The sequence below is a fragment of the Nocardia sp. NPDC003999 genome (assembly GCF_053604885.1).
Map to the genome: position 1 here is coordinate 1 of NZ_JBSGIB010000002.1, position 114258 is coordinate 114258.

Annotated in this window: 106 protein-coding genes, 2 tRNA genes and 1 pseudogene (1 of these 109 only partly in view); 53 read left to right on the top strand and 56 right to left on the bottom strand. The window is 69.0% G+C overall.

Features of this window, described 5'->3' with window-relative positions:
• Nucleotides 1–214: 214 nt before the first annotated feature.
• Nucleotides 215–1618, top strand: coding sequence for a class II fumarate hydratase (locus ACWESM_RS04150; RefSeq protein ID WP_364429105.1), 1404 nt, complete (start codon nt 215–217; stop codon nt 1616–1618).
• A gap of 79 nt (nt 1619–1697) precedes the next feature.
• On the opposite strand, the gene ACWESM_RS04155 is transcribed toward ACWESM_RS04150, so the two are convergent.
• The 4 genes from ACWESM_RS04155 to ACWESM_RS04170 form a co-directional block, all read right to left on the bottom strand.
• A complete protein-coding gene (locus ACWESM_RS04155) occupies nt 1698–2555 on the bottom strand; it encodes an acyl-ACP desaturase (RefSeq protein WP_355078608.1) in 858 nt (285 codons plus the stop codon).
• Nucleotides 2556–2655: 100 nt separating this feature from the next.
• A complete protein-coding gene (locus ACWESM_RS04160; RefSeq protein WP_364429101.1) occupies nt 2656–3237 on the bottom strand; it encodes an LGFP repeat-containing protein in 582 nt (193 codons plus the stop codon).
• A gap of 189 nt (nt 3238–3426) precedes the next feature.
• Nucleotides 3427–4812 (bottom strand): PhoH family protein, encoded by a 1386-nt coding sequence (locus tag ACWESM_RS04165; RefSeq protein WP_355078606.1) that lies wholly within the window; start codon nt 4810–4812, stop codon nt 3427–3429.
• Nucleotides 4813–5078: 266 nt separating this feature from the next.
• On the bottom strand, nt 5079–5447 hold the full coding sequence (locus tag ACWESM_RS04170) for a DUF488 domain-containing protein (protein WP_355078605.1): 369 nt from the start codon (nt 5445–5447) through the stop codon (nt 5079–5081).
• An 86-nt stretch (nt 5448–5533) separates the two neighbouring features.
• Between ACWESM_RS04170 and ACWESM_RS04175 the strand changes: the two genes are divergently transcribed.
• The gene (locus ACWESM_RS04175; protein ID WP_039800723.1) at nt 5534–5806 is read left to right on the top strand and encodes a hypothetical protein; all 273 of its coding nucleotides are present in this window, start codon (nt 5534–5536) and stop codon (nt 5804–5806) included.
• Nucleotides 5807–5813: 7 nt separating this feature from the next.
• Here the strand turns inward: ACWESM_RS04175 and ACWESM_RS04180 are convergent, their stop codons facing one another.
• Together ACWESM_RS04180 and ACWESM_RS04185 are read right to left on the bottom strand one after the other, a co-directional pair.
• A complete protein-coding gene (locus ACWESM_RS04180; RefSeq protein ID WP_364429096.1) occupies nt 5814–6236 on the bottom strand; it encodes a limonene-1,2-epoxide hydrolase family protein in 423 nt (140 codons plus the stop codon).
• A gap of 23 nt (nt 6237–6259) precedes the next feature.
• The gene (locus ACWESM_RS04185) at nt 6260–6976 is read right to left on the bottom strand and encodes a TetR/AcrR family transcriptional regulator (RefSeq protein ID WP_355078603.1); all 717 of its coding nucleotides are present in this window, start codon (nt 6974–6976) and stop codon (nt 6260–6262) included.
• A gap of 113 nt (nt 6977–7089) precedes the next feature.
• On the opposite strand from ACWESM_RS04185, the gene ACWESM_RS04190 reads away from it, so the two are divergent.
• From ACWESM_RS04190 to ACWESM_RS04210, 5 genes are all read left to right on the top strand, one after another.
• The gene (locus ACWESM_RS04190) at nt 7090–8286 is read left to right on the top strand and encodes an FAD-dependent monooxygenase (RefSeq protein WP_364429092.1); all 1197 of its coding nucleotides are present in this window, start codon (nt 7090–7092) and stop codon (nt 8284–8286) included.
• 280 nt (nt 8287–8566) lie between these two features.
• Nucleotides 8567–8872: a hypothetical protein gene (locus tag ACWESM_RS04195; RefSeq protein WP_452490948.1), complete on the top strand. Its 306-nt coding sequence runs from the start codon at nt 8567–8569 to the stop codon at nt 8870–8872.
• Nucleotides 8869–9447 (top strand): DUF3558 domain-containing protein, encoded by a 579-nt coding sequence (locus ACWESM_RS04200; RefSeq protein ID WP_355078600.1) that lies wholly within the window; start codon nt 8869–8871, stop codon nt 9445–9447. Before ACWESM_RS04195 ends, ACWESM_RS04200 begins: the two co-directional genes overlap by 4 nt.
• A gap of 18 nt (nt 9448–9465) precedes the next feature.
• Complete coding sequence (locus ACWESM_RS04205) at nt 9466–10665, top strand: hypothetical protein (RefSeq protein ID WP_452490949.1); 1200 nt, start codon at nt 9466–9468, stop codon at nt 10663–10665.
• Nucleotides 10662–11402 (top strand): ESX secretion-associated protein EspG, encoded by a 741-nt coding sequence (locus ACWESM_RS04210; protein ID WP_452490950.1) that lies wholly within the window; start codon nt 10662–10664, stop codon nt 11400–11402. Before ACWESM_RS04205 ends, ACWESM_RS04210 begins: the two co-directional genes overlap by 4 nt.
• A 7-nt stretch (nt 11403–11409) precedes the next feature.
• Here the strand turns inward: ACWESM_RS04210 and ACWESM_RS04215 are convergent, their stop codons facing one another.
• Nucleotides 11410–11994, bottom strand: coding sequence for a TetR/AcrR family transcriptional regulator (locus tag ACWESM_RS04215; protein WP_452490951.1), 585 nt, complete (start codon nt 11992–11994; stop codon nt 11410–11412).
• Nucleotides 11995–12063: 69 nt separating this feature from the next.
• Between ACWESM_RS04215 and ACWESM_RS04220 the strand changes: the two genes are divergently transcribed.
• Nucleotides 12064–12816 (top strand): MBL fold metallo-hydrolase, encoded by a 753-nt coding sequence (locus tag ACWESM_RS04220; protein WP_452490952.1) that lies wholly within the window; start codon nt 12064–12066, stop codon nt 12814–12816.
• Nucleotides 12817–12828: 12 nt separating this feature from the next.
• Here the strand turns inward: ACWESM_RS04220 and glyA are convergent, their stop codons facing one another.
• Both glyA and ACWESM_RS04230 read right to left on the bottom strand, forming a co-directional pair.
• Nucleotides 12829–14124 carry a serine hydroxymethyltransferase gene (glyA, locus tag ACWESM_RS04225; RefSeq protein WP_355078595.1) on the bottom strand — a complete coding sequence of 432 codons (1296 nt, stop codon included), beginning with the start codon at nt 14122–14124 and terminating at the stop codon, nt 12829–12831.
• A 115-nt stretch (nt 14125–14239) separates the two neighbouring features.
• Complete coding sequence (locus ACWESM_RS04230) at nt 14240–14818, bottom strand: TetR/AcrR family transcriptional regulator (protein WP_452490953.1); 579 nt, start codon at nt 14816–14818, stop codon at nt 14240–14242.
• A 93-nt stretch (nt 14819–14911) separates the two neighbouring features.
• On the opposite strand from ACWESM_RS04230, the gene ACWESM_RS04235 reads away from it, so the two are divergent.
• Together ACWESM_RS04235 and ACWESM_RS04240 are read left to right on the top strand one after the other, a co-directional pair.
• On the top strand, nt 14912–15373 hold the full coding sequence (locus ACWESM_RS04235) for a PaaI family thioesterase (protein ID WP_355078593.1): 462 nt from the start codon (nt 14912–14914) through the stop codon (nt 15371–15373).
• Nucleotides 15374–15384: 11 nt separating this feature from the next.
• Nucleotides 15385–15834, top strand: coding sequence for a nitroreductase family deazaflavin-dependent oxidoreductase (locus ACWESM_RS04240; RefSeq protein WP_397278443.1), 450 nt, complete (start codon nt 15385–15387; stop codon nt 15832–15834).
• Between the two features lie 159 nt (nt 15835–15993).
• Here the strand turns inward: ACWESM_RS04240 and ACWESM_RS04245 are convergent, their stop codons facing one another.
• The gene (locus tag ACWESM_RS04245; protein ID WP_364429071.1) at nt 15994–17193 is read right to left on the bottom strand and encodes a DUF885 domain-containing protein; all 1200 of its coding nucleotides are present in this window, start codon (nt 17191–17193) and stop codon (nt 15994–15996) included.
• Nucleotides 17194–17374: 181 nt separating this feature from the next.
• Between ACWESM_RS04245 and coaA the strand changes: the two genes are divergently transcribed.
• Entirely contained in the window at nt 17375–18307 is a 933-nt protein-coding gene (coaA, locus tag ACWESM_RS04250; RefSeq protein ID WP_364429068.1) for a type I pantothenate kinase, read from the top strand.
• 6 nt (nt 18308–18313) lie between these two features.
• On the opposite strand, the gene ACWESM_RS04255 is transcribed toward coaA, so the two are convergent.
• Nucleotides 18314–18904 carry a hypothetical protein gene (locus ACWESM_RS04255; RefSeq protein ID WP_452490954.1) on the bottom strand — a complete coding sequence of 197 codons (591 nt, stop codon included), beginning with the start codon at nt 18902–18904 and terminating at the stop codon, nt 18314–18316.
• 61 nt (nt 18905–18965) lie between these two features.
• Nucleotides 18966–19745, bottom strand: coding sequence for an isoprenyl transferase (locus tag ACWESM_RS04260; protein ID WP_355078588.1), 780 nt, complete (start codon nt 19743–19745; stop codon nt 18966–18968).
• A 262-nt stretch (nt 19746–20007) separates the two neighbouring features.
• Between ACWESM_RS04260 and trhA the strand changes: the two genes are divergently transcribed.
• Both trhA and ACWESM_RS04270 read left to right on the top strand, forming a co-directional pair.
• Complete coding sequence (trhA, locus tag ACWESM_RS04265) at nt 20008–20646, top strand: PAQR family membrane homeostasis protein TrhA (RefSeq protein ID WP_355078661.1); 639 nt, start codon at nt 20008–20010, stop codon at nt 20644–20646.
• A gap of 75 nt (nt 20647–20721) precedes the next feature.
• The gene (locus ACWESM_RS04270) at nt 20722–22359 is read left to right on the top strand and encodes an adenylate/guanylate cyclase domain-containing protein (RefSeq protein ID WP_355078587.1); all 1638 of its coding nucleotides are present in this window, start codon (nt 20722–20724) and stop codon (nt 22357–22359) included.
• Between the two features lie 360 nt (nt 22360–22719).
• Here the strand turns inward: ACWESM_RS04270 and ACWESM_RS04275 are convergent, their stop codons facing one another.
• A complete protein-coding gene (locus tag ACWESM_RS04275; RefSeq protein WP_364429060.1) occupies nt 22720–24771 on the bottom strand; it encodes a thioredoxin domain-containing protein in 2052 nt (683 codons plus the stop codon).
• A gap of 83 nt (nt 24772–24854) precedes the next feature.
• On the opposite strand from ACWESM_RS04275, the gene ACWESM_RS04280 reads away from it, so the two are divergent.
• On the top strand, nt 24855–25421 hold the full coding sequence (locus ACWESM_RS04280) for a GyrI-like domain-containing protein (protein ID WP_364429057.1): 567 nt from the start codon (nt 24855–24857) through the stop codon (nt 25419–25421).
• Here the strand turns inward: ACWESM_RS04280 and ACWESM_RS04285 are convergent.
• Nucleotides 25415–25615 (bottom strand): hypothetical protein, encoded by a 201-nt coding sequence (locus ACWESM_RS04285; RefSeq protein ID WP_452490955.1) that lies wholly within the window; start codon nt 25613–25615, stop codon nt 25415–25417. The two genes, ACWESM_RS04280 and ACWESM_RS04285, sit on opposite strands and share 7 nt — an antisense overlap.
• Before the next feature lie 376 nt (nt 25616–25991).
• Nucleotides 25992–26567: a TIGR03086 family metal-binding protein gene (locus ACWESM_RS04290; RefSeq protein ID WP_355078583.1), complete on the bottom strand. Its 576-nt coding sequence runs from the start codon at nt 26565–26567 to the stop codon at nt 25992–25994.
• Nucleotides 26568–27041: 474 nt separating this feature from the next.
• On the opposite strand from ACWESM_RS04290, the gene ACWESM_RS04295 reads away from it, so the two are divergent.
• On the top strand, nt 27042–27218 hold the full coding sequence (locus tag ACWESM_RS04295) for a hypothetical protein (protein ID WP_355078582.1): 177 nt from the start codon (nt 27042–27044) through the stop codon (nt 27216–27218).
• Between the two features lie 151 nt (nt 27219–27369).
• Here ACWESM_RS04295 and ACWESM_RS04300 read toward each other — a convergent pair whose 3' ends face one another.
• The 3 genes from ACWESM_RS04300 to mca all read right to left on the bottom strand — a co-directional run bounded on the left by ACWESM_RS04300 (nt 27370) and on the right by mca (nt 29994).
• On the bottom strand, nt 27370–28680 hold the full coding sequence (locus tag ACWESM_RS04300) for an FAD-binding oxidoreductase (protein ID WP_452490956.1): 1311 nt from the start codon (nt 28678–28680) through the stop codon (nt 27370–27372).
• Between the two features lie 154 nt (nt 28681–28834).
• Complete coding sequence (locus tag ACWESM_RS04305) at nt 28835–29113, bottom strand: hypothetical protein (protein ID WP_356966784.1); 279 nt, start codon at nt 29111–29113, stop codon at nt 28835–28837.
• Entirely contained in the window at nt 29110–29994 is an 885-nt protein-coding gene (gene mca / locus ACWESM_RS04310) for a mycothiol conjugate amidase Mca (RefSeq protein WP_356966785.1), read from the bottom strand. Before mca ends, ACWESM_RS04305 begins: the two co-directional genes overlap by 4 nt.
• A 102-nt stretch (nt 29995–30096) precedes the next feature.
• Here mca and ACWESM_RS04315 point away from each other — a divergent pair, with 102 nt between their 5' ends.
• Both ACWESM_RS04315 and greA read left to right on the top strand, forming a co-directional pair.
• Nucleotides 30097–30561 carry a DUF4307 domain-containing protein gene (locus ACWESM_RS04315; protein WP_355078578.1) on the top strand — a complete coding sequence of 155 codons (465 nt, stop codon included), beginning with the start codon at nt 30097–30099 and terminating at the stop codon, nt 30559–30561.
• Nucleotides 30562–30858: 297 nt separating this feature from the next.
• Nucleotides 30859–31353 carry a transcription elongation factor GreA gene (greA, locus tag ACWESM_RS04320; RefSeq protein WP_028477722.1) on the top strand — a complete coding sequence of 165 codons (495 nt, stop codon included), beginning with the start codon at nt 30859–30861 and terminating at the stop codon, nt 31351–31353.
• A gap of 97 nt (nt 31354–31450) precedes the next feature.
• Here greA and ACWESM_RS04325 read toward each other — a convergent pair whose 3' ends face one another.
• Nucleotides 31451–32593, bottom strand: coding sequence for a cystathionine gamma-synthase (locus ACWESM_RS04325; protein ID WP_355078577.1), 1143 nt, complete (start codon nt 32591–32593; stop codon nt 31451–31453).
• A 229-nt stretch (nt 32594–32822) separates the two neighbouring features.
• On the opposite strand from ACWESM_RS04325, the gene ACWESM_RS04330 reads away from it, so the two are divergent.
• The 3 genes from ACWESM_RS04330 (at nt 32823) to ACWESM_RS04340 (ending at nt 36659) form a co-directional block, all read left to right on the top strand.
• Nucleotides 32823–33998 (top strand): acyl-CoA dehydrogenase family protein, encoded by a 1176-nt coding sequence (locus ACWESM_RS04330; protein WP_355078576.1) that lies wholly within the window; start codon nt 32823–32825, stop codon nt 33996–33998.
• Nucleotides 33999–34275: 277 nt separating this feature from the next.
• Nucleotides 34276–35886, top strand: a complete 1611-nt coding sequence (locus ACWESM_RS04335) for an HD domain-containing phosphohydrolase (RefSeq protein ID WP_452490957.1) — start codon at nt 34276–34278, stop codon at nt 35884–35886.
• Between the two features lie 293 nt (nt 35887–36179).
• Nucleotides 36180–36659 (top strand): DUF4254 domain-containing protein, encoded by a 480-nt coding sequence (locus ACWESM_RS04340; protein WP_355078574.1) that lies wholly within the window; start codon nt 36180–36182, stop codon nt 36657–36659.
• 60 nt (nt 36660–36719) lie between these two features.
• On the opposite strand, the gene ACWESM_RS04345 is transcribed toward ACWESM_RS04340, so the two are convergent.
• Nucleotides 36720–38108, bottom strand: coding sequence for a cystathionine beta-synthase (locus ACWESM_RS04345; protein WP_195082524.1), 1389 nt, complete (start codon nt 38106–38108; stop codon nt 36720–36722).
• Between the two features lie 103 nt (nt 38109–38211).
• Between ACWESM_RS04345 and ACWESM_RS04350 the strand changes: the two genes are divergently transcribed.
• The 3 genes from ACWESM_RS04350 (at nt 38212) to ACWESM_RS04360 (ending at nt 41230) form a co-directional block, all read left to right on the top strand.
• Nucleotides 38212–38673 carry a hypothetical protein gene (locus tag ACWESM_RS04350; protein ID WP_356966792.1) on the top strand — a complete coding sequence of 154 codons (462 nt, stop codon included), beginning with the start codon at nt 38212–38214 and terminating at the stop codon, nt 38671–38673.
• A gap of 407 nt (nt 38674–39080) precedes the next feature.
• Nucleotides 39081–39968, top strand: coding sequence for an SGNH/GDSL hydrolase family protein (locus tag ACWESM_RS04355; protein ID WP_364429038.1), 888 nt, complete (start codon nt 39081–39083; stop codon nt 39966–39968).
• Between the two features lie 41 nt (nt 39969–40009).
• A complete protein-coding gene (locus ACWESM_RS04360) occupies nt 40010–41230 on the top strand; it encodes an acetyl-CoA C-acetyltransferase (protein ID WP_355078571.1) in 1221 nt (406 codons plus the stop codon).
• Nucleotides 41231–41287: 57 nt separating this feature from the next.
• Here the strand turns inward: ACWESM_RS04360 and ACWESM_RS04365 are convergent, their stop codons facing one another.
• On the bottom strand, nt 41288–42139 hold the full coding sequence (locus ACWESM_RS04365; RefSeq protein ID WP_355078570.1) for a Bax inhibitor-1/YccA family protein: 852 nt from the start codon (nt 42137–42139) through the stop codon (nt 41288–41290).
• 134 nt (nt 42140–42273) lie between these two features.
• A complete protein-coding gene (locus ACWESM_RS04370) occupies nt 42274–43425 on the bottom strand; it encodes a class I SAM-dependent methyltransferase (protein WP_364429034.1) in 1152 nt (383 codons plus the stop codon).
• A 398-nt stretch (nt 43426–43823) separates the two neighbouring features.
• On the opposite strand from ACWESM_RS04370, the gene ACWESM_RS04375 reads away from it, so the two are divergent.
• The 5 genes from ACWESM_RS04375 to ACWESM_RS04395 all read left to right on the top strand — a co-directional run bounded on the left by ACWESM_RS04375 (nt 43824) and on the right by ACWESM_RS04395 (nt 52873).
• Nucleotides 43824–44399, top strand: a complete 576-nt coding sequence (locus ACWESM_RS04375; protein ID WP_355078568.1) for an AMIN-like domain-containing (lipo)protein — start codon at nt 43824–43826, stop codon at nt 44397–44399.
• A 52-nt stretch (nt 44400–44451) separates the two neighbouring features.
• Nucleotides 44452–45165 (top strand): hypothetical protein, encoded by a 714-nt coding sequence (locus ACWESM_RS04380; RefSeq protein ID WP_452490958.1) that lies wholly within the window; start codon nt 44452–44454, stop codon nt 45163–45165.
• 87 nt (nt 45166–45252) lie between these two features.
• On the top strand, nt 45253–45864 hold the full coding sequence (locus tag ACWESM_RS04385) for a DUF305 domain-containing protein (protein WP_355078566.1): 612 nt from the start codon (nt 45253–45255) through the stop codon (nt 45862–45864).
• Between the two features lie 140 nt (nt 45865–46004).
• Entirely contained in the window at nt 46005–46556 is a 552-nt protein-coding gene (locus ACWESM_RS04390) for a hypothetical protein (RefSeq protein WP_356966799.1), read from the top strand.
• A gap of 149 nt (nt 46557–46705) precedes the next feature.
• Complete coding sequence (locus ACWESM_RS04395) at nt 46706–52873, top strand: amino acid adenylation domain-containing protein (RefSeq protein ID WP_452490959.1); 6168 nt, start codon at nt 46706–46708, stop codon at nt 52871–52873.
• A gap of 6 nt (nt 52874–52879) precedes the next feature.
• Here ACWESM_RS04395 and ACWESM_RS04400 read toward each other — a convergent pair whose 3' ends face one another.
• Nucleotides 52880–53203 carry a hypothetical protein gene (locus ACWESM_RS04400; RefSeq protein ID WP_355078563.1) on the bottom strand — a complete coding sequence of 108 codons (324 nt, stop codon included), beginning with the start codon at nt 53201–53203 and terminating at the stop codon, nt 52880–52882.
• A 104-nt stretch (nt 53204–53307) separates the two neighbouring features.
• A complete protein-coding gene (locus ACWESM_RS04405) occupies nt 53308–54711 on the bottom strand; it encodes a three-helix bundle dimerization domain-containing protein (protein WP_452490960.1) in 1404 nt (467 codons plus the stop codon).
• A 449-nt stretch (nt 54712–55160) separates the two neighbouring features.
• On the opposite strand from ACWESM_RS04405, the gene ACWESM_RS04410 reads away from it, so the two are divergent.
• Nucleotides 55161–55964, top strand: coding sequence for an SDR family oxidoreductase (locus tag ACWESM_RS04410; protein WP_364429013.1), 804 nt, complete (start codon nt 55161–55163; stop codon nt 55962–55964).
• A 160-nt stretch (nt 55965–56124) separates the two neighbouring features.
• Here ACWESM_RS04410 and ACWESM_RS04415 read toward each other — a convergent pair whose 3' ends face one another.
• Complete coding sequence (locus tag ACWESM_RS04415; protein WP_452490961.1) at nt 56125–56466, bottom strand: hypothetical protein; 342 nt, start codon at nt 56464–56466, stop codon at nt 56125–56127.
• A gap of 107 nt (nt 56467–56573) precedes the next feature.
• Between ACWESM_RS04415 and ACWESM_RS04420 the strand changes: the two genes are divergently transcribed.
• Nucleotides 56574–57323, top strand: coding sequence for a hypothetical protein (locus tag ACWESM_RS04420; RefSeq protein ID WP_452490962.1), 750 nt, complete (start codon nt 56574–56576; stop codon nt 57321–57323).
• Nucleotides 57324–57485: 162 nt separating this feature from the next.
• Nucleotides 57486–58265 (top strand): hypothetical protein, encoded by a 780-nt coding sequence (locus ACWESM_RS04425; RefSeq protein ID WP_452490963.1) that lies wholly within the window; start codon nt 57486–57488, stop codon nt 58263–58265.
• 243 nt (nt 58266–58508) lie between these two features.
• On the opposite strand, the gene ACWESM_RS04430 is transcribed toward ACWESM_RS04425, so the two are convergent.
• From ACWESM_RS04430 to ACWESM_RS04450, 5 genes and pseudogenes are all read right to left on the bottom strand, one after another.
• Nucleotides 58509–59534 (bottom strand): hypothetical protein, encoded by a 1026-nt coding sequence (locus ACWESM_RS04430; RefSeq protein WP_452490964.1) that lies wholly within the window; start codon nt 59532–59534, stop codon nt 58509–58511.
• A gap of 382 nt (nt 59535–59916) precedes the next feature.
• Nucleotides 59917–59990, bottom strand: a tRNA-Leu gene (locus ACWESM_RS04435).
• Nucleotides 59991–60221: 231 nt separating this feature from the next.
• On the bottom strand, nt 60222–61139 hold the full coding sequence (locus ACWESM_RS04440) for a ribonuclease Z (RefSeq protein WP_452490965.1): 918 nt from the start codon (nt 61137–61139) through the stop codon (nt 60222–60224).
• A 48-nt stretch (nt 61140–61187) separates the two neighbouring features.
• Entirely contained in the window at nt 61188–62693 is a 1506-nt protein-coding gene (locus ACWESM_RS04445; protein ID WP_452490966.1) for an amino acid permease, read from the bottom strand.
• Between the two features lie 273 nt (nt 62694–62966).
• A pseudogene (locus ACWESM_RS04450) lies at nt 62967–63303 on the bottom strand (MFS transporter); the annotation flags it as partial.
• Between the two features lie 158 nt (nt 63304–63461).
• On the opposite strand from ACWESM_RS04450, the gene ACWESM_RS04455 reads away from it, so the two are divergent.
• Complete coding sequence (locus ACWESM_RS04455; protein WP_355074465.1) at nt 63462–63986, top strand: SRPBCC family protein; 525 nt, start codon at nt 63462–63464, stop codon at nt 63984–63986.
• Between the two features lie 21 nt (nt 63987–64007).
• On the opposite strand, the gene ACWESM_RS04460 is transcribed toward ACWESM_RS04455, so the two are convergent.
• The 9 genes from ACWESM_RS04460 to ACWESM_RS04500 all read right to left on the bottom strand — a co-directional run bounded on the left by ACWESM_RS04460 (nt 64008) and on the right by ACWESM_RS04500 (nt 73214).
• The gene (locus ACWESM_RS04460; protein ID WP_355074467.1) at nt 64008–64955 is read right to left on the bottom strand and encodes a Ppx/GppA phosphatase family protein; all 948 of its coding nucleotides are present in this window, start codon (nt 64953–64955) and stop codon (nt 64008–64010) included.
• A complete protein-coding gene (locus tag ACWESM_RS04465) occupies nt 64955–65488 on the bottom strand; it encodes a DUF501 domain-containing protein (protein WP_355074468.1) in 534 nt (177 codons plus the stop codon). The genes ACWESM_RS04460 and ACWESM_RS04465 overlap by 1 nt, the downstream gene beginning before the upstream one ends.
• 38 nt (nt 65489–65526) lie before the next feature.
• Nucleotides 65527–66084 (bottom strand): FtsB family cell division protein, encoded by a 558-nt coding sequence (locus ACWESM_RS04470; RefSeq protein WP_379255352.1) that lies wholly within the window; start codon nt 66082–66084, stop codon nt 65527–65529.
• Nucleotides 66085–66135: 51 nt separating this feature from the next.
• On the bottom strand, nt 66136–67422 hold the full coding sequence (gene eno, locus ACWESM_RS04475) for a phosphopyruvate hydratase (protein WP_355074472.1): 1287 nt from the start codon (nt 67420–67422) through the stop codon (nt 66136–66138).
• Nucleotides 67423–67536: 114 nt separating this feature from the next.
• On the bottom strand, nt 67537–68253 hold the full coding sequence (locus tag ACWESM_RS04480; RefSeq protein WP_364428982.1) for a lytic transglycosylase domain-containing protein: 717 nt from the start codon (nt 68251–68253) through the stop codon (nt 67537–67539).
• A gap of 95 nt (nt 68254–68348) precedes the next feature.
• Nucleotides 68349–69956 carry an ABC transporter ATP-binding protein gene (locus tag ACWESM_RS04485; RefSeq protein ID WP_364428978.1) on the bottom strand — a complete coding sequence of 536 codons (1608 nt, stop codon included), beginning with the start codon at nt 69954–69956 and terminating at the stop codon, nt 68349–68351.
• Nucleotides 69953–70774, bottom strand: a complete 822-nt coding sequence (locus ACWESM_RS04490; protein WP_364428975.1) for an ABC transporter permease — start codon at nt 70772–70774, stop codon at nt 69953–69955. Before ACWESM_RS04490 ends, ACWESM_RS04485 begins: the two co-directional genes overlap by 4 nt.
• Nucleotides 70771–71697: an ABC transporter permease gene (locus tag ACWESM_RS04495; protein WP_397278484.1), complete on the bottom strand. Its 927-nt coding sequence runs from the start codon at nt 71695–71697 to the stop codon at nt 70771–70773. The genes ACWESM_RS04490 and ACWESM_RS04495 overlap by 4 nt, the downstream gene beginning before the upstream one ends.
• Complete coding sequence (locus tag ACWESM_RS04500) at nt 71697–73214, bottom strand: ABC transporter substrate-binding protein (protein ID WP_397278486.1); 1518 nt, start codon at nt 73212–73214, stop codon at nt 71697–71699. Before ACWESM_RS04500 ends, ACWESM_RS04495 begins: the two co-directional genes overlap by 1 nt.
• A gap of 316 nt (nt 73215–73530) precedes the next feature.
• Here ACWESM_RS04500 and ACWESM_RS04505 point away from each other — a divergent pair, with 316 nt between their 5' ends.
• The 7 genes from ACWESM_RS04505 to ACWESM_RS04535 all read left to right on the top strand — a co-directional run bounded on the left by ACWESM_RS04505 (nt 73531) and on the right by ACWESM_RS04535 (nt 82373).
• Nucleotides 73531–74688, top strand: a complete 1158-nt coding sequence (locus tag ACWESM_RS04505) for a TauD/TfdA family dioxygenase (RefSeq protein WP_452490967.1) — start codon at nt 73531–73533, stop codon at nt 74686–74688.
• Nucleotides 74660–75670 (top strand): ornithine cyclodeaminase family protein, encoded by a 1011-nt coding sequence (locus ACWESM_RS04510; protein WP_452491122.1) that lies wholly within the window; start codon nt 74660–74662, stop codon nt 75668–75670. Before ACWESM_RS04505 ends, ACWESM_RS04510 begins: the two co-directional genes overlap by 29 nt.
• A 94-nt stretch (nt 75671–75764) precedes the next feature.
• Nucleotides 75765–77069 carry an alanine racemase gene (locus ACWESM_RS04515; RefSeq protein WP_452491123.1) on the top strand — a complete coding sequence of 435 codons (1305 nt, stop codon included), beginning with the start codon at nt 75765–75767 and terminating at the stop codon, nt 77067–77069.
• Between the two features lie 32 nt (nt 77070–77101).
• Nucleotides 77102–78133 carry a PLP-dependent cysteine synthase family protein gene (locus ACWESM_RS04520; RefSeq protein WP_364428960.1) on the top strand — a complete coding sequence of 344 codons (1032 nt, stop codon included), beginning with the start codon at nt 77102–77104 and terminating at the stop codon, nt 78131–78133.
• A 73-nt stretch (nt 78134–78206) separates the two neighbouring features.
• Entirely contained in the window at nt 78207–79610 is a 1404-nt protein-coding gene (locus ACWESM_RS04525; RefSeq protein ID WP_356966826.1) for an MATE family efflux transporter, read from the top strand.
• 557 nt (nt 79611–80167) lie between these two features.
• The gene (locus ACWESM_RS04530) at nt 80168–81256 is read left to right on the top strand and encodes a glycerol dehydrogenase (RefSeq protein ID WP_452490968.1); all 1089 of its coding nucleotides are present in this window, start codon (nt 80168–80170) and stop codon (nt 81254–81256) included.
• A 163-nt stretch (nt 81257–81419) separates the two neighbouring features.
• Nucleotides 81420–82373, top strand: a complete 954-nt coding sequence (locus ACWESM_RS04535) for a phosphodiesterase (RefSeq protein ID WP_364428952.1) — start codon at nt 81420–81422, stop codon at nt 82371–82373.
• On the opposite strand, the gene ACWESM_RS04540 is transcribed toward ACWESM_RS04535, so the two are convergent.
• A complete protein-coding gene (locus tag ACWESM_RS04540) occupies nt 82321–83784 on the bottom strand; it encodes a stealth family protein (protein ID WP_379255366.1) in 1464 nt (487 codons plus the stop codon). The two genes, ACWESM_RS04535 and ACWESM_RS04540, sit on opposite strands and share 53 nt — an antisense overlap.
• A gap of 491 nt (nt 83785–84275) precedes the next feature.
• Here ACWESM_RS04540 and ACWESM_RS04545 point away from each other — a divergent pair, with 491 nt between their 5' ends.
• From ACWESM_RS04545 to ACWESM_RS04555, 3 genes are all read left to right on the top strand, one after another.
• Nucleotides 84276–84731, top strand: coding sequence for a flavodoxin domain-containing protein (locus ACWESM_RS04545; protein ID WP_412807416.1), 456 nt, complete (start codon nt 84276–84278; stop codon nt 84729–84731).
• Between the two features lie 142 nt (nt 84732–84873).
• Nucleotides 84874–85359 carry a pyridoxamine 5'-phosphate oxidase family protein gene (locus ACWESM_RS04550; protein ID WP_356966867.1) on the top strand — a complete coding sequence of 162 codons (486 nt, stop codon included), beginning with the start codon at nt 84874–84876 and terminating at the stop codon, nt 85357–85359.
• Nucleotides 85360–85424: 65 nt separating this feature from the next.
• Nucleotides 85425–86000, top strand: coding sequence for a TerD family protein (locus ACWESM_RS04555; protein WP_355074495.1), 576 nt, complete (start codon nt 85425–85427; stop codon nt 85998–86000).
• A gap of 99 nt (nt 86001–86099) precedes the next feature.
• Here ACWESM_RS04555 and ACWESM_RS04560 read toward each other — a convergent pair whose 3' ends face one another.
• The 7 genes from ACWESM_RS04560 to ACWESM_RS04590 form a co-directional block, all read right to left on the bottom strand.
• Nucleotides 86100–86960, bottom strand: a complete 861-nt coding sequence (locus tag ACWESM_RS04560; protein ID WP_412807417.1) for a haloalkane dehalogenase — start codon at nt 86958–86960, stop codon at nt 86100–86102.
• Between the two features lie 160 nt (nt 86961–87120).
• Nucleotides 87121–87444 carry a hypothetical protein gene (locus ACWESM_RS04565; RefSeq protein WP_364428944.1) on the bottom strand — a complete coding sequence of 108 codons (324 nt, stop codon included), beginning with the start codon at nt 87442–87444 and terminating at the stop codon, nt 87121–87123.
• A 39-nt stretch (nt 87445–87483) separates the two neighbouring features.
• Nucleotides 87484–88125, bottom strand: a complete 642-nt coding sequence (locus ACWESM_RS04570) for a MazG family protein (protein ID WP_452491124.1) — start codon at nt 88123–88125, stop codon at nt 87484–87486.
• A gap of 134 nt (nt 88126–88259) precedes the next feature.
• A complete protein-coding gene (gene mfd / locus ACWESM_RS04575) occupies nt 88260–91871 on the bottom strand; it encodes a transcription-repair coupling factor (RefSeq protein WP_452490969.1) in 3612 nt (1203 codons plus the stop codon).
• A gap of 332 nt (nt 91872–92203) precedes the next feature.
• Nucleotides 92204–92587 carry a hypothetical protein gene (locus ACWESM_RS04580; protein WP_452490970.1) on the bottom strand — a complete coding sequence of 128 codons (384 nt, stop codon included), beginning with the start codon at nt 92585–92587 and terminating at the stop codon, nt 92204–92206.
• A gap of 482 nt (nt 92588–93069) precedes the next feature.
• On the bottom strand, nt 93070–93717 hold the full coding sequence (locus ACWESM_RS04585) for a TetR/AcrR family transcriptional regulator (RefSeq protein ID WP_159843027.1): 648 nt from the start codon (nt 93715–93717) through the stop codon (nt 93070–93072).
• 182 nt (nt 93718–93899) lie between these two features.
• Nucleotides 93900–94514, bottom strand: a complete 615-nt coding sequence (locus tag ACWESM_RS04590) for a TetR/AcrR family transcriptional regulator (protein WP_355074504.1) — start codon at nt 94512–94514, stop codon at nt 93900–93902.
• 468 nt (nt 94515–94982) lie between these two features.
• On the opposite strand from ACWESM_RS04590, the gene ACWESM_RS04595 reads away from it, so the two are divergent.
• The 6 genes from ACWESM_RS04595 (at nt 94983) to ACWESM_RS04620 (ending at nt 99628) form a co-directional block, all read left to right on the top strand.
• Nucleotides 94983–95053 (top strand) — tRNA-Gln (locus tag ACWESM_RS04595).
• A gap of 90 nt (nt 95054–95143) precedes the next feature.
• On the top strand, nt 95144–96634 hold the full coding sequence (gene glmU / locus ACWESM_RS04600; protein WP_355074505.1) for a bifunctional UDP-N-acetylglucosamine diphosphorylase/glucosamine-1-phosphate N-acetyltransferase GlmU: 1491 nt from the start codon (nt 95144–95146) through the stop codon (nt 96632–96634).
• An 11-nt stretch (nt 96635–96645) separates the two neighbouring features.
• Nucleotides 96646–97611, top strand: a complete 966-nt coding sequence (locus ACWESM_RS04605) for a ribose-phosphate diphosphokinase (protein ID WP_379255422.1) — start codon at nt 96646–96648, stop codon at nt 97609–97611.
• A 94-nt stretch (nt 97612–97705) separates the two neighbouring features.
• Nucleotides 97706–97963 (top strand): hypothetical protein, encoded by a 258-nt coding sequence (locus tag ACWESM_RS04610; RefSeq protein ID WP_355074508.1) that lies wholly within the window; start codon nt 97706–97708, stop codon nt 97961–97963.
• A gap of 100 nt (nt 97964–98063) precedes the next feature.
• A complete protein-coding gene (locus ACWESM_RS04615; RefSeq protein WP_355074510.1) occupies nt 98064–98930 on the top strand; it encodes a hypothetical protein in 867 nt (288 codons plus the stop codon).
• A 50-nt stretch (nt 98931–98980) separates the two neighbouring features.
• Entirely contained in the window at nt 98981–99628 is a 648-nt protein-coding gene (locus ACWESM_RS04620) for a DUF2461 domain-containing protein (protein ID WP_364428929.1), read from the top strand.
• 21 nt (nt 99629–99649) lie between these two features.
• Here the strand turns inward: ACWESM_RS04620 and egtD are convergent, their stop codons facing one another.
• The 4 genes from egtD to egtA all read right to left on the bottom strand — a co-directional run bounded on the left by egtD (nt 99650) and on the right by egtA (nt 104317).
• On the bottom strand, nt 99650–100621 hold the full coding sequence (gene egtD, locus ACWESM_RS04625; protein ID WP_364428926.1) for an L-histidine N(alpha)-methyltransferase: 972 nt from the start codon (nt 100619–100621) through the stop codon (nt 99650–99652).
• Between the two features lie 17 nt (nt 100622–100638).
• Complete coding sequence (gene egtC, locus ACWESM_RS04630; RefSeq protein WP_364428923.1) at nt 100639–101448, bottom strand: ergothioneine biosynthesis protein EgtC; 810 nt, start codon at nt 101446–101448, stop codon at nt 100639–100641.
• 87 nt (nt 101449–101535) lie between these two features.
• Nucleotides 101536–102882, bottom strand: coding sequence for an ergothioneine biosynthesis protein EgtB (gene egtB / locus ACWESM_RS04635; protein WP_452490971.1), 1347 nt, complete (start codon nt 102880–102882; stop codon nt 101536–101538).
• A 94-nt stretch (nt 102883–102976) separates the two neighbouring features.
• Nucleotides 102977–104317 carry an ergothioneine biosynthesis glutamate--cysteine ligase EgtA gene (gene egtA, locus ACWESM_RS04640; protein ID WP_379255387.1) on the bottom strand — a complete coding sequence of 447 codons (1341 nt, stop codon included), beginning with the start codon at nt 104315–104317 and terminating at the stop codon, nt 102977–102979.
• A gap of 176 nt (nt 104318–104493) precedes the next feature.
• Here egtA and ACWESM_RS04645 point away from each other — a divergent pair, with 176 nt between their 5' ends.
• Complete coding sequence (locus tag ACWESM_RS04645) at nt 104494–105684, top strand: aminotransferase class V-fold PLP-dependent enzyme (protein WP_364428914.1); 1191 nt, start codon at nt 104494–104496, stop codon at nt 105682–105684.
• A 21-nt stretch (nt 105685–105705) separates the two neighbouring features.
• Here ACWESM_RS04645 and ACWESM_RS04650 read toward each other — a convergent pair whose 3' ends face one another.
• The gene (locus tag ACWESM_RS04650) at nt 105706–106266 is read right to left on the bottom strand and encodes a TetR/AcrR family transcriptional regulator (protein WP_355074523.1); all 561 of its coding nucleotides are present in this window, start codon (nt 106264–106266) and stop codon (nt 105706–105708) included.
• A 105-nt stretch (nt 106267–106371) separates the two neighbouring features.
• Here ACWESM_RS04650 and ACWESM_RS04655 point away from each other — a divergent pair, with 105 nt between their 5' ends.
• Entirely contained in the window at nt 106372–107043 is a 672-nt protein-coding gene (locus ACWESM_RS04655; RefSeq protein WP_356963901.1) for a lysophospholipid acyltransferase family protein, read from the top strand.
• Nucleotides 107044–107142: 99 nt separating this feature from the next.
• Nucleotides 107143–108795 carry a fatty acyl-AMP ligase gene (locus ACWESM_RS04660; protein WP_355074525.1) on the top strand — a complete coding sequence of 551 codons (1653 nt, stop codon included), beginning with the start codon at nt 107143–107145 and terminating at the stop codon, nt 108793–108795.
• Nucleotides 108796–108810: 15 nt separating this feature from the next.
• Here ACWESM_RS04660 and pth read toward each other — a convergent pair whose 3' ends face one another.
• A complete protein-coding gene (gene pth, locus ACWESM_RS04665) occupies nt 108811–109425 on the bottom strand; it encodes an aminoacyl-tRNA hydrolase (protein ID WP_355074526.1) in 615 nt (204 codons plus the stop codon).
• The gene (locus tag ACWESM_RS04670; RefSeq protein ID WP_355074528.1) at nt 109391–109993 is read right to left on the bottom strand and encodes a 50S ribosomal protein L25/general stress protein Ctc; all 603 of its coding nucleotides are present in this window, start codon (nt 109991–109993) and stop codon (nt 109391–109393) included. Before ACWESM_RS04670 ends, pth begins: the two co-directional genes overlap by 35 nt.
• Before the next feature lie 302 nt (nt 109994–110295).
• Between ACWESM_RS04670 and ACWESM_RS04675 the strand changes: the two genes are divergently transcribed.
• Nucleotides 110296–111939, top strand: a complete 1644-nt coding sequence (locus ACWESM_RS04675) for a peptide chain release factor 3 (RefSeq protein ID WP_355074529.1) — start codon at nt 110296–110298, stop codon at nt 111937–111939.
• A gap of 1 nt (nt 111940) precedes the next feature.
• Here the strand turns inward: ACWESM_RS04675 and ACWESM_RS04680 are convergent, their stop codons facing one another.
• Nucleotides 111941–112492 carry a nuclear transport factor 2 family protein gene (locus tag ACWESM_RS04680; protein ID WP_355075029.1) on the bottom strand — a complete coding sequence of 184 codons (552 nt, stop codon included), beginning with the start codon at nt 112490–112492 and terminating at the stop codon, nt 111941–111943.
• A gap of 429 nt (nt 112493–112921) precedes the next feature.
• Nucleotides 112922–113800, bottom strand: a complete 879-nt coding sequence (locus ACWESM_RS04685) for an Abi-alpha family protein (protein WP_355074531.1) — start codon at nt 113798–113800, stop codon at nt 112922–112924.
• 241 nt (nt 113801–114041) lie between these two features.
• Between ACWESM_RS04685 and ACWESM_RS04690 the strand changes: the two genes are divergently transcribed.
• Nucleotides 114042–114258: the 5' end (the start) of a hypothetical protein gene (locus tag ACWESM_RS04690; RefSeq protein WP_397278507.1), read on the top strand. It continues 1058 nt past the right edge of the window; 217 of the gene's 1275 nt are visible here — the first part of the coding sequence; the start codon lies at nt 114042–114044; the stop codon falls past the right edge of the window.

The following is a 114258-nucleotide window of genomic DNA, read 5'->3' on the forward strand; positions in this document are numbered from 1 at the left end:
GACCGCGCAGGACCCGCGCTTCACCATCGCCGCCATCCCGCCCAGGGAGGACCCGCGTGCGGTGGTCGCGCAAACGCGAGCCGGGCCGCGAACGGCGCATGCTCGGGCGCCTGAGCCAACGGTTCGTATTCCCGAGCGAAGGCCTGCCGAGGTGTGCGAATGACCTCAGGCGTGGCTGCCCCACGGGCCGCTGCCGCGGCATAGGGTCGGGATCATGAGCGAGGAGACGCAGTACCGCATCGAGCACGACACCATGGGCGAGGTCCGGGTTCCGGTGGACGCTTTGTGGCGGGCGCAGACCCAGCGGGCCGTGGAGAACTTCCCGATCAGCGGACGCGGCTTGGAGCGGGCACAGATTCGCGCGCTCGGCTTGCTGAAGGCCGCGTGTGCCACGGTCAACCGCGATTTGGGGCTGCTCGATCCCGTGAAGGCCGATGCCATCATCGCCGCGGCGAACGAGATCGCGCGTGGCGAACACGACGATCAGTTCCCGATCGACGTCTTCCAAACCGGTTCCGGCACCAGCTCGAACATGAACGCCAACGAGGTGATCGCCTCGCTCGCCAAGGCGAAGGGCGTCACCGTCCACCCGAACGACGACGTGAACATGTCCCAGTCGTCCAACGACACCTTCCCCACCGCAACGCATCTCGCCGCCACCGAAGCGGTCATCACCGATCTGGTTCCCGCGCTGGAGCATCTGCGGCTGGCGTTGCTGGACAAGTCCACGGAATGGCGCACCGTGGTGAAGTCCGGCCGCACGCACCTGATGGACGCCGTCCCGGTGACCCTCGGCCAGGAGTTCGGCGGCTACACCCGGCAGGTCGCCGCGGGCATCGACCGCATCATGGCCACGCTCCCGCGGCTCGGCGAGCTGCCCATCGGCGGCACGGCGGTCGGCACCGGGCTGAACGCGCCCGAGGGTTTCGGCGCGAAGGTCGTCACGGAACTCGTGCGCGCCACCGACATCGATGCGCTGCGCGAGGCCGAGGACCACTTCGAGGCGCAGGCCGCGCGCGACGGTCTGGTCGAGGCGTCCGGCGCGCTCCGCACGATCGCGGTGAGCCTGACCAAGATCGCCAACGACATTCGCTGGATGGGCTCTGGTCCGCTCACCGGCTTGGCCGAGATCCAGCTGCCGGATCTGCAACCGGGCAGCTCGATCATGCCCGGCAAAGTGAACCCGGTGCTGCCCGAGGCGGTGACCCAGGTGGGCGCGCAGGTGATCGGCAACGATGCCGCGGTGGCGTTCGCGGGCGCGAACGGCGCATTCGAGCTGAACGTGTACATCCCGGTGATGGCGCGCAACCTGCTGGAGTCGATCCGCCTGCTGGCCAACGTCTCCCGGCTGTTCGCCGACAAGTGCGTGCGCGGCCTGGTCGCCAATGTCGAGCACCTGCGCACGCTCGCCGAGTCGTCGCCTTCGATCGTGACGCCCCTGAACTCGGCGATCGGCTACGAGGAGGCGGCGGCGGTCGCGAAGGAAGCGCTGCGGGAGAAGAAGACCATCCGCCAGACGGTCATCGACCGCGGCCTGCTGGACGAGAAGCTGACCGAGGAGGAACTCGACCGCCGCCTCGACGTGCTCGCCATGGCGAAGGTGAAGGAGCAGGACTGACCCGCGCCGAAACGAACGCCACCTCGGTAGCCGGAAGGCTGTCGAGGTGGCGTTCGTGCGCTGCGCCCGGGGATGCGGATCAGTCGCGCAAGTGCGCGAGCTCCTCGCGCGCCTGCTCCCCTTCCGGACCGAAATCGGTGCGGGTGAAGATGTTCCACCGCTTCAGCAGCGGGGCGAACACCAACTCACCCTCCTTGGCGCGGTCGTAGATGCCCGCCTCGGCGAGCACCACATCGCTGTCGCGGCCGTCCGGCAACGTCACCGTCGGGACCTCGAAGCCCGCGACCCGGTCGGCGATGGCCCGCACGGTCTGGTCCGGCGCCAGATCGAGCGCGGCGGAGACCAGGTCGGCGAAGAACACCGACTGCAGTTCGTCGTCCAGCGCGATGCGCTCGGCGATGGCGGTGACCAGGGGGTTCTCCTCGAGCGCCGCGATGTTGCGGTGCCGGATCGCGCTGGCGGCCTCTTCGAACGCGCAGGTCGCCAGCACGTCGAGCAAGTGCATCGCCGGGCGGCGGAAGCCCTTGGTCATGTGCTCCATGCGCAGCCGCTCCAGTTCCACCGGATCGACGGACCTGGTCACCATGAGGTAGTTGCGGATGGTGATCTCGTGGCGGTTCTCCTCGGCCGTCCAGCGGCCGACCCAGCGCCACCACGCGCCGGTGCGCAGGTACTTGCCGATCTCGCGGTGATACGAGGGCAGGTTGTCGGCGATCAGCACCGAAACGGTCAACGCCAGCTTGGCGGTTTCGCCGAGCTCGGACTGCTCCGCCGCCCAGTCGGTACCGCCGAGGAAGGCGAAGTTGCGCCCGTCGTCCCACGGCACGAAATCGTGCGGCTGCCACCCATCGGCGGCGTCCACGTGCTTACGCAGCAGCAGTTCTACGTCCACCGCGAGCGATTCGAGCAATTCGCGATCGGTCAGGAGAGTTTGCACCGAGATAACCTAGCGGCTTGGCCCGCGGAGCGGGGCGGATGGATGGGATTCACAGGCAACCGAGACCACACCGCGATCCCGGACGCCGAGTATCTGGTTCCTACTTCGGCGTGACCGTGATAGTACCGTTCACCCAGGTGATGGTGCCGCCGGTGAAGTCGCTCTGCTTACCGCCGGGGATGTCCTTCTCGTCGCTGATCGGGTAGCCGAGCTGTCCCTGCGCGCCGCCGTTGTCTTCCCAGGCCTTGCGGATCTCACCCCAGACGACGTGCGCTTCGCCCTCCTTGGGTTCGTAGATCGTGCCGCCCGTGAAGTCCTGGTAGTGCCCCTCGTCGGGTGCGTCCTCTTCGGCCTGCAGCGGTGCGCCGAGCGGACCGGTCGGGCCGCCGAGCTGCACATACTTGTCGTAGATGGCGCCGGAGACGGCGATCTCCCCCGCCGGGGTCGCGATCTTGGTCGTCGCCTCGGCCGCGCCCGTGGTCGTCGGGCCGGCGCCGGTGTGCGTGGTCATCCCGGCGGTGGTGGTGGGGCTCGCGATCGAGGTGACCATACCGGTCATGCTGGCCATACCGGTCTTGGCGCCGTTGTCTTTGTTGTCGTCGCCGCCGCAGCCGGCCAGGACCAGCCCTGCCGCGGCGAGTACTGCGGTGAATCCAGCCGTTCGTCGAGCGAAGTGGTGCATGTCCATCCTCTCGCTGTGGGCTGCCGGCGCACCACGGATTCCGTGACGACGCCGCGCATAGCCTCGGCCGTTGGTCAGACGATGACCCGGTGACCGACGAGCGGCCACCGGGTCATATCGAACTGCTATCGCGGCCGATGATACCCACCGGACATGCGGTGAAACACGCCGTCGAACGGCGTCGCGGGATCAGGCGTTGGGGCCGTACTCCTCCAGCATCTCGGTGACCAGCGCCGCGATCGGCGAGCGCTCGCTACGGGTCAGCGTGATGTGCGCGAAGAGCGGATGGCCCTTGAGTTTCTCGACCACCGCCGCGACCCCGTCGTGCCTGCCGACGCGCAAGTTGTCGCGCTGGGCCACGTCGTGGGTGAGCACCACCCGCGAGCCGGTTCCCAGACGGCTGAGCACCGTGAGCAGCACATTCCGCTCCAACGACTGGGCTTCGTCCACGATCACGAAGGAGTCGTGCAGCGACCGCCCGCGAATGTGGGTCAGCGGCAACACCTCCAGCATGTCGCGGCTGAGCACCTCCTCCATCACCTCGCGGCTGGCCAGCCCGTCGAGCGTGTCGAAGACCGCTTGCGCCCAGGGGCCCATCTTCTCGCTCTCGGTGCCGGGCAGATAGCCCAGGTCCTGGCCGCCCACCGCGTACAGCGGGCGGAAGACCACCACCTTGCGCTGCGTGCGCCGTTCCAGCACCGCCTCCAGGCCCGCCGTCAACGCCAGCGCCGACTTGCCGGTCCCGGCCCGTCCACCGAGCGAGACGATGCCGACGCTCTCGTCCAGCAGCAGGTCGAGTGCGATGCGCTGCTCGGCGGAACGCCCGTGCAGCCCGAACGCCTCGCGCTCGCGGACCAATTGCACCCGCTTGTCCGGCGTGATCCGGCCCAGCGCACTCGAGCTGACGCCGAGCAGCCGGACGCCGGTGTGGCAGGGCAGTTCTCGCGCTTCGTCGAGATCGATCACCGACTCGGCGTAGAGCTGATCGATGCGCGCCGTGCTGACGTCGAGCTCGACCATGCCGGACCAGCCCGAGGTCACCACGTCCTGCGCGTGGTACTCGTCGGCGTGCAAGCCCACCGCACTGGCCTTGACCCGCAGCGGAATGTCCTTGGACACCAACACCACTTCGCGGCCCTCGGCCGCGAGATTGAGCGCACAGGCCAGGATCCGCGAGTCGTTGGTGTCGGTGCGGAAGCCGACCGGAAGGACCGCGGGATCGGTGTGGTTCAGTTCCACCTGCAACGTTCCGCCCTCGGTGCCGATCGGCACCTGCTGATCCAGCCTGCCGTGTTGCAGGCGCAGATCGTCCAGATTGCGCAAAGCTTCTCGCGCGAACCAGCCCAGCTCGTGGTGGTGCCGTTTGGCTTCGAGTTCACTGATGACCACCAGGGGTAACACCACGTCGTGTTCGCCGAACCGCGTGAAGGAACCGGGATCCGACAGCAGGACGGAGGTGTCGATGACGAAGGTTTTGCCGGGTAATTGCGAGGGGCGGGCCCCCTTCGCGGCGGCTCCGCCTTTCGCGGAGCGGGAGTTCGCCGAGGGAGCGGAAACGGAGCGTGCAGCAGTCACGGTGGGCTCCTCTGTGTTCATGCGGCAGTCGCACGAACGATCTCGCTGGACCGGTCCGTCCTGATGGACCCGACGTTGCCGTCAGATGCCACGAGGGCCGGGCTCCGGCCCCCTCGTACTGAGTAGCTCAGTCACGGTCAGGACCTCCCGTACGAGCCACACCGCCGCGGCCCGCACACCCGACGCTACCTCCGATTCCGGTGTCCGCGCTCGGGGACTGCGAGGCGTGTCCGTGAACATGTCGTAAACCCGCACGTCGCGAGGGTTCAGCGCAGCACGTCGAGCAACACCGGAACATGGCTGTGCGCCGGATCCTGTACGGCCGTGAGCAATGTCACCGGAGCTTCGGCTGCCAGGGCACGCAAATCCCGCAAATCTTGCTGAACCTCCGGCGCGGCGAGTTCGGCACGGTAGCGGCGGGCGAATTCCGGGCCGCGCGCGTCCCGGTCGGCGTGGAACCAGCGCCGCAATTCGGTGGTCGGGGTGAGCGCTTTGGGCCAGCGATCGACCCGCGCTTGCGCTTTGGTGATGCCCCTCGGCCAGAGCCGGTCGACCAGCACCCGGGTGCCGTCGTCGGGGTCTGGATCGTCGTAGACGCGCTTGATCCGGAAGCCGGGCCGGGGTTGCGGTGTCATAGCGGTTATCGCAGCACGACGTCCGGGCCGGGACGGGATTCGCCACGCGGTCGCTGTCGCCCGATTCGGCGGATAGAGTCGCTGGTATGTCCGGTAACGAGGATTTGGAGAAGCTGTCGTCGAAGGAGCTGCACGACCGGGCGATGAAGCTCGCCGTGCGGCGGGGGGATGTGAAGTTCCTGTGGCGGCTGCTCACGTCGATCCCGGCCGCGGAGGCCGCCGCGGGCAATGTCGGCGAAAGCGAGGCGGACATCAAGTACGTGCTGCCCATGCTCGACGACTACGTCCACGCCGGTGACGGCGCGGTGGCCGAGGTGCTGCGACCGGTCTATCTGGACTACCTGGCCCAGCACTCCTGAGACCAGGTCAGCGGCGGGTGAGCGCCGCGCGCCAGAGGCCGACAGCCGTGCCGCGCAGGAAGTTCGCCCAACCGAAGTGGTCGTGCCACAAGATGATTCGGCCGTCGCGTAGCCGGAAGGTGCCGGTCACCCAGAACCCGACGCGCACCGGACCGAAGCGCAGGTAGTCGGTGCGGTCGGTGAGCACGACGTCGCCGTCGGCGGCGATGTGGTGCATGTCCACTCCGAAGCCGAGCCAGTCGCGGCGCAGGCCGCGCAGCACGCCGCCGACCCGGCGGATGCCCTTCACATCGGGCAGCGAGGTGTTCTTCCAGACGATGTCGGGGTGCAACAGGTCGATCGCCTCCTCCGAGGCGCCCATTTCCAGCGCGGCGAAGAACTCCCGCACCGTGGTGGTCGAGTCCTGTTTCAGGTCGGGTTCGTCGGTCATGGTCCGAGCGTAGGCCGCTGCGGTCACCCGCGGCGCGCGATGAGCACGGCCAGTCCGTCGAGGATGCGCTCGATGCCGAACTTCAGCGCGCCGTCCCCGCCCGCGGCCGCGCCGCCCTCCGCGAACGCGGCGACCGCGGCCGGATATCGATCGGCCGCGGCGGCCACCATTTCGGCGAACTGAGCCGCTATCTGCTTCTCGAATTCGTCGGCGTCCGCCAGTCGCACCTGCTGCGCCAGGCTGCGGGCATGCCCGGTCAGCAGGACGATCGTGTCCAGCCGTTCGGCGGCGGTGAGCCCGGTCCCGGCGAGCGCGCCGAGCGCGGACTCCATCCATGCGACTTCATTCGGGCCGACCGGCCGCAAACCGACCGACACCTCCATCGACCAGGGGTGGGCGCTGAAGCGCGCGTAGATCGTCTCGCACCACACGCGCAGCAGGTCGCGCCAGTCGTTCTCCGACGCCTCCTCGCCCGCGCTCAGTTCCGGCGGCGCGCCCAGCGCCGTGTCCAGCATCAGTGCGACGAGTTCGGCCTTGCCCGGCACGTAGCGGTACAGCGACATCTTGGTGAAGCCGAGGCGCTCGGCCAGCCGCTGCATGGACAGGTTCGCCAGCCCTTCGGCGTCGGCCAGCGCGACGGCCTCCGCGACGATCCGCTCCAGCGACAGCGCGGGCTTCGGTCCGCGCTTGGGCCGCTGACCGGTACCCCAGAGCAGTTCCAGTGTGGTCGGTGTCGGCATGCCCGAAATCCTTCCGGAGAACGTCTTGACGTGAAACTGTGTCTACCATACGCTAATCAGCGTCCATCGGATACAGTTTCCATCGGACGCAGATTTGAGACGAGGAGAACTCCATGCGCAACACCACCGTGCTCATCTCCGGCGCGAGCGTCGCCGGACCCGCGCTGGCCTACTGGCTGCACCGCTACGGCTTCGCGGTCACCGTCGTCGAGCGCGCTCCGGCGTTGCGCCCCGGCGGTCAGGCGATCGACTTCAAGGGCAGCACCCACCGCACCGTGCTGGAACGGATGGGCGTGCTGGACGACATCGAGCAGCGCAAGACGGGCACGACCGACACCGTCTTCGTGGACGAGCGGGGCGCCGAGCTGGCGCTGATGTCGGGTGATTTCACCGGCGGCGATGTGGAGATCCTGCGCGGCGACCTTGCCGAGATCTTCTACCGGCGCACCGCCGACCGTTGCGAATACCTGTTCGGCGATTCGGTCACCGCGCTCACCGAGACCTCGGCCGGCGTGCACGTCGAGTTCGAGCACGCGGCCGCCCGCACCTTCGATCTGGTCTTCGGCGCCGACGGCATCCACTCCCGGGTCCGCAGGTTGGCGTTCGGTCCCGAGCGGGACTTCGTGAAGCACCTGGGCTACTACTACGCCGTCGCGGGCGCCAGCCCGTGGAGCGGCAAGACCACCGGACCGCGCGAGCGGGTGGTCGCCCGCGGCCACAACGCTCCCGGCCGACTCGCGGTCAGCGGCGGACCGAAGGCGCAGCAGATGTACATGTTCGCCGCGCCCGAGCTCGACTACGCCCGCGACGACATCGCCGCTCAGCAGCGCATCCTCGCCGAGACCTTCGCCGGAGTCGGGTGGGAGGTGCCGCGAATGCTCGCCGAACTCACCCAATTCGGCGACTTCTACATGGACTCGATCAGCCAGGTCCAGATGCCCGACGGTTACACCAAAGGACGTGTCGCGCTGGTCGGCGACTCCGGGTACGGGAACACCCTCGGCGGCTTCGGCACCGGGCTCGCCGTGGTCGGCGCGTACGTCATCGCGGGGGAACTGGCCTTGGCGGGCGGCGACCACACTGTCGCCTTCGCTCGCTACGACGAGCACATGAAGCGCTACGCGAAGATCGCGGGCAACAGCAACGCGGGTCGCTTCCTGGCCCCGAAGACCGCGCGGGGCATCAAGATGCGCAACTGGTTCCTCGGTTCCCGGATGTTCGCGCTGATGGCGAAATTCGGCGACAACGCCGCCAACGACATCGATCTGCGGGACTACCCCGCGCTGGTCGCCGCGGCGAACGCGCGCTGACCGCTCGTCAGCGGCCTTGACAGCGATCGGCCCCGCCGCACCCGCCGGGGCCCGGCACAACATCCCAGTTGGGAACCGTCGCGCGGCCGACGACGAGCGGCGCGACGGGGCGACCAGAGGATTCGGCTGTGTTTCGATGGAACCGGAGCGAGACGGGTTGCGTCTATAAGGTCAGACGGCACTGACGGAAGGGGCGGCAATGGCGGACAGCCCGTTTCCCGGGTACATCGAAGCTGCGAAAACCGGGGCGTTGCGGGTGCGGATGGACCCGCAAGCCTTCGTGGACATCGACCGGGCCTGCCAGGAGTTGATCGACACGCTCGTCGCGGCACAAACCGACGCGCGCGAGCTCGGTGAGCGGCAGCGCTGGGGGCTGGGCGAAGACAATCCGAAGCTGACCTCCGCCCTCGAACTGGTGCGGCTGTTCCGCGAAAAGGCCTTCGGTGGCCCGAACAACACCTTCGACACCCTCACCGAGTACATCTCCGTGGCGCAAGAGATCAAATCCATGTTCGAAGCCATCCGCGACGGCTACGTTCGGACCGATACGGAATTCGCGGCGGCACTGCGGGAGCTCAGCGTATGAAGGCCGGAACAGCCTTTCGAGCAATCGGATTCGTCGCGGGAGCGGCGAGCTCGGTCCTGCTCTCCGGATGCGGCGGGACGACATCGAACGATCCGGCCACATCGGCCACCGGCGCGACCGAGTCCCGTTCGAGCGCATCACCACAGACGAACGCACAGCCCGCGTTCGATCCCTGCACCGCACTCACACCCCATTTGCTCGCGGAGCGCCAGTGGGACTCGAGACCCCCGGAACCCAAACAGGACAGCCAGGGCGGCGTCACTTGGAGGGGGTGCCGGTATGTCGCACGGGCCGGGTACGGATTCGTCGTCGAGACCACCAACGGCACCATCGAACAGGTACGCAGCAAATACCCTGCTGCCGTGGATATCTCGGCGGGCGATCGGAAAGCCGTCCGCTACGAAGCCCGTCCGGACGTACCGGGCGGCTGCACGATCAACGTCGAAATGAGGTCCGGCTCGCTCTACATCCTGACGAATGTGCCGCAGACGTCGGCGAACAAGCACCTCGTCGCCTGCGATATCGCCACCGATATCGCCAGAGCAGTCGCACCGCTGCTGCCCGCGGGCAGCTGAACACCGGGGGAAGCGATCATGAGACAGACCGACGGACGCGCGATCACCGATCCGGAGAACGCGCAGAGTTTCTCGCACGCGGAGATCAAACAGGCTGCCGAGGCGATGAATCCGGCCGCGCTCGACGGTGCGTTCGCCGCGTGGTCGGCCATCGCCGCTGCGGTGACGAACGCGGGCCAGCGCTTCGAGGACGCGATCAAGAACGCGGTGGAACAGCACTGGGAGGGGGCGGCGGCCGACAGCGCGGTCCGCGGCGTGCGAGATTACGCGGCGCGGGTGGGCGAACTCGGCGACGCACTCGGCGCGCAGAGTCTGCCGCTGTCGGCGGCGGCGGACGCCGCGGCGAAGTTCAAGCTGTCGGTGCCGGATGTGCTGGACACCTCGAATGGCACGGCCGATCCGGCACAGCGCAATTCGCGGGAGGAGCAGGCCCGCGACGAGATGAACACCCAGTACATCCAGCCGTACGGGGCCACCGCTCCGGCTATCCCGACGCTCCCGCCCCCGGTCGCTCCGGCCGCCGCGGCGCCGATCGGTGCCGAAACCGGCACGGGCGTGGAGACGAGCGCGGACGTCGGCTCGCAGGCCGTGGCGGGCGCCCGGTCCACGGACAACTCCCCATCCGGCAGCTCGCCTTCGGCCGCGGACACCGCCTCCCCCGCCGGTTCGGCGGACGACGGCGAGCAGGCGGACCAAGCGCAGCCGGAAGCCGAGAACACACCGCAAACCGTCACGTCTCAGGCGGTTTCCCAGAGCCAGGACGCCACGCCGACCACTCCGGCATCCACCGCCGCGAGGACGCCGACGTCCACTTCGGCCACATCGGTCGCGCCCTTCTCCTCGCCGCCGCCGCAAACGACGCCCACCACCGTCGTCCCGACCTCGTTCAACGGCAGACCGAACGGCACGCCGAGCAAGCCGGCCACCCCGGGTACGACCGGAACCCCGAACGCCTCGGACAACCAAGCGCGCCCGGGCACCTCTCGGCCCGCCCAGCCCACCGGCCCCGCCGCGGCGAACGGGCAACCCGCCGCACCGGGGCGCCCGGGAGCGACGGGCGCTTCGGGGTACCCGGGCATGATGCCGCCGGGGATGCGCGGCAGGCGCACGGACGACGACGAGCACAAGTCGCCGAAGTACCTGCGCACCGAGGAGCACGCGAAAGAGTTGCTCGGCGAGGTGAAACCGACGGTGCCGCCGGTACTCGGTGAGCAATGACGGCGCAGTGGTCACTGTCGGCCGAGCAGTTCGCCGCGGCGTGGTTCGCAACGGGCTTGGACCGCATGCCGTTTCCGTTCCGGTTCACCAGCCGCTTCCCCGGACTCAACGAGTACCAGGCGTATCAGCAGCAGTTCCGCGCCGAGCTCGGGCGGGACGAACGGCTGCCACTGCGCAGCGCGATCAGCACGCTGGCCGTTCCGGACTGGCGTATCGAGCTGTTCGGCTACGACAACACGCGTGCGGGCGTCGAACTGCGCGCCGTCGCCTGCGGCACCCGTTCCGGCTCCGGCGTGCTCGCCGTGCAGTCGCCCGCGCCGGACGGCGGCCGAGTCCGGTTGCGCCGCTGCCGGGTCGATCAGCTCGCCACCGAAGTGGTGCGCTTGCTCCCGGACGCCGCGGCGGGAACGGTGGGTGAGAAGAGCTTCCTGCTCGACGATCTCAACGACGAGCGCCCCGATGTGTTCGGCAACGCGCCCGCCAGCCAGGCGAAAGAGCGTTACCGGCGCTTCTGGCGGCAGTCGTGCGCCACCCGCGGCACCGCCGTCGTGCTGCTCGGGCCGCGCAACGCCGAACCGCTGCGCACCGGCCGCCTCCGCTGGATCGACACGCCCGACGGCCGCTACTGCGAAGTGCCCGCGAACCGCGCCCTGATGATCCGGCCGGGTACCAGCGCCGATATCGCCCGTTACCTGGACGAGGCGATCGTGCGGGCGAAGGCGCGCATGGACAGGTAGTACCGGATCACCGCGCCGCGAGGTGGGCGGTGACGAGGGTGTCGAGCAGCACGTCGAGATCCGGCCACGGAAAACTCGGGCGATCCTGGCGCAGCATCACCAGACCGTGCAGGGCCGCCCACAGGCAAGCCGCGGTAGCGGTGGGATCGGCTCTGCCGGTGGCCGCTACCGCATCCACCAGGTGACGAAAAACCGGCAGGCCGGGCAATTGAGCATCGGTCGGTTCCCAGCCCGGGGTGCCCGCGGTCGCGAACAACACGCGGTAATGGCCGGGATGGTGCAAGCCGTATGCGCAGTAGGCCCGGCAGATCTCGCGCAGCCGAGTGGCAGCATCGCCGTCCGGCAGGGCCGTCAGCACGGCGCCGAACTCGGCGAAGCGAGCCTCATAAACCGCGGTCAGCAGTTCCCGTCGATCCGCGAAGTGCAGGTAAATGCTCTGCGGCGCGATGCCCACCGCGCGCGCGACGGCGCGCATCGACAGCGACTCCTGACCGTCCAGCGTCTCCAGTAGGCCACTCGCGGCCTCGATCAAGTCCTCGCGCAGTTTGCTTCCCGCACCGCGGGGGTTTCGATTCCTCTTCGGTGGCGGCACCTTGACAGATTAACAAGACGGGTGTCCACTAACAACTGTCAGCAGACACCCGTCTAGTCAGGAAATTCGATGTCGGTCAGTGTGACTCGCGTAGTGCATGCCAGCGTTCTGCTCGATTTCGGGGGAGCGAGAATTCTCACCGACCCGTGGCTGTCCGAGCGGCCCTTCTATCGGCAGGGTGAGCCGCGCAGCATTGCCACCGCCGCGGACCTGCCCGAACTGTCGGGCATCGTGGTCAGCCACGGCCACTACGATCACTGCGATCTCGGCGCACTGGCGGCCTACCCCGACAAGTCCGTCCCGTTCGCGGTCGTCCGCGGCCTCGCATCCCGGGTCCGTGCCGCCGGATTCCGCAATGTCGTCGAGTTGGATCCGTGGGAGCAGACCCACCTCGGCCCGATCGAGGTCACCGCGGCGCCCGCACGTCACGGCGTACCGGAGATCACCTTCGTCCTGCGCGCCGACGGCACGAGCGTCTTCTTCGGCGGCGACACTTTGCGCATCGCCGAATTGGACGAGGTGGCCGTGCGCTATCCGGAACTCGACCTGGCGCTGCTACCGGTCAACGGTTTGCGCATCCGCCCCGCGTTCAACCGGCAGGTCGTCATGGACGCCGCGCAGGCCGCCGAACTCACCCGAGCCCTGCGCCCGCGCCTTGCCGTGCCCATCCACTACGCGTTCACCAGCGGCCCGATCGGCGACCGCGTGATGACGAAGGCCCAGCGCGACCCTGGGCTCTACGTCGACGCATCCGCCGCTATCGCGCCGGACACGTCCGTCCACGTCCTCGCCCCTGGACAACCGTTGATCGTGTCGTCCTGAGCGCTCGGCGATTCAGCCCAGCAGGCGCCAGTCCTCCAGGCCGTCGTACAGCGGGACGTCCTTGGCCAGCTTGCTCACCCGGGCGCGCAACGCGTCCAGGTCGGCGCCACCGGCCAGCGCGCTCGCGATGATGTCGGCGACCTCGGCGAACTCGGTGTCGCCGAAGCCGCGGGTGGCCAGCGCGGCGGTGCCGATGCGGAGGCCGGAGGTGACCATCGGGGGACGCGGGTCGAACGGAACGGCGTTGCGGTTCACCGTGATACCGATCTCGTGCAGCAGGTCCTCGCCCTGCTGGCCGTCGAGTTCGGAATTGCGCAGGTCGACCAGCACCAAGTGCACGTCGGTGCCGCCGGTGAGCACGCTGATGCCCTTGCCCTTGACGTCGGCGGCGGTGAGCCGCTCGGCCAGGAGTTTCGCGCCGGACAGGGTGCGCTCCTGGCGATCCTTGAACTCCGCGCCCGCGGCGATCTTGAACGCGACGGCCTTGGCGGCGATGGCGTGCATGAGCGGGCCGCCCTGCTGGCCCGGGAACACCGAGCTGTTCAGCTTCTTGGCGTACTCCTGCTTGGCCAGGATCAGGCCGGAGCGGGGACCGCCGAGGGTCTTGTGCACGGTCGAGGACACCACGTCGGCGTAGGGCACCGGCGAGGGGTGCAGACCGGCGGCGACCAGACCGGCGAAGTGCGCCATGTCCACCCAGAGGTAGGCGCCGACCTCGTCCGCGATCGAGCGGAACGCCGCGAAGTCCTGGTGGCGCGGGTAGGCCGACCAGCCCGCCACGATCACCTTCGGACGCGCCTGCAAGGCGATGTCGCGCACCTCGTCCATGTCGACGCGGTGGTCTTCCTTGCTCACTCCGTACGAGTGCACCTCGTAGAGCTTGCCGGAGAAGTTCAAGCGCATGCCGTGGGTGAGGTGACCGCCGTGCGCGAGGTCGAGACCGAGCAGCTTGTCGCCCGGGTCCATCAGCGACATCAGCACCGCGGCGTTCGCCTGCGCACCGGAATGCGGCTGCACGTTGGCGAATTCGGCGCCGAACAGCGCCTTGGCGCGGTCGCGCGCCAATGTCTCCACCACGTCGACGTGCTCGCAGCCGCCGTAGTAGCGCCGCCCCGGGTAGCCCTCGGCGTACTTGTTGGTCAGCACGCTGCCCTGTGCCTGCAGCACCGCGCGCGGCACGAAGTTCTCCGAGGCGATCATCTCGAGCGTGTCGCGTTCGCGGGCGAGCTCGCCTGCCATCGCGGCAGCGAGCTCCGGATCGAGCTCACCGAGAGACTGGGAATTGACAGAGGCGGTCGTCTGCGTCACGTGCCTCAGTCTATGGGCCGTCGGCGTTGTCCTCGAGCAGGGGGTTCACCCCTCTCGGTCGGCACAGGCTCGGCACGCGGTCCGCCGGACCACACTCGATCCGGTGGACAGGCGCTCAGCGGGACGCGCCGCCCTCCGGCAAGTAGTTCTCCAACAGCACCGCGAGATGCCGCTGGGCGTCTTCCAGCGGCCGGGTGGACTTCATCGCCCGCGACTGGACGATGGCTCCCTCCAGCGCGCTGAACACGAAACTGCCGAAGGAGCGCGCCTCTTCGGCGGACATACCCACATCGGCGAGCGCCGAGCCGAGCCGCTCGTGCCAGTCGGCGAACACTTCGCCCGCCGCGGCCTGCACTCGCGGCTCGGACTCGGCCAGCGCCGCCCCGAGGATCGGGCACCCGGCGCGGTATCCGGTCCGCTCCAGTGTGGTGACCCACCAGCCGAGCAACGAATCGAACCAGCCCGGGGGCGGCGCGGCGGTGATCTTCTCCACCACTCCGGCGATCCGGGCTCCCGCGACCCGGGTGGCGGCCTCGACCAACTCACCTTTGCCTGCGGGAAAGTGCTGGTAGAGCGAGTTGCGCGAGGCGTTGCCGCGTTCGAGTAAGGCGGCCAGTCCGGCGGCGTGCACGCCCTGCTCGCGAACGAGTTCGATGGCGCTTTCGATCAGCCTGGTGCGCGGCCCTGCGGTCATGCGAGTTCCTTGCTCACTGTTGCGTGAACCGATCGGTCCATGTTGCAATCATGTCAGATGTGGACCGATCGGTTCATCGAAAGGATGCGATTCATGTCCGAAACCACCGTCGACCCGACTCAGCTGTCCGGTCTGGAACTCCTGCGTGTCGCGATGACCAGAACGGATCGCCCGCCGTTCATCGGTGACCTGCTCGGCATGGAGGTCGATGAGCTCGAGCACGGCAAGGTGGTCTTCGCGCTGCGCACCCGGCCCGATTTCGCCAACCCGCTCGGCACCACACACGGCGGCATCTGCGCCACCCTGCTCGACTCGGTGATGGGCTGCGCGGTGCACACCACCCTGGAGCCAGGCGTCGGCTACACGACGCTGGAACTGAAGATCAACTACATCCGGGCCGTGCCCACCGACGGACAGCGGCTCACCGCCACCGGCACCACGATCCACCTCGGGCGCACCACCGCGACCGCCGAGGGACGCGTGGTCGACGAGCAGGGCCGCCTGGTCGCGCACGCCACCACCACCTGCGCCATTTTCCGCCCACATCGATCCTGAGGAGAACTGTCATGGCGGGACGAACACCGAGCGCCGCGGTACGCAAATTCCGGCGCGAACGCCTCATCGGCCGCTACCTGGTGAACCCGGCCGTCGGCCTGCTCGACCGGCTCGGCATCCGGTCGTCGCTGATCGCCGAACTGGAGACGGTCGGCGCGAGATCCGGTCAGCCCCGGCGGGTGCCGGTCACCGCGTCGATCGACGAGACCGGCGCGTGGCTGATCTCGCAGCACGGTTATCGGTCCGGCTGGGCCCGCAACATCGCCGCCGACCCGCACATCAGGCTGCGGCAGGGCACAGAGTGGCGCACCGGAACGGCCTCCTTCGTGCCCGAGGACGATGTGGTGGCTCGCTCGCGCACCTTCGCCAAGGGCCGCGTCTCGGCCGCCGTCGCCGAGCGAACGATGAAAGCGCTGGAGAGCGATCCGATCTCGGTGCGCATCACCTTCGCCGGAGCTTGACCGCGCACCGGAAATCCGCGACCGCTCGACAGACGCGGCGGCCGTGCGCGGACGATCGCGCCGAGGCCGCGACGTACGGCCGGGCCACCGATTCGGTTCCGTGGTGAGAGTTCGCAGCATCTCCACGGGCGGACAGAGCTGCGCGGCGATCCGGTAGCCTCACGCCGCCGCGCGTACCGCCCCGGGAGTGAGTGGCTCGTCGAGCAGCCTGCGGAAACGGTCGGCCCGGTCCTCGGCGTCGGCCGCGCGATCGAGCCAGCCACCCAGCAACCGGTATCCCTCGACGTAGGTGGAGATGTAGGCCCGCCACAGCGGCGAGGACAGGAAGCGCAGCGACTGGCGCGCCCGCTCCGGCGTCGTCAGGCTCCAGGTCTGCAAGAACTCCGCCACCTCGTCGTGCGACCGGCCCCGGTCGTGCAGCAGCAGCGCGGCGTCCTGGCGCACGCTCAGCAGGTCTGCCGAGGCGTTCGAAAGGCGTTCGGCACGTTCGCCATCGAAGCGCAGCCCGAGATCCGCATAGATCTCCTGCGCCCACTTGCCCCAGCCAGGGCCGACGATCGAACGCAACGCCAGATCGGCGAGCCCCTCGGCCATCAGGCACTGCGGCGTGTTCACCAGGAACAGCGTCTGCTCGGCCTGACCGGCGGCGACCAGCCCGGCTTCCTTGCGGCAGTGCTCGGTGTGGTGCCCCGGGTAGGACTCGTGCGCGATCAGCTGCGGCAGGTGCGCCATGTGCTGCTTCAGGTCGGAGTTGATCGCGACCCGGGAGTGGTAGTTGCCCAGGTAGTAGTTGAACCCGGACCAGGGCTTGTCGCCGACCACCTCGTAGGTGACGTGCTCATGGTCGGGTAGCGGGTAGCGGGCGCGAACCAGCTCGCGCAACGCGCTGGAGAACGCCTCGACGCACACCGCCAACCGCTCCGGCGGGATCTCGTCGGCCTTGCGATGGGCGGCCACCCGCTCGGCCAGCGGACCGTCCCCGGCGAGCACCTCGTCCATCCGCCGGTGCGCGTCGCGGTAGTCGTCCACGTCACCGGGCGCGATGTCGACGTCGAAGTAGGCGCGCACCTCCTCGATGAAGCCGATGTCATCGCCCGCGAATTTCCGTCCGGAGCACTCCAGCGCGCGCAGGTGCACGTCGAGGAACTCGGCGCGCTCGGGCGCGAATCCGGCCTCCGGCACCGCGGCGCGCAACTCGGCGGCACGGCGAGCCAGCTCGCGCGGCTGCGGTGCGGGCGCGTTCCGCACCTCGCGGCGCAGCGCCGGATCACCGGTGTAGGCGTCGACGAATCCTTCCTCCAGCCGGTCGAAGGCGAGGCCGAGCCGCAGGTATTCGGTCACGAGCGGATGCGCTTCCATGCCAGCCGACATTAGCGGCTCACACCTGTGTCATCGAGTCGGTTACCAGCCGGTAGTGGTACCCCGCTCGGCCCACGATGCTGACGCAGAGCAGAATTCGCCTATGCGGCGACAGCTAGACCGAATCTCACCGGATCCGCACGGTAACCGTGCGTGTTTGCTGAAACGGAGTGTCGGGTAAATGGCACGAATGAGCGAGCCGAGTCCCTACGTGGAATTCGACCGGAAACAGTGGCGGACCCTGCGTAAATCGACTCCCCTGGTGCTCACCGAGGAAGAACTGGTCGGCCTGCGCGGTCTCGGGGAACAGATCGATCTCGAAGAAGTCGCGGAGGTGTATCTCCCGCTCGCTCGTCTCATCCACCTGCAGGTGGCCGCTCGTCAGCGACTGTTCGCCGCGACCGCGACATTTCTCGGCGAAACCCATCCCGACCAGCAGGTACCGTTCGTGATCGGCGTCGCGGGCAGCGTCGCGGTCGGCAAGTCCACCACCGCGCGCGTACTGCAAGCGCTGCTGGCGCGCTGGGATCACCACCCGCGGGTCGACCTGGTCACCACCGACGGATTTCTCTATCCCACCGCGGAACTCACCCGGCGCGGCCTCATGCACCGCAAGGGTTTCCCGGAGAGTTACGACCGCCGCAGCCTGCTGCGATTCGTCACCGAGGTGAAATCCGGTGCGGCCGAAGTCTGCGCCCCGGTGTATTCGCACATCTCCTACGACATCGTGCCGAGCAAGCTGCACTGCGTGCGCCAACCCGACATTCTGATCGTGGAGGGGTTGAACGTGCTGCAGACCGGTCCGCGCCTGATGGTGTCGGACTTGTTCGACTTCTCGATCTACGTCGACGCGCGTATCGAAGACATCGAGAAGTGGTACGTGCGACGGTTTCTCACCTTGCGCAAGACCGCATTCGCCGACCCGAACGCGCATTTCCACCACTACTCCGGATTCACCGACGAGCAGGCGACCGCCGCCGCGCAGGAGATCTGGAACAACACCAACCGGCCGAATCTGGTGGAGAACATTCTGCCCACCCGCCCGCGCGCGACCCTGGTGCTGCGCAAGGACGCCGACCACAGCATCAATCGGCTGCGGCTACGGAAATTGTGATTCCGATTACAATTTCCACGCATCGTCGAGTCGCTGCGCGACATCGATATCGCGGACCGCGGCGATGTGCGGCTTACGGATCTCCGCGGAGATATAGCGGGCGACGAAACGCCTGATCTCGTGATCGACGCCGGCGAGGACGCGCAGCAGTTGCCCGCGCCGCGTGGCGGCGGCGACATCGATGTGCACGTCGGCGGGCCGCGGCTCCGCGATATCGATCACCACCCGCAGGGGCGCCGCCGTGCGTACCGTCAGGTGCAGGTGCACGGTGCCCTGTACGTGGAACCGGTGCCGGTCGACCGCCAGGTGCAGCAGCAGGTCGACCTCCAGCGGGATTATCAATTCGAACGCGATGGTCTCGTCGTCGCGACGGCTCAGCCTGGACGACCGGAGCCTGACCTGGGCGGTCACCTTGGCGAGTCGGCCGGGACCGACCCCGATGGGGCCGAAATCGAATGCGCTGCCGGTCAGCTGGTCGAACGCGCCCGCGATGCGCGCTTCGGAGGCGGCGTACTCCAGGAAGCGTCTACCGAAGTCCGCATAGCTGATCGAGTCGTCCGGTTCGCCCAGCGCGGGCCGGCGGTCGAGCGAGCTCATGAGACCGGACGGTACGCGAGAAGAACGATACCGGAGCGGGATTCAGCGCACCGACATCGAGTCAGACGCCGAAACGGCGATGACGCGCGGCGAAGTCGCGCAGCGCCCGCAGGAAATCCACCCGGCGGAACTCCGGCCAGTACGCCTCGGTGAACCATATCTCCGAGTATGCGCTCTGCCACAGCAGGAACCCGGACAGCCGCTGCTCGCCGGAGGTGCGAATCACCAGGTCCGGGTCCGGTTGGCCGGAGGTGTAGAGGTGCTGGCCGATGGCGTTCACGGTGATCGACTGGACCAGGTCCTCGCCGGTCTCGCCCGCCGCGATCTCCTGGCGGACCAGCGAGCGCACCGCGTCGGTGATCTCCTGTCTGCCGCCGTAGCCGACCGCGACATTGACGTGCACTCCGTTGCGGCCGTCGGTGCGCTCGGCCGCGGTGCGCATCCGCTTGGCGATCAGTTCGGGGAAGCCGTCGAGCGAGCCGACGATGCGCACGCTCCAGTTCTGCTCCGGCGCCGACAGCTCCTCGACCACGTCGGTGATGACCTCGAACAGCGTCTCCAACTCATCGGGATCACGCTGGAGATTCTCGGTGGACAGCAGGTAGACGGTCACCATCTCGATGCCCTCGGCCGCACACCAGCCGACCAGCTCGGCGATCTTCAGCGCGCCGACCCGATGGCCGTGACTGACGTCGGTGAAACCGTTCTCCCGCGCCCACCGGCGATTGCCGTCACACATCACCGCGACGTGCCGGGGATGCTGCTTGCCGGCCAGCTGCCTGGACAGCCGGGCCTCGTAGATGCGATACGGCAGACCCCGCACCTGACTCGGAAGTTCCACGCGGGCAACCCTACGCCTCGGCGACACGAACGCGGCATCGACCGCGATACGCCGGTACAGTGGCCAGGAGCACGCAAGTTACGGTTGCGTAGGTTACTGACGGGTTCAACTACCTCGTCTGCACTCGGTCCGGCGTTGGGCCGCGGAAAGACTGCTCCGGCTGTTCCCTTAGGAGGTACTCGTGTCCGAATCGGTCGGCGCCGCCGATGCGGCAACGGTCACACCGGTCCCCGCCACGGCGGGCGAAGCACTCGCCGAGGCGCTGGTCAAACCGCGCATGCGGGGCTGGATCCACACCTGGGCCGTCGGCGTCGCGGCGATCGCGGCCGTCGTGCTGATCGCCACCGCGGGCACGGTCTCGGCGACCGCGGGATGGTCGACGCTGATCTACGGGCTCACCGTGTGCGGGCTGTTCGGCGTCAGCGCGGTCTACCACCGGGTGACCTGGCCGACCGCCCGCGCTCGCATCCGGATGAAGCGAGCGGACCACTCGATGATCTTCCTGTTCATCGCGGGCAGCTACACCCCCTTCGCCCTGCTCGGCCTGCCCGGACGAACCGGGCAGACGCTGCTGGTCGTGGTCTGGGCGGGCGCGCTGGCCGGAGTGGCGCTCAAACTGCTGTGGCCCGGCGCTCCCCGCTGGGTCGGCGTTCCGCTCTATCTGTTGCTGGGCTGGGCCATCGTGCCGGTGGCCGGACAACTGAACGGCCAGATCGGCATCGCACCGCTGATTTTGTTGCTGATCGGCGGCCTGTTCTACAGCGGCGGCGCGATCCTCTACGCCACGAAATGGCCGAACCCGTGGCCGGGGGTTTTCGGGCACCACGAGTTCTTCCACGCGGCCACGGTGCTCGCGGCGTTGACCCACTACGCGGCGGTCTGGCTCGTCGTCCTGCGCTGAGCGCATAGAGTCGACCCGGAGGGCGGACGAGAGGGCGGCGCAGGCGATGGAACGGTCATCGAGATCGCGAGCCCTATGATCGCGAAGCTCGTCGTCTGGGCGCTCAAAGCGCGGGGTGGTCTGGCCGCTCTGGTCACCACGGCGAATCTCAGCGGCCTCGCGGTGATCGTCACCCAGCTGTGGCTGAACGGGTTCCTCGGCAGGCTGGGCACGGATTGGCTACGGGCACTGGCCTTCGTCGGCATCTATCCGGCGGCGGGATTCCTGGCGGGCATCGTCCTGGCGGTGCGCGACCGCAAGGTGTACTTCGGCTGGCTCGACGCCGGGCGCAAGCCCACGGAGGTGGAGGCGCGGCGCTTGCTGCACCTACCCGTCGCGATCAGCATGCGCGCGATCGCGCTGTGGATTCCGGGGGTGATCGTGGCGACCGCGGTCTTCGCGCGGCTGAGCCCGGACAACGACCCCGGCGTGACGGCGTCGCTGTTCACGATCGGCGCCTTCGAGTCGGCGGCGGTCACCTTTCTGATCGTGGACCGGTTGATCCGGCCGACGATCCCGGTGGTCGCCCGGGTGCTCGGCTGGACCATGCACTGGAGTTCCTCTGTGCTGGTGCGGGTCGTGCTGACCTGGGCGGTGGCGGCCGCGCTTCCGCTGCTCATGCTGATCGTCGTGCTGGCCGACCCGGTAGCGGCCGCGCCCGACCGGGTCCGCACCGCCATCTACCTGTCCGCGGTCGGCATCGGAGTGGGTGCGCTGGCCACGGCGTTCCTCGCCCGCGCGGTCGCCGCGCCGATGCGCGTCCTGCGTCGCGCGCTGGACCGCATCGCGCAAGGCGATCTCGGCGTCCGGGTGCCGATCGGCAGCACCAGTGAGATCGGCCGGTTGGAGCATTCGGTCAACGAACTGGCGGCGAACCTGCGCGAGCGCGAGCGGATGCGTGAGGTGTTCGGCAGGCACGTCGGGGCCGAGGTGGCCGAGCGCGCGCTGGCTCGCGGGGCGGATCTCACCGGCGACGTGCGTGAGGTGTCGGCGCTGTTCGTCGACGTGACCGGGTCGGTGGAGCTGTCCACCGGGTTGCCGCCGCAGGAGTTCGTGGCCAAGCTCAATCGGTTGCTCGCGATCGTCGTCGCGGCGACCGAGGAGAACAACGGACTGGTCAACAAGTTCGAGGGCGACGCGGCGCTGTGCGTCTTCGGAGCGCCGATCGCGTTGGGCGACAACGCGACTCCGGCGCTGCGGGCGGCGCGCCGCATCCGGGACGAGGTGCTCGCCACCGGAGAACTCGACATCGGGATCGGCGTCGCGCGCGGCGGGGTCTTCGCGGGCGACGTCGGCTCCGACACCCGCCTGGAATTCACGGTGATCGGCGACGCCGTCAACGAGGCCGCCCGCCTCACCACGGCGGCCAAGGAGGTGCCGCGGCGAATCCTGGTGAGCCAAGCGGTGATCGAAGCCGCTACGGAACACGAGCGCGCCAAGTGGACGTTCTACGACACCATCGTGCTACGCGGCATGAAAAACCCCACGTTCTGCTGGACCGACATCGACACCTCCGGCGCCCGGCCCGAACACATCGAAACCCGCACCGATCAGCTGGACGGCCACGACCTGCCCGCCGACACCAACCCGGTCATCGAAATCCACACCGCCGCAGAGCCGCCCCGTGGCACCGAGTTGCCGGACGCCGAGTTCGACGCCCCGCCTCGGCGCTAGTCCACTCAGCTGGGTGAACAGCGAAGCACCTTCGGCACGGCGGTTCAGCGGCCGTCTCGATGGCGACATGACCGAACGCGCGTGCACCGACCGCATCGGGCCCGCTCGGTTGCGTTCGGCGGTACGAACGTCGTCGTGCGCCCACCTGGCATCGTGTCGCGATGGTCTCGGCCGTCTCACAGCCGCGTGATCGAGCGCCTCAGCTCCGATCGTTGTCTCCTTCCCGCACCCACCGGGCCGCCGGTGCACCGCCCGGGCCGCCAGGGGCCGACCACATTTCCGGCCACGCCCTCCGTCGACGGGGCGTCCGACTCGAACCGTCTATCGCCAACCGGCCGATGGTGGCCGGAGGTGCTGTCGTCAGTTTCGCCGAAGCGCCATCAGGAGCTCGTCGGGCGTGGAGACCGGGAGGTCGCAGACGGAGCCGCGGCAGACGTACGCGGCCGCGGCGTTGCGGACCAAGGGCCGATCGGCCAGCAGCGGGACGGCGTTCGGGGCCCCGGCAAGGACGACGGAGCCGCCGGGTGCGGCCGCACGGGCCGCCGCGAGCAACTCGGTGGGCTGGGCCGCCGATTCGGCGGCGATGGCGACCTGCAGCGGGCCGCGCAAGGCCGCCTCGGCGACGGTGAGCCACTGGCCCGCCGAGCGCGGCGCGCGTGCCAGCACAATCGCGCCGCGCTCGAGGGTGCGGTCGGCCAGTTCCCGGTAGCGGGCGGCGCCTTCCGGGTCGCTCGCGGCCGCGGCGGTGAGCAGCGCTTCGGCCAGCGCGGAGGCGCCTGCGGGGGTGGCTCCGTCGATCGGGTCGCGGGGGCGGGCGACTAGGGTTTCGGCGTCGTCGGCGGTGTCGAACCAGCCGCCCGGCTGATCGGGGTCGGCGAAGTGTTCGATCGCGGTATCCAGCAGGCGTTGGGCGTCGTCCAGCCAGCCGAGGTCGCCGGTGGCCTGGTGCAGCGCTAGCAGGCCGGTGACCAGCCAGGCGTGGTCCTCCAGGATGGCGGGCGCCGCGCCGACGACGCCGCCGAGCGATGCACGTCGCAGCCGACCGTCCACCACGTGCTCGGCCAGCAGGAATCGCGCGCATCGGACGGCGGCGGCGGTCCACTCCGGTTCGTCCAGCGCGCCCGCGGCCTCGGCGAGCGCGGTGATCGCCATACCGTTCCATGCGGTGACCACTTTGTCGTCGCGTTCGGGTTGTGGGCGTCGATCGCGGGCGGCGATCAACGCGGCACGGACGTGTTCCAGCCGCGCGTGGTCCTCCGCCGTGGCGGGTTCGGCGTACCTGGTCAGCACCGAGGTGCACTGTTCGAAGTTTCCGGCGGTGGTGACGCCGAAGAACTCGGCCGCCCACGCCCCGTCGATCGGACCGAGCACGCCGGCCAGCTCGGCGGGCGTCCACACGTACGTCGCGCCTTCGACACCGGGCTTACCGGGCTCCAAGTGCGTGTCGGCGTCCAGCGCCGAGGCGAAACCGCCCTGCGGGGTCCCGAGGTCATCGAGGAGAAACCGCACGATTTCCCGGGTGACCCGGTGCGACAACGATTCCGGAAGCTCGGACCCGCTGCGGCGGGCGAGGTGCGCGTAGGCGCGTAACAGCTGCGCGTTGTCGTAGAGCATTTTCTCGAAGTGCGGCACCACCCATGCCGCGTCGACCGAATACCGCGCGAACCCGCCGCGCAGCTGGTCGTAGATGCCGCCGCGCGCCATGGCCTCGGCGGTGCGGGCGACCACCTGGAACACCGCCGGGTCACCGGTCCGCTCCCAGTGCCGCAACAGTCCCTCGAGCAGCGCCGAGGGCGGGAATTTGGGAGCGCCGCCGAATCCGCCGTGCTCGGCGTCCTCGTCGCGCAGCACGGCGGCGACGGCATGGGCGAGCAGCTCCGGGGTGATCGTCAGGTCCGCGTCGGGCAGTCCCGCCGCTTGGTCGCGCAGCGCAGCAGCCACCTGCGCGGAGGCCTGATTCACTTCGTCGCGCCTGGTGCGCCAGGTCTCCGTGACCGCCGTGAGCAGCTGGGTGAAGGACGGCATGCCGCCGCGCGGGAGCTTCGGGTAGTAAGTGCCGCAGTAGAACGGTTCGCCGTCCGGCGTCAGGAAACAGGTCATCGGCCAGCCGCCTTGCCCTGTCATCGCGACCGTCGCATTCATGTAGACCGCGTCCAGGTCTGGTCGCTCCTCCCGGTCCACCTTCACGCAGACGAAGTTCTCGTTCATCTGATCGGCGGTGGCCTGGTCCTCGAACGACTCGTGCGCCATCACGTGGCACCAGTGACAGGACGCGTACCCCACCGACAGCAGAACGGGCACGTCCCGCTCCCGCGCTTCGGCCAGTGCCTCCGCGTCCCACTCCCGCCAGTGCACCGGGTTGTCCGCATGCTGCCGCAGGTACGGGGACGTCGCCTCTCCGAGCCGGTTCATGGCTCCACCGTACGACCCTTCCCGCCGCCGTGTGGGTACGTCGTCCTTGACTCTCCCGCGGCGGGAGACGACACGGTCGAGGAATGAAAATCGATCTGGCCCGAACCGATGGCCACTACTACGGAGCGAGCACGCGACCTGTGGTCCGGACATTCAGCGCATACGACTACGTGACGGTCGAAGGAATCGGGGACCCTGACGGCCCGGTCTACGCGGCGGCGGTGCAAACGCTCTACCGGGCCGCGTACGGCGCGAAGAAGGCGGCGAAAGCCGCAGGGCAGGACTTCGTCGTGCCCAAACTCGAGGGCCTGTGGTGGGTCGAATCCGACGCTCCGCCACTGACGGTGCCACGCGACCAATGGCACTGGAAACTGCTGATTCGCATGCCGGAAGTGGTGACCGCCGACATGGTGACCGGCGCGTCCTTCGAACGACTCACCGAGGGCGAGGCGATCCAGGTCCTGCACCTGGGCCCGTACGCGACCGAGCCCGAGACCCTGGCTCGCATGGACGCCCTCATGGCGGCCGAGGGATGGGCGCACCACGGCCGCCACCACGAGATCTACTTGTCCGACCCGCGCCGGACACCGAACGAGAGGACGAAAACCATTCTGCGTCAACCGGTTCGCCGCACGCTCACGTCTCAGTAAGGAGCCGGCGCGCTCGGCTCGGCACGCCACGGCCCCGACGGGCCGGGGCCGAACGTCAGAGCCAGGTCGAGCAGATGCCGGTCCCACGAGCGGACCGCGAGGTCGGCCAGAACGCCGGAAACCGTAATGGTGTCGCGCCTGGCCGGCGCGGCAAGCGTCTGGTTGTCATCGGCCCAGAAGGTCACCGCCACCATCGGCCATACGCCGCCCGGCTTTCCGGTTCCATAGCAAATTGAGCTGCGCCGGTTGCATAGGACCGATTGCCGAACCGGGTGCGCAGGCAACGGATACTTCCGATACACGCGATCGGTTGCGGGTTCGAGTCACGTCCGGATCGTTTCGATCCGGTGGCTCAATTGGTAGAGCAGTCCACGGCAGGGTTTCCGGATCCACAGGGCTCGGTTCGCTCGAGCCGGTATACCCGTCGCCGCCCAGAACTCGGGCGCCCGAACTTCGCGCGGGAAGCGGCTGGGCATATCGTCTGCTTTCCGCGGAACTGCCTGCCGGAACAACTCGTCGAAAATCTTCGGCACAGTTGAAGGTTTCGACGCACCCGCCGAAAACGACGGACTACGTGCGCGCCAGTACCTCGCGTCCGACGTACGCCAACAGTCTGCGGTGTGCCGGTTCGTCGTCGGCGACCAGCACCTCGGGACCGAAAATGCCGGGTGCGCGGAAGGAATCGATGCCACCCGCGGCATGCATGGTGGCGAGCAATTCGCCACACAACCCGTCGTCGGCCAGATCCGGCCGATCGATGGCCACCGCGATATCCACCCCGTGCACGAGAATCTCGGTGAGATGCACCAGCGCGGCCGCGGGGCCGGGCAGTTCACCGAGCGAGATGCCCACCGTGCCGTCCAGCGCATCGGGCCGGTGCCAGGCCGCGCGGTCCACCTCGGCCGCCGCGGCGTACGCGCCCTGCGGATCACCGCCGAGCCAGTCGGATTCGTGGTCGGCGCCGGTATCCATGCCGCTCAGGGCCGCCGCGAAGATGTGCATACCGCCGACCGTGTGGTTGAGAACGGTGCGGACATCCCAGTCCCGGCACGGCGTCGGCGTCGTCAGATCCGCTCCTCCCACGGCGGCGACGATCGCTCCGGTCGCATCCAGTGCACGGTCGATCTGTCCGATCACGTTGTCCATGAGCTTCCTTCGGTCGAGCGGTTTGGCTGAATTGGTAACACAGGACACCGACAAGCGCGCGGCAATGCGAACTCCACCTTGCGTCGAGATAGTTGCCGACAGTGTGCTTCTCGTGACCGCGAAGGAAAATGCGCGGGCCGGACGGCCCCGCTCCCCTCGGTGGTGCGCCCGGTGCGCAGGCACTTCCACTTCTAATGGACAGGTTGCGGGTTCGAGTCCCGCCCGGACCCCATGGTCCGGTAGCTCAATGGCGGAGCGGTACGTTCCGTCGCCGAATTTCATCTCGGGCGCACTACCACCGAATTCGCGCACCCGCGAAGCGGACCGTCTCGCTCGGGCGAAAGATTCGGCGCGTCTCCGGTGCGCAGGCAACGGTTACTTCGGGTTCAATTCCTGCCGAAACCATTTCGGTCGCTCGATACGGCGAGCAGCCCGTCGCCGCTTTTCCTCGGCCATTCCGCTCCGAAAAATGGGGTGCGGCAATTCCTTTCGTCTCGGGTACCGCTCTACACGTGGAACCTGGCCGGATACCGCTACGGGCACGCCCTCAGCGGCACCCCGCACCGGCACGCCTTCGGCGGCCTGACCGACGTGGCGTTCCGGATGATCCGGCTGTTGGAGGCGGGACGCGACGCCGACTGGCCGTTCTGAACGGCGGCGGGGCCGAGATCGCCTCCCGACCTCGGCCCGTGGGTCCACCGGACCACCGGCACGCCTTCGGCGGCCTGACCGACGCGGAGCTCCGGACCATCGCGCTGCTGGCAGCGGGACGCGACCCCGACTGGCCGTTCTGCTCCGCGGCCTACCCGAACACCGGATAGTTGGCCCGGATGACGCCGTGCGGGTCGCGGGCACGCTTGATCTCGCGCAGCCGGTTCAGCGTCGCGGCGTCGAAAGCGGCGTCGGCCGTCTCGCCGGGCGTAAGGAAGGTATACGGCTTGTGGCCGCTGATCTGCCCGCTCACCGCGCCGACGATGGCGGTGCGCCGCGCCTCGACCGCATCGCGCAGGTGCGGCAGCCCGAGACCAAGGCAGTAGAGCAGGTACGGCTCCGCGATCGGGCCGCGCGCGCCACCATCGGGCCGGGCTTCGGCCAGGGCGCCGCCCAGGTGCCGGATCTGCACATTGGCCAGCGGGGCGACCGGTTCCTCGATCAGGGTCTTGACCACGGCGTCGCCGAGATCGGTGAGCTGCTCCGCACGGGACAGCGACGGGCTCGGGTCCGTGGGTTCGGCGGTGACCGCGCCGATGTCGGCGGCCCCGAACACGCCGCGCTTGTCGAGAATGAGATCTCCGATGGCGTCCAGGGCGGTCAGCAGCGTCCGTCCACGATCAGGATCACCCAGATACACCGCGTCCACGCCGACCATCGGCGGTGCGTCCGGGATCTGCAAACGCTGGAACCACACCGACAGTTCGTGCGGAGCCGCCGCGGTGATCTCCTGGAATGCGTCGAACACCTCGCGAATCCGCGTTTGCGGCCACAGCATGCGGCCGCCGAACAGCTCCGGCGCGGGAAACAGATCGAACTCGAGCGCCGTCACGACGGCGAAGTCGCCGCCACCGCCGCGCAACGCCCAGAACAGGTCCGGATCGTCCTCGGCCGTGACCCGGCGCGCAGCGCCCTCCGCGTCGACGATCTCGAACGCGCGCACCGCGTCGGCGGCCCAGCCGTGCTTGCGGCCGAACCAGCTCATGCCGCCGCCGAGGGTGTAGCCGGTCACGCCGACGACCGGATTGCTGCCCGCGAGCCCGGTCAGCCCGTGCCTGGCCGCGGCCGCCTGCACCCGACCCCACGACACTCCGGCGCCCACGCGCGCCACCCGACGCCGGGGATCGATCTCGATGCCGTCCAAATACCCGGTGCGCAGCAGGATCGCCTCGGGCACGCCACCGGACGCGCCGTGTCCGGTCGGTTGGGTGACCACCGGCACGCCCACGCGGCCCGCGTACCGGACCACGGCCGCGACGTCACCGGCGTCTCCGGCCCGCACCACGGCGGCCACCGGCTGGTCGACGGTTGTCGTCCAGGGCCGCGCCGCGGTTTCGAAGCCCTCGTCACCGGCCACCAGCACGCGGCCGGGCAGCGTGGCCCGCAGTTCGTCGAATGTCATTGCTCGTCCTGACTCTCAGCGTTCGGAAGCAGACGCGCGCGGGAACCGGGGTGTCGGCTTTCGACGAAAGGCCGTGGTTCGCGCCGCGACTACCTCATTGACGAAAGAGAGCGCGGAAAGGTAACAACGAGCAGGTCAGCGAGGGTTTCGCCGCTCAGCCGGATTCGGCTCGCCCTTCGGGGTCGGCGCCCTTCGATTCCTCGGCACGGCGGGTGATGCCGTGCTCGGTGCCCTCGTCGGCCTCCTGGTCCGGTTCCGGGTGCTCGGGCTCGAAGGTCGCAGGCAGGCCCTTGATGTGCCGGTTCATCGACCGGACCAGCAGGAAGGTGCCCGCGAGCAGAATCAGGATGATGACCAGGCCGAGCGGCGACGCCTTGCCGAACTCGGGGCCGGTCGGCGTTCCGGGTGTCTGGGCGAGCAGGACGAACGTCACGACCGCTCGTCCTCGATGCCCGCGAACAGGTCGGTCTCCGGCAGCTCGGTGCGCACGCGGGTCTTGGCCAGCTCGAACTCCTCGGTCGGCCACAACCGCTGCTGCATCTCCATCGGAATGGCGAAGAACGCGCCGTTCGGATCGATCTGCGTCGCGTGCGCGCGCAAGGCGTCGTCGCGCTGCGGGAAGTACTTGGCGCAGTCGATCTGGGTGGTGATCCTGGCGAACATGTCACCGCGCTCGGCGGCGTACTTGCGCATCCGGTCCAGCCACTCCTGCAGCGGGAACGGTTCGCCGAGGCGCTCGTACTCCGCGGCGAAGATCTCCATCCGCTTCATGCTGAAGCCGTGGTCGTAGTACAGCTTGAGCGGCGTCCACGGCTCGCCCGCGCCGGGAAAGCGCTCGGGGTCGCCCGCCGCCTCGAACGCCGCCATCGACACCTCGTGGCAGCGGATGTGGTCGGGGTGCGGGTAGCCGCCGGTCTCGTCGTAGGTGGTCATCACGTGCGGCTTGAACTCGCGCACCACGCGCACCAGGGCCTCGGTGGCCTCCTCCAGCGGAACCAGCGCGAAGCTGCCCTCGGGCAGCGGCGGGAGGGGGTCGCCCTCGGGCAGGCCCGAGTCGACGAAACCGAGCCAGTGCTGGCGCACGCCGAGCGCACGGGCCGCGGCGGCCATCTCCTCACGGCGGATCTCGTGGATCCGCTCCAGGACGCCGGGCGTGTCCATGGCCGGGTTCAGGATGCTTCCACGCTCTCCGCCGGTCAGCGTCACGACGAGGACGTCGTGTCCTTCGTCGGCGTAACGGGCGGTCGTCGCGGCACCCTTGCTGGATTCGTCGTCTGGGTGGGCGTGCACCGCCATGAGGCGAAGGCCACTCACGTCTCGTTCTCCGTCGCTCTCGGTCGCGGGTGTCGGGGCTTCGTTACCTATAGTTCCATTCGACCCACATTTGTTCCGACGTACCCCCCGGGAGCGACCACGATGAGCCAGCCCGCGCCGGAGAGCGGCGGCGACGCGAAGGCGGCGTCTCCCGGCGGACCCCCGCCCGACCGCTACGGCACCGGGCCACGCAAGCCGCGCCGCTGGATCGTGCCGGTGCTCGGCGTGCTGGTGGTGCTCGCGGGACTCGGCGTGGCCTACCTGGGCTATCAGAAGTACGGGCCGGAGGACATCGAGGCCGAGCAGCTCGGCTACGTCGTCGTCGACGACTCGACCATGACCATCCACCTCAAGGTCACCCGGGCCGACCCGCAGCAGCCGGTGGTGTGTTTCGTCCGCGCGATGGCTCGCGACGGCTCCGAACTCGGCCGGAGGGAAGTGCTGATCGAGCCGTCGAGCAGCGGGACGGTCGAGTTGACCACCGTCGTGCGCTCGTCCGCGCGTCCCGTGTCGGGCAGCGTGTACGCGTGCAGCGATCGGGTACCCAGCTATCTGCGAGTTGGCTGATTTCCGCGCATAAACCGGCGATTTGCCCGCGAAATTAACTCCGACCTGCACATTTGTGAATCATGCTAAAATGGCGTGATACACGGTTCCGGAGCTCGGAGCCGTGTTTGCTGCATTGGCGGCCAGCGCTGAGGGTTCGGGCTTGCGATTTCGCCCGTGACCGGGGCCTGTCGGGGTTCGATGAACTTCCCAGGATCGCTCTAGCCGTCGACTGGCGCGTGCCCGCTTCCGGGTGGGCACACGCCGGTGCTCAGGGAATCCCGGCCTGCCGGGAACAACTACTAGGGAGTGATCGAGATGACTGAGACGCAAGTGACCTGGCTGACCCCGGAGTCGCACGACAGGCTCAAGAGCGAACTCGACGCGCTCATCGCCAATCGTCCGGTCATCGCCGCCGAGATCAACGAACGCCGGGAAGAGGGCGACCTCAAGGAGAACGGCGGGTACCACGCCGCGCGCGAGGAGCAGGGTCAGCAGGAGGCGCGCATTCGCCAGCTGCAAGAGCTGCTGAACAACGCCAAGGTCGGCGTCGCACCGACCAAGTCCGGCGTGGCGCTTCCCGGGTCGGTCGTCAAGGTCTACTACGACGGCGACGAGACGGACACCGAAACCTTCCTGATCGCCACCCGCGAGGAGGGTCTCCGCGATTCCAAGCTGGAGACGTACTCGCCGAACTCGCCCCTCGGCGGCGCGCTCATCGACGCCAAGGTGGGCGAGACCAGGGAATACACGCTGCCCAATGGGAACACGATGAAGGTCACCCTGCTCAGCGCCGAGCCCTACCACAGCTGACGCTCTCGGTCGCGCCGCCACGGCAGGCCGATACCCCCGCGGACACGAGCGGCCGCGCCCGATCATCGGGTGCGGCCGCTTCCTCATGTCCGTGAACCTAGCTCAATGCCTGCTCGATGTCCGCAAGCAGGTCGCTGACATCCTCGATGCCGACCGAAAGCCGCACCAAGTCCGCGGGCACCTCCAGCTCGGAACCTTCGGTGGAGGCGTGCGTCATCGCGGCCGGATGCTCGATCAGTGACTCGACACCGCCCAGGGACTCGGCGAGGGTGAAGACCTCGGTCCGCGCGCAAAACTTCCGCGCGGCTTCGACGTCACCATTGAGGCGCACCGAGATCATCCCGCCGAAGCGCCGCATCTGCTTCGCCGCGACGGCATGGCCCGGGTGCTCCGGCAGGCCGGGGTAGATCACATGCGAGATCGACGGGTGCCCGGACAGGAACTCCGCGATGGTCTCGGCGTTGTCGCAGTGCCGATCCATCCGCAGGGCGAGGGTCTTGGTGCCGCGCAGCGTGAGGAACGCGTCGAACGGGCCGGGCACCGCGCCCGCGCCGTTCTGCAGGAACGCGAACGCCGCGTCGAGTTCCGGATCGTCGGTGATCAGCGCGCCGCCGATGACGTCGGAGTGGCCGCCGAGGTACTTGGTGGTGGAGTGCACCACGATGTCGGCGCCGAGCAGCAGCGGCTGCTGCAGGTAGGGCGTCGCGAAGGTGTTGTCGACGACCAGTTTCGCGCCCGCCGCGTGCGCGACGTCGGCCAGCGCGGGGATGTCGCCGATGCTCAGCAGGGGGTTGGTCGGGGTTTCGATCCACACCAGCTTGGTGTTCGGCCGGATCGCGGCGCGCATCTCGTCCACGTTGAACACGTGCGCGGGCGAGTGCTCGATCCCCCACTGGCTGAAGACCTTGTCGATCAGCCGGAAGGTGCCGCCGTAGGCGTCGTCGGGGATCACGATGTGATCACCCGGACGCAACGTGGCCCGCAGCGCACAGTCGGTCGCGGCCATGCCGGACGCGAACGCCCGGCCGTAGCGGCCCGATTCCAGCGCGGCGAGGTTCGCTTCCAGTACCGACCGCGTCGGGTTGCCGGTGCGGGCGTATTCGAAACCGCCGCGCAACCCGCCCACGCCGTCCTGGGCGAACGTCGAACTCGCGTAGATGGGCACATTCACCGCGCCGGTCTGCGGATCGGGTTCATACCCGGCGTGCACGGCCCGTGTGGAGAATCCCAGCTCGCTCATGGGGCTCAGCCTAATCGGGGCGATTCCCGGGCAACTTCCCGGTGTAGGCATATCGCCGCTGCGTACGCAGGCGAAACGGACGAATCCGCACAACGGCGTCGGCATAGCGGGACAGCGCCCCTCGATCCGATCGAATTACACCGACGTCACCACCAGCACGGAAATCTTGCACCGAAGTAAGGGGCGTGAGTTCGGTCTCACTATTTCGCCGCCCCTTTAGGCTGAGTCCATGGTCACTGTGGAAGAACTGTTCGCCACCGACACGCTGCTGTCCGACGACGAGCGCGAGATCCGGGACACCGTCGCGAGCTTCGCGACGCAGCGACTGCGCCCGCACGTCGCGGAGTGGTTCGAGGCGGGCACCTTCCCCGCCCGCGAGCTCGCCCCTGAGCTGGGCGCGCTGGGACTGCTCGGCATGCATCTGGAGGGGTACGGCTGCGCGGGCATGTCGGCCACCACCTACGGTCTGGCCTGCCAGGAGCTGGAGGCGGTGGACTCCGGCATCCGCAGCATGGTCTCGGTCCAGGGGTCGCTGGCGATGACCGCCATCCACGAATTCGGCTCCGAGGAACAGAAACAGCAGTGGCTGCCGGAGCTGGCCGCCGGCCGCGCGCTCGGCTGTTTCGGGTTGACCGAGCCGGACTTCGGTTCGAATCCGGGCGGCATGCGCACCCGGGCGAAGCGCGACGGCTCCGATTGGGTGCTGAGCGGCTCGAAGATGTGGATCACCAACGGCTCGGTGAGCGATGTCGCGGTGGTCTGGGCGCAGACCGAGGACGAAGGCAGGCAGGTGATCCGCGGATTCCTGGTCCCGGCCGGGACGCCCGGGTTCACGACGCGGGAGATGCACCGCAAGCTGTCGCTGCGCGCGTCGGTCACCGCGGAACTGGACCTGGACGAGGTTCGCCTGCCCGCGGACGCGGTGCTGCCGGGGTCGAGGGGACTGGCCGCGCCGCTGGCCTGCCTGAGCGAGGCGCGCTTCGGCATCGTCTTCGGCGCGCTCGGCGCGGCGCGCGAGTGCCTGGCGGCCACCATCGAGTACGCCAGGACCCGCGAGGTGTTCGACAAGCCGCTGGCCGCCTACCAGCTCACCCAGGCCAAGCTGGCCGACATGGCGCTGGAGTTCGGCAAGGGCCAGCTGCTCGCGCTGCACATCGGACGGCTGAAGGACCGCGGCGCGGTCACGCCGGAGCAGGTGAGCGCGGGCAAGCTGAACAGCACGCGCGAGGCCATCGCGATCGCCCGCGAGTGCCGAACCATCTTGGGCGCCAACGGCATCACGCTCGACTACCCGGTCTTGCGCCATGCGAACAATCTGGAGTCGGTGCTCACCTACGAGGGCACCGCGGAGGTACACCAGCTCGTGCTGGGCCGGGCGTTGACCGACGCGAACGCTTTCCGCTGACGAGCCGTTCGGCGGCGGAGCCGCGTAGCGACCGCGCGCTCCGCTGATCCGCCCCGTCCCGGCGTGATGCCGCCGGGCGTGGTGCGGAACGCGGCGAAAAGGGTGCGGATGGATTGCCGGATGCCGTTCGCCGACGGCATCCGGGCGAATCCGCCCTTTCCGCGCCGGACCACCGTTCTGTAGCCGATCGGACGCCGACTCGGTCACGACGCGGATCACGATCTCCGAGAACGGATTCGGGTCTGCGCGAGCCGCGTATGGACACTACTGTCGGTGCATGTCGTCGATCCGCGCCGCCGAGATTTTCGCGGCACTGTCGCTGACCACCGATCTCGCCGCCGGTATGCCGTTCGAGAAGGGGCTGGCCACCTGCCTGGTCGCCACCGACCTGGCCGCGCGGATCGGGCTGCCGGAAGCCGATCGCCGCGCGGTCTTCCATGCCGCCCTGCTCGTCGATCTCGGATGTACCGGCCGCGCCTCGGAGAACGCGCAGGCGTATGCCGACGACATCGCCTTCCAGCGCGCCTGCCACGTGCTGGATCCGGGTGATTCCGCCGTCTTCACCGAGCAACTGCGCCGATTCGGCGGCTGGGCGCCCGCCGCCCAATCGGCGCTGCGCAATCGGTTCGTCGCCCGGTTGCGGTCCGGCGCCACGCAGGCGCTGCGCTCGTCGAGCGAGGTCGTCGAGGCGCTCGGATCGCACCTGGGTCTGCCGGATGCCTCGGTCCGCGCCCTGACCGAGGTGGAGGAACGCTGGGACGGACTGGGTGCGCCGAACCGGCTGCGCGGGGAATCCATTTCGATCGCGGGCCGCGTTCTGCACGTGGCCGAACAGGCGGTGCTCGCGCTGGACGCGGTCGGCGATGAACTCGCGACCGTCTCGGGGCACGGCAACGCGCATCCGGCCACCCCGCACGACAGAACACGCTCCGCTCTGGGCACTGTGGCGAGACGGCAGGGCGTCGTTCTCGACGAGTTGCGGCGCCGGGCCGGCGGCCATCTCGACCCCGACCTGGTGGCCGTCTGCGATGCCGATGCCATCCGCGCGGTGCTCGACGTTCCCGACCTGCTGGCCGCCGTCCTCGCCGCGGAACCGGGGACGCGGTCTTCGCTTCCGTCCGCCGAACTCGACCGGCCCGGTCTGGCGCTGGCCATGATCGTCGACTTGAAAGGCCGTTATCTGCTGGGGCATTCGGCGCACGTGGCCGGCCTCGCCGATGCCGCGGCCGTCCGGATGGGCGTGCCCGCCGACGAAAGAGCGGCACTACGCGCCGCCGCCCTGCTGCACGATCTCGGCCGGGTCGCGGTGTCGAGCGCGGTCTGGGACCGTCGCGGCCCGCTGGGACCCTGGGACTGGAAACGCGTTCGGCTGCAGAGTCTTCGGACCGAGCGCATCCTGCGCCGCTGCCCCGGGCTGGCGGCGCTGGCCGATCTCGCGGCGGGTCACCACGAACGACTCGACGGCAGCGGCTACCCGCGGCGCAAGCGCGACCTTCCACCCGGTGCTCGATTGCTCGCGGCCGCCGATGTTTTCGCGGCCTGCACCGAAGCGCGGCCCTATCGCCCCGCCGCCCGGCCCGAGGAAGCCGCTGCCCAACTGGCGGCCGAGGTCGCGGCGGGCCGACTGGACGGCGATGCCTGTGCCGCCGTCGTCCGTGCCGCCGCGGACGACACCACCATCCCCGCTGTCCACGGCCTGTCCGAGGCCGAGACCGACATCCTCCGGCTGAGGGCCCGCGGCCGCTGCGGCCGGGAGATCGCCGCGGAACTGCTGTTGCCCGAGCGCGCCGTCACCCACCATCTGGCCGAAATCCGCTCCAAGACCGGCCGCCACACCCGGGCGGGCGCGGCCGTCTTCGCGATGACCCACCAGATCCTCCCCGGCTGAATCGCTCGCGCACGGATACGTCCGCGCACCCGCGACGACCTGTGCTGAGCTGCGCCGGGCCCGCGAAACCGCACCTCACAGGCGTGTGCGGGCGGAAGCTAGCGCATTGTTACGTCTTGTCATTCAAGTGCCATGTGGGTGTCACCGGTAGGCCAGCGAAAGCGCGCATCCTTTAGAGGGACCCGGCATTGGGGCGATGCCTCCACCACCACACCATCGGAGGTGCACGATGCACAGCTTGTCGATCGACCGCGGCGTACGGCGGTCCGTTCCGAATGCACTGGGAGCCTGCCATGTTCGTGCGTGACCATCTGCCACGACGCTCGCACGGCGTCGTACGGCCGCTGCCGGATCAGCGCGAACTGGTCGCCGCCTTCGGCGGGCACCCGAGCGAGTCGGGCGAAGACCACCCCCTGGTCGGCTGGGCCAGGACGCTGGCAGCGCTGCACCGGCAGCGCCACTCCGATCCGCTGGCCGCCGCTGGAATAGATTGCCGCCGCGCCGAACTGGTGGCCACGATCGATGCGTGGGTGGTCGACCGACTGCCCCGAAGGCGTGCGACCGACCATTTGCGCAGCGAATCCATCGGCGCCACGGTCGACCGCATGGCCGCCGCCCACGTCCACGCCAGCCATCTGCTGCACACCGCCGAGAAAGTGTCCGACACCCGGGTGCACGCAGCCTGGTACCGACTGGCGCTGCTGGCCGACGAATGGACCGACCTGATCACCGGCGGCGTCCGCGAAACGGTCCGCGGCAGGAGACCGGCATAGGCGTTCGGCCGGAAGCCGCCGTGACTCGGCTTCCGGGTTCGCCGCTCGCCGTGGTCTCGTCTACTTCCCGATGTTGCCCGTGCTGAGGAAACCGAGCAGGTCGTGGCGGGTGATCACGCCGACGGGCTTGCCGTCCTCGACGACCATCAGCGCGTCGGTGTCGGAGAGCGCCTTCGTCGCGGCGGAGATGGGCTCGCCCGAACCGATCAGCGGGAACGAGGGGCTCATGTGCTGGGCCACCGAATCGGTCAGGTTGGCCCGGCCCTCGAAGACCGCCGACAGCAGGTCGCGCTCGGACACGCTGCCCGCGACCTCGCCCGCCATGACCGGCGGCTCGGCGCCGACCACGGGCATCTGGGAGACGCCGTACTCGCGCAGGATCTCGATCGCGTCGCGCAGCGTCTCCGACGGGTGGGTGTGCACCAGGTCCGGCAGCTCGCCGGACTTGCCGCGCAAGACGTCGCCCACGAGCGGTTCGGCCGTGCCGTCCAGCCGTTCACGCAGGAACCCGTAGGAACTCATCCACTCGTCGTTGAAGATCTTCGACAGGTAGCCGCGTCCACCGTCGGGCAGCAGCACCACGACCACCGCGTCCGGGTCGCGCCGCGCCACCTCGACGGCCGCGACGACCGCCATGCCGCAGGAACCGCCGACCAGCAAGCCTTCCTCGCGGGCGAGCCTACGGGTCATCTCGAAGGAATCCGCGTCGGAGACCGCGATGATCTCGTCCGGCACGGCGGGGTCGTAGGCCGACGGCCAGAAGTCCTCGCCGACGCCCTCGACCAGGTACGGCCGCCCGGTGCCGCCCGAGTACACCGAACCCTCCGGGTCGGCGCCGATGATCCGCACCTTCCCGCCGGAGACCTCCTTGAGGTAGCGGCCGGTGCCGGTGATGGTGCCGCCGGTGCCGACACCCGCCACGAAGTGGGTGACCTTGCCGTCGGTGTCGCGCCAGATCTCCGGGCCGGTCGTCTCGTAGTGGCTTTCCGGGCCGCCCGGGTTGGAGTACTGGTCGGGCTTCCACGCGCCGTCGATCTCACGAACCAGGCGGTCGGAGACGCTGTAGTAGCTGTTCGGGTGGTCCGGCGGCACGGCGGTCGGGCAGACCACGACATCGGCGCCGTAAGCCCGCAGCACGTTGCGCTTGTCCTCGCTGACCTTGTCCGGGCAGACGAACACGCACTTGTAGCCGCGCTGCTGCGCGACCAGGGCGAGGCCGACACCGGTGTTGCCGGACGTGGGCTCGACGATGGTGCCGCCGGGCCGCAGCTTCCCGGACCGCTCGGCGGCGTCGATCATCTTCACCGCGATCCGGTCCTTGGAGCTGCCGCCCGGGTTCAAGTATTCGATCTTGGCAGCGACCAGCCCCGCGTTCGGTCCCACGACCGAGTTCAACCGGACCAGCGGCGTGTTGCCGATGAGATCCACGACATGATCCGCGATGCGCATGGCCCCCATAGTTGCAGACGCACTAACTGTGAGTTCGCGCACGCCGTGTGCAGCGGCCGCGGACTACCGGCGAACCGGGGCCCGCGGCCTTAGGATCGCTGCCATGAGGCAGCCGAACATCGCCCGCGCCGCAATGCTTCTGGCCGGATCGGCAGTGGCCCTAGTGGTCGGATCCGGCGCTCCAGCGGAGGCGGCCACCGTCGAATTCCCGCAGGTGCCGACGCTCGCGCGCGGCGGCCTGTGCTGGACAAGCATCCGCACCTGGGCCGACACCGGCCCGGAATGGCCCGGGCGCGCCATCCTCAACGTGCGCGCGCTGCCCGTGAACGGCATCGGGCCGGGCTCCTACCCGCTGGCGCCGCTGTGCGAGGTCCGCACCACCGTGGCGTGGCGCAACGTCACCACCGGCGCGACGGGCAGCTACGACAACATCGTGGTCACCGGCATCTACGGCAGCATCCAATACGCGCTGTTCCAGGACACGGGCCCCGGCCTGGTCGAGGTCACCATCTCCACCGACGCGGCGAGCATCCCGGCCCGCGGCAGCTTCGTCGTACCGGGCTGACCTCGGCGGATCGCGACGCGCACATTTCGGGCCTGCCTTGCGGCGACCCCGCCGTCGCGGGTCCCGAGCTGACCCGAGCGGGTGTTATCCACACACGTTTGCCGACGACAGTGCGGGGTCAGAGGACCGCAGGGCAGCTGCGCCCCCTACTCAGCAGCAGCCGAAGCCAGGTCCTCGATCCTGCTGCGACGCGCTGCGCACACGCGACGGTCCGCGATCACAGAACGCTCCACGCGCACCGGATTCTCGATGGCCGACTCGGCGACCGTCCGGCTGCTGCTGATCGTCGGTGGCCTATCGCCCGACCATCCGTCGACGCACCCGCGACGCCTGGAAGCCCGCAACGGCTGCCGGTGCGCCTATGTTCGCCGCTGGTCGACTCGGCGGATTTTCGTAAAATTCCTGGCGTGAGCGCACCTCAGTTTCGCTGGCGCGCGGCCGCGCTGACCGGTGCCGCGGCCGTGCTCGCCGGTTCCGGCGCGGGGACCGCGTGGTGGGCGACCTACCGTCTGCTCATGGCGCAGGCGGGCGTCGCGCGCGGAATGATCGGCCGGGACACCTCGAAGCCGCCGGAAGCCGACGGCATCTACACCGCGGGCTGCGCGGAGCCCGAGCCGTGGCGCGCGGGCAAGCACGCCGACCTCCATCTGATGATCTTCGGCGACTCCACCGCGGCGGGCCTCGGCTGCGCGGTGGCCGACGAGGTGCCGGGCGTGCGCCTGGCCCGAGGACTCGCCGAGGCGACCGGGCAGCGGATCCGCCTGAGCACCAAGGCGATCTCCGGCGCCACGTCCAAGGGTCTGGCCGGGCAGGTGGACGCGATGTTCGTCGCGGGCCCGCCGCCGGATGCCGCGGTCATTCTCGTCGGCGCCAACGATGTCACCAAGAAGCACTCGATCCGCGCCTCCGCGCGCAGGCTCGCCGCCGCGGTCGCCCGGTTGCGCCGCGCCGACGCGGTGGTGGTGGTCGGCACCTGCCCGAATCTCGGCACTGTGGCGGCCATTCCCCAGCCGCTGCGCACCGTCGTGCAGAACTGGAGCGTGCGGTTGGCCAAGGCGCAGCACGTGGCGACGACGGTCGCGGGCGGGCAACCCGTCCGCATGGGTTACCTGCTCGCCCCCGAGTTCCGCGCCGCGCCGGAGCTGCTGTTCGCCGCCGACGGCTTCCACCCGTCGGCGGCCGGCTACGAACTGGCCGCAGCGCAATTGCTCCCGGCGCTGCTGGAGGCACTGGGCGGGACAGGCGCTTTCGGTACTCCGCGACGGGACGTAGATTCGGTACGAACCCGTGAGTAACAACTCCGGTTCGCCAGAACCGTCCGACCCAAGGAGTCCTCATGCCTGAGGCCGTCATCGTTTCGACCGCACGCTCCCCGATCGGCCGGGCCCGCAAGGGTTCGCTGGTCGACCTGCGGCCCGACGATCTGACCACGCAGATTGTGCGGGCAGCGCTCGACAAGGTGCCTGCCCTGGACCCCGCCCAGATCGACGACCTGATCCTGGGCTGCGGCTCGCCTGGCGGTGAACAGGGCTTCAACATCGCCCGCGTCGTCGCCGTCCAGCTGGGCTACGACTTCGTGCCGGGCACCACGGTGCACCGCTACTGCGCGTCGTCGCTGCAGACCACCCGCATGGCCTTCCACGCGATCAAGGCGGGCGAAGGCGATGTGTTCATCTCCGCGGGTGTGGAGACCGTGTCGCGCTATGTGAACGGTTCCGCCGACAGCTGGCCCAACACGCAGAACCCGCTGTTCGCCGAAGCGCAGCAGCGCACCGCGAAGACCGCGGAGGGCGGCGCGGGCATCTGGCACGACCCGCGCGAGGACGGCCTGATCCCGGACGTCTACATCGCGATGGGCCAGACCGCCGAGAACGTGGCGACCTCCACCGGCATCACCCGCGAGGACCAGGACCGCTGGGGCGTACGGTCGCAGAACCGCGCCGAGGAGGCGATCAAGAACGGTTTCTTCGAGCGCGAGATCACCCCGGTGACGCTGCCCGACGGCACCGTGGTCAGCAAGGACGACGGCCCCCGCGCCGGGGTCACCTACGAGGCGGTGTCCGCGCTGAAGCCGGTGTTCCGCCCGGACGGCACCGTCACCGCGGGCAACTGCTGTCCGCTCAACGACGGCGCCGCGGCGCTGGTCATCATGAGCGACACCAAGGCCAAGGAGCTGGGCCTGACGCCGCTGGCGCGGATCGTTTCCACCGGCGTGTCCGGTCTGTCGCCGGAGATCATGGGTCTCGGCCCGATCGAGGCGTGCAAGCGCGCGCTGGCGCTGGCGGGCAAGACCATCGACGACATCGACCTCGTCGAGATCAACGAGGCGTTCGCGGTGCAGGTCCTCGGCTCGGCGCGGGAGCTGAAGATCGATGAGGACAAGCTGAACGTCTCCGGCGGCGCGATCGCACTCGGACACCCGTTCGGCATGACCGGCGCCAGGATCACCACCACGCTGCTCAACAACCTGCAGACCTACGACAAGCAGTTCGGTCTGGAGACCATGTGCGTCGGCGGCGGCCAGGGCATGGCGATGGTCATCGAGCGTTTGAGCTGACCCGCGGACGAAAGGGCGGTCGCCGGATATCCGGCGACCGCCCTTTCGTCGTATCGGCTAGTCGTTCTGGAAGTAGCTCAGCAGCCGCAGGATCTCCACGTACAGCCACACCAGGGTGACGGTGAGGCCGAGTGCGACGCCCCAGGCCGCCCGCTCCGGAGCCTGCGCGCGGATCAGCTGATCGGCGGCGTCGAAGTCGAGCAGGAAGCTGAACGCGGCGATGGCGATGACCACCAGGCTGAACACGATCGCGAGCGGACCGCCGTCGCGCAGGCCGAGGCCGCCGTCGATGAAGAAGCTGGCGACGAGGTTGCCCAGCATCAGGACCAGGATGCCGATCATGGCGCCGACGATGATCCTGGTGAATCGCGGCGTCACGCGGATGGCGCCGGTCTTGTAGACCACGAGCATGCCCGCGAAGACACCGAAGGTGCCCAGCACCGCCTGACCGATCAGCGCGCTACCGCCGACCCCGCCGAACTCGATATTGGTGAACATGAACGACAGGGCGCCGAGGAAAAGGCCCTCCGCGACGGCGTAGGACAACACGATCGCCGGGTTGTCCATCTTGTTCGCGAAGGTCGCGATCAGCACGAGCACCAGGCCGACCAGGCCGCCGCCGATCACGAACAGCGGCGCGAGCGAGGTGTTGGCGTTGGTGAGGCCGTAGGAGACGATCGCGGACAGCGCGAGCACCGCGAGGGTGATGCCCGTCTTCGTCACCACGTCGTCGATGGTCATCGAGCGCGTGGTGGGGGGAGCCTGCTGGTACTGGCCGTACTGCTGCGGGTATTGGCCGTACTGGTTGCCGAACTGGCCGGCGGAGGTCACGCCGGAACCGAAGCTGGCGTATCCACCGCCCTCCTGCCTTGGCAGGTTCCTGAAAACCGGATTGCTCGTGGTACGCATGTGAACGGCGTCCCTTTCTGGAGTCGTTGCCGCTGTTCATCGAGTTGCTTCACTCGATATCCAACTGCCCTGTCCAACGTTTGTCATCCGTCGCGAGTTCCCGGGGAGTCACACAGAGCCGGACAATTCGGACTCTACCTTTGTCGTGGGTCGTGCAGACCACGCACCGACCGAGTCACGGTGAATTTCCGGTTGCGGCCCATCACTTCGGTCCGGCCCACCATCCGTTCGACTACGGCCCGATAGTTCAAATGCGAGTTGTACACCGTCCACAGCTCTCCACCCGGGCGCAACACCCGCCCGGTCTCGGCGAACATTTTGATGGCCGATCCGGTGTGCACGGCCGCGCCGATATGGAACGGCGGATTGCACAGCACCAGGTCGGCGCTGTTGTCCGCCGCCGAGGACATGGCGTCGTCGCGCACGACGCACACTCGGTCGGCGACCCCGTTCGCCTCGGTGGTGGCCCGCGCCGAGGCGACCGCGGCGGCGGATTGGTCGGTGGCGATCACCTTGATACCCGGCCGCGCCTTGGCCAGCGCGACGGCAAGGATGCCGGTGCCGCAGCCGAGATCGATGGCGTCGCGCGCGTCCGGCTTCATCAGTCTCAGGTGCTCGAGCAGGAACCTGGTGCCGATGTCCAGGCGGGCTCCGGAAAACGCCGCGCCGTGCGCGACCACGTCGAGACCGAGTTCGTCCAGCCGGTCGCGCACCGGGAACGGCCGACCGGCTACGGGCTTGGGTCCGGCCACCAGCAGGGTCCGCGACTTCTGCCTGCCGCGGCTTGCGCGCACCTCGGAGAACGACTGCGCCAGAACGTCGTTCATCGACTTGGTCAGATATTTGTCCCGCCCGCCCGCGAACACCTCGACCGCCGGATCCGCGTAGCGCGCGATCGTGTCGGCGACCTCGGCCAGACCGGCCAGCATCCGGGGCAGGCGAAGCAGGACCACCTGGGCATCACGCAGCAACTCGGGGCCGAGCGGGTGCGCGGTGTAGCGATCCGACAAGCCCACCGCGCGGGCGTTGTTCGCGAGGGCGAGTTCGCCGGTGAGCAAGTCCTGATGCACCCGGACGTCGCGCAGATCGTGTCCCGCGATAGCGCCGAGGGTCAGTGCACCATAGGCGTCACCGATGATGGCTACTTTCCCGCTATTCACAGTCGCGAGGGCGTCGGCCGCGACGTCGAGGATCAGCCGATCGGCGGCGTCGACGGCGTAGAGGTTCAGCGCCTCCACGTCCGGATACCGCCGCAACCGGCCAAGTACGTCCTCGACATTTCCCACGCCTCAAGTGTGCTAGATCGTTGCCGCATGGTCGCGCCCACCCCGCCCTATCGATTCCGCCGGATTCCCGGCACGGCGCTCCGCACGCTGAATCCGGTCAGGACAAGCGGTTTCGCGGACGCATCGGTGAATACGGCATTCGATCAACCGCCGATCCTCTCGGGCTCGACGGAGGGGCGATCCGGCGCAGGCACTCACTCCGCCGGCGACGGCAGGAGTCTCGCACACAGGACATGAACCATGGCAATCAAATAGCAATTAATCGGGCTCGGCAGGCCGACCATTCGAGGTGCACGAGTGTTCGCACCTCCGCGTAGCTTGCGGCGGGCCGATGGCGAATGCGCCGCAACGCTCTCCGGTTACGCCGTCCGAGGCCTTTCGCTGAGTAGCATCGGGCCATGCGCAACAGGATGGTGCTCATGGTTGCGGTCGCGACGGCACTGCTCGCGGGCTGCGGGGACGGCGAGTCGGCACCGGGCCCACCGGCCGCGTCGAACACCGCCACGTCGGTCGAGGTAGCGCAGGCCCCAGCCCCCGGGGACACCGCACCGAAGCAGGGCAAGCCTTCCGGCGACGCCGCGCTCACGGTGACCGATGTGCGGCTGGGAAGTCAGCCCGGTTTCGATCGCGTGGTCTACGAACTCGGCGGGGCGGGCACGCCCGGTTGGATCGTCCGGTACACCGACCGGGCGGTGCAGGACGCCAGTGGCAATCCGGTGGACGTGGCGGGCCGGTCGATTCTGGAAGTACGAATCCTGGGCTCGGCTTACCCGTTCGACAGCGGCGTGACACCGTACGAGGGCCCGGACCCGGCCGTCGACGCGGCGGTCTCCGGCATCGCGGGCGTCTACCGGACGACGGTGTTCGAGGGCGTGACGCAGTCGTTCATCGGCGTACGGGCCGACCGGCCCTCCTTCACCGTCACCACGCTGTCCAACCCGACCCGATTGGTCGTCGACGTCGCGAGCTCCTAGATACCGGTACCGCCAACGGGTATATCGAGAGCGGGGGCTAGACTCGGTACTCGTGGTCGACCGCCGCGCACTTCCCGCCGCCGGGCTCGCCCAGCTCCTAGGGGTGCTGGCGTTGGTCGCCGGGGTCGTCGCGATGCATTCGGCGGTCTTCGGGTTCTCCGGCCACGCCCACGCGGCCGGCGTGCACACCCTCGCGACCGCCTCCGACGCGGGAGCCGACGGACTCGAACGAGCTGCCGCCGCGCCCGGGTTTCCTCATCGACACGCGACACCGCAATCCTCGGGCGGCGCTCCGACCGGCCACGATCGACCTCAGGACAGGGCGCACCGCGACGACCGGCAACGCGGCCAGGAGTTATCGGGCACACCGGGCGCATCCGCACCGGTGGTCGCTTCCCGCGACTCGACTACCCCGCCAGCCGTCCGGGCAACCCCGGGCACGGACACACCGGCCGTCGCTTCCCGCGACTCGTCTGCGCCTCGAGCCGTCGAGGCGACCTCAGGCGCGTCATGGCACGCGACCGTCGCGGCGAAGATGTCCCACTGCGCGGGCGGCGGGTGCGACGGCGAGCACAGCGCACTGCACGGCTGTGTGTTCATCTTGGCCGCCTCCATCGCGTTGGCCGCGTTGGTGCTGCTCCGCCGATTGGCGTTCGATCGCCCCGGCGGCGGTGCGGCACGACCGCGGCACTGGCGGGCGCGGCGTGCACGACCGCCGCCGTGGACCGTGCTCACCTTGGCCGAACTGGCGATTCTGCGGATCTGACAACTCCGTCGCCGCCGTGTGTCCGAACCACGGTGGCGGCGCAGGCCACTCCGTCCTCAGACTTCGCACTTCGCAAGGAGCGACCCCATGTTCATCACTCGCACCCGATCGGCCCTCGTTCTCGCCGCGGCGGCCGCGGTGAGCCTCGCCGGATGCGGCGACGCCGACACCGGGCACACCACCGAGCACGGCACCTCGACCACCACCGCGGCCGTCACGACCGCGCCCGCCCGTGCGGCGCACAACGACGCGGACGTGATGTTCCTCCAGATGATGTATCCGCATCACGCCCAAGCCGTCGAAATGGCGCGGCTGGTGCCGACGCACACCGACAACCAGCAGCTGCGTGCGCTCGCCACGCAGGTGGAGCAAGCACAGGCGCCGGAGATGCAGCAGATCACCACCCTCTTGCAGAGCTTCGGCAAACCGGCGCCCACCCCGAGCGAGGGGCACGGCGGCCACGAGATGCCCGGCATGATGTCCGCCGAACAGATGGCGGCGCTGGACGCGGCATCGGGTCCGGACTTCGACCGTCAATGGCTGACCATGATGATCGAGCATCACGCGGGCGCGATCGCCATGGCCCAGACCGAGCTGGCCGAGGGCGAGAACGCCGACGCGAAGGCGCTCGCTCAGCGGATCATCGCCGCCCAGCAGGCCGAAATAGCGCAGATGCGAGCCATGCTCGGCCAGAGCTGAACCGCTCCCCCGCGCCGATATCGGTTGGCCATCGTTATCGGCGCGGGCTCGGCGTGGCGGGTCCCCGCGACGTACCTTCGGATTGTCCGGCTCCGTTCATCCGTCCCGGCCGGACTTCCGAGGGGAGCGAGGGACCGACCATGCGACGACTCGAACGCGCGGGCCTGCTGGTGGCCGCCACGGCCACCGCGGCGGGCGCGCTGACCATAGGCGCCTGCGCACAGCAGATCTCCGGCACGGCGGAGGTCAACCGGACCGACCTGGCCGCGTACGCCTCCGAGGTCACCTCCTCCTCGGCCGCCGCCTCGTCGGCACGGGCCGCCGCGGCCGAACGCGCCACCAAGTCGGCCTGTGACGCCTTCCTGGCCGCGAACGGCAGCTCGGTACGCGCGTTCAACGACTACATCGATGCAAGCAACACGAAAGGCCGCGGCGATCCCGATACGAACGGCAAAGCCGACGCGGCTGTCACGACGCTGCGGAACAACGGGCGCTCGGTGGACCAGAGCGTGACCAGAGAAGTGCCGTCCGGGATCGCCACCCCGCTGCGCGCCTACCGCGACGACACCAACGCCTTGGCCGACACGCTGGCCCGCCGCGCCGACACCGACACTTTGAACGCCGCGATCGACCGGTTCAACGCCACGAAGAACACCGCGCTGACCGCCTGTCAGGGGCACGGCACCCGCTGAACCGTGCCGCTCGGGCTCACGCGCGTGCCAACGGCTCGCGGCACGCGCCGCCGTTCGACCAGAGCGGTATCGCCTTCTCATCGTTGAGGAATCCCGCCGTGCGGCTGTAGCATCTGGCCGTTTACTGCCACGCGGAACGGGACGATTACATGACCAGCGGTATCCGGGATACTCGTCCACCCGCCCGGAAAGGCCGCCGCCGCAGATCCGCCGAATCGGCCACGCCGACGTTCGCCGCGCTGCTGGCCGCCGCCGCGGAGCACAATCCCGACGGCGTCGCCGTGGTCTGCGACGACAGCGAGATCACCTACCGCGACCTCGACGCGCGCTCCTCGCGGCTGGCCCGCACGCTGATCGCCGCGGGCGCGGGCCCCGAAACAGCGGTGGCGGTGGCGCTGCCGCGTTCGCTCGATTCGGTGCTCGCGGTGTGGGCGATCGCGAAGTCCGGTGCGGCGTTCGTCCCTGTGGATCCGGCACTTCCCCTGTCCCGCATCAAGTTCCAGGTCATCGACAGCGGTGCCGCGCTGGGCCTGACCCAGGCCGCCCACGCGGCGACACTACCCACCGAGGTGCGCTGGCTCGCGCTGGACGATGCCGAAGTGATCGCACAGGTGGCGGCGAATCCCGCGAGCCCGATCGCGTATTTCGAACGCCCCGTTCGACTTCGCGCCACCCACGCGGCCTACGTGATCTACACATCGGGATCGACCGGACGCCCGAAAGGCGTCGCCGTGACCCATGCCGGGCTCGCCCCGCTGTGCGCCGAACTGGCCGCGCGGCAGGCGCTGGACAAAGACGCGCGGGTGCTGCACTTCGCGTCACCGAGCTTCGACGCCTCGGTGCTGGAGTTGCTGCTCGCGATCTGCTCCGCCGCCACGCTGGTGATCGCCCCACCGACCCTGTACGGCGGCACCGCACTGGTGGAACTGCTCGCACGGCAGGCGATCACCCACGCCTTCCTCACTCCGTCCGCGCTGGCCACCATCGAGCCGACCGGACTGCCCGCCCTGCGTTCGGTCATGGTCGGCGGCGAGCCGTGCCCGCCGATGTTGCCCCGGCACTGGGCGGCCGACGGCCGTCTGTTCCAGAATGCCTACGGCCCCACGGAATCCACCATCATGGCGACGCTGAGCCCGCCGTTGTCACCGGACGCACCGGTCACCATCGGGTCGGCTGTGCCGGGTATGCGCTGCCAGGTACTCGATCACCGGTTGCGCCCGGTCGGCGTCGGCGTCGTCGGCGAACTGTACGTGTCCGGGCCCGGGGTGGCGCGGGGGTACCACGGACGCCCGGCTCTGACCGGACAGCGGTTCCTCGCCGATCCGTTCGGACCGCCCGGCTCGCGGATGTACCGCACCGGCGACCTCGTCCGGCGCACCACCTCGGGCCATCTGGACTATTTCGGCCGGGCCGACGACCAGGTCAAGGTCAGGGGTTTCCGGATCGAACTCGGCGAGATCGACGCCATCCTGTCGACACAGCCCGGCGTCCGGCTGGCCGTGACCGTCGACCGCAAGACCGCCGCGGGCGAGACCACGCTGGCCGCCTTCGTCCAACCGGAACCGGGCCATGCCCCTGACCCCGCCACGCTGGCCGACGCGCTGGCCGCGCTGCTGCCGAAGTACATGGTGCCCAACACGATCACGGTCGTGGATCGGATCCCACGCACCCCGACGGGCAAGGCCGATCGGCCCGCGCTGCGCGTGCGCGCCCTGGACGAGCCGGACTACCGGCCCGCCGTCGACCTCGGCGAGGAAACGGTCGCCGAGGTCTTCGCACGCGTGCTGCGCCGAGAGCGGTTCAGCGCGGACGCCGATTTCTTCGCGGCGGGCGGCAACTCGCTGCTGGCGACGCAGGTCGCCGCGCGCCTGAGCGAAATATGGCGGCTGCGCATCCCACCCCGGCTGGTGTTCGACCATCCGACAGTCACCACCTTGTCCAAGGCGATCCGCTCGCAGCAATTCGACACCGCACGCCCGGTGTTGCGCGCACGGACCAGGCCGGAGCGTATCCCGCTGTCGCCGGCCCAGCTGCGGTTCTGGCTGCGCAACCAGTTCGACACGACGTCCTCGGTGGACAACATCGGCTTCGCGCTGCGGCTGTCGGAGCTGGATATTCCCGCCTTGCGCGCGGCATTCGCCGACACGGTCGAGCGGCACGAGTCGCTGCGTACGAGTTATCCCGCCGACGCGAACGGACCGCGGCAACTCATCCTCGGCACCGAGCAGGTGGTAGACGATTTCGCGGTGGAGGAACTGTCCGACGACGCGGTACCCGACCGCGTCCGCGCCATCCTGCGGCACGGGTTCGACGTGTCGGCCGAGGTGCCGCTGCGCGTCCGGCTGCTGCGCACCCCCACCGAGTACGTCCTGGTCTGCGCCCTTCACCACATCTGCGCCGACGGATCCTCGCTGGCGCCGCTGGCCCGCGACGTCGCTTTGGCCTACGCCGCCCGTAGCGCGGGAGCCGCCCCGGCCTGGCTGCCACCGGATGTGCAGTACGCCGACTATGCCCTGTGGCAGCAGGATCTGCTCGGTTCCCGCGACGACCCCGATTCACCGCTGTCGCGGCAACTGGCGTACTGGACCGGCGAGCTGGCCGGTCTGCCCGACGAACTCGACCTGCCCGCCGACCGGCCGCGCCCGCCGGTGGCCACACTGCGCGGCTCGGCCACTCAGCGGACGGTGCCCGCGACCTTGCACCGCGACCTGCTCACCGTCGCGCGCGCCCACCGATCGACGCTGTTCATGGTGATGCGCTCGGCGCTCGCCGTGCTGCTGGCCCGCCTGTCCGGAAGCTACGACATCGCGATCGGCGTGCCGATGACCAACCGGGCCGAGCCCGCGCTCGCGGATGTCGTCGGCATGTTCGTCAACACCACCGTCTCCCGGACCAGGATCGAGCCCGCGGAGAGTTTCACCGCTCTGCTGCACCGCACCCGGGAACGGGATCTGGTCAACTTCGCGCACTCCGAGGTGCCGTTCGAGCACGTGGTCGACGCCGTCGATCCGACCCGATCACCCGGACGCCACCCGCTCTACCAGGTCGGCTTCGCCTTCCAGAATTTCACGCAGGCCACCTTGGACCTGTCCGGGCCCAGCGTGTCGTTCCTCGACGTGGACGCCGACACGGCGAAAACCGATCTGCACATCGGCGTGGTCGACATCCGCGACGACGACGGCGAGCCCGGCGAGATCATCATCCGATTCGGTTACAGCACAGACCTGTTCGACGAGCACACGGTGCAGCGCTTCCTCGACGGCTACATCCGCACCCTGCTGCGGGTCGCGGCCGAGCCCGACGCCGTGGTCGGCGACATCGACATCATGGACCCGGTCGAGCACAAACGCATCCGCTCCTGGGGCGCCGGAGCCGAGCACGACGTGCGGGCCGAGCCGCTCACCGCCGCGACGGCGCGGCAGGCCGCGGCGACGCCGGACGCGATCGCGGTGGTCTGCGGATCCGAGACGCTCACTTACGCGCGACTGCTCGAACGATCCGCGCGGCTGGCTCGCTGGCTGATCGAACGAGGCGTGGGTGCGGAGACCGTCGTCGCGGTGGCGATGCGGCGGTCGATCCAGCAGGTCGTTGCGCTGCACGCGATCGTGGCGGCGGGCGCGGCCTGGGTGCCGATCGACCCGGGACACCCGGCCGAGCGCATCCGGTACGTGCTCGAATCGGCGGCGCCCCGGTGCGTGCTGACCACCGCGGCGGACGGTTTCACCGCGGCCGAGGCTTACGACATCGACACCCTGGACCTCGACCGCTTCGGCGCGGAACCCGTGCTCGACGCCGAGCGCCGGACACCGTGGCACGCCGACCACCCCGCCTATCTCATCTACACCTCCGGGTCGACCGGCCGCCCCAAGGGCGTGGCGATCAGCCATCGGGCGATCGTGCACCAGCTCGCTTGGATGCAGGCGGAATACGCTGTCGACGCCACCGACGTCTATCTGCACAAAACTCCCGCGACCTTCGACGTGTCCCTGTGGGGCTACTTCCTGCCGCTGCGCGCGGGCGCGCGGATGGTGCTGGCCGGACCGGACGAGCATCGCGACCCGGCGGCGCTGTCCCGGCTGATCGCCGAGCACCGGGTGACGCTCACCGATTTCGTTCCCGCGATGCTCACGGTATTCGCCCAGCAGGCAACGGCGGACGAACTGTCCTCGCTACGAGCTGTTTTCGTCATCGGAGAGGCGCTGCCGCCGGAAACCGCGCGTGCCTTCGCGAACGTGACCACGGCCGAGTTGCACAACCTGTACGGACCTACCGAGGCCGCGGTGAGTATCACGCGACACGCGGTCTCGGCCGCCGATCGCACCGCGGCCGGCGTTCCCATCGGTGTGCCGGAATGGAATTCGCGCTGCCACGTGCTGGACGACCGGTTGCGGCCGGTTCCGGTGGGAGTGGCGGGCGAGCTCTACCTCGGTGGCATTCAGCTGGCCCGCGGTTACCATGGCGCGCCGGGTCTGACCGCGGCCCGGTTCGTCGCCGATCCGCTGCACCCGGGCGAACGGATGTACCGGACCGGTGACCTGGTGCGCTGGCACCGCATCGGTACCCTGGACTATCTGGGCCGCACGGATTTCCAGGTCAAGGTCCGCGGCCACCGCATCGAACTCGGTGAGATCGAAGCGGCTTTGCTGGCCGACCCTGCGGTGGGCCGGGCCGCGGTGGCGGTCAAGGGCTCCGATGCCGGTGACCGGCTGGTCGGCTACGTCGTCGCGGCGCCGGGGGCCACGGTCGACCCGGATGTCGTGCGTCAGTCGGTCGCTCGCGTGCTGCCCGGTTACATGGTGCCGTCGGCGGTGCTGGCGCTCGACGCGTTGCCGGTGAACACCAGCGGGAAGCTCGACCGCGCCGCGCTACCCCAGCCGGTATTCGCCGCACGCACCGGTGCGCAGCCCGGCACCGCACTGGAGCGCGCGGTCGCGGACGTCTTCGCCGACGTGCTCGGCGTGTCCCCGATCGGGGTGGCCGACGACTTCTTCGAACTCGGCGGGTCGTCACTACTCGCGTTCACATTGCACCAGCGGCTGTCGGAGCGGCTCCGCCGCGACGTGCCGATGTCGGCGATCCTCGCGACCCCGACCGTCGGCGGCCTCGCGGCGCGACTAGCGGGCGGGTCCGCCCCCACCGCGGCGACGCCCGAACGCGACGCCGTGCTGGAGCCGGAGATCGGCATCGGCGGATGCGAGCCCGCGCACACCGGTCCGCCACAGGAGATCCTGCTGACCGGCGCGACCGGCTTTCTCGGCGTACACCTGCTGCAAGCCCTGCTGGATCGCACCGAGGCGAGGGTGTGGTGCGTGGTGCGCGCCGCCGACGCCGAGGAAGGCATCGACCGAATCCTCGGTGCGCTGAGCCACTACCGGCTCTCCGGAACCACCGCCGCGGAGCGGATCGTCGTCGTCGCGGGCGACCTCACCGCACCGCGCCTCGGCCTCGACCCGGCCGATTACGACCGATTGGCCGACAGCATCGACGTGATCTATCACAACGGCGCGCGCGTCAATCACGTCGATCCTTATGCCCGGCTACGGCAGGCCAACGTCGAGGGCACCCGCGAGTTGTTGCGGCTGGCGACGGCGCGGCGGGTCAAGCCGTTCCACCTGGTCTCTACCATGGGCGCGGCCGTCGCCGCGACGCCGGATTCGCCGGTGGTCACCGAGGACATCCGCCTACCCGCGGGGCAGGTGTCCGGCAACGGCTACCTCGCCTCCAAATGGGCCGCCGAGGAACTGGTCCGCCAAGCAGGCGAACGTGGTGTGCCCATCGCCATCTACCGTCCGAGCACCATCTGCGGTTGCCCGGACATCGGCGTCAACAGCCCGCAGGATTCGCTGTGGAACATGGTGCGAGCCGCCGCGATGCTCGGCATGGCGCCCGACGTGGGCGAGGCGACCGTTTCCTTGGTTCCGGTGAGCTATGTGGCGGGCGCGATCGTGGAGATCTCGGCTCGTCCGCGCTCGGAAACCGTCTATCACCTGGTCAATCGGGCCCCGGTAGCGGTCGGGGAGATCCTCGCCAGTCTGCGCGCGCACGGTTTGCCGGTGGCGACGATGCCGGAGGACACGGTGCGCGCGGGCCTGGCCAGGGAAGCGCGGCGGCGCGACGCGCTCGGCGACGATTCGCTGGTGCGCGCGGCCCTGCTGAGCCACGACTTCGCCGGACTCGCCGGTCACCTCGACTGGGCCGACGAACACACCCGCGCCGCGCTCGCGGACACCGGCATGGCCTGCCCGGAGATCGACCGTGCGGTGGTGGACACCTTCGTCCGGGAGTTCATCGAGTCGGGTTTCCTGCCCCGGGATTGACGCTCCTCAGTACCCCGGCGGCACGGTGGCCCGTTCGGCGGGCGGTGCGGCGTGCCTGCGGGCCCGCACCTGCTCCAGCACGATCAGGCCCACCCCGATCAGCAGGAAGACGACCGTGATGATCGCGGCCACGACCGAGAGCCTGCCGAACCCCCAGCCGGCGAGCACCGCCGCGGTTATCGCACCCGCCGCGGCGACCAGCAGCAACCCGTACCCCGGCCAGTTCCTGGTGTCGGCCATCGTCGCTCCCGGCGGCGGCGCGGAGTCGCGCGCGATATCCGGGGCGTCATCGATCGGAGGGATCTCCCATGGGCCGTCGTCCGCTGTCACTGGTCGTTCCTCCCGCCGCGATACCGGCCGTTGTTCCGGTATCTGATGCGAAGAGGGTGCCCGGATCCTCTCCACCGAAACGCTAGCGGCGATCCGCCCCGGGTTCAGTTGTAGGACTTGGTTACTCCGTCGAGCAGGTGCTCCAGGGTGTCGTAGGTCGGGGTGGCGACGACGTCCAGCAGGTCCGGGGCCACCGGGACGTTGCGTTCGGCGACGACCTTCGCGAACTGGGCGCCGTCGTTGGTGCGGAAGCCGTGCTCGGCGGCCAGGCGCTGCAATTCCGGGTCGGTGGACAGCAGGCGCCCGAGCCGGTCACCCGTCGCGCCGAACGGCACCAGCGTGTGCCGGGACAACACCGTCGGTGACGGGTACAGCAGCGTCATCTCGGGTTTGATCTGGCCGCGCACGGTCGCCTCGACGTACTGCGCCTCGTAGATCCAGGCCATCGGCGTCGGGCCCATACCCGTGGCGAGGTAGTTGTTGAACGGGCCCTCGGTGGTGTTCTCGGTGTAACCCTGGCCCACGAAAAGCCGCGACACCGCGGGGAGGACGGCCTGCTCGGCGTTCTGCCCCTGCACGATCGTGTTGTTGTTCGCGACATAGCTCGCCGCGGCCAGATACATGGCCGCGGAGTTGGAGCTGCGCGGGTCGGTGGTGGAGATCAGGATGTTCTTGCGCACCGGGTAGGCGGTGTTGTCGGGCAGTTCGTCCCAGCGGGTGCCGTTGCGCACCAGCTCGAGGTAGCGGCGCAGGTCGAGCGTCGGCACCTGGCCGGGGCGCACCGCTCCCGCCCGGGTGAGCAGCTCGGTGATCGGCGCGAACGTCGCGACGGCCATCGGCGAGGAGAACGGCGTGTATTTCGCGGTCACGTTGCGCTGCCGCTGGATTCGCTCGGCGGCCGGTTCGCTGGACGGGAAGGCGAAATCGAATTTCGTGAGATCGATGGACGTGGCGATCTGCCGCGAACCGGCGGGCTCGACCTCGACGCGCACGCCGTTGCGCGCCAGCGCGTCGATCACCTTGGGGTCGGAGAAGAACGGCATCTTCTCCGAGCCGACCACACCGTGGACGACCGTGAGCGCCGCGGCGGGCGCGGGAGCGGCGGCGGGCGCCTCCGGAGCGGGTTGCCGCACGGCGAGAACCACGGCGATCACCGTCAGAACGACGACGGCGCCCACGGCGTACGGTGCGAAACGCTTCTTGGACGACAAAAGCTCACGGATCTCCGACAGTTTCCCGGGAGCGGCGGCGGGGGCCTGCGGCGACTTGTCCATCGGGACCGTGGTGGGTTGCACTTCCGCCTCGGGAGACTTCTCCAATTCCCGCCGCACCAACCGCTCGATCAGAATCGGGACGAACTGCCGCACCGGGCGGCCCTCGAATTTCCGCCGCGCCGCACCGACGGCGCTCTCGATATGGTCCGGAGAATAAGTCTCGGTGTAGTTTTCGACCAGCCGCTCCGTCATCTGACGGATCGCCTGTTCCTCGCGGACGGTATCGACAACCACCACAATCTCCTCGGCGTCGGGGGTAACGCGGCAGCGTCTCCGGCCTGCACCGCGCCGGCCAACACTAGCCCCATCCCTCCACCGCCGACATCCGGAACGGCTTCCCTCCGGTGAACGATTTCGACTGCGCCGGTGCGCATCCCACGTCGCCATGCACACCCGTCCGCCCAGCTCACAGGCCCGCGAACCACGCGAGCGCGGCACACACGACAGCCCGCCGACGCCACGTCCGGGCTCGAACCCGCCATGCAGAATTCAATGGGCAATATCCGAGCCGCCACCACGTGTTGTACTCCCGTTTCCCACCGCCATTGGGCCGGGCGGGCATCGACGCCGCGTTCGTCGTGCGGTCGGCTCCGCAGCACATCGACGGCACCGAAGTTACTTTCTGGTAGCACAGAGCGAGAGCTGACGATATCGTCAGCATGTTGCCGTCGAAAAGGAGCGTTATGTCTCGCGTCGCTGTGGTCACCGGTGCGTCGTCCGGAATCGGGAAGGCTACGGCCGCCGCGCTGGCCGGGCGGGGGTATCGGGTGATCGGCACCAGCCGCAATCCCGACGCCATCGGTTCGGACGCCGTGCTGCCCGAGGTCGAGTACCGCGCGCTCGACCTCACCGATCCGGCTTCGATCGAGGCCTTCGCCGCCGGTCTGGACCACGTCGACGTGCTCGTGAACAATGCGGGCGAGAGCCAGGCGGGACCGCTGGCCGAGTTGCCCACCGACGCCGTCGAGCGACTGTTCCAGCTGAATGTGCTCGGCCCGATCGCCCTGACCAAGGCGGTGCTGCCCGGCATGCGGGATCGCCGCTACGGGCGCGTCGTCATGGTCGGCTCGATGCTCGCCAGCTTCCCCATGCCCTACCGCTCCTCCTATGTCGCCACCAAGGCGGCGCTACGCGGCTTCGCGGTCGCCGCCCGCTTCGAGGAATCCCCCTTCGGCGTCTGGATCACCGCCGTCGAGCCCGGCCAGATCGACACCGGACTCCGCGAACGCCGCACCAAGTACCTCAGCGACGACTCCCCCCACACCGCCGATTTCACGACCTTCATGGCGAAACTCGACGAAAACCAGTCCAAGGGCATCACCCCAGAAAAGGTCGCCACCACGATCGTCAAAGCGATCGAAGCCCCGCGCCCCCAACCCCTCTACGCCGTAGGCAGCAACGCCCCCGCCCTCTTCACCCTCCGCCGCCTTCTCCCCCGCACCGCCATGGAACGCATCATCGCCCGCGCCCACGGACTTTCCCGCTGAAGAGGCGACGGTCGCCGGATACGACGGCTCGCATACCGTCTTCCTGTGCCCGTCAGCCGAACGAGCTGACCCAGCCGATCACGCACGTGTGGGATCGTCCATCCGGCATGCAAGAGCAGCCCTATTGTTCGATGCCCCGATCGTTGGAGGTTGTCGACCCTCACTCTTCCTCGTCGGACCCCAAACGCGACGGTGCGTCCTTCGGCGAGACCGGCGCAGCGGAGACGGGCGCGCCTAACCCGATGGTTTCCAGCGCTTCGTGCAGATGGTCGCGCAGAACATCCTTCGCGGCAGAAAGCGCCTGCTGATATGCGAGCTGCGCGGCCGCGCCACCGGCGGCTCCCGCCCGGTGATATCCGCCCCACCACTCGACCACGCGATATTCACCGTCCGTCGGGTCGATGCGTACCACCCAGTACGTTCGACCTTGTTTGCGAACCGTCCAGTAAGTGCCGTCCGCGGTGTAGTTCCGATAGCCACTAAGCCGTGGTTTCGACGCCATGCTCCCATTTTTCCCGCAATAGTGCTGTCCCCGTGCAGAATTCGGTGACTCACGTCTTTCTCGAGCCGCATGACGGTCCATGCGTGGGATCGACAGGTCGAGTTGCAGTGTCCGGCAATACCCTGCGTTCACTGCACCTACAGTGCAGAAGGCGGCCCGTCTTCTTCCTCGATGCGCTGGCGAATCGCGTCCACGGAGCGGTCCTGAGGAACCTGCTCGGGCCAAAGAATCGCTACAACGAGGACGACCAGCGGCAGGCCGATTGCGGTAGCGAACCCGACGATGACCCAAGTGTCCGGGCTCATCCTGGGTATCGCCTGCACGCCAGCGACGTACACCAACCACAAAACAGTGTCCCGCTCGCGGAACGCGCCTTGCTGAGCGCACGCGGCAAGGTCAGCCCCGACACGATGGCTTTGTTCGAAGTTGCCTTGGCACGGTGCTACGCCGAAACGGGCGACAAAGTCCAGGCCGTGAAGGCGCTTCGCCGAGTCGAGCCATGGATCATGCCCGAGGCAACGACGGAGATTCCTCGATGGGCCGCGCTGTTCTGTCCGAACAAAGCAAGCGCGACCCGGCAGACCGCGAAAACATTCCTCGCGATCGGCGACTTGGCCGAAGCCGAGCGCTATCAGCACATGAGCGCGACGATCTGGCATCCCAGAACGCACACCCGGATTCACGCGATCAGCCTGGCCGAGACCGGACTCATCCGCTGGCGCATGGGCAACCACGAGGACGCGGCCAAACTCTGGCGCACCGCGCTCCCCACGCTGACCTCCATCAGTTCGGAACGAGGGTCGAAGCTGCTGCGCCGCATACGCAGGGCCGCCCCCGAATTGGTCGATCACACCTGACCTTGACGAAACACGCGGATACAGCGAACCTGTCCGAATGGAAGACCCAGTTGGTTGATAACGACCTGGCTCGGTAAGGATTCGATGAAACGTTGATAGCGGGCCGATCGCCGGGCCTGAACCGGCTGTTCCCGCGTCCGCGATCAAGGAGCACAGCCGACGATGTCACCGAGCGAGCGCACTACCGATCGTGTACTGGCCGTGTGGGCGCCCCCGGAATTCGTGTCCGACGGCAGCAACGGAATTCTGAGTTGGGTCGGACCAGCGTTGCGTACGCCCACCGGGTTGCGGCTGTCCCTCGCGGCGGAAGTGGTCGGCGATGCCGCGCCGTCGTTGCGGAGTTACCAGGTCGGGGTGTCGGCACTGGCCAACGGTGTGGCCACCGACGTGGGCTGGGGAAGCAGCTCGTCCGACACCCACGCCGGCACGACCTTCACATTGCCCGACCTCGGCCCGGATACGACACCGGTCGATATCGAGCTGACCATCGACGACGTCACCACCGACGGTCCCTGGGTGAGGCGACTGTCTCGGCCGAACGACATCGTCTACTCAGCGCCGCTGGGCGATCCACGGGGCCGATTGGCCATACTGACGAATCCAGCTTTCGTCACCGACGAGGATGGTCCGATCGAGGCCTGGATCGGACCGATCACGCTCGATCCCAACGGAATCGAGTTCCTCTACACCGCGACCGCGCTCGACGAACGCGCACCATCCATCTGGGACTACGAGGTCGATGCCGTCCTGCGCGCCAACTTCGGAACCTCGGAGGTGGTGGCCGGCGAATCGACCGCGGCGACGCGAACGATCAGAACCTTCCAGGCCCCGATCCCGGACGACATCGCAGACACGCCCTGGGACTTCGAGCTGACCCTTACCGACCACACGGCAGGACTCATTTGGTCGACCGAATTCTCGTGGAATGGGCCGACGTCCTAGCGCTCGCACTGCCGGCTTCCTGGTACAGGTCGGCACAACAGCGCGACCCGAGGACTGCGGACCGAGGGCGTCTGCACGGGTGTGAAAGGCAGCGAGGAAAGCGATCTACCTTCGGCTCACGAACTCGAACCGGCACTTGGCCGATTTCGAGGTTGCTTTCCCAGATCGTTGCAGGTCACGGTAGCGTCGGCAATTGCCGACACAGTAGTGCGACCTGGCAGAAACTCGCTGACGTGGCACGGCCTAGCAGCGTTCATACTGACGCGCATAGGGTTGCGACTCCGGTGGAACGTCGCGCGAGGATGGCTGGCAACCGCCGACGAAGACCGCGAAAACGGGGTGGTAGGTGTCGCCGATCGTGTAGTCGACCACGGCACCGGGCTGGGCCAAGTAGGGAAGATGCCGTTCGGCGAGTTGTGTTGCCTGCGCAGCGGTGAATTGCTTTCCAACAGGAGGGTATATCGCGACATCCAGGGTGCGGCCTGCTTTGCCGGGCGGGTCGTATACGGAAATCTCGACGAGGAACGGGGTAGGTTGATCGGTCAGGAACCACTCCCACATCTCGAGTTCACCATTGGACGGGAAGCGGGGCCGGTTGTGCGGGAAGCGGAGTGGTCGGTCCGTGTTGAGCCACCCGGGTTCCAGGCTCGAGTGATTCTTGAACCCGCTCTCCTCATGAACGGTGGACACCGTCCAGTAGCTGGATGCCAGTTCGGGGAAGTCCTCGATGATTCGGCGCATCGCCGCGGTGGCACGGTGGGGTTCGGCCTCGGAGCCCGCTGCAACGCCGATATCGTTCCTCATCTTGTCTACGTCGATGCCGCTTGACCTCCAGCCCACCTGTGTGCCGGGGGCCGAGACTCTCACCCAGGTGTGTGCCGAGTTGGCTTCCCCGCTCACGTCCCGACCGAACCGCCAATTCGCATAATAAGAGTCCGTCCTCCGGTCGATGTAGACCTCGGTCTGGTCGCCTTGGTAGTGCGGCGGAAGCTGCTGGGTGCCCATGACACGCACCACGGACGCGGCCTCGTCCGGTGTGGCGCCATCTTCGAGCTGCACTTCGAGCCGGGAATGGTACGTGCGCGACTTGCCCTCGTAATCGAACCGATGTGACGCATCGACGACCCCGGGAAGAGCCCGGATGGCAGTTTCGATCACGCGTGACCAGCTGTCACGCTCGGCCTGGTCGGGTCCTTGTGTCGGTATAGAACATCCTGTCAGCAGGACTGCCGCCATCATCAATATGACGGTCGGGGTGGTTCGGCGCATAACGTCTCATTCTGTCCGGTCAACACACCTGGGTTGGAACGAAGCGTATCCCGATCGATGGTGCGATCGGGCCACGCTCGCATTGCGTTGAGCCAGGGCTGCGTGTCGAGCGCCATCCGGAAGACGAACGAGTCGTAGCGGTCTCGTGGATATGAAAACTCCGAGATCATCAGTACTTCACCATCGGCCGCGAGGAAGCGCTGATGGACCTACTGGACGAGTTCGCCTGACGGCACCTCGAGCCATACGGCATGGGTCGGCACCCGGTCGCGGACGCGATGAACCGGGGAGCTCCGGCAGCTACTGCGGACTCACTGCGGACCGAGGGCGTGGACGCGGTCGAAGCGAATGGCGGGAGAGGGAATCTACCTGCGGTCGTGAGTGCCCCCAGTCGGACTCGAACCGACACTTGGCGGATTTTAAGTCCGCTGCCTCTGCCAATTGGGCTATAGGGGCGTCCGGGACAGCGTACCGAGTCGTACGGCTGTACCGGAATTCCGACAATTTGTCGGGGTGGCGGGGCGTCGGCCGTGGCCGGGTGCCGGACGGCGCGGTCGGGTGACCGGTGCCGGTGGCGGTTGTTCGCAGCCCGGGTTGGCAGGCGTCCCAGAGAACTAGATCGGTGGCGGCGGGCTGGTGTTAGCGTCCGCGCGTCATCTCGGCGTGTCGGATGTTCGCGGCGGAGTGTCAGCGCCGGGGTGGCAGCGGGATCCTGGCGAGGTCGGTGGCTATGTGGATCTCGCCGGAGAAGTACTTCGCCGCTTCGGCCAAGTGCTCGTCGAGGTCGCGGTAGCGCTGGGAGAAGTGGGTGAGCACCAGGGTGCGAACGCCCGCGTCGGCGGCCACCCGGGCGGCTTGGCCCGCCGTGAGATGGCCGTATTCGAGGGCCAGCTGTTCGTCGGCGTCCAGGAACGTGGCTTCGATGACGAGCATGTCGACGTCGGCGGCCAGCTCCCCGATTCCGGGGCACAGCCGGGTGTCCATCACGAAGGCGAAGCTCTGACCGGAGCGCGGTTCGCTGATCTCCGCCAAAGTGATCGTGCGCCCCTCGAATTCGACACTGCCGCGCTGTTGCAGTTCGGAGATGATCGGGCCGCGCAATCCCAGGGCGCGCAAGCGGTCCGGCAGAATGCGCCGGCCGGGCGGCTCGCTGAGCCGATAGCCGAAGGTGTCCACCGGATGGGAGAGCCGCACCGCCGTCACCGTGAACGCCGCCTCGGGCAGGTCGACGGGACCTGGGGCGAGGATCGGGCGAGGCCGCAGCTCGGCGCGGTGATAGTACGACGTCGCGTTGACCAGGCGCTCGTAGTACGCCGCGCCGGACGCCGGGAAGCAGACGTCGACCGGATGCGGCACCCGGTCGAGGTTGATCCGCTGCACCACTCCGGCCAGCCCGAGACTGTGGTCGCCGTGGAAATGGGTGATGGCGATCCGGGTGAGCCCGGTGACGCTCACACCGGCATAGGTCATCTGCCGTTGCGTGCCCTCACCGGGATCGAACAGGATCGCCTCGTCGTCCCACCGGAGCAGGTACCCGTTGTGGTTTCGCTGTTTCGTCGGCACCTGACTAGCGGTCCCGAGAACAACCAACTCACGCTGCGACACGGCGTCAGGCTATCCGCCGCCACCCCACACCCGAACTCCGGCCGCGTACTAGGTGACGGAAGCCTTCCGGAGCACGGAGTTGTGCCGCGAGTAGGCGAAGTAGACGACGAACCCGATCACCATCCACACCAGGAACCGCAGCCAGGTCTCCACCGAGAGATTCAGCATCAGCCACGCGCACGCCAGCACCGCCAGGATGGGGATCAGCGGTACCAGCGGAACCCGGAATCCACGCGGCAGGTCCGGACGCGTGCGTCGCAGGATGAGCACGCCGACCGACACCAGCACGAACGCGAACAGCGTCCCGATGTTGACCATCTCCTCCAGCGTGCCGAAATCCACGAACCCGGCCAGCAGCGCACACGCCACGCCGACGATGACGGTGACCCGCACCGGCGTGCCGTTCTTACCGGTGTGCGAGAGCTTGCGCGGCATCAGCCCGTCACGCGACATCGCGAACAGCACCCGGGTCTGCCCGAGATACATCACCATGACCACCGTGGTGAGCCCGGCGAGGGCGCCGATCGAGATGATGTTCTTCGCCCAGGTCACCCCGTGGATGCCGAACGCCGTGGCCAGTGTCGCGTCGCCATGGGACAACTCGGTGTAGGGCACCATGCCGGTGAGCACGAGCGACACCGCGACGTACAGGATCGTCACGATGAGCAGCGAGCCCAGGATGCCGCGGGGCACCGCCTTCTGCGGGTTGCGGGTCTCCTCCGCCGTCGTGGCGACGACGTCGAAGCCGATGAACGCGAAGAACACCAGGCTGGCCGCGGCGAGCAGGCCGTACCAGCCGAAGTTGCTGTGCCCGGCGCCGGTCAGGAAGGAGAACAGCGACTGCCGCAGCCCCTCGCCCCGCTCACCGGGCTGCGACGGCGGGATGTAGGGCGAGAGGTTCGAGGACTTGAAGTACGTGAGGCCGACGACCAGCACCAGCGCGATCACGCCCAGCTTGATGGCGACGGCGACCGCCGACACCCGCGAGGACACCTTGGTCCCGGTCGCGAGCAGCACGCCGAGCACCGTGATGAGCAGCACCGCGCCCCAGTCGAAGTTCACCGGGCCGAAGTGCGCGATCGGAGACGTGGTGCCGAGCACCTCGCCGAGGTATTGCGACCAACCCTTGGCCACCACCGCCACGGCGAGCGCGAACTCCAGGATCAGGTCCCAGCCGATGATCCAGGCGACGAGCTCGCCGAAGGTGGCGTAGGAGTAGGTGTAGGCACTGCCCGCCACCGGCACCGTGGAGGCGAACTCGGCGTAGCAGAGCGCGGTCAGTCCGCAGGCGATCGCGGCGAACACGAAGGCCAGCGAGACGGACGGACCCGCGACGGTGCCCGCGGTGCGCGCGGTGAGGGTGAAGATGCCCGCGCCGACCACGACGGCCACGCCGAAGACGGTGAGGTCCCAGGCGGTCAAATCCTTGCGTAGCTTCGAGTCGGGTTCGTCGGTGTCGCGGATCGACTGTTCGACGGACTTGGTGCGGAACAGACCGCCCCACCGAGACGAGACATCACCCGCCGAATCGGCTTGTGGCCCGGGTTTCGTCACGCGTTCTCCTTAATTCGTGCCAATTGCTTGTGTTCTGTACCCAGACGGCGAGTCAATGCACGCCTGCCATGAATTTGCTGATCCATGGTGCGATGGCGGCGACGATCAGCCCCGCACACACCATGACCGTCCCGGTGATACCGAAATAGGCGAACTCGTGACCTGGGTCATAGAACCGAGCCAAACTACCCGACACCGACGTGCCGAGACCAACCGAGAAAAAAATACAATGCCATTGTCTGAGCCCGGAAAGCCTCCGGGGCGAGTCGAGTGCACGGCCGGCGCGATGTGCCCGGCCATGACCACGACGCCGCCGTAGAAGAGGGTGAGTTCCATCCCGGGCAAACGGTCGGCGATCCAGCCGCCCAGGACGGTGGGCAGAGAGACCAGGCCGACGTAGGCGCCGACGATGCCCACGGCCGTGTCCTTGCCCCAGGCCCAGACCGCCGTCGGTCGCCGAGTAGTGCAGGTAGTGCCCGAGGATGGTGACCATCCCGTAGAACGAGAAGCGCTCCCAGAGTTCGACGCCGAACAAGTTGGCCAGCCCGATCGGGTGGCCGAACACGGTTCGTGTCCCCACTGGTTCCCGCGATGTTTTCGCTTCGACCATGCTCCGAAGATCGCATCTCGAAGCGCGCCGGGGAGGATTCGTTTGTTCTGTTCAGGCGGGCCGCGGAACCTGGACGCGGCCGGTGGTTTGCCCCCGCACCTATCGGGCACCCCGCAATCGACAGGCAAACCGGCCCGCACCCAGAAAGCGTTGAGCTGATGGTCCACGTGGAAATCACCGTGCCGACTACACCGGAGCAGGTTTTCTCCGTCCTGGCCGACGGATGGCTGTTCGCCGCCTGGGTCGTCGGCGCCACGCACATTCGCGACGTCGACGACGAATGGCCCGGCGTCGGCGCGTCGCTGCACTACAGCGCGGGCGTATGGCCGTTCACCGTGAGCGACACCACGGAGGTCGTGTCGGTGGATCCGCCGCACATGCTCGAGTTAGAGGCCAAGCTCTCGCCGTTCGGCGCCGCGTGGATCCGGCTGGAACTCGTCGAGACCGCGACCGACGAGACCCAGATCCGGATGTACGAGCACGCCGAACGCGGGTTGGGCCGGCTCATGCCCAACGCGCTGCAAGAACTCCTGCTGGTGCCGCGGAACATGGAATCGCTCTCCCGGCTCGCCGATATCGCCATCGGCAAGGCGCGCCGTGCGGGTCACGCCGGAATCGGAGTCCGCGCCGGAACCGAGACGCACGCCGAGGTGAAGCTGAACGGACACGTCCCACAGACCTGACCGCGGCCACGCCGAGCCGGATCAGGCGATCGACAGTGCGATGCCGTCGAGGATGTCGTGCTCACTGACGATCAGCTCGGAAATACCCGCGCGCCGGGACAACTCCTCCGCCAGTACTTCGGTGATGACCGCGCCGCCGCCGATCACGTCGACCCGGCCGGGGTGCATCGGTCCCAGCGCTGCGCGCTCATCGTGGTCCATGGCGATCAGCCGGTCGCAGACCTGATGCACCTGCTCCGAGGTCAAACGAGTGAGATGCACCCGCTCCGAGTCGTATTCGGGGAGATCGAGCGCGACCGCGGCGAGCGTGGTCATCGTGCCCGCCACGCCGACCCAGGTGTGCGCCCCTTCCACCGGAACGTGCGTGAACGCTTCGGTCAACCGCTCGGTGGCGAAGGCGCGGGCGGCGGCGATCTCCTCGGCGGTCGGCGGGTTGCCCGCCAGACACCGTTCGGTGATCCGGACGCAGCCGATGTCGGCGGAGAACGCGGCGCGCACCCCCGCGCTGTCCCCGAACACCAGCTCGGTGGAACCGCCGCCCAGGTCGACGACGACGAATGGACCGGCCGCGCTGGACAATTCGCCGATGGCGCCGGCGAACGACAGGCGCGCCTCCTCGTCGCCGGTGATCACCTCGGCTTCCGCGCCCGCGACCACCGCACCGAGTTCGGCACGCGCCATGGCGAAGAAATCCTCCCGGTTGGCGGCGTCCCGGGTGGCGGACGTCGCCACCATCCGCACCCGGCCGACGCCCGCCTCGCGCATCAGCGCGACGTAGTCGGCCAGGGCGGCGCGGGTGCGTTCGATCGCCTCCGGCGCCAGCGAGCCGGTCGCGTCGACGCCTTGGCCGAGGCGGACGATGCGCATCTCGCGGTGCACGTCGGCCAACCGCCCGTCGTCGAGCACGTCGGCGATCAGCAGTCGGATGGAGTTCGTGCCGCAATCCACGGCGGCTACCCGGTCACTCATCACTGTGCTCCAGTCTCTCGCGCGCTACTCGGCCGGGACGCGGGCCAGTCGGCCGGAATCGCGGTGCCGCGCAAGCCGTGTTCGGCGGCCAGCGCCACCGACTCGTCGCCGAGCGGATTCACGCCCGGCCCCTTGGCCAATGCGTGGGCGATCAGCACGTGCAGGCACTTGACCCGTTCGGGCATCCCGCCGCCGGTGAAATCCGTGCCGAGCGATTCGATTTCGTCGCGTTCGGCCAGATAGCTCTCGTGCGCGGCGCGGTAGGCGGCGGCCAGCTCCTCGTCCGCGGCGAGCCGCTCGGTCATCTCCCGCATCACGCCGGCCGATTCCTGCCTGCTCGCCTCCGCGGTGAGCCGGGGATCGGTGAGATAGTAGAGGGTCGGGAAGGGGGTGCCGTCCGGCAACCGGGGCGCGGTCTTCACAACGGCCGGGATCCCGTCCGGGGTGCGGTAGGCGATGGCGAGCACGCCGCGCGGCGCACGGCCCAGCTGCTCGGCGATGATCGCGAGATCCTGGTCGGTGGGTGCGGTCACCTATGTCCTTCCGGTGCTCGAGGTGGTGGCGCGGCGGCCTAGGGCGTCGGCTGCGGCTCGGAGATGCTGCGCCACAAATCGGTGTACCAAGGCTGGGGGTCCCTGGCTCTGGTGGGCGCGGGCGGCGGCGCGGGCGCCTCGATGCCGGGCACCTGCACGATATACGGCGTCTCGCCTGGCATCACCAGACGCAGGCGGTCCCGCGCCTCGCTGCGGATGTAGGCCGGATCCTGTTGCTGCGCACGACGATCCCGCAGCCGGGCCAGATCCGTCTCGAGTTCCTCGCGCTGCTGCGCCAGCTGCGCCGCCTCCGCGCGCTGGGTGAAATACGTGCGCATCGGCACGGCGAGGGTGAGCGCGAGCCCGCACACCACCATCGCGAGGATCACCGCCTTGCCGGTGGAGAGGCCGAGGAACGTGTGGTCGTGCCTGTCGCCGACCGAACCAGTCTTGCGCGGTTTCGGCTTCTCCGCGGGCTCCGATCGCCTGCGACCGCGCTTGGCGGCGGAGTCGGCCGGGCGCGATCCGGCGGCACGCGACGTGCGGCGGTCCCCGCGTCCGGCCGGACTGGTCCCACGCGCACGTCGCTCCGTCATCTCACGCCTCGGTCTCTACTTCGCGGTACTCCCGGGGTTCGTGCCCCAAGCTCAGCCTTCGAACGCGAAGCGGGGGAACGCGACGTCACCCGCGTAGCGCGCCGAATCACCGAGCGCGTCCTCGATGCGCAGCAGCTGGTTGTACTTGGCGACCCGCTCACTGCGCGCCGGGGCGCCGGTTTTGATCTGGCCGCTGCCCACCGCGACGGCGAGGTCGGCGATGGTGGTGTCCTCGGTCTCGCCGGAACGGTGCGACATCATCGTCTTGTAGCCGTTGCGATGCGCCAGCTCCACCGCGTCCAGGGTCTCGGTGAGGGTGCCGATCTGGTTCACCTTGACCAGCAGCGCGTTGGCGGCGCCCTTGGCGATGCCCTCCTCCAGGCGCTCCGGGTTGGTGACGAACAGGTCGTCGCCGACGAGCTGGATCTTCTCGCCGATCTGGTCGGTCAGGGTCACCCAGCCGTTCCAGTCGTCCTCCGACAGCGGGTCCTCGATGGACACCAGCGGGTAGGCGGCGATCAACTCGGCGTAGAACTGCGCCATCTCCTCGGCCGAACGCACCACACCTTCGAACTTGTAGCCGCTGCCGGAGGTGAAGAACTCGGTGGCGGCCACGTCCAGCGCCAGCGCCACGTCGCTGCCCAGCTTCAGGCCGGTCTTGGCGATGGCCTCGCTGATCAGGTCGAGCGCCGCCTTGGTGCCCGCCACGTCGGGCGCGAAACCGCCTTCGTCACCGAGGCCGGTGGACAGGCCCTTGGCCTTCAGCACCGACTTCAGCGCGTGGTAGACCTCCGCGCCCCAGCGCAGCGACTCCTTGAAGGTGGGCGCGCCGATCGGGGCGACCATGAATTCCTGCACGTCGACGCCCGTGTCGGCGTGCGCGCCGCCGTTGAGGATGTTCATCATCGGGACGGGCAGCACGTGCGCGTTCGGGCCGCCGAGGTAGCGGAACAGTTCGAGGCCGGAGGACTCGGCGGCGGCGCGGGCCACCGCCAGCGAGACACCGAGCAGGGCGTTGGCGCCGAGCCGGGACTTGTCCTGGGTGCCGTCGAGGTCGAGCAGCACCTGGTCGACGGTGCGCTGCTCCACGGCGTCCAGGCCGATGACGGCGGGCGCGATCTCGTCGAGCACGCCCTCGACCGCCTTGCGCACGCCCTTGCCGCCGTAGCGCTCGCCGCCGTCGCGCAGTTCGACGGCCTCGTGCTCGCCGGTGGACGCGCCGGAGGGCACAGCCGCCCGGGTCAGGGTGCCGTCGTCGAGAGCGATCTCGACCTCGACGGTGGGGTTACCGCGCGAATCGAGGATCTCGCGAGCTCCGACCTGTTCGATGATGGCCACGAAAAAGACACTCCTTCGGCTGCTGACACGGTATGTCTCACGGGATGGGCCGTGCGCTGCGAGCCTATCGTCCCGGCGGCGAGGCGGGTAACCGGCACTCCGGCGACCGGGAGATCACACCCGGCGGCCGATGCTGTAGCTCGCGGCCCGGTCGCGCACGGTCAACAGGTAGCTGTGCGACTGGTTGTAGGTGAGCAACGCCCGCTGCCAGCCGTGCTCGGAGGTGAGGTCGCCGCCGCTGGCGCACAGATACCTGGCTGCGGTGAGCGCGGCGTCATCGATGTTCTGCGGATCCGCGACGCCGTCTCCGTTTGCGTCGACGCCCCAGCGCTTCCAGGTCTCCGGGATGAACTGCAGCGGGCCGACGGCGCGATCGTGCTCCGGATCGCCGTCGAGCACGCCGCCGTCGGTGTCCCGCACCAACGCGACGCCCGGCGAGCCGTCCAGCGGGACTCCGATGATCGGCGGGCGGACCGAGCCGTCCGCGCCGAGCTGCGCCCCGCGATGGGTGCCGTGCTTGCTCTCCACGCTCGCGATGCCCGCGAGCGTCGTCCACGCGATGCCGCAGTCGGGACGGGCCCTGGTCATCACGGCCGCCGCGTAGCCGTACGCCTCCAGCGCGATCGGCGGTATGCCGAGCCCATCGGCCTGCTCATCGGCCCAGCCGCGCAACTGGACGGCGGTGCGACCGGGAGCGTCCAGGTCGATCACGGGCAGCGGGGCGCCCGGGCCGGGCGGGATGCCCTCCGGGATCGGGGTGCGGTCGGTCCCGCAACCGGCGAGCCCGAGGAGCACCACGATGGCGGCCGAGACGCCGGTCTTTCGCAACACCCTTCCATCATCCAGATGCCGGCGCGGGCCCGCGGCAAGCCGGTGACGGAGCGCACTGCGTGTCGAAAGCGCGTATGACCCGCACGGTCGCCGTGTCAGACCAGCAGTTCGCTGGTCGCGCTGTGCGTCGGCGCGGTGAGCACCGTTCCGGTGTCCCCGGATTCGACGACGCATCCCTGGTCGAGGACGATCAGCCGCGGACAGTATCCGGCGACCAAGGCCATGTCGTGTGTGATGACCAGCAAGGCGGTGTCACGTTCGGACCGGATCCGATCCAGCAGCGCCATGATCGCCGCCGCGGTGGTGTGGTCCAGCGCCGAAGTGATCTCGTCGCACAGGAGCACGGCGGGTTCGGCGGCGAGGGCGCGGGCCAGCGCGACTCGTTGCCGCTGGCCGCCGGACAGTTCGTGCGGATAGCGGGCGGCCAGGTCGGCGGAAAGCTCGACGGCGGCAAGAATTTCCTCGATCCGCCACGCGAGATCCCGGCGTGCGACCCGCCCGATCCGCCGCAAAGGGCGGCCGAGCGTTTGCGCCACGGTGCGGCGCGGGTTGAGCGCGGACCGGGGGTTTTGAGTGACCAATTGAATGCCGCCCGCGCCATGGTGAATTCGCCGGTTCGCCCCAACGGCGATCGGGTCGCCACGCAGTTCGAGCGATCCGGTCGCCGAATGGTGCAGCCCCGCGAGCACGCGAGCCAAGGTGGTCTTGCCCGCGCCCGACGCGCCCACCACCGCGAGCGCCGAGCCCGCCTTCAGCGCGAGGTCGATGTCGGCGAGCACCCGGTGTCCGTCGATCGAGGCGCTGATGTTCTCGGCGCGCAGCACGACGTCGGGCGGTCGGTTGTCCGTCGAGACGGCCGAAGGCTTGTGACAGTTGCGCGCTCGCTCTCCGGTCGAGGCGACGTCCGGCGGAGGGAGAGCACTTCGCCGTTCGGCACGCACCTGTGTACCGCCCGACGGAGACGGAGGCGGGGACGCCGGACGGACCGCGCCGAGTTCGACGATGTCGTCGGCGATCGAGTGCACGAGAGCGGTGTCGTGCCCGGACAGCAAGATCGCCGCCGAACGCTCGCGGGCGAGTGCCGCCAGCTGCCCGGCGATATCGGTGCGCAGTGCGCCGTGCAGTCCGGCCAGCGGCTCGTCCAGCACCAGCACGCCGGTCCGGCGGATCAGCGCCCTGGCGAGGGCGACGCGACGCTGCTGACCGCCGGACAATTCACCGGGGCGGCGGCGAAGGTAGTCCGGCGACAGACCGACCAGCGCGAGCGTGTCGATCAGGGTGGACTCGGGCGCGCGCGGCGCGACCTCGCGTAACAGGGCGCGCACGCGCAGCAGCGGGTTCAGCGCCGACCCGGGATCCTGCCCGACGTAAGCGATATGCTGACGTCGGAAGCGTTGCAGCGCAACGCGATCGAGCGCCAGCACATCGTGTCCGGCAACCGATGCCGAGCCCGTCGTGCGCGCCGCCGCGGACGGGAGTTGCCCGAGCAGTGCGCGCATCACCGTGGTCTTGCCCGACCCGGACGGGCCGGTGAGCGCCGTGACCGTGCCCGCCGGTATCCGGAAAGTCGCGGGTCCGGCCAATTCTCGCCCGTCCGGACCCAGCACGGTCAGGCCGTCGACCGCGACGAGATCGGCCCGCACCTGCCCGGCGTCATCCGCCTCGGCCGTCCGACGCGCGCTCGTCGTGACGTTCACGTTCATTCCCGCTCCCCTCGCCCGAACGCCGACACCGCCAGGTTCACGCTCACCGCGACGATCGCGATCGCGAGGCTCGGAGCGAGCACGGCCCAGGGGTTGAGCAGCATGCCGGAGGCGTTCTCGCGCACCATGACCGCCCAGTTGCTCGCACCGAGCGTCGTGGGCAACTGGAGGAAGGACGCCGTGCTCACCAGATAGACCGCCGCCACGAAACGCAGCCCGAGCTGAGTCGTCGACACCGCGCGCAGGTTCGGGATCACTTCCCGGAATACCAGGTGACCGAGCGACTCACCGGCGGCTCGCGCGCTCTCTACATATCCGGACGCCGCGACCCCAGCGGCGGCGGCCGTGAAGATCCGCGCGCAATAGGGAACGCCGAACAGCAGCGCCAGGACGATCAGTCCCAGGGTTCCCGCGTCGGGCCACGAGGTCAGCACGAGCAGAATCCCCAGCACCGCGGGTAGCAGGATGAACAAGTCGGTGCCGAGTTCGATCCACTGGCCGATCCGCGGGCGCAGCGCCGCGACCGCGCCGAGGACACACGACAGTCCGGTCACCGACACCGCGATCACCGCGGCCACCAGCAGCAATCCCCAACCGCCATAGAGCAACTGGCTGAGCACGTCGCGGCCGAGCCGGTCGGTGCCCAACGGCGCGCAGGCAGCGGGATCGCCGAACGGGATGCCGATCGCTTCCTCCGCCGGGTGCGGCGCCAGCGTCGGTCCCAGCGCCGCCGCCAGCGTGACCAGCAGAGCGGGCGCGACGGCCAGCCACCCGAGCCGCCACCGCGCCGGGCGCGCGATCTTCGCGGGAGCCGTCATCGCCGCCCCCGCAACGACCAGGCGCGGATTCCGTCGGCGGCGGCGAGCACGACCATGATGAGCACCCCGGACAACGCGACCACCGCGGCCACCACCGAAGTGTCCCGATCGGCCACCGAACCGGCCAGGACCGCCCCTAGACCGGGATAGTTGAACACGGTCTCCACCACCAGAGCACCGCCGAGCAGCATCCCGACCGTGGTGGCGAAGCTGGCGACTATCGTCGGCAACGCGAACGGCAGCACGTGCCGCGCCAGCACCGCACGGCCCGAAAGCCCATCCAGCACAGCGCTTTCCACGTGCGGAGCCAGCGCGGCGTCGGACAAGGCGGCGCGCACCACCCTGGTGTTCCATCCGATCTGGGGCAACGCGAGCGCGAGCACCGGCAACACCAGCATCTCCGGTCCGGCCGGCATCCCCGACCGGCCGGTGATGGTCACGGCGGGCAGCCAGCCCAGCGCCAGCGCGAACACCAGGATCAGCACCGTGGCGATCACGAATTCGGGAACGGCCACCGCGGTGGTCGTCGTCGGCTGCAAGACGCGCGCGGCCACGCTGCCCGGACGCGTCGCCCACCACGCGCCGAGCGCGAGCGACGCGAGCACGGTCACCGCGAGGGCGATACCGCCGAGCAGCAGCGTCGGCGGGAACTTGTCGACGAGCAGGTCGTCGACCGGCCGTCCGCGCGCGGTACGTCCGAAATCGCCGGTCACGACGCCCGCGATCCAGTTCCAGAACCGCACCGCCAGGGGACGGTCCAGTCCGAGTTCGTGTTCTTTCGCGGCGATCTGCTCGGGCGTGGCCTCCCGGCCGAGGACGGCGCGGGCGGCGTCGCCCGGCAGCAGGTCCACGGCGACGAAGACGCAGGCCAGCAGCGTCACCAGCAGGATGACGCGCCGGAGCAGCAGTCGCGCGAACAGCATCACCCGGCCAGCCAGGCCTTCTCCAGCTGGACCCTGGCGAACCCGCCGAGCGTGGGCAGGTCGCGCACCCGGGAGGCGGCGATGTCGATGCCGTCGGCCATGCCCCAGACCAGGTAGCCGCCGCGCTCGTACTGGATGCGCTGCAACTCCTGATTCGCCTGCCGGTACTCCGCGTCGGTGCGCGCGGCGAGCGCTTTCGCGGTCGCGGCGTCGAATTCGGCGTCCGCGAAACCGGTTTCGTTGCGGTTCGATCCGCTCGAAAGCAATTTGCTCGCGAAGAAGAGGGTGGAGTCGTTGGTGCCCCAGGAGATCGTGTACAGCGGCGCCTTCAACCAGGTCTGGTCGTAGAAGGCGTTCGGCTCCTGGGTGACCACGTCCAGCCGGACACCGATCTCGGCGAGCTGGGTGGCGATCACCTTCGCCGATTCCACCTCACCGGGCGCCTCGGCCTTGGTGACGAAGGGGTAGCTGCGCCCGGTGTCGAATTTCGCCTCGCGCAACAGCGCTTTCGCGCGATCGAGGTCGCGGGTGCGCTGGGCGAGGGAGGTGTCGTAGAGCGGATCGGCCGTGCCGAGAATGTCGTTGGCCACCGTTCCGTATCCGGAATGCACCTGGTTGACCAAGGCTTTGCGGTCGATGCCGAGCCGTAGGGCGGTGCGCACCCGTGCGTCGGCGAACGGCCCGTCGGAGCTGCGCATGGCGACACCGACCACCGTATCGTTCGGTCGGCGCACGACGGCCAGATCGCCGCGTCCCTCGGCGGTGCGGCCCGCGATGGCGCCGACGTTGGAGGCCAGGTCGATCTGCCCGCCGAGCACCGCGTTGCCCAGCGCGGTCACGCTTTCGAACATGGTTACCTCGATGGCGTCCAGCGGCGGCGGCCCGCCGTGCCACCGCTCGTTGCGCACCAGCCGGGCGTTGCCGCCCTGATAGGACTCCAACCGGAACGGTCCGCTGCCCACGGCCTTGGTGAAATCGGTGGTGTCCTTTTTGACCGTGAACGTCATCAGCCGCACCAGCAGCGGCAGTTGGGTATTCGGTTCGGGCACGGCCAGCACCACCCGGTTCGGCCCGTCGGCGGAGATGTCCTCCACGGCCACCGGCATCTTCGACGCGCCACCGACCGTGCGCAGCCTGCGCAGCGACCACACGACATCTTCGGACGTCACCGGTGTCCCGTCGTGGAAGGTCGCGTTCTCGGCCAGGGTGAAGCTCCAGCGCCGCCGGTCGGCGTCGGGCTCCCACCGATTCGCCAGGCGGGGAACGACGTTCGGGTTGCCGCCCGGCACGGTGAGGGCGTCGTAGACCAGGGAGGTGACGAGGAAGTCGCTGTCGTTGCTGAGGTTGGCGTGCGGATCGCGTTCGATGCGCGCCGCGGTGCCGAGCGCACCGACTCGCAGCGTGCCGCCAGGTCGCGCGGGCCCGGACACGTCGGCGTCATCGGAACAAGCGGCCACCAGCAGCACAGCCCCCACGCCGAGACTCGACCGCAGCAAGTCCCTTCGATTCAAAACCATTGTGCTGCCCCTCTTCCTGAACCGAACCCACGGCGGTACCGCACACAGTGCCTCGATCAGGACAGGCTAGCCTAATGCGCGGCGCGACTCGCCGATACCGGCATCAAAACGGCAGTGCAAGGGCGCATCTCCCGCAAACCCCCGACCGAGCCCCGGCACGTCCACCGGACCGACTTCACCCGAGCCGAAGTTATGCGATTCGGCTATTTTTTGCCGACTCGCTTAGGTAAGCCTTGCTTCACTTCATACAAAGGGCTACCTTCCCATACTAATCGTGAACCCTGCTTTTCCCACTGCTGCGAAGAAGGGATACCCGGTGAAAAGCGTTCTCTCCGAACGTAAGCCGCTTCACCCCCTAAACCTCGAACGACGCGAGCTTTCCCCGGAAGCGGGCCGCGCGGTGCGCGCTGTCGCCAGAGAGATATCGGTCACGCTCGATCTCGCACTCGCCGATCCGGCGGCCGCGGCGCGCACCCTCTCGGACCCCGCGCTCATCGAACGGATCGATGCGGGCGCGGCACGGCTCCCCGCCGAAGTGCGCCACGCCATGCGCCCGCCCGCCACCCCCGCGGGCGCCACAGTCGTCGGTCGTCTTCCGCTGGTGGACAACGAATTCGGACCGACTCCGCCGAACTGGCGGGAGGCGGCGCGCTGGAGCGGAGATCCGGAGCGGCGCGCGCGTTCGTTCGAACTCGACTTGGTGATGCTGCTGCTGGCGCGGAGCGCGGGCGAGCCGTTCGGCTGGCAGGGCCAGCAGGACGGCCGATTGGTCAACAATATTGTTCCCGCGGCCGGTCAGGAACACGAACAGTCCGGCGCCAGCAGCAAAGCGCTGCTCAGCCCGCACACCGAGGACGCCTTCCATCCGGAGCGCGCCCACCTGCTGATGCTCGGTTGCCTACGTAACCCGGATCTGGTCGGCACCACCGTGTCGTCGGTGCGCCGGATCGAACTGTCCACCGCGCAACGCGAACTGCTCAGCACTCCCGCACTGCCGATCCTGCCGGATGTCTCCTACGGCGACGGTCACGAAACCTACCCGGCCGCACCGATTCCGACGCTGTGGAGCATCGCGGGCGCCGACCGGCAGACGCTGCGCTACGACCCGGCGTACACACCGCTCGACGACGCCGACCCGGAATTCCGCGCGGCATATGAACAACTCGCCGCCGAGCTCGAACGCGTCTGCGTCACCGCGTCGCTCGCCCCCGGCGAGCTGTTGCTGGTGGACAACGACGTCGCCGTGCACGGCCGAGTGCCGTTCACCGCCCGGTACGACGGCACCGACCGGTGGCTCAAGCGAGTGAACATCCGGCTTCCGGAACGCCGACGGCGGGCCGAGGAAGCCGACGAGAATGGCTACGGGCAACAAACCGTAGCCCCGTTCCGGACGGCGGCCACCCCGCCGGTTCAGAGCGGCACTCATGAGCGGGATGCAGTACGACATGATCGAGGACCCCTTGAGCACGCGTGACCGAAGCACACCCCTGCGGGTGTTGAGCCGAAGCGACCTCGCCGACGTGCCGATCACACCGGCCGCGGTGGTACGCGCCGTGGAAGAGGCGTATCTCGCCCTGGCGGCGGGCGATTCGGACAATCCGCGCAAGCTCAGCGTCGCCAACCCCGACGGCTGGTCGGTCGCCTACGCCATGCTCGGCCGGGACGGCCGCAGGCGCGTGGTGGCGATGAAGACCTCCTACAAGTTCGACCCCGGCCACGATCGCAGCACGAAGCGGTACTACACGACCATCACGCTCTACGACGACAGCACCGGCGCGCCGATCGCGATGATGGACTGCGCGCGGGTCGGCGCGTTGCGCACGCCCGCGGTGTCGGCTCTGCTGGTGCGCGAGACGATCCGGCGGGGCGCGGAGAGCGTGCTGCTGATCGGCACCGGAACCCAGGGCCGCAACGCCCTTCCGCATCTGCTCGCCGCGAACCCGCAGCTGCGCAAGCTGATGGTCTACGGCACGCACCCCGAGGGCCTGGCAGCCGTGCATCGCGTGCTCGCCGAGCACCATCCGCACGCGCTGCTCGAGACCGTCACCGATCCACGCGCCGCGGCGGCCACGGCCGATGTCGTGCTGGCCACGGCGGGCCCGGCCACCGAAGTGGCGCTCGAATCCGACGATCTGGCCACCGGTTCGGTGGCGGTGCTGGTCGGTTACGGGCTCGCGCCGTCCGCGCTGACCGATGCCGACCGCGTGATCGCGACCAGCGCCGAGCAGATGGCGCTGACCGGCACCGACATGGCCGGGCCCGACGGCACGCTGCGCACGGTGGACGCCGAGCTGCCGCAGATCCTCGATCGCCGTGCGGTCGCGCGCCGCTCCGACGACGAGCGCGTCTTCGTCTACAACAGCGGGCTGGTGCTGACCGACATCGCGGTGGCCCACGCGCTGGCGGAGCGGGCGATCGCGGAAGGCCGTGGCACGGAGGTACCGCTGTGGGACTAGCGCACGGAGGTGCACGGTGGGACTAGAACACGCGAGTGTCACCGTGGCGCCCGCGGACGAGGCGGCCACGCGCGATTCGATCAGCGCGTCACCGATGCCCGCGCATCTCGATCCGTGGGAGCGCCGCCTGTTCGCCGATCCGGACCTGCTCGGTGACCTCGCTTTCACGCTGGGCGGGCCGTTCCACGTGATGTACCCGGCGCGGGTCGGCCACAACATCCGGGCCTTCCACGGAGCTTTCGAGAGCGCCGGGGTGCAAGGTGCCATCTACTACGGCAAGAAAGCGAACAAGGCCGCGTGCGTCGCGCGAGCCTGCGCGGAACACGGTGCGGGCGTCGACGTCGCCAGCGTCGGCGAGCTGACCGCCGCGCTGGCACAAGGCGTGCGCGGTGCCGAGCTCATGGTGACCGGACCGGCGAAGGCGGACGACCTGCTGTGGCTGGCCGCCCGGCACGGTGCGCTGATCGCCGTGGACGATCTCGGCGAGCTCGAACGGCTCGCCGCGCTGGCGCCCGCCGACGGGCCCGCGCGAGTGCTGATCCGCGTGCTGCCCGCGGCCTCGGCCAGCCGGTTCGGCATGACCTCCGGCGAAATCGAGGAAGCCCTCGCGCTGTGCGGCGCACGCGATTCGATTCGTTTGGAGGGCTTCAGTTTCCATCTGTCGGGCTACGACGCGGTGGCGCGCACGGAACTGGCGGGCGAGCTGATCGCCCGCTGTCTGCACGCGCGCACGCTGGGGCATCCGGCCACCACCGTGTCGATCGGCGGCGGCTTCGGCGTCGACTACGTTCCGGCGGACGCGGCGACGGAGTTCACGGCGCGGGCGGGTAGGCAGTGGTTCCACTCCGGCAAGGCCTTCGATTCGTACTATCCGTACCACTTTCCGGTGCCCGGCGCGGCCATGCTCGCGCAGATCCTCGACCACGCGGATCTCGCCGGACGACTGCGCGACAACGCCGTGCGGCTGGCCGTCGAACCGGGGCGCGCGCTGCTCGCGCACGCGGGCTGCACCGTCTTTCGCGTCCAAGGCAGCAAGACCAGGCACGCGCACGGCCAGCCCTACCGGTTGCTCACCGTGGACGGCACCAGCCTCAGTCTCTCGGAGCAATGGTTCGACAGCGAGTATCTGCCCGATCCGGTGCTGTGGCCCGCACGACCCGGCACCGCGACGCCGACCAGCGTCGGGGCCGCCACCTGTCTGGATTCCGACATGCTGAGCTGGCGGCGGGTGCCGTTGCCTCGCCCCGCCGAGGTCGGCGATCTGCTGATCTACCCGAATACCGCCGGTTATCAGATGGATTCGAACGAGTCCGCGTTTCACGAACTGCCCATCCCACCGAAAGTCGTACTGCACGACGCACCCGGCGATCGCTTCCGCTGGACCCGCGACGGCAGCTGACCCGACTTCCCGACCAGAACCAGGAGACCTCGATGCCGCTCGTCACGCGCGTGACGGATCTGATCGGCCGCACGCCGCTGTTCGAGCTCGCGGCCACCGCGACCGGCACCCGCCTGCTGCTCAAACTGGAGCAGTTCAACCCGACCGGTGCGGCCAAGATCAGGATGGCGCGCGAAATGGTGCTCGACGCCGAGCGTCGCGGTTTGCTACGCAGTGGCGGACATATCATCGAGTCCACATCCGGCAACACCGGGCTCGGCCTCGCGGTAGTTGCCGCGGAACGTGGGTATCGCTTCACCGCAGTGGTCGACCATCACGCATGTAAGGACAAACTGCGCGCGATGCGGGCAATGGGTGCGGAACTGGTGTTCGTCGCCGACGAGGGCGACGACAACCTGGCCACCTCGGCACGGGAGGACCTGGCCGAGGCGATGGCGGCCGAACGGGACGACGCGTACTTCACCGAGCAGCACAACAACGACGCCAACGCGGTGGGCTACTACCCGGTGGCCGAGGAATTGCTCGAGGACGTCGACCGGGTCGACATCCTGCTGTCCGCCGTGGGGACCGGAGGTTCGCTGTTCGGCACCGCGACCCGGCTGCGCCAGCTCGGCTGCACGCCGCACGTCATCGGGGTCGAACCGGTCGGCTCGATCGCCTTCGGCGGGCCGGGCGGTCCGTACTGGCAGTCGGGCACCGGCACCCCGCCGGGCGCCACCATCGGCACCGCCGTGGACTATTCGCTGCTGGACGAGGGCGTGAAGGTCACCGACGTGGCGGCCTTCGCGACCGCCCGCGCGGTCGCCGCCGAACTGGGGCTGATGATCGGTGGGTCGGCGGGCGGCTCGGTGTACGCCGCGCTCACCCGGCTGGAGGAGTTCCCGCCGGGCTCCACCGTGGTCACCATCGTGTGCGACGGCGGGGAGAAGTACTTGGACACGGTGTTCGACGACGAGTGGATGAACGAGCGCGACCTGCTCGACCCCGGCACCGAACGCGAGATCGCGCTGCTGCTGCGGCGCTACACGCCCGCCGCCAGGAGCACGTTGGTGGAAGCGCGGTGAGGTCCGGTCGTTGGTACGGTGCGACGCTGCGCCCGCGCGGGACGACGCTCCCGCCCTCTGTGAAGGAGAACCGGTGATCGTGACGAGTTTCCGCGGCGACGGCGGGCGGCTCACCGCGCTCGCGACGCCGATCGCGCTGACCCAGCTCGCCCAGATCGCGGTATCCACCACGAACATCGCGCTGATGGGCACGCTCGGCGTGCGGCAGGTCGCCGCGGGCGGCCTGGCGATCGTGCTGTTCAACCAGATCCGCACCATGTGCGTCGGTTTGATCACCGGCAGCGGCAACCAGATCGCCACCGCCGTGAGCGCGGCGGGCAAACGCGGCGAATCACCGGATCCGGAGATCCGCGACCTGCTGCGCTCGAGCTTCGCGATCGCCACGATCGCCGGGTTGCTCGGCGGTGCGGTGCTGATCGGGCTCGGCTGGGCGCTGCCCTGGCTCGGCCAGGACCCGGGAGTGCTCGCCGACGCCCGCCCGCTGATGATGGCGCTCGCGCCGGGCCTGCTGCCGTGCCTGTGGTTCCAGGTGCTGCGCCAGTACACGGTCGGCATGCAGCGCCCGCAGGCGCTGCTGCTGGTGACGCTCGGCTCGGTGGTGCTGAATCTGCTGTTGGCGCTGGGCTTCATCCACGGCAAGGGCGGCCTGCCCGAACTCGGGCTCACCGGTATCGGTGTCGCGACCTCGCTGGTCTTCCTGATCACCTTCGGCGTGTTCTGGGTGATGGTGTGGCGCGACGAGGAACTCGGCCGCACCCTGCCCGGCACGCCGCTGCCGGTGCGGCTCACCACCGTGCGCGCCGAGCTGCGACTGGGCACGCCGATCGCGCTGACCTACGGCTCCGAGGCCGGCATGTTCTCGGTGCTCGCGCTGGTCATGGGCAGCATCGGCCCGGCGGCGCTGGCCGCGCACAACGTCGTCTACCAGATCATCTACATCGTGTTCCAGGTGGCGATCGGTCTCTCGCACGGTGCGTCGATCCTGGTCAGCCACGCGGTCGCGCGCGACGAGCATGCGCACGCCCGTGCACTGGCCTGGCTGGCGCTGCGGCACGCCGCGGTGATCGCCGCGGTGACGGGCGCGGTGTACGTGATGGCCCCCGATCTGGTGCTGCGCCCCTTCCTGGACTCCTCGGACGCCGACACCATCCAGGTCGCGCACACCCTGCTGCTGATCGGCATCGTGCTGCAATTCTTCGACGCCGCTCAGAACATCGGCACCGGCCTGCTGCGCGGGCTGAAGGCGACCAACGCGGGCTTCCGGCTCTCCCTGATCGGCTACTGGGGCGTAGGCCTGCCCGTAGCCCTGCTGCTGGCCTATCCGGCCGGGCTCGGCGCGGCGGGCGTCTGGTGGGGACTCACCGCGGGCCTGGCCACCACCGCGATCCTCATGCTGCGCCGCTACTTCGCGTTGCTGGACGAGAAGGACCGCGACCGGCCGCACCTGCTCCCGGAGACCCTCACGACCCAGAGCTGATCGGTCCCGATCGCGCTCCGGGCACCTCCGGGTCGTCGGACGGCTCTCGCGATCGCCGAAGCCGCATCGGCCGGGCCCCCGGCCGCACGACAAGTTGGGCTGAACCGGTCCGACGTGGTCCACGACGGACGCCTACCCCGTTCCGGGGCTGCCCCGGCACGCCACTCGCGGTGCCCAAGGGCGGCCTCGGAGCAGCTAGTCCAGCCCGGGACGGGGATGCCTCGAAACCCGCCGTGTACCGGCCCGACGGCCCGTCGCGGGGCAGCGCCCGCAGCGGCTTCGACCGGAGCTTCGACGCTCGGGAGCCGTGCTCGGACCGTGTGATCGCGAAGGTCCGGCGGACTCCGGGCCTGCCGGTGCCGGAACGTGCGATCGAGATCGTGGGCACCGACGACGGAAACTGGACTCGCGCCGACCCGGTTCGGCCATCACCGTCGGCGCTCCACGCGTGCGGGTTCTCTCGACAACGACCGTGGCGGAGGGTGTGTCGCGTAGCGTTGAAAACGTCGTCGGCCGGGCCGGGATGACGTGCGCGGCCCGGGATCGGGAGGTGCCGGATGCTGAGCGTGTTCTCCTCGCCGGGGCACTACGTGCAGGGCCGGGACGCCACCGCCGCGCTCGGGGCGGAGATGACCCGCCTCGGCATCGGCGGGCCGGTGCTCATCGTGGCGGGCTCCAGCGCTTTCCGGCTGCTGGCAAGCACCTGGGAGCGCTCGCTGACAGACGCGAAGATCGCCTATTCGATCCATCTGTCCGGTGGCGAATGCAGCCGGGCCGAGATCGCCCGGATCGCCCACGCCGTCGAGGAATCCGGCAGCACGGTCGTCCTCGGGGCCGGCGGCGGCAAGGTGCTCGACGCGGCCCGCGCGGTCGCCGACGACCTCGATCTGCCGATGATCAGTTGCCCGAGCACCGCCTCCAGCGACGCACCGTGCAGCGCGCTGTCGGTGATCTACACCGACGCGGGCGAGTTCGAGGCGTATCAGCTCGTGCGGCGGAATCCGGCGCTGGTGCTGGTGGACACCTCGGTCGTCGCGCAGGCCCCGGCCCGGCTGCTCGCCGCGGGCATGGGCGATGCCCTGGCGACCTGGTTCGAGGCGCGCACGTGCAGCGCCGCCCAGGTGCGCAACATGCGCGGCGGCGCCTCCACGCGCAGCGCCGCCGCCTTGGCCGAACTCTGCTATCGCACCCTGCTCGCCGACGGCGCGCAGGCGCTGACCGCCGTCCGCACCCGCGGCGTCACACCGGCGCTGGAGCGCGTCGTCGAGGCCAACACCTTGCTCTCCGGACTCGGCTTCGAATCGTCCGGGCTGGCCGCGGCGCACGCCGTGCACAACGGTCTGACCGCCGCCGCGCGAACGCGCCCGTTCCTGCACGGCGAGAAGGTCGCGTTCGGCACCCTCACCCAATTGGTGCTCGAGGGCGCGCCCGCGTCCGAGATCGGCACGGTGCTGGATTTCTGCGCCGAGGTGGGTTTGCCGACCACGCTGGCCGCCCTCGGGCTGCCCGAGGCCGACGACGAGACACTGGCGGCCATCGCACAGCGTGCGACCGCTCCCGGCGAGACGATCCACAACGAACCCTTCACGGTGGATGCCGCGATGGTCGTGGACGCCCTGCGCACCGCCGACGCCCTCGGTCGGTGACCAATCCCACATCCACCCGCGTTCACCCAGCGTCCGACACCGAAACCTCACCTTCCCGCAAGCGAGTCTTCATCAACCGCCGGGAAACCTGTCCGTAACCGGCGCTATCGTGGCGACGGAGCCAAGCCAATGGCGGGCAAACCGCCAGGAGGGATTCGGTCCGGTGTCCATCACCAGAGTCGCGGAGTATCCGCGTCCGGATCATGTGTTGTTCCACTTCAGCGATACACATCTCATCGCGGGCCACGACCCCCTGTACGGCGATGTCGACGCCGACCTGCGGTTACGGCAACTGCTGGACCAGGCCGCGGCGAGCGGGATCCGGCCGACCGCGATCGTGTTCACCGGCGACCTCACCGACCGGGGCGAGCCCGCCGCGTACGCCAAGCTGAAGTCGATCGTCGAACCATTCGCCAGAAGTCTGCAGGCGCCCATCGTGTGGGTCACCGGCAACCACGACGACCGCGCCGCCCTCCGCGCCCGCCTGCTCCACGAGTACCCCACCAATTCCCCGCTGGACCGGGTGCATCTGATCGACGGATTGCGCATCGTCGCCTTGGACACCTCGGTGCCCGGCCACCACTACGGGGAGATCTCCGACGACCAGCTGGAGTGGCTGCGCTCGGTCCTGGCCGAGCCCGCGCCCTTCGGCACCATCCTGGCCATGCACCACCCGCCGGTGCCGTGCGTGATCGACCTCGCCGTCACGGTGGAACTACGGGATCAGCGCCGACTGGCCGACGTGCTGGACGGCACCGACGTGCGCGCCGTCCTCGCCGGGCACCTGCACTTCTCCACCAGCGCCACGTTCGCGGGCATCCCCGTCTCGGTGGCGTCGGCCACCTGCTACAGCCAGGATCTCGGTGTGGCGCAGGGTGGCCTGCGCGGCCGGGACGGCGCGCAGGCCTTCAACTACGTGCACATCTATCCGGACACCGTGGTGCACTCGGTGGTGCCCATCGAGCGCGGTCGCACGGTGGGCGCTCCCGCCACGCCGGAGGAGGCGCGGCAACGGCTGACGGAGGAGGGCATCGTGATCCCGCCCGCCGCGCGCATCCCGCACGTCATGCGGCGCCCTGCGTCGACTCCGGAAGCGGATGACGAGGCGGTGTACTGAGCCGTTCCCACGGCGCGGGCTCGGGGTAGTAGCGGGCCAGGAACTCCGAGACGATCCGCACCCGGTCGGACTCGGCGACCTCGGGGAAACTGCCGTCGTTGAGGCAGAAGAAGTCGACGTCGCGATGACGCGCCAGCCCGTCCAGCAATGCCAGACCGTGGTAGCTGGTCGTGTCGACGTACCGCATCTTCGCCGACTCCTGGGGCACCGCGCGCCCGGTCAGCATGGCGTAGTAGTGATACAGCGAATTGGTGACCGAGATGTCGGTGGCCGCGCGGAACCGGCTCGCGCTCGTGCGCGCGAAGTCCGCGGCGAACTCCTCCTCCATCTCCATGAGCACGCTGCGTCGCAATGGCGCGGGCGTGTGCTCCAGGTGCCGCGTGATGACATAACCGAAGCGCTCCGCCAGCAGCGCCCGGTTCACCCGGGCGGCGTTCTCGAAACCGCTGCGCCGCTCGTTGTTGCGTCCGGGCCCGATCCTGGTGTCCGCTTCGATGAATCGGCTCACGCCGCCCGGCGTGAAGAACATCGACGGACGCACCGGACGTGCGAAGAACATGTCGTCGTTGGAGTACAAGAAGTGCTCGCTGAGCCCGTCGATGTGCTGCAACTGGCATTCCACCGCGTGCGAATTGAACACCGGCAAGCCGCTGACGTCCCGGAAGTGGTCCGCCGCGGGCACCACGGTCACCTTCGGATGCGCGGTCAGCCACTCCGGCGGCGTGGAGTCGGTCGCGATGAAGATCCTGCGGATCCACGGCGCGTTCTTGTGCACCGACCGCAGGGCGTACTTCAACTCGTCGATCTGGCGGATCCTGGCGTCCGCGTCGTCGCCCTCGCCGACCACGACCTGAGCGAGCATCCCGGCGCGGCGCGCGCGGAATTCCGGATCGGAGCCGTCCACCCAGGAGAACACCAGGTCGATATCGAACCCGACGTCACCGGTCTGCGGCGCGAACATGTCCGCCAGGGTGGGCCAGGTCCGGTCGAACAGCCGCACCTGCGTGCGCTGGACGTCGGCGAGGTCGAAGACCGGGCGGGTCAGCGCGTTCGGGCGCGGGCAGGTCACCGTGTCGCCGTGGTATTCCCACAGCTCCAGCTCGACATGGTGCGCCGGGTCGTGGTCGCGCCCGAGCCGGAAGACGTTGTGCCGCAATTCGACACAGGAGAACCCCGCCGACATCGCCGCGGCGGTCACCCGGCGCACCATCAGGCGCTGCGCCGCGTCGGCCGCGAGCACGAGCCGGTGCCCGCTGTCGCGCACCAGCAGGAACGGCACCTCCGCGGCGGCCAGTTCCGCGCGCAGGTAGCCGAGATCCTCGATCATCGCGGCGGACACGGCGAGATTGCTCGCCATGGCCCGCGTGACCATTTCCACCGCCCCCGAGTCCACTGCTCCCCTGTCCGTCATGACTGCCTCCACTTCCGTCGAACCACCGGTCTGAAGATTGCGTCCGGGGCACCGCGCCGAGCGCCGATCCGTCGATGCCGGGGCATCGACGTGCGAGGACCGCGCGCCTGGCGCGGTGACATTCAGAAGTGGGGAAGGGTGCCGAAGCGCGGGTACGAATTGATCACCCGGTATGTAGACGACTGGTAGACCATTTCGTTTCACCTCACTCACGGCCGGACGCGCATGGCGTCATGGATGGAAGCGCTGCACTCGTGCGGGAACGATCGAATGGCACGGGTGGCAGCTGTACGCCGGACGGTCATCGGCCGACTGGAAAGTGGTCTGCCCAGGAAACTCCGGGCACCTCTACGAATGATGCAACGCGCTCGACATTCCGTCAATCGGTGCGGCTGAACCGCACCTGTCCGTGCGCTGCCCACGGTCGTGGCACACACTGGGCAATATAATTAGGATAGGCTCACCATATCATCAGAGAAAGGGTTGTGCCGGTGCGCGTCGTCATTCTGTTCGGATCCGAGATGGGCACCGCGGAGTCCGCGGCGGACACCATCGCCGCGGAGTTGCGCGGGGCGCACGACGTCTCGGTGCACGACATGACGGACTTCGACCTCGCGGATCTGGACGTCCGCGACTTCCACGTCGTCGTGTGCTCGACCTACGGCGACGGCGAGCTGCCGACCGGCGCCGAACCCTTCGCCGACGCGCTCGACCGCGACACGCCGGATCTGCACGGGCTGCGTTTCGCCGTCTTCGGGCTCGGCGACATCGTGTACGGCGACACGTTCAACCGCGGCGGCGAGATCATCGCCGAGAAACTCGCCGCGCGCGGCGCCGTGCAGGTGGGCGAGCACGCCCGGCACGACGCGTCGACAGAGGTCCGCGTGCGCGACATGGCCAGGGAGTGGGCCGCCGCGCTCGACATTCCCGCGCTGATCTCGGCCTGACCGGCGCCGGGCACGCGCCGCTGGTCACCGAAGCGCGGTCCGGACAAAGCGCCCAGCGCCAGCGCGCAAGGCGCACAGCGCCTTAGACTGCTATCAAGCGCGGCACAGCCCGCCGCGCTCGACGATCCATGAGGTGACGAAGATGGCAGCCGGAGCGAGCCCCGCCCAACGTCAGCACAACTCGACAGATCATCCCGAGCTGGACGCGCTCCCGGAATGGCCACTGGAGACGATCGGTGTACTGGTGACCACCGACCCTGCACCGCATGCGATTCCGGTGTCCTGGCCGGTGCGGGCCGGTGACCGGCGCATCCTGATCAGCCTCAAGTACGATCGCGGTTCGCTGGCGCGGTTGCGCGAACATCCCGAGGTGGCCCTGCTGATCCTCGGTGGGGGCAACGTGGCGATGTGCGCAAGGGGCACCGCACACGTGGTCGCCGAGCAGATGCCCGACGCCGCCGACTACGTCGCCGTCCGCATCGACGTCGACGTGATCGACGACCATCGCCAGTCGGCCTTCGCGGTCGTGCAAGGCATCCAGCGCACGGTGCTCGACGACGAGAGCGAGTTGCGGGCGCTGAAGGGCCGGGTCGACACCCTGAGATCCTGGGCAGACCACCAGAACTAGATCGGCCCGGCGTTCCCGGGAGCAGAGAAAGAGGCGGCACCGGCCGTGCCGCGCGGAAGGGGATCATGAGCGTCACTCTGGCCAAAGGCGGCAATGTCTCGCTGTCGAAGCAGGCCGCGAATCTCACCAAGGTGTCGGTGGGGCTCGGCTGGGACGTGCGCACCACCACCGGCGCCGACTACGACCTCGACGCCAGTGCGCTCGCCTGCGGACCGAATCTGAAAGTGCTGTCCGATCAGCATTTCGTCTTCTACAACAACCTGCGCTCGCCCGATGGATCCATCGAGCACACCGGCGACAACCTCACCGGCGCGGGCGAGGGCGACGACGAGGTGATCAACATCGACCTCACCGCCACGCCGCCGAACATCACGAACATCTTCTTCCCGGTGTCCATCCACGACGCCGACGCACGCGGCCAGTCGTTCGGCCAGATCCGCAACGCCTTCATCCGCGTCGTCGACGCCGCCACCGGCGTCGAACTGGCCCGCTACGACCTCACCGAAGACGCCTCCACCGAAACGGCCATGATCTTCGGCGAGCTCTACCGCCACAACAACGAGTGGAAGTTCCGCGCCATCGGCCAGGGCTACGCCTCCGGGCTCGCGGGCATCGCCCGGGACTACGGCGTCAACGTCTGACGGTTCGATTCGGGTTCGCCGCGCCGGTCTTTCGGCCTCGTGCTCCATCGGCATCGAGCGCCGGAGGACCCGCGCGGCACGTTTCGCCTCCGGTCGAACTCACGGGAACCGCTTCGCGATCGCCGCGGCGATCGCTTCCGGTGCGTGTTCTTGAATGAAATGCCGCGCGTGCGGCAGCTCGACTACGTCGAGATCGGTGAAGGCGGCCCGCATTCGCGGGATACAGGCGTTCGGACGGAACACCATGTCCCGCATTCCCCACACCAACAGGGCCGGCTTGTCGCCGAGCAGGACGGGCACATCTCGGGCGAGTCGGTCCAGCAGCGGGCGTGCGGCACGAATTTCCTTGGGCGTCGCGGCGAGTCCGCGTCGGGCTTCCGCGGTGGGCTGCACCGCGCGATAGTGGTCGGCCTCGGCCGCGCTCAGCTTGCGCCCCAGTTCCGCGAGCAGGACGCGCTCGACGAGGAAATTCTGTTCGAGTATCCGCCGCTGCATCGGACGGCTGCCCATGATCACGCTGAACGCCCGATTCGCCAGCGCTTCGGTCGGCCAGAACGAGGTATTGCCCAGCACGATCCCCCGCACCCGATCAGCGCGCGCGGCGCTCGCGCCCAGACCGATGGGGCCGCCCCAGTCCTGTCCCATCAGAACGAAGCCGTCGAGCCGCAGGTGATCGATCAGTTCGCCGAGGACCGCGGTGTGCTCGGCGATCGTGTATCCGAAGCCCTCGGGACGTTCGGACAATCCGAAACCCGGATAGTCGACGGCGATACACCGGTACCGGTCGCGCAGGTCCTTCACGATGTGGCGGTAGAGGAAGCTCCAAGCCGGAGCGCCATGACAGAACAGCAGCGGCGGCCCGGCCCCCTCGTCGATGTAGTGAACCCGGCCCGCCGACGAGTCGAACCAGCGCGACTCGAAGGGGTACAGACTCTTGTCAGGAACGAAATCGATCAGCATTGGCCCCTCCCTCCGAGACAGGCTACCTCGGGTGCACCCGAGCGCGCGGTCGCCTCCACCGAGAGGCCGTCTCCGGAGCGGAAACCCCCGTGGTCGGTTGATGAAGACCGACGATTTCAGCCCAGGCTGCCGGCCGAGTGGAACGACACGAATCGCGGAGTCACCCGCAGCAGACCGGGTCGTCACAGGGGTCACCGACTTCGCTTCCGTAGGCGACCAAGTGGTGGACCGGGGCGAGGATTCGTTCGGCGGTGTCGGGGTCGAGGGGCGGTGCGGACCGGTCGCTCGGTCGTCCCCAAGTGGGCGGCGTGTCGTCGATGTCGAAACGGGGTGCGCCATTGATGAACAGTGTCCACAGCGGGTGGTCGGGGAAGCCGTTCATCCGTAGAACCCACCACTGGCCGTCGACGTGGGCGGCGACGGGGAATCTGCCGTTCCCGGTCGACTGCCATCGCGGTCGTGCGTTCAGTTCGGGGTACCGCATTCTTTCAGTTTCCCTGAATCGGACGGCCGCGCGGGAGTCCTACTCGGTTCCCTCCGGCCAGAAGGCGTGCCAATCCTCGGCGGTGAGCGGAAGACGTTCGCCGCGTTCCTTTTCCGCGCTGTCCTCCGCCGCGCGGATGGCGGCGGCGAAGGTGAGCGTCGCTTTGCGGAGGCGTTCTTCGGCGCTTTCCGGGCCACCGAGGTGCACGACGCGCAGGGCTTCTGGAACGAGGGCGGGTGGCAGGCCCGCTTTGGTGCCGCGGGAGACGATCTTCTCGGCGAGTGCCAACGCGGGCTGGGCCATGGCTATGCCGTCCAGGCAGGAACGGCGGGACTTCTCGGCGGATTTGCGTTCTTCCCAAGCGCGTTCCTGGGCGGCGATCTTCTCGGCCACCGAGGCGTCGGGATCGATCGCGGAATCCACCAGGTGCGGGCTGCGGTTGACCAGCTTGGCCACCAGCGCGGCGGCGACGTCGTCGACGGTGAATTCGCCTGCGGCCTCGGCGATCCGGGAGTGGAAGAGCACTTGCAGCAGCAGGTCGCCGAGTTCTTCCTTGATCGTCTCGGCATCGTCGTGCTGGATGGCGTCGAGCAGTTCGTAGGTCTCCTCGAGCAGGTAGGGGCGCAGCGAGTCGTGGGTCTGGGTGACCTCCCACCCACCGAAATGCCAGAGCCGGTCCATGACCTCGACCGCCCCGGCCAGCCCCGCCGCGACCACCGCGGCGTCCGTGCGCGGTGTCGCCTCCCCGTCGCGCTCCACGCCGTGAACCGCGCGATGGCGGGCGGCCCGCAGAACGGACTCGTCGCGTGTCGAGCTCATCGCGGCGCCATCTCGGCGGCGACGGTGAGGTCGACCGCTCCCTGCGCCTTCCCGTCCAACGCCAGCAACAGATCGGCGGCGAATTGCAGCAGCACGACATCGCGGACGCGCTCGGCCCCGACACTGTCCTGCACGCGCGGCAGCGGAAGCTGCACCACCCCGGACGCGGCGCGGTACCCCGCGCTCGGGTAGAGCCGCTTGAGGCGCATCTGCTTGGAATCGGGCAGGTGCAGCGGCGAGATCTTCAAGGTCGTCCCGGTGACCGCGATCTCGGTGACCTCGTACTCGCGGGCGAGCAGGCGCAGTTTGGCCACCGACACCAGACGCCCGACTTCCACCGGCAACGGGCCGTACCGGTCGACGAGTTCCTCCACGACCTGCGCGAGCGCCGAATCATCCTGCGCGGCGGCGAGTTTGCGGTATGCCTCCAGGCGCAGCCGGTCACTGGCGATGTAGTCCGGCGGGATGTGCGCGTCGACGGGCAGGTCGATGCGCACCTCCTTGACCTCCTCGGTGGTGATCGGCTTGCCGTCCGCGGCGGCGCGATACGCCTCGACGGCCTCCCCGACCAGCCGCACGTAGAGATCGAAGCCGACCCCTGCGACGTGGCCGGACTGCTCGGCGCCGAGCACGTTGCCCGCGCCACGGATCTCCAGGTCCTTCATCGCGACCGCCATGCCCGCGCCGAGATCGGAGTTCTGCGAGATGGTGGCCAGTCGGTCGTAGGCCGTCTCGGTGAGCGGCTTCTCCGGCGGGTAGAGGAAGTAGGCGTAGCCGCGTTCCCGGCTGCGCCCGACCCGGCCGCGAAGCTGATGCAACTGCGAAAGGCCCAGCGCGTCGGCGCGTTCCACGATCAGGGTGTTGGCGTTGGAGATGTCCAGACCGGTCTCGATGATCGTGGTGCACACCAGCACGTCGTATTCGCGCTGCCAGAAGCCCTGCACGGTGGACTCCAGCGCGTCCTCGTTCATCTGGCCGTGCGCGACCGCCACCCGCGCTTCGGGCACCAGATCGCGAATCCGCTTGGCCGCCTTGTCGATCGACGACACCCGGTTGTGCACGTAGAACACCTGGCCGTCGCGCAGCAACTCGCGCCGGATCGCGGCGGTGACCTGCTTGTCGTTGTAGGCGCCCACGTAGGTGAGCACCGGGTGGCGTTCCTCCGGCGGGGTGAGGATGGTCGACATCTCGCGAATCCCCGCCAGACTCATCTCCAGGGTGCGCGGAATCGGGGTGGCCGACATGGTGAGCACGTCGACGTGCGTGCGCAGCGCCTTGATGTGCTCTTTGTGCTCGACACCGAATCGCTGTTCCTCGTCGACCACCACGAGGCCGAGGTCCTTCCAGCGCACGCCGGTCTGCAACAGCCGGTGCGTGCCAACCACGATGTCGACGCCGCCGTCGGCCATTCCCTCCAGCACCGCGCGGGCCTCGGCCGGATCGGTGAAGCGGGACAGGCCTTTCACGGTGATCGGGAAACCCGCGACGCGCTCGGTGAAGGTCTGCAGGTGCTGCTGCGCGAGCAGCGTGGTCGGCACCAGCACGACGACCTGTTTGCCGTCCTGCACCGCCTTGAACGCCGCGCGCACCGCGATCTCGGTCTTGCCGTAGCCGACGTCGCCGCAGACCACGCGGTCCATCGGGACGGCCTTCTCCATGTCCGACTTCACCTCGGCGATGGCGGTCATCTGGTCGACGGTCTCGGTGAACGCGAACGCGTCCTCCATCTCCTTCTGCCACGGCGTGTCCGGTCCGAACGCGTGACCCGGCGCGGCCTGGCGGGCGGCGTACAGCTGCACCAGCTCGCCGGCGATCTCGCGAACCGCTTTGCGCGCCTTGCGTTTGGTGTTGGCCCAGTCCGAGCCGCCGAGCTTCGACAGGCTGGGCATCTCGCCGCCGACGTAGCGGGAGAGCTGGTCGAGCGACTCCATCGGCACGAACAGCCGGTCACCGGGCTGGCCGCGTTTGCTCGGCGCGTACTCGATCACCAGATACTCGCGGCGCGCGCCGCCGACGGTGCGCTCGATCATCTCGACGAACTTGCCGATGCCGTGCTGGTCGTGCACCACCATGTCGCCCGCGCTCAACGCGAGCGGGTCGACCTGGTTGCGCCGTTTGGCGGGCATCCGCTTGCCCTCGGTCGGCGCGGTGACCCGGTTGCCGGTGAGGTCGGATTCGGCGACGACCACCAGACCGGCGCCCTCGAAGACCAAGCCGTCGTGCAGCGAGCCGCACAGCACGCCCACCACGCCCTCGTTCGGCTCCGCGCCCGCCTCGAGCGCCGCGGCGGGGACCTCCGCGTCCGCCAGCCGTTCCAGGATGCGCTGCGCCGTCCCGTGGCCCGCGACGACCACCACGGCCCTGCCGCCGGTGAGCACGTGGGCGCGCAACGAGGCGAACATGGTCGCCACCAGTTCGTCGGACCCGCGCGCGGCCGGGCCGGGCAGCACCGGCAGCACGACCTCGGAGGAATCCCCGGAAGCGAGCGGGCTCAGCGTCCACCAGGGCAGGCCCTGTCGCTCGGCGCTGGCCTGGATCTCGGGCAGCGGGCGGTAGGCGGAGGCGGCCAGGTCGAGTCCGTGTCCGCCGAGCGGCGCGGCGCCGCCGAACGAGGCCGCGGTCCAGGATGCCTCCAGGAATTCCTCGCCGGTACGTACCAGGTCGGCCGCGCGGGTGCGGATCTTCTCCGGATCGCACAGCAGTACGTGGGTTCCCTCCGGCAGCACCTCGGTGAGCAGGCACAACTGCCCCGGTTGCAGCACCGGCAACAGCGCTTCCATGCCCTCGACCGGGATGCCCTGCGCGAGTTTCTCCAGCATCTCCACCAGCGCCGCGTCGGCCGCGTTGGCGGCGGCGACCTCGGCCGCCCGCTCGCGCACCTCGGGTGTGAGCAGCAGTTCCCGGCACGGCGGCGCGACCACGACGTCCACCGCGACGTCCGGCAGCGAGCGCTGGTCGGCGACGGAGAACGGCCGCAGTTCGGTGACCTCGTCACCCCAGAATTCCACGCGCACCGGATGGTCGGCGGTGGGCGGGAAGACGTCCAGGATGCCGCCGCGCACCGCGAACTCACCGCGCTTGCCCACCATGTCGACCCGGGTGTAAGCGAATTCCACCAGCCGCGTGAGCAATTCGTCGAAGTCCAGCTCGGCGCCGACGCGCAGCACGATCGGCTCGATCTCGCCGAGCCCACCCGCCATCGGCTGCATCAGCGACCGCACCGTGGTCACCACCACGCGCAGCGGCGCGGGGAAATGCGGGTCGCCGGGGTGGGCGATCCGGCGCAGCACCTCCAGCCTGCGCCCCACCGTGTCGGCGCCCGGCGAGAGCCGCTCGTGCGGCAGCGTCTCCCAGGACGGGAACTGCGCGACCGTGGGACCGAGCATCTCCACGAGTTCGACACTCAGGTCGTCTGCCTCCCGCCCCGTGGCCGTGACCACCACCAACGGCCGCTCGGCGGCCAACCGCGACGCGACGAACGGCCGCACCGCCGACGGCGCGACCAGCTCGACCGACGATGTGCCGATCAGCTCCGCGACGGTCCGTAGCGAGGAATCGGCACCGGCCGCGGCGGCCAGTCCCGCCAACGGGGGGCGGTGGGTGGACATCGACAACTCCTGAGCGCAGGCGACACGTTTCGAGCGGCCAACCGAGTCTAGTTAAGCGGGCATCTTGTTTTTGCAGCGCCCGCGCCGCCGCGAGGCGACTGCCGCCCCCGCCCGGTACCAGAGCGCCCATCCGCGATCTATTTCGTCGCCGACACGGCCGCCCACCCGAACACGCTCCGGCTCCTCCCGGCGAGAAGCGAGCCACAGCGAGAAGGTCCCGGCGGAGTCGTCAGCACGATTCGCGGCTACGTCATCCGGCGGAACAAGCACACCACCGACGAGCACCTACCATAGCCAGGGCGAATGTCGCCCGACGCACACTGCGGGGCCCTTCACCAGAGGTGCAGGAAACTCCGGACGTCATCGAAACCGTCGAGTGCCCGCCCGTCCACGTCCGACGGATCCGCCTCGGCACGCGCCGACAAGGAGCGCGCCAACGCAACGGACTCATCGCTGAGCCGCCCGAACCGCCGAGCGGTATGTCCCAGGCACAGCCCGGCCAGCCCGAGCAGCGGGCTGCCGTCCACAGCCCGCGTTCCGACCTGCACACACCAGTGCTCGACGAACTCCCGATCGTCGTCGTTCAAGGCGCTGCCAACCAGAGCATCCGCCGCCTCGAACTCGTACGCGCGGTCTCCGAGTGCCCGCTCCAACACCGCGGCTACCACCTCATGCGGCAGAGCAGGAGGATTGTGGAAGCTCCGATGCGTATGCATGCCGCGAGATTATCCATCCCCCCGCAGGCCCCCGACCCATGACTCGACAGGGCGAACGTTGCCCGACGCGGGCACCAGCGCAACCACACCGGCCGAACGCCGTCGTTCAAGCGAAATGAACCGAGCCTCCTTCGGCCCCGCTCACATTCCCACGACCACCGGCCATACGGGACAACCACCAACCAGCCACACCGACCGCACGCCCCGAAGCGAGCTCGACCACCGTCGCGCCCAGCGCACCCACAGCCACGTCTTCCGAGCGAAGCAAGACCGAGCATCCGCCGTTCGCGGCCCGGCTCGCGTTTCCACGACCGCAGCGCACGCGACGAAAGAACAGCCCGAGCCCACAGCCAGCCAGCCACCACACGCGTGCACCGGGCAGCAAGCTTCGATACCGACGCGCCCAGCGCACCGTAACCACGTCTTCCGAGCGAAGCGAGACCGAGCATGCGCCGTTCGCGGCGCCGCAGGCGCTGCCAAAGTTACGGCACGTAGCGCCGCAAACGTCTTGCCGCGAATTCCCTGAAGTACGAGAGCTTCTCGGCCGGGACGATGGCCGGGAGCAGGAAGTACCAGGCGCGCTCCATCCGGACCGCCATCTGGTCGATGGATTCGGTGCCGACGGCGATGATGTGCACGCCCGCGGCCATCTCCTGCCACAGCAGGCCGATGACCTCGGCGTCCAGGTCGGCGATCAGGTCGCCTTGGGCGATGGCCCGTTCGGCGAGCAGCCGGTAGGTGTCGCCCCAGTTCTTGGCGATGTTGTCGCCTTGAGCGCCGCGGTAGTCGCCGATCTGGTGGGTCAGCTTCAGCATGGCGCCGACCATCGGGTCGTTCATCGATAGATCGGCGACGACGTAGGTGATGCCGATGCACGCCTCCAGCGCGGGCACTCGCGGATCGAAGAAGCCCTGACACGAGCTCGTCAACCGCTCGTTGCCCTGGTCGACCACCGCGCGCGCCAGCTCCTCCTTGGAGCCGAAGTGAAAATACAAGGCGCCCTTGGTCACATTGGACTGCGCGATGATCTCGCTCAGGCTCGCATTCGCATATCCCAAGCGCAGAAAGACATCGGCAGCGCCTGCCAGGACGGAGTCGCGGGTGATCTCCGCGCGCGCTTGCCTAGCCATCAGATCCGCCTGTCATCCCAAAAACCAGCCATCCTGAAGTAGACCGACATCCCGAAGTTGACCGACTTACCGCCCGAACAGCACCCAAAGGATGGGTGAACCGTACCACCAGGCGCGCGTCCAGCAGCCAATTCGAGCATTCGGCGAGAGCCGTCGCGCAATTTGCTGGTTAACAATCCGGGTCACTCACCGGCGCCCGCGCGCCATTCCGAACTCAGTTGTGGATCGGCTTCCAGATGACTCAGCCCGTTCCAGCACAGGTTCACCAAGTGGGCCGCCACAACCTCTTTCGAGGGTTTGCGCTCGTCCAGCCACCAGGTGGCGGCGGTGGCGACCTGACCGACGAGCGCCTGCGCGTAGAGGGTGGACAGACTGGTGTCGAACCCGCGCCGCGCGAAATCTCCGGCCAGAATGTGCGCCACCTGATTGGTCGCTTCGTTGAGCAAACTGGAGTACCTGCCCTCGGCGGCGGCGGCGGGCTGATCTCGCACCAGAATTCGAAACCCGTCGGTCCGTTCTTCGATATAGGTCAGCAGCGCCAGCGCGACCTGTTCGAGCCGGATGCGCGACCGGTTCTGGGTGAGCGAGGAGGTGATCATGTCCAGCAGCATCGACATCTCCCGGTCCACGACGACCGCGTACAACCCCTCTTTGCCGCCGAAGTGTTCGTACACCACGGGTTTGGAGACCTGGGCGCGTTGCGCGATCTCCTCGATGGAGGTCGCGTCGTAACCGCGTTCGGCGAACAGCGCGCGTCCGATCTCGATCAGCTGCTGACGCCGCTGGGTGCCGGTCATCCGTGGACGGGACACTCGATGCGACTCACTCGAAGACACCCCTGCTCCTCCGCCCTTCCCGCGTTGTTGCCGGTCGTGAGTGCCTCGACGGTTCCCGCCGAGCCGACGAGCGCATGCCGAGACGGGACCGCGGGCGAGCCCGGCGATCCGCCCTCGTGCGTGCCTGGTCAGCCGTCACATCGGGGCTCCGACGCACGACATCGACATTCGGATACCACTGTCCCAGACCGGTCGGCAGTCCGCTTCTCCGGGGCGAGGGGACGCGGGGGCTCTCCGCTGTAGTCGGCGATCGAGCGGTCCTCCGCCCGAGCGCTGCCCGGCCGGAGGACAGGAGCGCTCCCGCGCTGGTCCGGCCCGAATACCAGATGCCGCGCGGGGAACAATTCGCGGGGAGGCGGGCGAGTATGCGAGGATTCATCCCGTGCCATGGCACAGCGGCGGGGGTTTCGCCAACCGCCGGTGTGGCAATCCGCCGTGGTGTAATGGCAGCACATCTGATTTTGGTTCAGAGAGTTCAGGTTCGAGTCCTGGCGGCGGAGCTCGAGAGCACGATGACTTATCGTTGGCCCGCACATCGCTGACCAAGCACGACGACGCCCAGCACGAGGACAGGCAGCCGAGGGAGATCCATGCCACAGCAGACCGCCGTCGTCGTTCTCGCAGCCGGTGCCGGGACACGAATGCGGTCGAAGACCCCCAAGGTCCTGCATTCGCTGGCCGGTCGGAGCATGCTCGCGCACGCGCTGCATGCGGCGAACGAGATCGACCCCGCGTACCTCATCACCGTGGTGGGGCACGATCGCGAACAAGTCGGCGCCGCGGTGGCCGCGGTGGCCGACGATCTCGGCCGGGAGATCACCCCGGCGATCCAGGAAGAGCAACTCGGCACGGGCCACGCGGTGCAGTGCGCGCTTGCCGCCCTGCCGGTCGGCTTCACCGGCGACGTGCTGGTCACCTCCGCCGACGTGCCGTTGCTGGACGGACACACCCTGGCCGCGCTGCTCGATGAGCACCGCAGCTACGCCGAACGCCCCGCGGTCACCGTGCTGACCTTCGTGCCGCCGGACCCGAATGGTTACGGCCGCATCGTCCGCGACGCCGAAGGCCAGCTCGCCGAGATCGTCGAACACGCCGACGCCACCCCGGAACAGGCCGCGATCACCGAGGTCAATTCCGGCGTGTACGCGTTCGACGCCGCGGTGCTGCGCACCATGATCAGCCGCCTGTCCACCGCCAACGCCCAGCACGAGCTGTACCTGACCGACGTGCTGCGCCTGGCCAGGGAGGCCGGACACCCGGTGCACGGCGCACGCCTGGTCGACGCGGCCAAGGTCACCGGCGTCAACGACCGCGTGCAGCTGGCCTCGGCGGCGCGCACGCTCAACCGCTACATCCTGGAACGCCACATGCGCGCGGGCGTCACGATCATGGATCCCGCCTCGACCTGGGTGGACGCCAGCGTGCGCATCAGCAGGGACGCCGTGATCCTGCCCGGTGTGCAACTGCTCGGCAACACCGTCGTCGGCGAGGACGCCGAGGTCGGCCCGGACAGCACGCTCACCGACGTGGTCGTCGGCGACGGGGCGAAGGTGATCCGCACCCACGGCGAGGGGGCCACCATCGGCCCGAAGGCGACCATCGGCCCGTTCGCCTACCTGCGGCCGGGCACCATCGTGGGCGACACGGGCAAGCTCGGCGCGTTCGTCGAGACCAAGAACGCCTCGATCGGCGCGCATTCGAAGGTCCCGCACCTGACCTACGTCGGCGACGCCACCATCGGCGAGCACAGCAACATCGGTGCGTCGAGCGTCTTCGTCAACTACGACGGCGTGACCAAGCACCACACCGTCGTCGGCTCGCACGTACGCACCGGCAGCGACACCATGTTCGTCGCGCCGGTGACGGTGGGTGACGGAGCCTATACGGCGGCGGGTACTGTACTGCGCAGAAACGTTCCGCCCGGAGCTCTCGCGGTGTCCGGTGGACCGCAGAAGAACATCGAGGGCTGGGTGCAGCGACACCGTCCAGGGACGGACGCGGCGCGCGCGGCGGCGGAAGCCATCGCGGCCAAGGAGATGTCGGGTCAGGCAATAGAGCAAAAGGATGGCAAACAGCAGTGACCGCGTCATGGATGGACAACCAGAAGAACCTGATGCTCTTCTCGGGACGCGCTCATCCTGAGCTGGCCGAGCAGGTCGCCAAGGAGCTCGACGTCCACGTCACGCCGCAGGTGGCACGGGACTTCGCCAACGGCGAGATCTTCGTCCGGTTCGAGGAGTCGGTGCGCGGCTCCGACGCCTTCGTCCTGCAGAGCTTCCCCGCGCCGCTGAACCAGTGGCTGATGGAGCAGCTCATCATGATCGACGCGCTCAAGCGCGGCTCGGCCAAGCGGATCACCGCGGTGCTGCCCTTCTACCCGTACGCCCGCCAGGACAAGAAGCACCGCGGCCGTGAGCCCATCTCGGCCCGTCTGGTCGCCGACCTGCTGAAGACCGCGGGCGCGAACCGGATCATCACCGTCGACCTGCACACCGACCAGATCCAGGGCTTCTTCGACGGCCCGGTCGACCACATGCACGCGCAGGTGCAGCTGGCGGAGTACGTCCGCACCAACTACAGCCTCGAGCACATCACCGTCGTCTCCCCCGACTCCGGCCGCGTGCGCGTCGCCGAGAAGTGGGCCGACTCGCTGGGCGGCTCGCCGCTGGCGTTCATCCACAAGACCCGCGACCCGCTGGTGCCCAACCAGGTCAAGTCCAACCGCGTGGTCGGCGAGGTCGAGGGCCGCACCTGCATCCTGATCGACGACATGATCGACACCGGCGGCACCATCGCGGGCGCGGTCAAGGTGCTGAAGGACGCGGGCGCCGGTGACGTGGTCATCGCCGCGACCCACGGCGTGCTGAGCGAGCCCGCCGCCGAGCGCCTCGCCAACTGCGGCGCCAAGGAGGTCGTGGTGACCAACACCCTGCCGCTGTCCGAGGAGAAGAAGTTCCCGCAGCTGACCGTGCTGTCCATCGCGCCGCTGCTGGCCCGCACGATCCGCGAGGTCTTCGAAAACGGCTCCGTGACCGGTCTTTTCAACGGAAACGCATAGAGCTCTTACCGCGAGAACGGCGGCTCGGACTACGGTCCGGGCCGCCGTTTTCGTGTCCGCGTTAGCCGCGGCGATCAGTGGGGATACTGAGGGTATGGACCGTGATCCGTTGGAGACCGAGATGGGGGACGACGACCAGGAGGACGAGATCCGCGAATATCAGCGCAACATCGAGGATCCGCCCGACGAACTGCGCATCCGTTACCACGAGGACGAGGACGACGGCAGGCTCGGCATCGACGACGAGCTGGACCAGGAGTGGACGGCCCGCGACACCCTCGCCGCGGACGAGTCGGACGACCGGTCCGCCGAGGTGGCCGCGATCGAGATCATCGACGACGAGGATCTCTGAACCTGCTCCGTCCCCGACGCGCCTGTAGCAATCGGCTATGACGACGCGCTCACCGTGGTAGGCATAGGTTGCGTGACCGGGACGACACGAGGAGGGTGCGATGAGCACGCCGAAGGATCCGGACCACCCCGACGAGCAGCGGCCGCCGGAGTCACCGTCGAAGCCGACCGGGGAGACCTCCGGTGACGAGCCTGCCCAGCCGTCGACCGGCTCCGCCCCGGCGCAGACGCCCGGTGGACGACCCACCGAGCACGATCCCGCCGCCGCGCTACCGCCGGAGCACGAGCCGGGCCCGGCCGACCAATGGTGGCAGTCGAGCGGCTCGCCGCCCGGGGGAGCGCTGGGCGGCCAGTGGGGCGCCGAGCCCAGCGGCCAGCCCGCCGAACCCCGGCCTTGGGGCGCCAACGGCGGGGGCGAGCAGCAGTCCTGGGGCGCCGAACCCGCCGCGCCGGGGGCTCCCTCGCCGGGTTCCGGGCCACAGCCTCCCGACGAAACGACGCAGCGGTTCACGCCGGACGAGCACACGCAGTACGGTTCGGGCGGGCAACCGCCTTATCCGCCGAGCGGGCAGCCCGGTGACTTTCAGCAGCCGTATCCCCCGCAGCAGCCGTATCCGCCGACCGGGCAACCGCAGTACCCGCCAGGCGGTGGGTACGGCTACCCGACGTCCGGGCCGCAACAGCCGCAGTACGGCTACCCGTCCTATCCGCAGCAGGGGTACGAGCCCTACGCCACCCCGCCGAAGCAGCCGACCAGCCAGGTGTACTCGATCATCGGCTTCGTCTGCGCCATAACCGCGGTGCTGTTCTGCCCGATCTTGTTCGGCCCGGCCGGGATAATCCTGGGCATCATCGGGCGCAACAAGGGCGAATCGCTCGGCAAATGGGCAGCGATCGCTGCGGCCGTCGGGATGGTGATCGGCCTCATCGTGGGGTTCGTCGTGTTCGGCGGAGACATCACGACGTAGATTTTCGGTATGCGTCTATCGGGTGACATCAGCGCGGCGGGTGTGCGGGCATGACCGGATTCGCGGGTTTCCCGCTCGCCGGGCTCGACTTCTACGAAGACCTGGAGGCCGACAACTCCAAGGCGTTCTGGACCGCGCACAAGAAGATCTACGACGAGTCGGTGCTCGCGCCCATGAAGGCCCTGGTGGCCGATCTGGAGCCGGATTTCGGGACCGCCAAGATCTTCCGGCCCTACCGCGACGTGCGGTTCGCCAAGGACAAGTCGCCGTACAAGACCGCGCAGGGCGCCGTGGTGCGCGCCGCGGCGGGGGTCGGCTGGTACGTCCAGATCAATGCCGGGGGTCTGTTCGTCGGTGGCGGTTTCTACCAGGGCTCGTCCGAGCAACTCGCGCAGCTGCGGGCCACCATCGATGACGAGGTGCGCGGACCGGAACTGGTGGCGATCCTCGCGAAACTCACCGACGCGGGCTTCACCATCGGCGGCGAGAAGCTGAAGACCCGACCCAAGGGCTACGACGCCGACCACCCGCGCATCGACCTGCTGCGGCACAAGTCGATCACGTGCGGCCGGGAATTCGGCGCGCCCGCCTGGCTGGACACGCCGCGCACGGCGAAGGAAGTCCGCGCCGCCTGGGAGACGATGCGGCCGCTGGTCGAGTGGCTCGGGGCGGTGGTCGGCGGCGCCCCGTCGTGGTGAGCGCCGCCGATCGACACGTGGTCAGCGCCGCCCGGCGAGCAGCAGCGCGAAACGATCGTCCGGATCGGTCCACACGTGTCCGGTGGCGAAGCCCGCGGCGGCGAGTTCGGCTTCGAGGCCCTCGACGCGGAACTTGGCGGAGATCTCGGTGCGCATCTGTTCGCCGCGGCCGAAGCGCACGGTGAGGTCGAGATCGCCGACCGCGACGGTCATGTCCTCGCTCGCCTCCAGCCGCATCTCGATCCACTCCCGTTCGGCGTCCCAGACCGCGACGTGCCGGAATTTCTCCGGCGCGAAGTCGGCGCGCAGGCGAGAGTTCAGCACGTGTAGGACGTTCCGGTTGAACTCGGCGGTGACGCCCGCCGCGTCGTCGTAGGCGGGAACGAGTACCGCCGGGTCGGTGACCAGCCCGGCCCCGAGCAGCAGTTGCTCCCCCGGCTCGAGCAAGTCGTGGATCCTGGCGAGGAACTCCGCCCGTTCCGCGGGGACGAGGTTGCCGATGGTGCCGCCGAGGAATGCGATCATCCGGCGTCCGCCGCGGGGGAGGTTGGCCAGCGTGTCGGTGAAGTCGCTGACCACACCGTGCACGGCGAGCCCAGGGAACTCGACCGCGACCTCGTCGGCGGCCGACCGCAGCGCTGCCGACGAAACATCCTGCGGTACATACTTCTTCAACGGCCCGCGCGCGCTCAGAGCGGTGAGCAACAGGCGCGTCTTCGCCGCCGATCCGGCGCCGAGTTCGACCAGTACCTCCGCTTGGGCGGCGTCGGCGATCTCGTCGACCACCCGTTCGAGCAGAGCGCGCTCGGTGCGTGTCGGGTAGTACTCGGGCAGCTCGGTGATCCGCTCGAACAGCTCGCTGCCCTTGGCGTCGTAGAACCATTTGGGCGGCAACCATTTCGGGTTCGCGGTCAGGCCCAGCCTGGCGTCCGAGCGGAGCGCGGTGTTCAGGTCGTCTTCGGTCAGGTGGATGTCCAGCGTGACTGCGGTCATGGCACCGGCCTTTCGGGTCAGAGGAGGGGGTCGACGGACAGCGCGCCGGGCCTGGCGCTCACCAGGCTGCGGTCCGGGACCGACTGCCAGCGGGGGTCGTCGTCGAACGGTTCGGAGGACACGAGTGCGAAATCGTCGGTGACCAGCACCGACAACGAGTGGTGGCAGGTGGTCGCCCACAGTTGCGCACCGTCGGAGAGCAGGAGGTTCAGGCGTGCTTCCGGCGCCCGGTCGAGGATCGCGGAGACGAGCAGCCGCAGTGCCGCCGGAGCCGCCGACCACTCGCCGTCCGGTGCGCCGGTCGACAGCAGATCGCACAGCAGCACCCACAGCGTCGCCGCGTCGGTGGCGGATTCGGCCTCCAGCAGCCGCGCCGGAGAGAACAGGTCCTCGGCGCCGAGTCCGGCCGCGACGACCGCGAATTCGGCCGCCACGCCGGTCAGGGTGCGGCGCCAGTCCGGCACCACGCCGTTGTGGCTGAACGCCCAGCGGTCGCGGGTGAACGGCGCGCACGCGGACCGTTCGACCGGCATGCCGACCGTCGCCGAGCGCACCGCCCCGAGCACCGCGGCGGACTCCAGTTGCGGCAGCACCTCGTCAACGGCCGGGTCGGTCCAGATCGGCTCGGCGTTGCGGTAGCGGCTGGCGGTGACCGTGTCGTCCGGCGTGACGCTCCACCAGGCGACGCCGAAACCGTCGGCGTTGATGGTGCCGCCGTGACGCATGTCGCGCGGCGCCCACGCCTGGGTGCGCAGCGAATGGGAGCCGAGGGTCAACATGTCGCCCACCCGCACCGGCGGGCCGACGTAACCCAAGTGTCTACACATCCGCACCCGCCGGGGCCGACGTCGCGAGGCGCGGGCCGCTCGCCGCGGGACCGCGGCCGCACCATCGCCCGGCACGACGGGCGGCGCTCACTCCCCTTCTCCGGGCCGCAGATCCCGCGCCAGGCGGAACCCGGCGAAGATCTGGCGACGGATGGGATGGTCCCAGTTGCGGAAGGTGCCGCGGCAGGCCACCGGATCGGTGCCGAAGGAACCGCCGCGCAGCACACGGTAATCACCGCCGAAGAAGACCTCGGAGTACTCGCGGTACGGGAACGCCCGGAACCCCGGGTACGCCTCGAAACCCGAAGCGGTCCATTCCCACACGTCCCCGATCAACTGGTGCACGCCCGCGGGGGACGCGCCGGCCGGATACGCGCCCACCTCGGCGGGTTCCAGATGCCGCTGCCCGAGGTTCGCGGTGGCGACGTCGGGATCGGCGTCGCCCCAAGGGAATCGGCGCGACGCGCCGGTGGCCGGATCGAACCGGGCCGCCTTCTCCCATTCCGCTTCGGTGGGCAGGCGCTTGCCCGCCCAGTTCGCGTAGGCCTCGGCCTCGAACCAGCACACGTGCACGACCGGCTGTCGCGGCCGCAGGGGGGTCATCACGCCGAACACCCGCCGCCACCAATGCCCGGACGGATCACGCTCCCAGAACTGCGGCGCGACCAGGCCCGCCTCGACGCGATGCGCCCAGCCGCGCTCGGACCAGAGTTCGGGGCGTTCGTAGCCGCCGTCGTCGACGAAGGCCAGGTACTGCTCATTGGTCACCGGCGCGGCGTCGATCGCGAAACCGGCCACTCGCACCGGATGGGCGGGGCGCTCGTTGTCCAGCGCCCACGGGTCGGTGGAGGTGCCCATGAGGAATTCCCCTGCGGGGATCACTACTTCCGCGCCGACCGCCGCCGTCGCGGCCGGGGCGTCCGCCGCCGAGAGCACGGCGGCGCCGGTGCGCAACTGGTGGGTGGCCAGCATGGTCTCGTCGTGCTGCTGCTCGTGCTGGGCGATCATGCCGAAGGCGAATCCGTCGTCGATCAGCGGACGGCCGCGCAGATCGCTGCGCTCCAGTACGTCCAACACCTTGTCGCGTACGGTGCCGACATAGTCGCGCGCCTGGGCGGGATCGAGCAGCGGCAGCGTGGGCCGGTTCGCGCGGGCGTGTTTGAAGGCGTCGTAGAGTTCGTCGATGTCGGCGCGCACCGGGTCGCGTCCGCCGACGTCGCGCACGAGCCAGAGTTCTTCCTGATTGCCGATGTGCGCCAGATCCCAGACCAGCGGGCTCATCAGCCGGGAATGCTGGGCCACGAGTTCGGCTTCGTCGACGCAGTCGGTGAGCGTGTGGGTGCGCAGGCGGGCGCGCGTGAGAACGTCGGCGATCCGATCCCTGAGCTGGGCGGTGCCGAAGTTGTCGGTGGGGGCGGGTTGGAAAGTGGTCACGAAAAACATCTCCGGGATTCATGGGGGTCGGCGGCGGCGATTCGGCTGGCGGCGGCCCGGTGGGCCTGCGTGGCGCCAGGGCAGCGCGGCTGGTTCACGTGGCGACTCCCGGAAGCCGCGGGCTCGGGGCGTGCTCGATGTCGTCCTCGGTCGGGGTGCGACCGCGGTGACATCGTTCGGCGGCGGACTCGACGGCGCGGGCCGCCTCGTCGGTCGCGGTGTGCTCGGCCGCGAGACGCAGCAGGGCGACCGCGCCCGCCCGGATGTCCGGATCAGCCAATCCGTAGCGGGCGGCATCGACCCAGCGGCCCGCCAGCGGCGCCGCGATCGAGCTCGCCTCAGCGACCACCGACGGGCTGGACATGAGCGCGTCGAACACGTGCACGGGAATGGTCCACGCGTCACCGGGCTGCGCGTCGATGTAGCGGACCTCCAAGTGGCCGGACGCGCGTACCGGCGGGAACAGCGTGGTGAGGTGATAGTCGAGATCGCCGGTGTCGGGGCGGCGGCCTACCTCGTCGTCCAGCGCGCCGGACAGCCAGTCGGCGAAGGTGGCCCCGGGCGGCGCGGACCATCCGTCGGCGTCGCCGCATTCCGCCGCACCGTCGGGTCGGCGCACGCACAGCAGCGGCACGTCCAGCGCCCATCTGCCGTAGGCGGCCACCGGGTCGGTCCAGTCCAGCACCGGCGGACGGGTGCGCGTGTTGTCCAGCCGCAGCCAGGCCCGCATGCGCTGGGAGGCCCACGCTCCGGGCGGCGCGCCACGCAGGACGGGTGAACAGGCGAAGGCGGCAAGCAGGGCCGGGCCGACGGCATACAGGGCGGTCCACCGCGCGGTGACGTCCGCACGGTCGGCGCCCGCGTCGACGCTGACCTGGGCGGCCGCGGTGTTGCACATCATCAGCTTGCCGAACGGCCCGATGCCGCCGAAGGAGCGCTCCATCGCGCGATAGCGCGGCAGCTGAAGCAAGCGTTTGGGACGGCGGTCCGCGTCGGCGGCGACGGAAACGGGGCGGATCGACCGGGATTCGAGAAGTTCCCGCAACAGGCGGGCATCATCGCGCAGTCGATCACACAGCTGCGCGGCAGCTTCGTAGGGAGCGCTGGAGAGTTCGATCTGACCACCGGGTTCGAGAGTGACCCGGCTGCCCCCCGGCAGCGCGAGCGCCGGCGAATCAGGGGCGATGGACCGTGGTGCGTACGGTCCGAGAGCGTCCGCCAAGGCGGACAGTTGGGGGCGCGGAGCGGCCGAAGGTCCGGACGCCGAACACTCACCCTGCACCGTGAGCCATTCGAGTTCGGCGCCGATCAGCGTGGGTGGTCCGAGCTTGAAGCACACCCCGCCGATATAGGCCTCCGCCGCCGCGCGGGAGGACAGTTCTCCCTGCTCGGTGGCACAACCGGCCGACTCAGGACTCTCGAGCGTGACCGCCATGCCAACCTCCAGTGGGCGTCGGGACGTTGTCCGCTGTTCTTCGGTTATCGCCATTCGGCCCGGTGGTATTCCACTCACGGGCCGAAATTCGCGTGCGGCGATCCATCCAGCGTAGCCATGCGGACCGACAAGAAACCGACATGAAGCCGAACAATCGACCCGATAAGGTCGGCTCCATGCTGGATGACGCTCGCGTACGAGCCGACACTCCCGGATGCGTGTCCGGGCCGGAACCCGGACCCGTTTTCCTCGACAGCGCCGGCTCGTCGCTACCGCCGCGAGTCGTCACCGACACCGTTGTCGCGCATCTGCTGCGGGAAGCGGAGGTCGGAGGTTATCGCGCCGCGAACGAGCGGCTCGACGATCTCGCCGACGTCAAGACCGCGATCGGGGCGTTGATCAACGCCGAACCCGAGAGCATCGCGCTCAGCGACAGCGCCACCCGATCCTGGGCGGACTTCTTCTACTCGGTCCCGCTCGCGGCGGGCGACCGCATCCTGATCTCCGAGGCGGACTACGCCAGCAATGCCATCGCCGCCTTGCAGCGCGCCCGCGCCACGGGCGCCACGGTGGAGCGGATTCCGAGCGACGGCAGCGGGCAGATCGACCTCGACGCGCTCACCGCGCTGGTCGACGAACGGGTCAAGCTGGTTTCGATCCTGCACGCGCCGACCAACGGCGGGTTGGTGAACCCGGCCGCGGAGGCGACCAGGATCGCGCACTCGGTCGGCGCGCTGGTGCTGCTGGACGCCTGTCAGTCCGCCGGGCAGCTGCCTTTGGACGTGGCCGAGCTCGGCGTCGACGCCTTGTCTGCCACCGGACGCAAGTGGCTGCGCGGCCCGCGCGGCACCGGATTCCTGTATCTGCGGCCGGAGTTGGCGCGCTCCATGGAACCAGGCCGGCTCGACCTGCACAGCGCGGAATGGACCGGCCCGCACGACTACCGGCTCGCGCCCGACGCAGGCCGCTTCGAGTTCTGGGAGTGCGACGTCGCGGGCCGCCTCGGCCTGGGCGCCGCCGTGCGATATCTGCTCGAACTGGGCCCGGAGAACGTCTACGCCGCGATCGCGGCCCGCGCCGAGCACCTGCGCAAGGCGCTGCCGGAGATTCCCGGCGTCACCGTGCGCGATCTCGGCATCCGGCACAGCGGCATCGTGTCGTTCACCGTTGACGGCGTCGAGTCCGTCGAGGTGCGCGACCGGCTGCTGGCGCGGGACATCACCGTCACGGTCAGCCACGCGGGCTCGACCCTGCTGGACATGACCGGCCGCGGCCTGGCCTCCGTCGTGCGCGCTTCGCCGCACTGCTTCGTCGGTTTCGACGAGCTCGATCGCTTCGTCGCCGCGGTGGCGCAGCTGCGCGCCTGAGCCGCGAGCGCCACGGAACGGTCAGGCCAGATGCACGGCCAGTGCCCTGGCCACCAGAGCCGCCGCGTCCACTCCGGGGTCGACCAGGCGCAAGCTTCGATTGGCCTGTGCGGTGGCGATGCCGTGCACATTGGTCCACAGAGCGATCGCACGGTGGCGCGGGTCGATCGCGCCCGATTCCGCCGCCGCGCCGACCAGCTCGGCGAACCGCGCGAACAGCGGCAGGCTGACCGACCGCAGATTCTCGCCGGAGCCTTCGAGTAGGTCGTGCCGGAACATCAGGGTGAACATCTCCGGCCGCCGCGCGGCGAATGCGATGTACTCGGCGCTCATCCGGGTGAGACGATCGCGCGCGGCCCCGGCGTCCACCGCGGCGAACCGGTCCGCGAGATCGGCGAAACCGCGCGCCGCGATGGCGGCGAGCAGTGCGCGGTGGGTCGGGAAATACCGCCGCGGCGCACCGTGCGAGACGCCCGCGGCCCGGGTGATGACCCGCAATCCCAGTCCCGCGGCGCCGACCTCTTCGAGCAGATCGACACCGGCGTCGACCAGTCGATCTCGTAGCGACTCGCTCTCGGCCATGCGGACATTGTCTACGCCTGTCGCTGTGTGACCGCACACCGGGTGTAGACACTGTCTACGAGATCGGGTAGACAGTGTCTACGCCCAATGCCCTTGGAGGTCTACGTGTGGTACCCGCTGTTCAAGTACGTCCTACTCGGTCCGCTGCTGCGACTGCTGGGCAGGCCGACGGTCGAAGGACTGGACAACATTCCGCGAACCGGACCGGTGATCATCGCGGCCAATCATCTCGCGGTGATCGACTCCCTCTACCTCGCACTGGTCGTGCCACGGCGCGTGACGTTCCTGGCGAAGCAGGAGTACTTCACCGGAAAAGGCGTGCGCGGCCGGATCAACCGCTGGTTCTACTCGGTCTCCGGACAGGTGCCGGTCGATCGGACCGGCGGTGACGCGGCCGCCGCGGCGCTGGCCGCCGCCACCCGCATCCTGACGGACGGCGGGGTCTGGGCGATCCATCCCGAAGGCACCCGTTCCCCCGACGGCCGGATCTATCGCGGACGCACCGGCACCTTGCGGGTCGCCATGGCCACCGGCGCGCCGGTCGTTCCCGTGACCCTCTCCGGCACCGATCGGGTGAACCCGCGCGGCAGCCGTCTGCTGCGTTTCGGCAAGGTGCGTATCGCGTTCGGCGCCCCGCGTCGCTATCCGCCCGCCGAGCAGCGCCGGACGGTGCGCGCCGCGACCGACGAGTTGATGCGCGAACTGGCCGCCCGCTCCGGCCGGTGCTACGTCGATCGTTACGCCGCAACCTTTCCGACCGCTGTTTCGCGCCCCTGACCTGCGCCCCTGGAAATGGGGTTAACGCTGGGCCACTATGGCGTGATAGTCGGGGGAGGCCGGTTCCCGGCAACGGTTGGTGATGGAGGAGTTGGGACTTTGAGCAGATTCACCGACGAGATGTATGCGACCGCACAGACCTCCGAGCGCGGCCTGGTGACCGGCGAGCCCGGCGCCCCGCTGCGGCGCACGTGGTCGGAGATCCACCGGCTCGCCCGGCGCATGGCGGGCGGGCTGGCCGAAGCCGGTATCGGGCACGGTGACGCGGTCGGCGTGCTCGCGGGCATGCCGGTCGACATCGCCCCGGCCTGCCAGGCCATCTGGATGCGCGGCGCGTCGATCACCATGCTGCACCAGCCGACTCCGCGCACCGATCTGGTGGTCTGGGCGCGCGACACCGAAACCGTGCTGACCATGATCCGGGCCCGCGCGGTCGTGCTCGGCGCGCCGTTCGAGGCGGCCGAGCCGCTGTTGCGCGAACGCGGCATCACCGTCGTGCGCATCGACCAGCTGCCCGGCGGCCCCGACATCGATCCGGTGCCCACCGCCGAGGGCGATATCGCGTTGCAGCAGTTGACTTCCGGCTCGACCGGCTCGCCCAAGGCGGTGCGGATCACGCACGAGAATTTCTTCGTCAACGCCTACGCCATGTTCGACCGGGTGAAATTCCAGCTCGCCGACGATGTGATGGTCAGCTGGCTGCCGCTGTTCCACGACATGGGCATGGTCGGATTCCTCAGTGTCCCCATGCAATTCGGCGCCGAAGTGGTGTGCGTGACGCCGCTGGACTTCCTCACCAAGCCGCTGCTGTGGGCCGAGCTGATCAGCAAGTACCGTGGAACTGTCACCGCCGCACCGAATTTCGCCTATTCGCTGCTCGCCCGGCGGCTGCGGCAGGCCGACGAAGGCGCGTTCGACCTCAGCAGCGTGCGGTACATGTGGAACGGGGCCGAACCGGTGGACCCGGACACCATGGAGGCGCTGGCCGCGGCCGGAAAACGCTTCGGCCTCAACCCGATGGCGCTCACCCCGGTCTACGGCATGGCCGAGACCACGCTCGCCGTGTCGATCCCCGACCCCGGGCACGGACAGGTGCTCGACGTGATCGACGCCGACCTGCTCGAGGCGATCGGCAAGGCGGTGCCCGTGCCGGTGGAGCACGGCCAACCGGCCAACATCCGGCGATTGCCCACCCTCGGCTATCTGGTCGACAACCTGGAGGGCCGGATCGTCGACAGCGAACGTCAACCGTTGCCCGCCCGCTCGGTGGGCGTGATCGAATTGCGCGGTCCCGCGGTCACTTCCGGCTATGTGACGGTGGACGGATTCCAATCGGCCCGGGACGACGAGGGCTGGCTGGACACCGGCGACATCGGCTACTTCACCGACGAGGGACTGATCGTGGTGTGCGGCCGGATCAAAGACGTCATCATCATGGGCGGCCGCAACATCTACCCCACCGACATCGAGCGCGCGGCGGCCAGGGTGGCAGGCGTCCGGCCGGGCAACGCGGTGGCGGTGCGCCTGGACGCGGGCCAGAAGCGGGAGAGTTTCGCCGTGGTGGTGGAGAGCGGCAGCCACCAGGATCCCGACGAGGTCAAGCGCATCGAGCGCGAGATCGTGCACTCGGTGTTCGCGGAGGTCGGCGCGCGGCCACGCACCGTCACCGTGCTCGGTCCCGGCGCACTACCGAAGACGTCTTCCGGCAAACTGCGCAGGGCCGCTACCGCGATGCATCTGCCGCGCGGGTGATCGGCCGAGTGCCGCTCAGTGCAATTGGTTCTGCGCGGTCTCCAGCCCGACGCGCAGCAGCAGTTCCACCGCGTCGGCGGCCTGCTCGATGATCACCGGGACCTCTTTGCGCTCCGGCGTGGAGAACGGCTTCAACACGTAATCGGCCGGGTCCTGGCGGCCCGGCGGACGGCCGATGCCGATGCGGGTGCGCAAGTAGTCCTTGGTGGTCAGGGCGCTGGAGACGGAACGAAGACCGTTGTGCCCGCCCTCACCGCCGCCGCGCTTGAGCCGGATGGAGCCGAACGGCAGGTCGAGTTCGTCGTGCACGACGATCACCTCGGTCGGCGGCACGGAGAAGAATTTCGCCAGCGCGGCCACCGGCCTGCCGGACAGGTTCATGAACGAACGCGGCTTGGCGATCAGCACCTGACGCCCGTCCAGCCGCGCCTGCAGCAGGTCGGCGCCGGATTTCTTGTGCACACCGAAACGGCCGCCGACGCGCTCGGCGAGCACGTCGGCGACCAGGAAACCGACATTGTGCCGGGTGCGCTCGTATTCGGGACCTGGGTTGCCCAGTCCGACGACGAGCGCGGGCCCGGCGGACGATTCGGTACTACTCAGCGCTCTCGCCCTCGGCCTCGCCCGCACCCTCGCCCTCGACGGGCTCGGCGGCCGGGGCGGCGATGACGTTGACGATCAGGGTCTCGGCATCGGCGGCCAGGTCGACGCCCTCGGGCAGCTGCAGCTCGCCCGCGGTGATCTGGGTGCCGGCCTCGACGCCCTCGACGGAGACCTCGATGGCCTCGGGCAGCTTCAGCGCGTCGGCCTCGACGGAGACGGTGGTGGCTTCCTGGGTGACCAGGGTGCCGGGGGCGGCGTCGCCGGTGACGGTGACGTTCACGTCGGCGGTGACCTTCTCGCCGCGCTTGATGATCAGCAGGTCGGCGTGCTCGATGTAGCGGCGGATCGGGTGCACCACGACGGACTTGGTCAGCGCGAGCTGCTTCTTGCCGTCGATGACGAGGTTCAGCACCGCGTTGGTGCCGTGCTCACGCAGGATGGCGGCGAAGGCCTGGGCGTTCACCGACAGATGCTGCGGGTCGGCCTGGTGGCCGTACAGCACGGCCGGGACGTTGCCCGCACGACGGGTACGGCGCGCTGCGCCCTTACCGAACTCGGTGCGTACGGATGCTTCGAGAAGGTTGACGTCGGACATGACTGGATCTACTCCTACGGCTCTTCCGGGCTGTCAGTTACACGTCAGGGGTGCTGCACACCTGACGGATGGTCTATTCGTCGGGGCGAAGACCGAACAGGGACGGCCGGAAGCCGCGCCGCGTCGATCACGGTGTCGCAAAACTGGTCTGCGGTCACCCTCGCCGAGACAACCCGAACACCATACCCCAGCGCAGAGGCGCTCTTTGAATCGGGTGGTCACCGGCGGTTCGGCCCGCGCTCGAGCGAGTCGCGTACGCTGGCGGGGTTGCCGATCGGTCGTCTGCGAAAGGTTGTCTTGCGTTGAGCGCCTCCCCTGAGGGTGTTGTCGCGCCCGCACCCCGTGGGTTATCCGCCGAGGTAGCCCGCCGGCGCACGTTCGCGGTGATCTCCCATCCCGACGCGGGCAAGTCCACGCTCACCGAGGCGCTGGCCCTGCACGCCAGGATGATCTCCGAGGCGGGCGCGATCCACGGCAAGGCCGGGCGCAAGTCGACCGTCTCGGACTGGATGGAGATGGAGAAGGCGCGCGGCATCTCGGTCAGCTCGACCGCGCTGCAGTTCAACTACCGGGCCAAGGGCTCCGATGTGGACAGCGTCATCAACCTGGTCGACACCCCCGGCCACTCCGATTTCTCCGAAGACACCTACCGGGTGCTCACCGCCGTCGACGCCGCGGTGATGCTGATCGACGCGGCCAAGGGCTTGGAGCCGCAGACGCTGAAACTGTTCCAGGTCTGCCGCCACCGTGGCATCCCGGTGATCACCGTGATCAACAAGTGGGACCGGCCAGGGCGGGCGCCGCTGGAACTGCTCGACGAGATCAACGAGCGGATCGGACTCACCCCCACCCCGCTGTTCCTTCCGGTCGGCATCGCGGGGGACTTCCGCGGCCTGCTGCGCCGCGGCCCGGACGGCGTCCCGCTCGAATACATCCACTTCACGCGCACGGCGGGCGGCGCGACCATCGCGCCCGAGGAGTCGATCACCCCGGAGGCCGCGGAGGCGCGCGAAGGCGAGCCGTGGAGCACCGCCGCGGAGGAGAGCGAACTGCTCTCGGCCACCGGCCAGGACCACGACCAGGAGCTGTTCCTCGCCGGGCAGACCTCGCCGGTCATCTACGCCTCGGCGATGTTGAACTTCGGCGTGCGGCAACTGCTGGAGACCTTGGTCGCGCTCGCGCCTGCGCCCGGTTCGCGTCGTGACGTCGACGGCAAGCCGCGCGAGACCGGCGACCCGTTCAGCGCGGTGGTGTTCAAGGTGCAGGCGGGCATGGACGCCGCCCACCGCGATCGCCTCGCGTTCATGCGGATCGTGTCCGGCGAATTCGAACGCGGCATGGTGGTCACCCACGCGCAGACCGGTCGGCCGTTCGCCACCAAGTACGCGCTGACCGTGTTCGGCCGCGAGCGCGCCACCGTCGACACCGCGTACCCGGGTGACGTCGTCGGCCTGGTCAACGCGACGGCGCTGGCACCGGGGCACACGCTGTTCGTGGACAAGAAGGTGGAGTTCCCGCCGATCCCCTCGTTCGCACCGGAACATTTCGCGGTGCTGCGGGCGCGCAGCGCGGGCAAATACAAGCAGTTCCGCAAGGCCGTGGACCAGCTCGATTCCGAGGGCGTCGTGCAGGTGCTGCGCAACGACATCCGCGGCGACGCGTCTCCCGTGCTGGCCGCGGTCGGCCCGATGCAGTTCGAAGTGGTGACCGCGCGCATGCTCGCGGAGTTCAACGTCGAGACCACGATGGAACACCTCGCATACACGCTGGCCCGGCGCACCGACGCCGCGTCGGCGGACGAACTCGGGCGGCAGCGCGGGGTGGAGGTGTTCACCCGCTCAGACGGTGCGCTGCTCGCGTTGTTCAGCGACAAGTGGCGGCTGCAATACATCGAGAAGGAGCACCCGGCGCTCACCCTGGAGCCCCTGGTCGCTACGGCCGACTGAGTCAGCCGGCCTCGGACTCCGGCCGCAGCGGCGCGGCGCCGGGGTCGCGTTCGATCGATGAGATGCCGTCCTCCTTGGCGATCAGGCCCCAGCGGCTGGAGGTCAGGCGCAGGCTGGGCAGGTCGCTGAGGGAGAGCACCACTTCGTAGGTGCGTTCGTAGCCGGTGTGCGAGATCCGCCACCGCCCGTCGTCGCAGCGCACGTAGCGGTCGGTGTAGAAGGCCGCGCCGCGCAGCAGCATGTTGTGGCCCGGAATGAGCACCGTGTCGGCGAGGTACCAGGTGCCGGTGGCGGTGTCGCCTTCGACATCGATCTCGGGGTGGTCACAGCGGTGTTCGGTGATCACGTGCGGCCCGAGCGTGTTGCGCATGAACGCGATGAAAGCCTCGCGCGATTCGAACTGGAGATATTCGCTGTAGGTCGCGGTCGCCTCGGGGATCATGGTGTCGGCAAAATCATCCCACGACTTGGTGTCGAGAGTACGCAGGTACCGGTATTTCAACCGCGAGATCGCCGACACGTCGTCCGGCTCCCGCTCCTCGCCGCGAGTCAGGCGTGGGTCGTCGCGCACCCGCCCGAAGTCGATCGGCCCCGCGTCGAAGGGCAGCCGCTCGTCGGCGCGCAGGTCGCCGGGATCTCGTTCGCCGGTGCTCGCCGCCCGCTGACCACGGCTCGGCGCGGGACCGGCCGTGCCGATATCTCGCTCCTCGGGCTCCGGTCCGCTCGAATCTATGTCCACCCCGCCGCGCTCCTGCCGGCCCGGGGGAAAACCCGGGTCGTCGCGCTGCTGATTACCGGGACCCTTGCCCCGGTCGTTACGCGTTTGCCCAGCGATGCCCAAACCTGGGTCGCCGCGCCCCTGCCCGCCGGTTCGCTGATCCATACCCTCAACAATCCCATCCCGAGTGCCGGATTGGGAGAGTTGTATCAGATTGCTATCGCGACGAGAGAGAACATTCCGACGAAGATCAACTTCGGGGTGTCAGCTTCCGATCGTGAAGCAGGTGCGGCAGAAGTCCTCACCGAACTCGGTCAGCCGGAGACTCTTGCGGACGATCTTCGGCGCCCGGCCCGCCTTCTTCAGCGCCGCCTCCACCACGGGCTGCACCTCCAGCACCATGTAGCGGCTCAGGACCACCGGATCGTCCGAGGTCAGCGTCAGCCCGAGGCGGTTGAGGTTGATCAGGTAGGACCGCGACCGGTCCGGGTAGCGCACCCCGGCCTGCTCAGGCACCGAGGTGAGGTCGCCCTGCACCAGTTCCGAGCCGATCCCCAGCGGACGGTTGGTGCGCACGTCGACCGACGGCTGCGGGCCGTTGAGCGCCATGAAGCGCAGGATGCGCGCCTCGTCGGGAGCGAGTTCGTCGAGGATGCGGTCGTAGGCCGGGTGCACGTCCTCGGTGAAGTAGACGTCGGCGGACCTGGCCAGCAGCGCGTCGCCGCGGCGGCGCAACTCCTCCGTGCTCGCCGAGCGCAGGTACGGCCCGACGGCCAGCGCTTGCTGCGAGGTGGGACCGTTGGAGGTCGGGACATAGCTGACGATCTCCCGGACCGACCCCTCGGTGACGCCGAGCGCGCTGCGAGCGATGGAGCGCAACGCGTTTCCGGTCCGCTCGGCGATCTCGGCCGAGGACTCCCCGTCCAGCGCGGCCTGGGTGATCTCCCTGGTGACCTCGTAGGTCGTGCCGACCGCCCATTGGCTTCCGCGCACGACGGTGCCCGCGGCCACTCCGGCCGCGCGGAACACACCGCGGATCAGCCGTGCCTCATTGCTGATCTGCCGCTGTTCGACATCCGAACTGCGCTCGACGGCGCGAGGACCTGGCCTTACCACGTCCTGTCCGGTCCTGTCGTCTGCCACGTTTTCTCCGATATCGCCGGGGGGAACGAATCCGTCCCACAGATTACTTCCCCTTGTGTCGCGGGGCATTCGCACCGCCTGACTCGGACAGTGCGACCGGCGCGCGGCGCGCAATAAGGTTTCTTCGCCGAGGGGGTGCTAGTTTTGGTTGCCGGTGAGGCGGCGATCACCGGTGTATCGGCAGGAGGGTGTCGTGTTAGAGAGCGTTTTCGGAATCCACCCGACGATCCTCCTCGAGCTCGTGACCATACCGCTTTTCACCGGCGTGATCGGCTACATCACCAACTGGACCGGCGTGCTCATGCTGTTCAAGCCGGTCGCCTTCCACGGCATCCGAGTTCCCGGCCTGCGCGCGCTGTATCCGTTCCTTCCCAAGCGAATTCAAGTTCTCCCGCTACTGAGCTACGACGGCCGGTTCGGCTGGCAGGGCATCGTCCCGTCGCGCGCGGACAAGATGG

Excerpts from the sequence above, each read along its gene's own strand:
- mfd (WP_452490969.1), bottom strand. The coding sequence starts at position 91,871 with ATGTCCACCCACCGCCCCCCGTTGGCGGGACTGGCCGCCGCGGCCGGT.
- ACWESM_RS04395 (WP_452490959.1), top strand. The coding sequence starts at position 46,706 with ATGACCAGCGGTATCCGGGATACTCGTCCACCCGCCCGGAAAGGCCGC.
- ACWESM_RS04230 (WP_452490953.1), bottom strand. The coding sequence starts at position 14,818 with ATGACCGCAGGGCCGCGCACCAGGCTGATCGAAAGCGCCATCGAACTC.
- ACWESM_RS04615 (WP_355074510.1), top strand. The coding sequence starts at position 98,064 with ATGAGCACGCCGAAGGATCCGGACCACCCCGACGAGCAGCGGCCGCCG.
- ACWESM_RS04415 (WP_452490961.1), bottom strand. The coding sequence starts at position 56,466 with ATGGCGTCGAAACCACGGCTTAGTGGCTATCGGAACTACACCGCGGAC.
- ACWESM_RS04240 (WP_397278443.1), top strand. The coding sequence starts at position 15,385 with ATGGCGGGACGAACACCGAGCGCCGCGGTACGCAAATTCCGGCGCGAA.
- ACWESM_RS04335 (WP_452490957.1), top strand. The coding sequence starts at position 34,276 with ATGTCGTCGATCCGCGCCGCCGAGATTTTCGCGGCACTGTCGCTGACC.
- ACWESM_RS04170 (WP_355078605.1), bottom strand. The coding sequence starts at position 5,447 with ATGACACCGCAACCCCGGCCCGGCTTCCGGATCAAGCGCGTCTACGAC.
- ACWESM_RS04520 (WP_364428960.1), top strand. The coding sequence starts at position 77,102 with ATGCCGCTCGTCACGCGCGTGACGGATCTGATCGGCCGCACGCCGCTG.
- ACWESM_RS04325 (WP_355078577.1), bottom strand. The coding sequence starts at position 32,593 with ATGAGCGAGCTGGGATTCTCCACACGGGCCGTGCACGCCGGGTATGAA.
- ACWESM_RS04580 (WP_452490970.1), bottom strand. The coding sequence starts at position 92,587 with ATGCATACGCATCGGAGCTTCCACAATCCTCCTGCTCTGCCGCATGAG.
- ACWESM_RS04430 (WP_452490964.1), bottom strand. The coding sequence starts at position 59,534 with ATGCGCCGAACCACCCCGACCGTCATATTGATGATGGCGGCAGTCCTG.
- ACWESM_RS04470 (WP_379255352.1), bottom strand. The coding sequence starts at position 66,084 with ATGACGGAGCGACGTGCGCGTGGGACCAGTCCGGCCGGACGCGGGGAC.
- ACWESM_RS04290 (WP_355078583.1), bottom strand. The coding sequence starts at position 26,567 with ATGGACAACGTGATCGGACAGATCGACCGTGCACTGGATGCGACCGGA.
- ACWESM_RS04220 (WP_452490952.1), top strand. The coding sequence starts at position 12,064 with ATGTCGGTCAGTGTGACTCGCGTAGTGCATGCCAGCGTTCTGCTCGAT.
- ACWESM_RS04670 (WP_355074528.1), bottom strand. The coding sequence starts at position 109,993 with ATGTCCGACGTCAACCTTCTCGAAGCATCCGTACGCACCGAGTTCGGT.
- ACWESM_RS04190 (WP_364429092.1), top strand. The coding sequence starts at position 7,090 with ATGCGCAACACCACCGTGCTCATCTCCGGCGCGAGCGTCGCCGGACCC.
- ACWESM_RS04560 (WP_412807417.1), bottom strand. The coding sequence starts at position 86,960 with ATGCTGATCGATTTCGTTCCTGACAAGAGTCTGTACCCCTTCGAGTCG.
- ACWESM_RS04235 (WP_355078593.1), top strand. The coding sequence starts at position 14,912 with ATGTCCGAAACCACCGTCGACCCGACTCAGCTGTCCGGTCTGGAACTC.
- ACWESM_RS04160 (WP_364429101.1), bottom strand. The coding sequence starts at position 3,237 with ATGCACCACTTCGCTCGACGAACGGCTGGATTCACCGCAGTACTCGCC.
- ACWESM_RS04315 (WP_355078578.1), top strand. The coding sequence starts at position 30,097 with ATGAGCCAGCCCGCGCCGGAGAGCGGCGGCGACGCGAAGGCGGCGTCT.
- ACWESM_RS04390 (WP_356966799.1), top strand. The coding sequence starts at position 46,005 with ATGCGACGACTCGAACGCGCGGGCCTGCTGGTGGCCGCCACGGCCACC.
- ACWESM_RS04620 (WP_364428929.1), top strand. The coding sequence starts at position 98,981 with ATGACCGGATTCGCGGGTTTCCCGCTCGCCGGGCTCGACTTCTACGAA.
- ACWESM_RS04485 (WP_364428978.1), bottom strand. The coding sequence starts at position 69,956 with ATGAACGTGAACGTCACGACGAGCGCGCGTCGGACGGCCGAGGCGGAT.
- ACWESM_RS04375 (WP_355078568.1), top strand. The coding sequence starts at position 43,824 with ATGCGCAACAGGATGGTGCTCATGGTTGCGGTCGCGACGGCACTGCTC.
- ACWESM_RS04365 (WP_355078570.1), bottom strand. The coding sequence starts at position 42,139 with ATGCGTACCACGAGCAATCCGGTTTTCAGGAACCTGCCAAGGCAGGAG.
- ACWESM_RS04530 (WP_452490968.1), top strand. The coding sequence starts at position 80,168 with ATGCTGAGCGTGTTCTCCTCGCCGGGGCACTACGTGCAGGGCCGGGAC.
- ACWESM_RS04270 (WP_355078587.1), top strand. The coding sequence starts at position 20,722 with ATGATCGCGAAGCTCGTCGTCTGGGCGCTCAAAGCGCGGGGTGGTCTG.
- ACWESM_RS04280 (WP_364429057.1), top strand. The coding sequence starts at position 24,855 with ATGAAAATCGATCTGGCCCGAACCGATGGCCACTACTACGGAGCGAGC.
- ACWESM_RS04350 (WP_356966792.1), top strand. The coding sequence starts at position 38,212 with ATGAGGCAGCCGAACATCGCCCGCGCCGCAATGCTTCTGGCCGGATCG.
- ACWESM_RS04585 (WP_159843027.1), bottom strand. The coding sequence starts at position 93,717 with ATGGCTAGGCAAGCGCGCGCGGAGATCACCCGCGACTCCGTCCTGGCA.
- ACWESM_RS04285 (WP_452490955.1), bottom strand. The coding sequence starts at position 25,615 with ATGGTGGCGGTGACCTTCTGGGCCGATGACAACCAGACGCTTGCCGCG.
- greA (WP_028477722.1), top strand. The coding sequence starts at position 30,859 with ATGACTGAGACGCAAGTGACCTGGCTGACCCCGGAGTCGCACGACAGG.
- ACWESM_RS04500 (WP_397278486.1), bottom strand. The coding sequence starts at position 73,214 with ATGGTTTTGAATCGAAGGGACTTGCTGCGGTCGAGTCTCGGCGTGGGG.
- ACWESM_RS04255 (WP_452490954.1), bottom strand. The coding sequence starts at position 18,904 with ATGAGCTCGCTCGACCGCCGGCCCGCGCTGGGCGAACCGGACGACTCG.
- ACWESM_RS04200 (WP_355078600.1), top strand. The coding sequence starts at position 8,869 with ATGAAGGCCGGAACAGCCTTTCGAGCAATCGGATTCGTCGCGGGAGCG.
- coaA (WP_364429068.1), top strand. The coding sequence starts at position 17,375 with ATGGCACGAATGAGCGAGCCGAGTCCCTACGTGGAATTCGACCGGAAA.
- ACWESM_RS04175 (WP_039800723.1), top strand. The coding sequence starts at position 5,534 with ATGTCCGGTAACGAGGATTTGGAGAAGCTGTCGTCGAAGGAGCTGCAC.
- ACWESM_RS04360 (WP_355078571.1), top strand. The coding sequence starts at position 40,010 with ATGCCTGAGGCCGTCATCGTTTCGACCGCACGCTCCCCGATCGGCCGG.
- ACWESM_RS04180 (WP_364429096.1), bottom strand. The coding sequence starts at position 6,236 with ATGACCGACGAACCCGACCTGAAACAGGACTCGACCACCACGGTGCGG.
- ACWESM_RS04570 (WP_452491124.1), bottom strand. The coding sequence starts at position 88,125 with ATGGACCGGCTCTGGCATTTCGGTGGGTGGGAGGTCACCCAGACCCAC.
- ACWESM_RS04510 (WP_452491122.1), top strand. The coding sequence starts at position 74,660 with ATGATCGAGGACCCCTTGAGCACGCGTGACCGAAGCACACCCCTGCGG.
- glmU (WP_355074505.1), top strand. The coding sequence starts at position 95,144 with ATGCCACAGCAGACCGCCGTCGTCGTTCTCGCAGCCGGTGCCGGGACA.
- ACWESM_RS04515 (WP_452491123.1), top strand. The coding sequence starts at position 75,765 with ATGCCCGCGCATCTCGATCCGTGGGAGCGCCGCCTGTTCGCCGATCCG.
- ACWESM_RS04610 (WP_355074508.1), top strand. The coding sequence starts at position 97,706 with ATGGACCGTGATCCGTTGGAGACCGAGATGGGGGACGACGACCAGGAG.
- egtD (WP_364428926.1), bottom strand. The coding sequence starts at position 100,621 with ATGACCGCAGTCACGCTGGACATCCACCTGACCGAAGACGACCTGAAC.
- ACWESM_RS04490 (WP_364428975.1), bottom strand. The coding sequence starts at position 70,774 with ATGACGGCTCCCGCGAAGATCGCGCGCCCGGCGCGGTGGCGGCTCGGG.
- ACWESM_RS04605 (WP_379255422.1), top strand. The coding sequence starts at position 96,646 with ATGGACAACCAGAAGAACCTGATGCTCTTCTCGGGACGCGCTCATCCT.
- ACWESM_RS04330 (WP_355078576.1), top strand. The coding sequence starts at position 32,823 with ATGGTCACTGTGGAAGAACTGTTCGCCACCGACACGCTGCTGTCCGAC.
- ACWESM_RS04555 (WP_355074495.1), top strand. The coding sequence starts at position 85,425 with ATGAGCGTCACTCTGGCCAAAGGCGGCAATGTCTCGCTGTCGAAGCAG.
- ACWESM_RS04345 (WP_195082524.1), bottom strand. The coding sequence starts at position 38,108 with ATGCGCATCGCGGATCATGTCGTGGATCTCATCGGCAACACGCCGCTG.
- egtA (WP_379255387.1), bottom strand. The coding sequence starts at position 104,317 with ATGGCGGTCACGCTCGAGAGTCCTGAGTCGGCCGGTTGTGCCACCGAG.
- ACWESM_RS04425 (WP_452490963.1), top strand. The coding sequence starts at position 57,486 with ATGTCACCGAGCGAGCGCACTACCGATCGTGTACTGGCCGTGTGGGCG.
- ACWESM_RS04460 (WP_355074467.1), bottom strand. The coding sequence starts at position 64,955 with ATGAGTGACCGGGTAGCCGCCGTGGATTGCGGCACGAACTCCATCCGA.
- ACWESM_RS04410 (WP_364429013.1), top strand. The coding sequence starts at position 55,161 with ATGTCTCGCGTCGCTGTGGTCACCGGTGCGTCGTCCGGAATCGGGAAG.
- egtC (WP_364428923.1), bottom strand. The coding sequence starts at position 101,448 with ATGTGTAGACACTTGGGTTACGTCGGCCCGCCGGTGCGGGTGGGCGAC.
- ACWESM_RS04645 (WP_364428914.1), top strand. The coding sequence starts at position 104,494 with ATGCTGGATGACGCTCGCGTACGAGCCGACACTCCCGGATGCGTGTCC.
- ACWESM_RS04550 (WP_356966867.1), top strand. The coding sequence starts at position 84,874 with ATGGCAGCCGGAGCGAGCCCCGCCCAACGTCAGCACAACTCGACAGAT.
- ACWESM_RS04385 (WP_355078566.1), top strand. The coding sequence starts at position 45,253 with ATGTTCATCACTCGCACCCGATCGGCCCTCGTTCTCGCCGCGGCGGCC.
- ACWESM_RS04340 (WP_355078574.1), top strand. The coding sequence starts at position 36,180 with ATGTTCGTGCGTGACCATCTGCCACGACGCTCGCACGGCGTCGTACGG.
- ACWESM_RS04210 (WP_452490950.1), top strand. The coding sequence starts at position 10,662 with ATGACGGCGCAGTGGTCACTGTCGGCCGAGCAGTTCGCCGCGGCGTGG.
- ACWESM_RS04590 (WP_355074504.1), bottom strand. The coding sequence starts at position 94,514 with ATGACCGGCACCCAGCGGCGTCAGCAGCTGATCGAGATCGGACGCGCG.
- ACWESM_RS04205 (WP_452490949.1), top strand. The coding sequence starts at position 9,466 with ATGAGACAGACCGACGGACGCGCGATCACCGATCCGGAGAACGCGCAG.
- ACWESM_RS04185 (WP_355078603.1), bottom strand. The coding sequence starts at position 6,976 with ATGCCGACACCGACCACACTGGAACTGCTCTGGGGTACCGGTCAGCGG.
- ACWESM_RS04455 (WP_355074465.1), top strand. The coding sequence starts at position 63,462 with ATGGTCCACGTGGAAATCACCGTGCCGACTACACCGGAGCAGGTTTTC.
- ACWESM_RS04150 (WP_364429105.1), top strand. The coding sequence starts at position 215 with ATGAGCGAGGAGACGCAGTACCGCATCGAGCACGACACCATGGGCGAG.
- ACWESM_RS04650 (WP_355074523.1), bottom strand. The coding sequence starts at position 106,266 with ATGGCCGAGAGCGAGTCGCTACGAGATCGACTGGTCGACGCCGGTGTC.
- ACWESM_RS04540 (WP_379255366.1), bottom strand. The coding sequence starts at position 83,784 with ATGACGGACAGGGGAGCAGTGGACTCGGGGGCGGTGGAAATGGTCACG.
- ACWESM_RS04495 (WP_397278484.1), bottom strand. The coding sequence starts at position 71,697 with ATGCTGTTCGCGCGACTGCTGCTCCGGCGCGTCATCCTGCTGGTGACG.
- ACWESM_RS04300 (WP_452490956.1), bottom strand. The coding sequence starts at position 28,680 with ATGACATTCGACGAACTGCGGGCCACGCTGCCCGGCCGCGTGCTGGTG.
- ACWESM_RS04245 (WP_364429071.1), bottom strand. The coding sequence starts at position 17,193 with ATGGAAGCGCATCCGCTCGTGACCGAATACCTGCGGCTCGGCCTCGCC.
- ACWESM_RS04565 (WP_364428944.1), bottom strand. The coding sequence starts at position 87,444 with ATGCGGTACCCCGAACTGAACGCACGACCGCGATGGCAGTCGACCGGG.
- ACWESM_RS04275 (WP_364429060.1), bottom strand. The coding sequence starts at position 24,771 with ATGAACCGGCTCGGAGAGGCGACGTCCCCGTACCTGCGGCAGCATGCG.